This window comes from Duganella aceris (assembly GCF_011090165.1).
GTDB lineage: Bacteria > Pseudomonadota > Gammaproteobacteria > Burkholderiales > Burkholderiaceae_D > Rugamonas > Rugamonas aceris.
Genome location: NZ_JAADJT010000014.1, coordinates 1 through 111,189, shown reverse-complemented (window position 1 = coordinate 111,189; position 111,189 = coordinate 1). Strand labels below are relative to the sequence as shown.

Below are 111,189 nucleotides of genomic sequence, written 5' to 3'. Positions count from 1 at the left end.
GGTTCGGGATGCGGGTCGGCAGCACCGTCGGCTCTTTTTCCTTGCCGTCGTAGTTGGGCTGGAAGTCGACGGTTTCCTTGTCGATATCGGCCAGCAGCTCGGCGGAGATCTTGTCCAGGCGGCACTCGGTGTAACGCATCGCGGCGGCGCCGTCGCCGTCGACCGAACCGAAGTTGCCCTGGCCGTCGACCAGCATGTAGCGCAGCGAGAAGTCCTGCGCCATGCGCACCAGCGTGTCGTAGATCGACGCGTCGCCGTGCGGGTGGTACTTACCCATGGTCTCGCCCACCACGCGGGCGCATTTCACGTACGGACGATTCCACACGTTGTTCATCTCGTGCATCGCGAACAGGACCCGGCGGTGCACCGGCTTCAAGCCGTCGCGCACGTCCGGCAAGGCGCGGCCCACGATCACGCTCATGGCGTAATCGAGGTAGCTCTTGCGCATCTCTTCTTCGAGGGAAATAGGAATTGTTTCTTTTGCGAATTGATCCATTGGCGGGTCGACTGATCTTTGACTGTGGTTTATTAAGCAATGTATGCCGCACGTACTGCATTCCTGCGCCGCCCCTCCCAGGGGACAGGCAAGCTAGCGATTTTAGCATGGGCGCAGGGCAACCAGCACAAATCCGCCGCCCGCCCAGCGCCCGCAAGGGGTGCGCACGATACAACGCTATGTAACACCTTGTAATATTCTGGACACATTACTCATTTATTATCGACAATCACGTTGCAACAAAACAACATTTTGGTTGAAATCGAAAAGGCGCCATGTTGTCGCCTTTTTATCGGTCAGGATTGCTTGTGGCAAAATGGCCCAGAAGTCAATTGCTTGTTTCGCAAGCGGGAAATGAGCACGACGCCCCTGCGTGGTAGAATTCCGGCCACGTATTACACGTCGCGCAGTTTCTCTGCGGATATCACCCCCGAAAGGAAAAAAATATGAAAAAAATTATTTCGATGTTGGCTGTTTCGGCACTGTTCGCCGCCTCGGCAATCGCACAAACGACCCCGACCGCGCCACCATACGCACCAGTCACCACGGACATCAAAGCAGCGACGCCTAAGAGCGCCTACGTTCAGGATGCACGCGGCGTCATCGCCCGTGACCCGTTCGGCCTGTGCTGGCGCACCGGTTACTGGACCCCGGCCGATGCCGTGCCAGGTTGCGATCTGCCACTGTGCGTTGAGCCAGAGAAGCTGGAAAACGGCAAGTGCGTAGCACCGCCGCCGCCACCAGCGCCGCCGGTCGCGCCGGCTCCTGCGCCAGCACCGGCCCCAGTGCCAGTGCCAGTGCCGACCGCGCAGAAAGTCAGCTTCGCCGCCGACGCCTTCTTCGACTTCGACAAAGCCGTGCTGAAGCCTGAAGGCAAAGCCAAGCTGGACGACGTGGCATCGAAACTGGGTTCGATCAACCTGGAAGTCATCATCGCCGTCGGCCATACCGACTCCGTTGGTTCGGACGAGTACAACCAGAAGCTGTCGGTACGCCGCGCTGAAGCGGTCAAGGCCTACATCATCTCCAAAGGTGTTGAAGCCAACCGCGTGTACACCGAAGGCAAGGGCGAGAAACAGCCGGTTGCGGACAACAAGACCGCCGAAGGCCGCGCCAAGAACCGTCGCGTGGAAATCGAAGTTGTCGGCACCAGCAAGTAATTTAAGCTGAGCCACACGAAACCCCGCTGCGGCGGGGTTTTTTTACGTCCGCTGATTTAGAATAGCGGGATTCGTCCCTAACATTGCAGCCCATGAACGCCGATCCTTTAGAAATACAGAAATTCTCCGAACTGGCCCACCGCTGGTGGGATCCGACGTCCGAGTTCCGCCCGCTGCATGAAATCAATCCGCTGCGCCTGGAATGGATCAACGCCCGCGTGCCGCTGGCCGGCAAGAACGTGATCGACATCGGCTGCGGCGGCGGCATCCTGTCCGAATCGATGGCGCGCAAGGGCGCCACGGTGACCGGCATCGACCTGTCGGAAAAGGCGCTGAAAGTGGCCGACCTGCACTCGCTGGAATCCGGCGTGCAGGTGCGCTACAAGCTGATCGCCGCCGAAGAGATGGCGGCCCAGGAGGCCGGCCAGTTCGACGTCGTCACTTGCATGGAGATGCTGGAACACGTGCCGGACCCGGGCGCCATCGTGCGCGCCGCCGCGACGCTGGTCAAGCCGGGCGGCCACGTGTTCTTCTCGACGCTGAACCGCAATCCCAAGGCCTACCTGTTCGCCGTCATCGGCGCCGAGTACCTGCTGCGCATGCTGCCCAAGGGCACCCACGATTACGACAAGTTCATCACGCCGTCCGAGCTGTCGCAATACGTGCGCACCGCCGGGCTCGACGTCAAGGGCTTCAAGGGCATGGGCTACAACCCGCTGACCAAGATCTACTCGCTCAACGACGACACCAGCGTCAACTATCTGGTGGCCACCAGCCGTCCGCTTTAATTTCCGATATTTTTATGATCCCGACCTCCGCCCCGCGCGCCATCCTGTTCGACCTCGACGGGACGCTGGCCGACACCGCGCCCGACCTGGCCGCCGCCGTCAACCTGCTGCGCACCGCGCGCGGCCTGGAGCCGACCGCCTACGACATCCTGCGCCCGACCGCCTCGGCCGGCGCGCGCGGCATGATCGGCGCCTCGTTCGGCGTCAAGCCGGACGACGCCGGCTACACCGAGCTGCGCGACGGCTTCCTCGACAATTACGCGGCCGCGATGGCGGTGCACAGCAGCCTGTTCCCCGGCGTGGTCGAACTGCTGGCCGGCATCGAAGCGGCCGGTCTGCGCTGGGGCGTGGTGACCAACAAGCCGGCCCGCTTCACCGATCCGCTGCTGCCGCAGATCGGCCTGGGCCACGCCGCCTGCGTGGTCTCGGGCGACACCACCGCCCACCCCAAGCCGCACCCCGCCCCGCTGCTGGAGGCGGCCGCCCGGCTGGGCCTGGCGCCGGAACAATGCTGGTACGTCGGCGACGATCTGCGCGACATCCAGGCCGGCAAGGCGGCGGCGATGCCGACCATCGCCGCCGGCTGGGGCTATTGCGGCCCGCTCGAACCGCAAAGCTGGCAGGCCGACCACCTGCTGCTGGCGCCGACCGAAATATTGGTGTTGCTGCAAAACGTCTCATCCGCCCAGGCGATCGCGGCCTGAGGCCGCACACCGCACAAATATGTTGCCGTATGGACAGAGTAGGTATAGTCTTTAATTTCTGCGTAGAAATACTTAGTTCCATTTAGCCAAGAAACCGCTGATGGAACGGGAGGCGCAGCCGACGACCACCTCACTTTCCATCAGGAGCATCATGAACCTTCCTGAGCAGGCTGCCCAAACCCCGCAGCCGAACTCCGATCCGCTCGCCCTGCCGCCCGAGGCCAGGCCGCAGCACACCGCCGCGCCGCAAAGCTGGATGGTGCGCGTCGCCGACGCCAAATACCACTGGTACGACCTGGTGGCCGGCTTCATCGACAAGCCCGACATCCGCGATCCGATCGGCCGCTATCTGCGCCGCACCCAGTTCGAGCTGGAGGCGGTGGCGGAAAAGCGCCATCTGTTCTTCGCCGTGACCCGGCCCCGGGTGCGCTTCGACGTGGCCGGCGCGGTGCAGTGGGGCTTTTTCTCGCTGAAGCTGACGCTGCCGCTGCTGATCGGCGGCGAGCAGGCCAAGGACCACCTCACCATCGAGCTGACGGTGCCGTTCGCCGCGACGCTGAAAAAACCGGCGGTGACGCTGACCGAAAACTTTATCACCCTCAACTGGGGCGGCTTCGTCGAGGCCTTGTCGATCCACGACGTGCTGCAGCACTACGCGCACCAGTTGCGCATCCCGAACAAGGTGGTGTACGTCGGCCAGACCCGCGATCCGGAGGCGCTGTTGTCCAAGGGACGGCTGCCGGCGCTGCAAAAGCTGCGCGCCAAATTCGGTCTGGACTACGACACCCTGCTGCTGGTGCAGCGCATGGAGATCGTGGTCAGCTGCGCCGACGGCGACCCGGCCGAGCTGCCGCACAACGCCCATCCGCTGGCGGCCGACGCGCTGCTGGCCGAACGCATGGACGTCATCGAGGCGGCGATGATCCGTTATTTCGAAGGCGCCGCGCCGCGCGTGCGCGGCGTCGAGGAAAGCGCGGCGCGCGCCGCGCGGCTGAACCAGGTCAAGGACAGCAACCACCTGGTGCAGTTCAGCATCGACCACGAGCTCGCCGACGCGGCCAACTACAGCGTCCTGAATTCCGAGTTCGCGCGCGCGGGCAAGCGTCATCTGCTGAGCTGCTTCATCGCCGACGGCGTGGCGCATGTTGCGCCCATGCCGATACCGGAGACGCCGAAGGGATCCAAGAGCTAACTAGTGTTACATTGGGTGATCAAACGGCATTCCCCTCCGTTGCCACATGGAAATATAGTGCGGGAACGACTATACTAGGGGATATCACTCCAGCACAGCACTATGAACCACTTGGAACACGCAGCATGAGCGCCGAACAGCCCGACCTGACCGCCGGCGACGACGAGGACTATCCGGATCCTTCGCCGGAGGAGTTGGGCGTCGGCGCCTTGTTCGCCGAGGCGCCGGAACCCTTCCACGACCTGCTGGCGCCGGCGCCGGAGGAGCTCGACGACCTGCTGCCGCTGATGCCGCAACGAACCGCCGCGCCGCAGACCTGGGTGGTCAGCATCGCCGACGCCAAGTATCACTGGTACGACCTGGTGGCCGGCTTCCCCGAGATTCCCGATATCCGCGACCCGGTCGGGCGGCATCTGCGCCGCATGCAGTTCGACCTGGAGGCGACCAGCGAAAAGCGCCTGATCTATTTCGTCGTCAACCGCCCGCGCGTGCGCTTCGACGCGGCGCGCAGCACCAGCTGGGGCTTCTTCTCGCTGAAGCTGACCATTCCGCTGCTGGTGGGCACCGAGGAAAAACGCGACAGCCTGACCATTGAACTACAAGTACCATTCGCCGCCACGCTGAAGAAGCCGACCGTGGTGCTGACCGACCGCTTCATCACGCTCAACTGGGGCGGACTGATCGAAGCGCTGTCGATCCACGACGTGCTGCAGCAGTATGAGAACAGCCTGACCTTCCAGAGCAAGGTGCAGTACGTCGGCCAGACCAAGGATCCGCTCGGCCGGCTGGCGCGCGCGCGCCTGACGCCGGTGCAGCGCATCCACCAGAACAACAGCGAAGACAACGACATGCTGCTGCTGATCCAGCGCATGAACGTCGAAGTGATGTCGGACGACGGCGATCCGGCCGAGCTGGAGGTCAACCAGAATCCGGTGGCGACCGACATGCTGCTCAAGGACCGCATCGATGTCATCGAGTGCGCGCTGATCCGCTACTTCGAAGGGCCGGAGATGCACGGCCGCAGCGACAAGGAGGCGGACATCCGCAAGCAGCGCCTGCGCGAGGTGCAGGCCACCAACAACCTGGTCGAGTTCCGCATCGACCTGCGGCTGGAGGACGCCGGCAAATACGACGACCTGTTCTCAAGGCACGTTCCGGTCTCGCGCAGCCACATCATCGATTGCCGCATCGTCGACGGCGAAGTGCTGGTCACGCCGGTGGCGTCGGTCTGAAAATTTTTTGAGTTTTTTTTGAGTTTTTTTGAAAGAGCTGTCACACGCGGCGAGGTCGTCCCGTCTTATAGGTATGGAGAGCGCAATCGTGCGCGATCAAACCTGAACAGAAGGACGCATCATGACCCATACCGCCCGTATTTCTTTCTTCGAACAAGCTCCCGCCAACCTGCAGGCCATGATCGGCCTGTCGATGTCGGTCAAAAAAAGCTCGCTGGGTTTGCGCCTGGTTGAGCTGATCAACCTGCGCGTGTCGCAGATCAACGGCTGCGGCGTCTGCGTCGACATGCATTGGCGCGACCTGATCAAGCAAGGCGCCGAGCCGCGCCACCTGAACGCCATCGCCGGCTGGCGCGAAGCGCCGTTCTTCAGCGAGCGCGAGCGCGCCGCGCTGGGCTGGGCCGAAGCGGTCAACGCGCTGCCGCACAAGGACGACACCGACGCCGCCTACGTCGAATTGCGCAAGCATTTCAACGACAATGAAACGGCGGAGCTGGGGTACGCCATCGCCGTGATCAAGGGTTGGAACCTGATCAACCTGAGCCTGCGCAACCAGATCCCGGAAGTGCCGGCGCCAGGTTTCTAAGGCTTAATGCGTCAGGTCGGCCTTGACGAAGTACTTGCGCGCATAGGTCAGCAGCTGGCCGTCGTTCGGATGATCGACGGTCTCGACGCTGACCACTTTGTCCGCCGTCTCGGCATGGCTCTTGGCCATGTGGCGCATGAAGGCCAGCTTTTCCATGCCGGGGCCGACCACCAGGATCTGCTTGGCATCGGTGATCGCGGCGATCACTTCATCCATATAGCCGAAGTCCGGCTCGGCGCGGTTGTTGCCGACCACGCCGGCTTTCTGATGCTGCGAGGTGGTTTTGATGACTTCGGTGTCGGCATCGTCGCGGGTGAAATGGATGACATGGGCTTCGGTCTGGTCAAGCCAGACGACTGCGTGTTGGAACGGCATGGGGGATTTTCCTTGAGGTGGGGATTGGCCGGTGATACGGCCAGTACACGCATCATGCGCGCATGCGCGCCGTTCATCTGTACGACAGCATACTTAGAGCGGCAGGTCCGCTTCGGGGTACAGGTTCGGGAACAGCAAGCCCAACGCGTCCAGCGGTAGTCCGAATCGAAGCGGGCCATATGGCGTATCGCTGACGAGCAGTCTGTCCGCCAGCAGCGTGGCCATCAACGAGCGCGCGCTGCGTTCCGCCAAACCGGTCATTTGGGAAAACTCCCCCCGCCCGACGGGGCCCAAGCCAAAAATATGCACCAACGGGAGGATTGCCTCCCGCTTCATGTGGCGCACGACCAGCAGCGCTTCGATGCGCGGTTTGATCGCGTCCAACGCCAGCATCTTCGACATGAACGACACTTGGTCGTTGCACATCTCCAGAAAATATTTCACCCATGTGAGCAGTCCTGCTGCGCTCAGGTTGCCACGGCCGTCGAGGTCGCCCTGACGGGGAGCATCGGCGTTGTGCAGCGCTGCGTAGTAAGCGGGCGTCGACCTGGCGAAGCCCCTGCTTGGAGACCAGAGTCCTTCGGATAATTTCCATAGCGCGCAATGGGTTTGCAGGCGCGCCGCCCTGCCGTTCCCATCGAGGAAGGGATGAACCCACGCCACGCGGTGATGCGCGCAGGCGGTGTCGATCAGGATGCGATCCCAGCCGCGCGCTTTTCCGTAGACCTCGTCTAGCCGTTGAAGAAATGCTGGTAACGATGCGGCGATCGGCGCGACATGCCGCGCGACTTGGACGTCGCGTGTGCGGATCTGTCCAGGGATGATGATTTCGCCGTCATCGGACAGGCGGTCTTGCGGCGTCAGCCGGTCGTACAGCGCGCGGTGAGCGTCGATCAGAAAAGCGGACTTCAGCGCCGGCCCTTCGTGCGACTTGGCCTCCATCTCTCTTTCAGCGCCGATGTGCGCCAAGGCGATACGCTGTAGTCGTGCGTCATATGGTCGATGGGAGAAATCACTCTGAAGGGCGCGCTCGATATTTCGAGGGTGGGTGCTCTGGCCTTCGATGCGGTTGCTGTAGAACGAGTTCATTTGCCGCAGCAGTTCTCGAAGCGAGGCGCGCGTCGTTTCATGCGCGGCGGCGGTGAGTTTGACGGAGCAAAGGGCAATACTTTCCGCCAGAGGAAGAACTTCCTCCCGTTGCCGTTCGCTCAGCGAAGTCGGCTCGAATTGGTGGGGAGCGTGGTACATTTCGCCGCTTTTATTTCCGGTTTGGCCGGATCGCAAGCTTTTGATTGTACTCGGGTTTTTGGTGTTTTTCTGTTTTGCGGGACGTGGTCTTGGCCGCTTTGTACTCTAGATAGGATTCAAAACAAAGGCCCCGGCGCTTTCGCGTCGGGGCCTTTGTTTTGAATCCAGTGGTGGAGACGGCGGGAATCGAACCCGCGTCCGCAAGCACTCCACAGACAGTTCTACATACTTAGCACTATCATTTAATTTAACCAGTACAACACGGACGTGCACGTTTTGGACTAGCGATTCACCTTAGATTTAGCGCTGATTGAAGTGACCCCTCACAGCGCGAGTCCCTGTAAATGACTCCACAGCTTTTAACGGCCCACCCCAGGGACGAGGTGTTGTGGAGCTAACAGCAATTAAGCTGCCAGTGCGTACGAGTTATCGTTTGCAGTTAAGTTTTTTCTGGGTGTATTTACGAGGTAACCAGCCCTCGGTATGCCCTGCTCTGCTTTGCAACCCACGTCGAAACCAGGTCGTCCCCACAGACTTGTCATTCTACAGCACTTTGCCCCGCTCCGCAGCTTTCCCAGAACCCACGTCAAACGCCCGTCATATTCGGCCGTTATCATGGCTGCAGTTCTCACATAGAACCAAAAACTAGCGCCTCCCGCAGGCGTCTACTACCGGCGCCGGCGGTCGGGAAATATACCGGCACCACTTTCCTTCAGTGAAGTTGTACTTTGCTGATCCAGCCCGCCAGGGCGATCATCGCGGCCACCACCAGCCCTATCGTCCAACGGAATTGCGTGTCGCTGCGGCCCATACGGTGATAGCTTTCGCTTCTGAGCAGTTCGATGTGCGCGTTCATTTCCCGGCGCTGTTCATTAAGGTGATCCTCCGCACGCGCAATCAGCGCGGCGCTTTCCCGCCGAGAGTCATCGATCTTGGCCTCGATCAGCCTGAAGTTGTCAAAGCTCTTCGTGTGAGCCTCCTCGATCTTGGCCTCCATCAGCCTGAAGTTATCAAAGCTCTTCGTGTGAGCCTCCGCGATCTTGGCCTCTATCAGTCTGAAGTTATCCAGGCTCTCTCTGCGTGCCTCCGATATCTTGGCATCCACAAGCTTGAAATTGTCGACGATCTTGGCATCCACCAGCTTGAAGTTGTCGGCGCTCTCCTTCCTTGCTTCCTGAATCTGGACGCTCACCAGCTTGAAATTATCGAGGCTGGCCACGCGCACTTCATGGATCTGCGCATTCACCAGCTTGAAGTTGTCGGAGCTTTCCTTACGCACTTCATGAATCTGGGCATTCACCAGCTTGAAGTTGTCGGAGCTTTCCTTGCGCACTTCATGAATCTGCGCATTCACCAGCTTGAAGTTGTCCGCCGTCTCTTTGCGCAAGTCGTCGATCCGGGCCGTGACTTCCCGGTGCAGCTCGCCTATCCGGCCGTTGACCTCCCTGAAGCCGGCGCCCATGTCCTGTCGTAGCGTGTCGATCGTGGTGTCCATGTCCTCATCCTCGTCGGCGGAATTGCCGATGTCAAGCGCGGCTGTTGGCATATCGTTCATCTTCGGCTCCCGGTGCTTCCCCATGCTAGCCCTGTGATTACGCCTCCGTTTGATCCGTCTCAAGTGCGCGCCGGCGGCTTTCTGTTGCAACGCAGCACAAATCCGTCCAACTTCCATACCAAAAGGGAGGATCCGCATCAGAATTTCGATTGATCGCGCTACCACTGCATTAAAATGACAGTTACATCATCCCAGCGCCCGCCCACGCCATGCCCGACGCCGCCGTCCACGATGCCCCCAGCCCGAAGAAACGCGGGCGGCCCCACAAAGGGGAAAGCGGGGGACTGCGCGCCGAATTGATCGAGAAGTCGGCGCAGTTGTTCCGCGTTAAAGGCTACGAGAGCACCACCGTGCGCGACATCGCCGCCGCCGCCGGGATCCAGGCCGGCAGCTGGTTCTACCATTTCAAGACCAAGCAGGACATCCTCGAGGCGATCATGGAACAGGGCCTGCTGCGCTCGCTGGCCGAGATCGAGGCCATCGCCAGCGAGCCGCTGTCGCCGGTCGAGATGCTGCACCGCCTGGTCGAGGCCCATCTGCACACCCTGCTGGCGCCCGACCACCATTTCATCGCGGTGCTGCTGTACGAGTGGCGTTCGCTCGATGAGTCGTCGCGGCTGCGGCTGGTGGCGCTGAAGGACCGCTACGAGGCGGTGTGGGACCGCGCGATCGCCGCACTGCACCATTCGGGCGATTGGGCGATGCCGTCGCAGTTCGACCGCCTGCTGATCTTCGGCGCGCTGAACTGGACCGTGCAGTGGTACAAGCCGGGCAGCGGCGCCGACGTGCCGGAGCTGGCGCGCCAGGCCATGCGTTTCATCCTGCGCACGCCGGCCAGTTGAGGCACAATAGGGGCATCACCCGCCACCAAGGATGCCCATGATTTACGAAATCGCCGAGCTGTACATCAAGCCGGATTCCCATACCGCGTTCCAGGCCGGCGTCGCCGAGGCCGTGCCGCTGTTCAAGGCCGCCACCGGCTGCCAGTCGATGCGGCTCGACCGCGATATCGAGACGCCGGATACCTATCATCTGGTGATCGGCTGGGCGACGCTGGAGAACCATACCGTGGACTTCCGCGGCAGCGAGGCGTTCCAGCTCTGGCGCGGCCTGGTCGGCGGCCATTTCGCGCAAACGCCCAAGGTCGAGCATTTCGAGACCGTTGTGGCCGGTTTTTAACAGGAGGCGATCATGACCCGCACCATCCATCGTAATTTCGAACAAGTGACGGACGCCGAGAGCGCCCGCAGCGCCCTGCTGTCCAGCGGCTTTCCGCCGTCGTCGGTCAAGCTGACCAAGCATACGACGCTGCCGCCCAGCGTGGCGACCAGCACCGTCGGCAACCTGCTCGACGCGCTGACGCCCGGCGGCCCGGCGGCGGCGGCGCAAGCCCGCCAGCGCAGCGGCGCCATGCTGACCGTCGACATCTACGACGACGACGAGCAGGACAAGGCCGATTCCATCATGGGCGGCTTCGGCGCCAGCTCGGCCTGACCGAGCGCTTGGGCGGCGCCTAACCGGCCACCGGTTCGGCGTCGCGCAGGCCGCCGGACGCTTCGCCGGCCAGCAGCCGCCGCATCCAGTCGCCGGCGTCGGCCACCGTCAGCGGCCGCGCGTAGAAGAATCCTTGCAGTTCCTGGCAGCCGGCATCGCGCGCGGCCTTGGCCTGCGCTTCGGTTTCGATGCCCTCGGCCACCACCTGCAAGTTCAAGGCCGAGGCCAGCTGGCAGATCGCCGTGACCACCGCCACCGCGTCCGGCGCCGGCAAGGGCTCGATCAATCCCCGGTCGATCTTCAAGGTGCGCAACGGCAGCTGGCGCAGCATGCCCAGCGACGAGAAACCGGTGCCGAAATCGTCCATCGCGACTTCGATGCCCAGCTCGCTCAGCCGCTGCAGCTGCGCTTGCGTATCGTCCAGATTATCGACCGCCGCGCTTTCGGTGATCTCCAGCGTCAGGCAACGCGCCGGCACGCCGCTGTCGGCCAGAATCCGTTCCACCAGCTGCGGGAAGCCGCGATTGAGCAGCTGCAGCGGCGAGACGTTGACCGCCACCGGCACGCAGTCGCCCAGCTCGGCGCGCCAGGCGGCGATCTGGCGGCAGGCGCGTTCCAGCAACACGGCGCCCAGTTCCTGGATCAGGCCGGTGCGTTCGGCGATGACGATGAATTCCACCGGGCTGACCAGGCCGATGCCCGGCCGCTGCCAGCGCGCCAGCGCTTCGAAGCCCAGCAGCCGGCCGCTGACGGCGTCGATCTTGGGCTGGTAGTCGAGGTAGATTTCCTGTTGCTTGATGCCCTTGCGCAGCGCCTGTTCGTTTTCCAGCGACAGGCTCGACATCTGCTCGAAGCGTTGCTCGGCCATCGCCAGCGCCGTGCCCGGCGTGCGCTTGGCCTGGTACATGGCGGCGTTGGCGGCGCGCAGCAGCGCTTCGGCGTTGCCGGCATGGTCGGGGAACACCGCCATGCCCATCGAGGCGTCGATGAAGTATTCGCCGCCCGGCACCTTGAGCGCCTGCACGCAGACGCTTTGCAGCCGGCCGGCGATGTCGCGCGCGTTGACCGCGTCCGGGTCGACGATGGCGAATTCGTCGCCGCCCAGCCGGATCAGCTCGGCGCGCGCGCCCAGCACGTCCTTCAGCTTGGCCGCGAACGCCTTCAGCAGATGGTCGCCGGTGACATGGCCCTGGCTCTGGTTGAACAGCTTGAAGCGGTCGATGTTGAGCACCACCAGCGTGCATTGCAGCGAGCCGTCGGCCAGGAAGCAGTATTCCTTCAGCCGTTGCATCAGCACCGTGCGGTTCGGCAGGCCGGTCAGCTTGTCGTGCGTCGCCTGGTGCAGCAGTTCGCGCGCGCTGGCGTTGCGCTCGGTGTCGTCGGTGATCAGGATCTGGGTGGCGGCGACGCCGTCCCATTCGACCCGCCAGGCTTCGAAGCGCAGCTCCAGCTCGCGTCCGCCGGCCACTTCGCGCCGTCCTTCCCAGCTGGCGATGTCCTGCTGGCCGCTTTGCAGCAGCCGATGATGATGTTGCAGGGTTTCGTCGCTGAAGCTTTCCGGCGGCAGGTCGGCAAACACGGTGTAGGCGCCCAGGCCCAGCGGCATGCCGTAGATCTGCCGCAGCGCCGGATTGGCGTACAGGATGCGGGCGCCGTCGGTGACCGCCACGCCCTGCACCGAGTGCTCGGTCAGCATCTGGAAGCGCGCCGCCAGCTTGCCGGCGTCGCGCACCGCGCCGTCCAGCGCCGACAGCCCGAACACCGCGCCGATCGCCGATCGCAGCAAGGTGCCGACCAGCAGGCTGGCGGCCATGCCGTGCGAACCGAACACGGTCAGCAGCAGCTGGCTCAGGCCCAGCAGGATCAGCAGCGGGCCGACCAGCCGGTCCAGCGACGGGTTGCGCCACATCCAACGGGTCGCCAGCAGGCCGACGCCGGTCAGCATGGTCATGTTGAACAGCGACCAGTACAGGAACGTGTTACCGCTCGCCGACGCCCCCACCGCCAGCAGCGCGGCCAGCACGATCGCCGCCGCCGCGACGCGCGGCAGGCGCCGTCCGGCCAGCCGGGCGACGCCGGAACTGAGGAACAGCAGGTTGGGCACGGCGCCGGCCACCACCAGCGGCAGGCCGAGGCGGGCCAGCAGCGCCGGCGCCTCGGTGTGCAGCAGGTAGCCGACCGGCAGCAGCGTGGCGAACAGCGTCGACCAGCCCATGTCGCGCGCGAACGCCTGGCCCGGATGGCGCCGCCACACCCGCAGCAAGCCCAGTCCGACGATCAGATACAGGCCGAAATTGGCCAGGTACAGATAAGTCATCTCAGGCCGCCGGGTGGTGGAACACCTGGCGCAGGTAGGCGAGGAAGGTTTCGTCCTTGCAGACGGTCTTGCCGGGCGAGTCCGACAACTTGGCCACCGACTGGCCGTTGCAGCAGACCAGCTTCATGACGATGTTGAGCGGCGTCAGGCCGACGTCGTTGGTCAGGTGGGTGCCGATGCCGAAGCCGGTCATGATGCGGTCGGCGAAATGGCGGTACAGGCCGAAGGCGCTTTCCAGGTTGAGGCCGTCGGAGAACACCAGCCGCTTGGTCTTGGCGTCGATGCGCAGCGCGGCGTAGTGCGCCAGCGCCTTTTCGCCCCACACCACCGGATCGCCGGAGTCGTGGCGCAGGCCGTCGAACAGCTTGGCGAAGTACAGGTCGAAGTCGTCGAGGAAGGCGTCCATGCCGACCACGTCGGTCAGCGCGACGCCGAGGTCGCCCCGGTATTCCTGCACCCAGGCTTCCAGCGACGCCTTCTGGAAGTCGCGCAGCCGCACGCCGAAGGCCTGGAACGATTGCATGTATTCGTGCGCCATGGTGCCGATCGGCACCAGGTTGAATTTCATCGCCTGGTAGACGTTGGAGGTGCCCTTGAAATACTGCGGCACTTCGCGCGCCAGCTTTTGCACCACCTCGTCGTGCCAGGCGCCGGAAAAGCGGCGGCGGGTGCCGAAGTCGGAAAACTCGAACGGGTTGCGGTGCGCCGGTTCGTCGCCGAAGGCGCGCAGCGCGGCCAGCTTGGCATTGAGGCGGGCGCGGCCCTCGGCCAGCGCGGCGGCCTGGTCGAAGCGGCGGAAGTACAGTTCGTTGACGATGTACAGCACGTAGATCTCGAAGCCCATCACGTGCACCTGCGGGCCACGGGCGTGGATCACCAGCGCGTCGCCGTCGGCGCGCACCTCGATGAACTTGCGCTGGAAGCGGAACACCGTCAGGAAGTCGACGAAGTCGCTCTTCATGTAGCGCAGCGAGCGCAGGTAGTTCAGCTCGTCCTCGGCGAAGCCCATCGAGCACAGGTGGTCCAGCTCGCGCTCGACCGCCTCGCACAGCTCGGCCAGCGGATAGGCCGGGGTGTTGCGGCAGACGAATTCATACTCGGTGTGCGAGTTCGGGTGGCCATGCAGCAGCGCCTGCCACATGGTGAATTTGTATAAATCGGTTTCCAGCAGACTGCGGACGATGGGCTGACTCATTCGTTCTCCAGCTGCGGCTGCGGCGCCAGGTTGGCGTTGGCCATCAGCTCCGGCAGCACGTCGGCCGCCTGCAGCAGGCGCACGCCGCGCGCCCGCATCGCTTGCAGGAAGGCGTGGTATTGCGGTTCGAAGCCGGTCACCGGGCTGATGCAGTCGGTGATCAGCGTCAGCCTGGCCAGCGACGCGGCGCCGTGGTGTTCGGCGAAATAGTCGGCGATGTGCTCGACGGTGGCCTTGACGCAGTGGCTGCCCGCCTCGCCGGCGATGTAGATATGGTCGGCCTCGGCCAGGTTGTCGACGAACTTGAAGTTGAACTGGGTGTCCGGGTCGTCGACGTCGGGCACTTCGGCCATCACGGCGGAATAGTGCTCGGTCCACGGGTTGGAGCCCTTGGCCAGCTTGGCGACGATGCCCAGCGACGCTTCCTCCCAGTGGCTGTAGGCGGCGCGCACGTCGGCGTGGACGTTGTTGCCCCAGGTGCCGATTTCGCAGTGCACCGGCCACACCATCAGTTGGTAGCGGCCGGCCGCTTCCAGCTTGTCGAGGTAGTTCAGCGCCAGCGGCAAGGCGGCCGGGTGGCGCGGCAGGTATTTCCTGGCGCGCACGTCGGCGGCGGTGATTTCGGTGAACGGCGACACCGGCGCGCCGTCGGCGGCGATCCAGAAGGTCGGGTGGGCGATGTCGAAACGGTGGTGCGAGTCGAGCGTGACGCTGATCGCCGTCAGGCCGGCGCGGCCGCGGTTGATCAGGCCGGCCAGGCGCAGCATGTCCTGGTGGGCGCCGGGCACCGGCAGCGACGGCGCCAGCAACTGGCGCGCGACCGGATCCTGCGGCCGGTAGGCGTCCGGCAGATCGCAGAAATCGTTCTGCGGATCGATGACGAGCAGGTGCAGATTCCGTTTCATGTAGGCTCCATTACGTTGTATGCCTAACATGATACCGCAGCAACGTGAAAAGCCCCGCAGGCGGGGCTTGGTTTGCGGCGCGGAACGTTGGAATCAGGCGGCGATGGCTTCGATCTGGCTGCGGCTCTTGGCGATCGCGGCGGCGACGGCCTCTTCGCCCATCGCCACGCCTTCGGCCACGATGAAGGTGACGTCGGTCATGCCCAGGAAGCCGAGCACGGCGCGCAGGTAGGTGGTGACGTAGTCGTAGGCGGCGTAGGGGCCGGCGCTGTAGGCGGCGCCGGTGGCGACGAAGATGTACACTTTCTTGCCGGTGACCAGGCCTTCGGCACCGTTGGCGCCGTACTGGAAGGTGCGGCCGGCGCGGGCGATGGCGTCGATCCAGGCCTTCAGGCCGGAGGTCACCGAGAAGTTGTACATCGGCGCGCCGATGACGATGGTGTCGGCGGCCAGCAGCTCGTCGACCAGGGCGTCGGAGGTCTTGATGGCGTGCGCCTGCTCGGCGTTGCGCTGCTCGGCCGGGGTGAAGTAGGCGCCCATCACCAGTTCGTTCAGGTGCGGCACCGGATTGGCGGCCAGGTCGCGGGTGACCACGGTGGTCGAGGCGTCGGCGGCCTGCAGTTTGGCGATGAACTCGCCGCCCAGTTGACGCGACAGGGAACCGGTGTTGCGCACGCTGCTGTCGATGTGAAGAATTTTTGCCATGATGCTGTTTCCTTAGGAGTGAGGGATTGCAAGCATCATAGAACGGGTTTAATATCGATGAAATACCCGAAATTTAAATCCTACCTATCGATAAAATCGATTTTATTATGCGAGATCCCGGCCTTCCCTCCCTCGACCAGCTGCGCGTGTTCATCGCCGTCATCGACCATGGCGGCTTCGCCCATGCGGCGCGGGCCTTGCACCGCACCCAGTCGGTGATCAGCTACACCATCGCCAACCTGGAGGAGCAGCTGAACGTCGAGCTGCTCGACCGCAGCAAGCGCAAGCCGACCCTGACCGAGGCCGGCAAGGCGCTGCTGGCCGACGCCCGCGCCGTGTCGCTGAAGGTGGACGGCATGCGCGCCCGCGCCAAGGCGCTGTCGACCGGGCTGGAGGCCGAGGTGTCGATCGTGGTCGACGTGATGTTCTCCACCTGCACCCTGGTGCGCATCCTGCACGCCTTCCAGAAGGAGTTCCCCACCGTGTCGATGCGGCTGCGCATGGAGGCGCTGGGGGCGGTGACGCAGCTGGTGATGGAGCGCACCTGCCACATCGGCATCAGCGGCTGGATGCCGGGCACGCCGGACCACATCGAGCGCCAGAGCTGCGGCTTCGTCACCATGGTGCCGGTGGCCTCGCCCAACCATCCGCTGGCGCAGATCGAGGGCAAGATTCCCAGCGCGGTGTTGCGCGAACACACCCAGCTGGTGCTGACCGACCGCAGCACCCTGACCGCCGGCCAGGACTTCGGCGTGATGGCGCTGCGCGACTGGCGTCTGGGCGACCTGAGCTCCAAGCACGCGCTGCTGCGCAGCGGCATCGGCTGGGGCAATATGCCGGTGGAGATGGTGCATTGGGATCTGGAAGCGGGCCGGCTGGTGCAGCTCGACATCAACGAGGGCAGCTCGTTCAGCTTCCCGATCTATGTGATCAACCGTGGCGACGAGCAGCCGGGGCCGGCCGCGACCTGGCTGATGGGGCAGTTCCTGGCGCTGTCCGATCCGACGCTGCGTCCGCCCGAAGACGACATCCCGCAACCGGCGGCGCCGGGCCACAGCTACGGCGAGCTGCTGGACCAGGCCATGGGCCGCAAGCCGGCCGGCGCGCCGATGACCAGCACGCCGGGGCCGGGCATGCCGACGCCGGGCACGGCGGCGGCGCGCCGCGCCGGCTCGAAGACGCCGCCGCCGGGCGTGGCCGAGCCGGGACCTATTTCACTCCGGCGGCGCTGAGCTTGCCGCGCAGGCGGCGGATTTCCTCCGACAGGTCCACCACCAGCGCGGCGACGTCGTCGTTGGCTTCGAAGTCGCGTTCGACCTGGCACAGCCGGCGCGCCCGCACCAGGTCGGCGCTGGTGAAGCGCCAGTAGACGCTGTCCTGCGGCGCGCTGTCGAGCAGGATGCCGGTGCGCACCCGCTGCACCACCCAGTCCGGCTCGACGGCGCAGGCCTGCGCCAGTTCCTCCAGGGTCAGCGCGGCCTCGTCGACCAGCACCGCCGTTACGATCGCTTGTCCCATCTTCGCTCCTCCAGGTTCTTGCTCACGCGCGCGGGTTGAACGCCATCTCGCGCGCCATGGTTTGATACAGTTCGCGCGCCTTGTCGGTGTTGGCCGGCGGCAGCGCCACCTCCAGCAGCAGGTACAAGTCGCCCGCTTCCTTGCCGGGAATGCCGCGTCCGCGCAGGCGCAGCTTGCGCCCGCTCTGCGAGCCGGCCGGCACCGTGACGGTGACCTTGCCCGACGGCGTGGCCACCTCGATCTCGCCGCCCAGCGCCATTTCCCACGGCGCCACCGGCACCGTCTCGTAGACGTCGCGGCCGTCGATGCGGTAGCGGGCGTTGGCGCGGAATTCGATCTGCAGATACAAGTCGCCCGGCCCGGCCGCGCCCGGCTGGCCCTGGCCCGACAGGCGCAATTGCTGCCCGGCGGTCACCCCCTTGGGAATGTTGACGCTGAGGTTGCGCTCGCGCGTGACGATGCGGTCCTGCGCGTCGCGCTCGGCCACCATCAGGCCGATGGTGCGGGTGGCGCCGGTGTAGCTGTCGGCCAGGTCGATGGTGATGCTGGCGTGGCTGTCCTCGCCGCGCCGTGGCGCCTGGCGGCGCCGGCCGCCGCCGCCCAGGTTGGCGAACAGGTCGGCGAAGAAGTCGCTCTGGTCGGCGCCGGCGAAGCCGCCCTGCCCCGGATGACCCTGCGCGCCGTTGCCGAAGCCGCGCCCCCATTCCGGCGGCGGACGGAATTCCTGTCCGGCGCGGTATTGGTGGCCGCGTCCCAGCTCGTCATAGGCGCTGCGCTTTTCAGCGTCGCCGAGGACGCCGTAGGCTTCGTTCAGTTCCTGGGTTTTCTTTTGCGCGTCCGCTTCCTTGCTGACGTCCGGATGGTATTTCCGGACCAGCTTGCGGTATGCCTTCTTGATCTCATCCTCGGAGGCCGTCTTGGCCACGCCCAGGGTTTGGTAATAATCCTTGTATTCCACGTCGCACGCTCCCGTAATGCATCGTCGCCAGTCTAGCGTAAATGCCGGGAGCGTGCGTGTGGCGGCGCACCGATCAGCGCACCCGGCGCAGCGACGAGATGCGGTTGTTCATGTCATCGAGGAATTCGTAGCGGCCCGGGCGCAGCACGATGCAGTGGCCGCGGAATTCGGCATGCTCGCACAGTTCCCACTCGCCCTCGTTGACGATCACCGAGCCGGCGCGGTCGTTGAAGTCGTAGTCGTCCAGCTTGCGCACGTCGTTGTGCAGCTCGGCGCGGCGGCCGCCGAAGCCGGCTTGGGCGAACAGCACGATCGGTTCGCGCCGGCCGTCGTGGTCGCCGCGTCCGCCACGGCCGCCGCGATCGCCACGGTCGCCGCGATCACTGATTTCGCGCACCGACGACACCTTGTCGTTGAAGCCTTCCAGTACGCGGTACTCGCCGCGTTCCAGCACGATGCAGTGCCCCTGGAAGCCGGCGTGTTCGCACAGCTCCCAGGTGCCGGAGCGCACCACCACGCTCGAGGTGCGGTCGTTGAAGCCGCGTTGCACCAGGTCCGGCGTGCCGTCGCGCAGCGAGATCGAGGGGCCGCGGAATTCGGAATCGGTGAACAGCGTCAGCTCGCCGGCGTGCGCGGCGCCGGCCAGCAACGCGGTCGCCAACGAGGCGGTTTGGATCAGACGGGAGAAGAATGGTTTCATGATGAATAGCGAATAAAGTGAGGGAAGCGGCCTGTCCGCCCGCCCACAACGCGCGCCCCCGCGGGTTGGCTGACAGAAATTTTGGCCGATTTGCAAGCAATTGTAATCGCGCCCGGCGCGGCGCGGTAGAATCTGCGGTTTCCCGCCGTCCCGACCGCCCATGCCGCACACCTTCACCCTCTCCAATTTCCGCCGCGAAGCCGCCGCCCTGTGGCGGCTGGCCTGGCCGGTGCTGATCGGCCAGCTGGCCACGGTCGGCATGGGCGTGGCCGATGTCGCCATGACCGGCCACACCAGCGCCGACGAGCTGGCGGCCGTGTCGCTGGGGGCGTCGATCTGGTCGATCGTGCTGGTCACCGTCAGCGGCACCATGATGGCGATCAACAGCGTGGTGGCGCACGACGTCGGCGCCGGCACGCTGGGCAAGATCCCGCACGCGGTGCGCCAGTCGCTGTGGAAGGCGCTCGGCGTCGGCGTGGCGGCGATGCTGCTGGCCAATCTGGCGACGCTGCTGTTCGACTACCTGTATTTGTCGCCGCACGTGCAGCGGCAGGCGTCGCTGTTCGTCCACATCATCAGCATCGGCCTGCCGCCGTTCGCCGCCTACCGCGCGCTGTACGGCTACAGCACCAGCATCAACCAGACCAAGCCGGTGATGGCGATCGCGATCCTCGGCCTGCTGTTCAACGTGTTCGTCAACTGGCTGCTGGTGTTCGGCAACTTGGGCTTGCCGGCGCTGGGCGGGGTCGGTTGCGCGGTCTCGACCGGCCTGTGCATGTGGCTGATGCTGTTCGCCATGCTGGCCTGGATGCGCGCCGCGCCGGCCTACGCGGCCACCTATCCGCTGACGCACTGGGAGTGGCCGCACTGGCCGGAGATCCGTTCGATGCTGCGGCTCGGCCTGCCGATCGGCGTCACCTACTTCGCCGAGGTCAGCGCCTTCGGCGCGGTCAGCCTGCTGGTGGCGCGCTTCGGCGTGGTGGAGATTTCCGCGCACCAGATCGCGCTGAACTTTTCCTCGCTGACTTTCATGGTGCCGCTCAGCTTCGGCATCGCGCTGATCACGCGCGTCGGCCAGAGCCTGGGCGAAGGCGATCCGGCCAAGGCGCGCTTCGTGGCCTGGACCGGGGTCTGGATGTCGCTGCTGTTCGGCGTGCTGTCGGCGCTGGGCATCGTGCTGTTCCGCGACCAGATCGCGCGCGCCTACACTTCCGATCCGGCGGTGCAGCAGCTGTGCGCGCACCTGCTGCTGTTCGCCGCGCTGTTCCAGCTGTCCGACGCGGCCCAGGTCGCGACGTCGTGCGCGATCCGCGGCTACAAGGTGACGCGCCAGCCGATGCAGATCCAGCTGCTGGCGTTCTGGGGCTTCGCGCTGCCGCTGGGCTGCTGGCTGGGCCTGGCGCCGGGCTGGCTGCCGTGGACGCCGGCGCGGCCCATGGCGGCGGCCGGCTTCTGGATCGGGCTGGTGATCGGCCTGACGGTGGCGGCGGTGCTGCTCAGCTGGTCCCTGCAGCGGCTGTCGCTGGCGCGCGCGCAGGCCAAGCTCCGGCCGGCGCCGAACTAAAAACGGTTTTCCGGCGCGGATTCAGAATCTTGCCATCTCGCCACAGCTGTCGCCGTCTGGTATCGTCTTGGATTCGCCCAATTAGAGAGACTCCATGCGCTTCATACTCTGCTTCCTCGCCCTGCTGGCCGGCGCCAACGCCTCGGCCGAAAAACTCACGCTGGACCGCATCCACGGCGACACCTCGCTCAGCGGTCCCGGCGTGCGCAGTTTGAAAGTCTCGCCGGACGGCGCCCGCGTCACCTTCCTGCGCGGCCGCGAAGACAACCAGTTCCAGCTCGACCTGTGGGAGTACAACCTCAAGGACAAGACCACGCACCGCCTGGTCGACTCGCAAATCCTGGTGCCGAACGAGCAGCTGTCGGACGCCGAGAAGGCGCGCCGCGAGCGCGAGCGCACCGCCAGCCTGAAGGGCATCCTGAGCTACAGCTGGTCGCCGGACGGTAAGCAGCTGCTGGTGCCGATCGCCGGCAACCTGTACCTGATCGACGTCAGCAAACCGGACGCGGCGCGCATGGTCGCCTCCGGCAACGTGCTCGATCCGAAGATTTCGCCGAAGGGCCGCTACGTTTCCTTCGTGCGCGACCAGAATCTGTTCGTCATCGACCTGAGCACCGGCAAGGAAAAGCAGCTGACCAGCGATGGCAAGGGCACCGTGCACAACGGCGAGGCCGAGTTCGTGGCGCAGGAAGAAATGTCGCAGACCACCGGCTACTACTGGGCGCCGGACGATTCCGCCATCGCCTACAAGCGCTACGATGAAGCGCCGGTGCCGGTGGTGCGCCGGTTTGAAATCTTCGCCGACCGCACCGAAGTGGTCGAGCAGCGCTACCCGGCCGCCGGCGATCCGAACGTGCTGGTGCAGCTGAAGATCGTCGCGCTGGGCGATGGCGCGATCCGCAACGTCGACCTGGGCGCCAACCAGGACATCTATCTGGTGCGCGCCGATTGGAGCAGCGACGCCAAGGCGCTGCTGTTCCAACGCCAGAGCCGCGACCAGAAAAAACTGGAGCTGATCTCGGTCGACGCCGCCACGCTGGCGCAGCGCGTGCTGATCACCGAAACCTCGCCGACCTGGGTCAGCATCTTCGACGACCTGCGTTTCCTCGGCAACGGCAAGGGCTTCGTCTGGTCGTCCGAGCGCAGCGGCCGCAAGCACCTGTATCTGTACGATATGAACGGCAAACTGCTGCACGCGATCAGCAAAGGCGAATGGGGCATCGACCGCCTGCTGGCGCTGGACGAGAAGACCGGCCGCGTGTTCGTGCAATCGAACCGCGACGCCGTGGTCGACAGCCAGACCTACGCGCTGAAACTGGATGGCAGCAGCGCCGACAAGCCGGCCCGCATCACCCAGGGCGACGGCTGGCATGATTCGGCCTTCGCCCGCAACGGCGAAGTGTTCGTCGACACCTACTCCGATCCAAGCACCCCGCCGCAGGTCAGCATCCGCCGTCCCGACGGCGCGATGATCAGCTGGCTGGAGCACAACGAGCTAAACGCGTCGCACCCGTACGGCAAGTACCTCGACGCGCATCTGAAGACCGAGTACGGCACGCTGAAGGCCAAGGATGGCCAGACGCTGTACTACTCCATCATCAAGCCGAGCAACTTCAGCGCGGTGAAGAAGTATCCGGTCTTCCTGTCGACCTACGGCGGCCCGCACTCGCAACACGTGTCGCGCAAATGGGGCAACTTCTTCGACCAGTACATGGCGCAGCAGGGCTTCGTGGTCTGGCGTCTGGACAACCGGGGTTCGTTCCGCCGCGAGCGCGCCTTCACCGACGCCAACTACAAGCAACTGGGCCGGGTCGAGGTCGAAGACCAGCTGACCGGCATCGAATGGCTGGGCCAGCAATCCTTCGTCGACGCCAAGCGCATCGGCGTGTTCGGCTGGAGCTACGGCGGCTTCATGAGCTTGCGCCTGCTGGCCGAAGCGTCGGACAAGATCGCGATGGGCGTGTCGGTGGCGCCGGTGACCGATTGGTCGCTGTACGACACCCACTACACCGAGCAGTTCATGGGCATGCCGAAAGAGAACGCGGCCGGCTATGAATACAGCGGCGTCTACTCGCATCTGGATGGTTTGAAATCGCCGCTGCTGCTGATGCACGGCATGGCCGACGACAATGTGCTGTTCACCAACACCACGCGCATGATCGACGCGCTGGTGAAGCGCAACGTGCACTTCGAGCTGATGACCTACCCGGGCGGCAAGCACGGCATCGCGGGCCGCGCGCCGCAGCGCCATGTGTACGGCAACATCGAAGCCTTCTTCAAGAAAAACCTGAAGCCGGAATCGAACTGAACCAAATAAAACAGCCGCGTAGCGGCTGTTTTTACATCGGCACGGCAACTGATTAGTTGCGGTTGCCTTTGGAAATATCCTTCACGACTTCCTTGGCGTCGCCCAGGCCTTTTTGCAGCTTGCCTTCAGCCTGTTTGTTCAGTCCCTTGGCTTGTTGCTCCGAGCTGCCGACCAGTTCACCAGCTTCTTGCTGGATTTTACCGCCGATCTCTTTCGCTTTGCCTTTAACTTGGTCCTTGTTCATGATGAACTCCTTAAGTGATGAAGCTACAGGACACGCAGCCTTGTGCTGTGTGCATGGACACCACTATAGGCCGAACCCGGCCGCTGCTCTGTGCGCTCACGAACGCAGTTCACGGATTAAATTTTTCTCCAGACACTCGCCAACCACGGTTGCTGATCGCGCGGCAAACCGGCCGGGCGATAGTAATGTTGAACAGGGATAAAACCTGCTGCGGTCAGGTAACGTTCCCATGCTTCGTAGTCGTGATAGTTGCCGTAGCGCGGGCCGTTCCAGCCTTCGCGGTTGTCGCCGCGCGGGTTGGAGCTGAACAGCACGCCGCCGGTTTTCAGCGCGGCATGCAGGTCGCGCAGCACTTTCGGCAGCGCCGCGCCCGGCACGTGGAACAGCGAGGCGTTGGCGTAGATGCCGTCGAAATAGTCGGCCGGCAAATCCAGGTGCACGAAGTCCTGCTGCCACGCCTCGCAACCGCTGTAGGCACGCGCCATCTCGACGAAACGCGCGGCGCCGTCGACGCCGATCGGCTCGTGGCCCATGTCCTTGAACGTCTTCAGGTCGCGCCCCGGGCCGCAGCCCAGGTCCAGCAAGCGGTACGGCGCCGGCGCGTCGATCGCATCCAGCAAGGCGGCGATGTTCTGGCTGACATCATGATCGATGGTGCCGGCGAAAAACTGCTCCGCCGTGTTCTCGTAGTGCCGCAGCGTGGTCTGCGTGATTTCGTCGATGTGCTGGTTTTCCATGCCGTGAGTATACAGGGTGGGCTCTGTTTTTACTGCTTCGGGCGTTTGTACTCGTTTGCTTGTCTCGTCCTGTCTCGTTTCGTCCCGTTTGAACTTTGTGCGGCGCACAAGGTCTAACAAGACAGAACGAGACAAACCGCGACACAACAAGACAGGAGAACGAGTATGAACGCCGCAACGATGAATTCTATACCCCCCGCCGCCTACCAAGCCTTGCAGGATTATTTGCGCCGCAGCCGCAGCCCGCTGTCGCCGGCCGAGGCCATCGACCGCGCCATCCGGCAATGGATCACGCACGACAGCAGCGCCGTCGCGCCGATACGCGGCTTTCAATGGAAGCGCCTGTTCCTGCCGGAGACCACCCGCTTGCGCATGCACTACGATGGCGATACCCACTACGCCAAAGTCGTCGGCGAAGAAATCATCTTTCGCGGCCGCGCGGTCTCGCCGCGCCAACTGACGATCGCCATCGCCGGCGATGGCCGCAACGCCTGGCGCGACTTGTGGATTTTACTACCGGGCGAAAGGAACTGGGCCTGCGCCGCCCGCTTGCGCGAGCAACTGGATGGCCAGGCTGTCGCGCCGCAATCCCCGGCGCAAGCGATGACCGCCGCCGCCAAAGCCATGAGCGAAAGCCTGAACGCCGCCCTAGTCCTGATCGAGCACGTCGACCACCAAACCAAAACGCTGGTCGAACGCCGCGCACCCAAACACCGGCGCGAATACGACTTGCTGGAAGACATACACTGAAGTGTTTCAGCCGGTGCGGAGCGCCGACAGAAAAGATACGCTCGCGCCGTAAATTTCTTCTTCCTCGGGAGGAATCCCTATATAGTTAGCTTATAGCAACGCGCCTAATCACCGAGGAGATAAAAATGAAACTTGATGCACTGTTCCAGAATCCAACTGCGTTGCCGACCGCGCCTAAAGTCGTGGAAGAGCTGATCAGCAGTTTCGACAAGGCCAGCGTCTCGACCGAAGAGATCGCGAAGAAGCTGTCGACGGATCCGGTGCTGAGCGCCAAGCTGCTGCGTCTGGCCAACTCGGCCTACTACCACGTCTCGCGCAGCATCGGCACCGTCGAAGATGCCGTCCTGATGCTGGGCTTCGTCACGGTCCGCACGCTGGTCATCAGTTCCGGCCTGGTCAGCGGTTTCAAGACCGTGCCCGGCCTCGACCTCAAGCAATTCTGGCGCTACAGCCTGCATACCGCCGTCGCGGCCAAGTGGATCGCCAAGAAAACCAAGGAAAACACCGACCTCGCCTTCACCATCGGCATGATGCACGCCATCGGCCAGCTGGTGATCCACTCCGCCGCCGCCGAGCAGGCGATGGCGCTGGACAAGGTCGCCGGCCCGATGGACGCGCGCCGCCTGGACGCCGAGCAAGCCTCGTTCGGCTACACCTTCGCCGACGTCGGCGCGGAATTGGCCAAGCGCTGGAAATTCCCGGCCGCCTTCTCGGAAACCATCTCCGCCTTCCCCGAGCCCTACCACAATGGCGAGCTGAACCGCTTGGCCGCCGTGGTCTCGCTGGCCGCCTGGCGCGCCCGCGTCGAGCAGGCCAAGCTGAGCGACGATGAAATCGCCGCCTGCTACCCGGCCGAACTGGCCGAGGAACTGGGCCTGGAAGACAACGCGCTGATCGACGACATGCCGCCGCCGGACGAGCTGAGCGCCGGCCTGGAGGAACTGGTCAAATAAACCAGTTTATCGTTGCAACAATAAAAACCGCCGACTTTTGCAGCCCGGCGGTTTTTTTTCATCTTTTTTCAAATTATTTTCAAAAAACCCTAAAGTTCCCGTTTAAGCCGACGTTAATCAGGACATGCGGTAATCCGTTTTGCCGATTTAACTTAGCCAGGGTGCGAACATGACCTCGACCGAAGTCCTCTCGATGTACGAAAACATAGCCGGTTTGACCAATCAAATGGCTGCCGCCGCGCGCATGGGTGACTGGGACGGTCTGAGCAAACTGGAAGGCCAATGCGCAACCGAAGCGCGCGCCGTCGGCGCCGGCGTACCGGCCCTGGGCGGCGCCCCGCGCCTGCGCAAGATCGACCTGCTGAAACAAATCCTGGCCAACGACCGCGAAATCCGCGACATCGCCGATCCGTGGATGAACACCGTGCCGGGCATGTCGCGTCAATAAAACGCGGCCCCAACGATAAAAGCGCCGACATCGGCGCTTTTTTTTCGTCCCTTTACGCCGCCAACGCTACCCGCAGCGACAAGGCGATCCCCTGCGCCGCCTTGGTGATCTCGTCCAGCGACGGGAAACTCGGCGCGATGCGGATATGGCTATCCTTCGGATCGTTACCGTAAGGGAAAGCCGCCCCGGCCGGCGTCAGCGTGATGCCCGCCTCCTTGGCCAGCGCCACGGTGCGCTTGGCCGAACCTTCCGGCGTCACCAGATCGATAAAGTAACCGCCCTCCGGACGCGTCCACGACACGCCCGGCACATCGCCCAGATACGCTTCGAACTGCGCCAGCACCGCATCGAACTTCGGCTTCAGCAACTGGCGATGCTGTTCCATCAAGGCCTCGACGGTCGGCAGATCCTTCAGCAAACGCACATGGCGCAACTGGTTGATCTTGTCCGGGCCGATGCTGCGGATGCCCGAATGCTTGGTCCACCAGGCGATATTGGCCGGCGACGCCGCCAGCGCCGCGATCCCCGACCCCGCCCAGGTCACCTTCGACGACGAAGCGAACACGATCGCGCGATCCGGATTGCCGGCCTGGGCGCACGCGTCCAGGATGTTGGCCACGGCCAGCTTCTGCTCGCCCAAGTGATGGAAGCGATAGGCGTCGTCCCACAGCAGGCGGAAGTCCGGCGCCGCCGTCTTCATCGCCGCCAGCCGCGCCACCACCTGGTCCGAATACACCACGCCGCCCGGATTGCTGTACTTCGGCACGATCCACATGCCCTTGATGCTGGCGTCCTCGGCCACCAGTTTTTCCACCAGGTCCATGTCCGGACCCTCGGCGGTCATCGGAATATTGATCATCTTGATGCCGCGCGCCTCGCAGATGGCGAAATGGCGGTCGTAGCCCGGCACCGGGCACAGGAAGGTCACCGGCTGGCCGACCCACGGCGCGTTGCCCGGCGTGCCGTTCAGCAGCGCGTAGACGATCACGTCATGCATCAGCGACAGGCTGGCGCTGCTGTCGACCACGACCTGCGCGGCCGGCACGTCCAGCAGCTTGCCGAACAGTTCGCGCGCTTCCGGCAGGCCGACGGTGCCGCCGTAATTGCGTCCGTCGGTGCCGTCGGCTGCCTTGTAGCCGTCGAGCGCGTCGAGCAGCGCGTTGGACAGATCCAACTGTTCCGGCGCAGGCTTGCCGCGCGACATATCGAGTTTGAGGCCGAGTTGTTTGAATGCCTGATACTGTGCTTGCATGGGACGCTTTCAATGGTGGAATGAGCGTCGAATACTATAACCCAGTTTATTGAGATGCAGACAGAGCTTACAGCTATAAGCTTATTACTGCATCAGCGATTCCGGCGTGGCCTCGGGCAATGGTTCGGGCTCGGGTTTCTTCTTGCGGAAGCCCTGCCAGATCTTCAGCGGACCGCTGCCGGCCTTGCGCCGGCGCAGATAGATGAATCCGGCGCCAAGCAGCGCCAGCAGGCCCACCCCGCCGGCCGCCAGCGGCAGCGTGTAATCGGTCGGCTTCTCGACCGGCTTTTCTTTTTTGTACTTCAGTTTGGGCAAGACCCGAATCTGCTTGACCGGGACCGACGCCGCCGGCGCCACCGCAGAAGCACCCTCCGCCGCCGACGCCGACGCTGAGGCAGCCGACGCTGAGGCAGCCGACGCCGAAGCTGAAGCGCCCGACGCTGAGGCGCCCGATGCCGAAGCTGAAGCGCGCGACGTTGAGGCAGCCGACATCGACGCTGAGGCGCCCGACGCGGAGGCAGCCGACGCCGAAGCAGGCGCAACCTTCGCAACGCCGCCTTCGCTCGTCGACGCCGCCGAAGACGCCGAAGGCGCCTTGGCCGCATGCGCCTCCGACTCCATCCGCCCCGAAGCGCTGCCGGAAGCCGAAGCATCCTTGGCCGCAGCCCCGGCCGGCACGCCATGCCCCGCCGACGCCGCCTTGCCGCCCACGGCGCCCTGCAAGGCCTTCAACTTCCCCTCCAGCTCCACCAGCTTGCTGGACAACGCCGCATTATGACTATCCAGCGCCACACACTCCTTGGCGCTGATACCAGCCGGCGCGCAGCTCGCCTGAGCCGCGGCCGGCCGCTTGACGCCCTGAGGCAACGGCAACGGCGGCAACGGCAACAACGCCTGCGCCACGCCCAGCGGCACCGCGCCCTCAGCCGTGGCCACCTCCTTGCTGGCAGACGGTTTCAGCGGCGTACCACGCGGCGACACCAGCACCCCGGCTATCCGCTCCGGCAAATCCCGCACCGACGCCGACGGCGCGCGCCGCACCGCCTCCGGAGCTTGCGCGCGCGCGGCGGCGGCAGCCCGCAAGCCACCCGGCGCCCCCACCTCCGACTCTTGCACCGACGGCAACGGCGCCGGCCGCGTCCGATCCCGCACCGCCGCCGCAACCGGCGCTGCGGCGGCAGCCGAAGCAGCGGCAGCAGCGGCAGCCTTGGCCGCCACCTCCCGCTCCGCCCGCGCCCGCAGCGCAATCTGCTCCGCCTGCGCCGCCGTCATTTCGCTCACGGGCGCCGGCGCGGCCACCGGCACCGGCGCCGGATTCGGATCCGGCTGCAACCACACCGTCGCCAGCCGCACCTCCTGCCGCCCGCCCGCGCCCAACGCCACGTACAAATGCACATACTCCGCATCGACCGCCCGCGTCGTGGTCACATGCAGGAACTGCTTGCGATCGCGCACCACCACCGCCATCCGCACCGACGCCAGCGCCGGATTCATCGCCACATTGGCGCCCCGGTACACATCCGCCTGCGCCAGCCGCACCTGCAAGCCCGCAACCTCCTCGGGCGACAAGGCCACCAGCTCGATATCGGCCGCCAACGGCTGACCGATAAACGAGCGCGTCGTGATATCGCCCAACTCCGCCGCCCGCGCAGCGGTCGCCAGCAGCGCGGCGCCGGCGAGAGCGCGAATACAAAGGTGAGGAGGCTTAAACCGCATGTCGAGATTCACAAATTCTGAAAGTTAACCACTATAACGGCTGAATTTTCCCATTTTGTAGCCCTCGGTCAATTTTTACAAACTGCGCTACACTCAATATTGTCCTATCCACCAAGGAAATCATCATGAGCACCCGAAGCGAACGCGACAGTTTTGGCCCGATCGACGTCCCCGACGAGCAGCTGTGGGGCGCGCAAACCCAGCGCTCCCTGGAACACTTCCGCATCTCCACCGAAAAAATGCCGGCTGAGCTGATTCACGCGCTCGCCAGCGTCAAACGCGCCGCCGCCCGCGTCAATCTCGACCTCGGCCTGCTGGACGGCGCCAAAGCCACCGCCATCACCCAGGCCGCCGACGAAGTGCTGGGCAACCGGCACGGCGGCGAATTCCCGCTGGCCGTCTGGCAGACCGGCTCCGGCACCCAATCGAATATGAACATGAACGAAGTGCTGGCCAACCGCGGCTCCGAGCTGATGGGCGGCGTGCGCGGCGAAAGCCGCAAGCTGCACCCGAACGACGACGTCAACAAAGGCCAATCGTCGAACGACATCTTCCCCACCGCGATCCACGTCGCTGCCGCCCAGGCGCTGGCCGGCAACGTGCTGCCGGCGCTGCGCCAGCTGCGCGCCAGCCTGCAGCACAAGGCCGAGGCCTTCGCCGACATCGTCAAGATCGGCCGCACCCACCTGCAGGACGCCACCCCGCTGACCCTGGGCCAGGAATTCTCCGGCTACGTCGCCCACCTCGACTTCGCCGAGCACGCGATCAAGAACGCCCTGCCCGGCGTGCTGCAACTGGCCGCCGGCGGCACCGCCGTCGGCACCGGCCTCAACGCGCATCCCGAATACGCGGTGCGCATCGCCGCCGAACTGGAACAGCACCTGTCGCTGCCGTTCCGCACCGCCGACAACAAATTCGCCGCGCTGGCCGGCCACGACGCGCTGCTGTCCGCGCACGGCGCCCTGAAGACGCTGGCCGCCGCGCTGATGAAGATCGCCAACGACGTGCGCTGGATGGCCTCCGGCCCGCGCTCCGGCCTGGGCGAGATCACCATCCCCGAAAACGAACCAGGCAGCTCGATCATGCCGGGCAAGGTCAACCCGACCCAGTGCGAAGCGCTGACCATGCTGTCCTGCCAGGTGTTCGGCAACGACGTCGCCATCACCATGGGCGGCGCCTCCGGCAACTTCGAGCTCAACGTCTACAAGCCGCTGATCGCCCACAACTTCCTGCAAAGCGCGCGCCTGCTGGCGGACGGCATGCGCAGCTTCGAGGAGCATTGCGTGCACGGCATCGAGCCCAACCGCGACCGCATCGCCGAACTGATGGAACGTTCGCTGATGCTGGTGACCGCGCTGGCGCCGCACATCGGCTACGACAAGGCGGCCAGCATCGCCAAGAAAGCCCAGCATGAAGGCACCACCTTGAAAGAGGCCGCGCTGGCGCTGGACTACGTCACGGCCGAGCAGTTCGAGCAGTGGATCGTGCCGATCGACATGACCCGTCCAGGCGCCAAGGGGTAGTCAGAAACCGTAGGAGTAGCGGACCCCGGTCAGCCAATCCGGCCGGGCGATCGCGTCATGACCGGGATTGACCCGCAACATCACCGCGCCGGTCAGCTTGCCCCGCCGGCCGAACACGCGGGTGTAGCCCAGCTCCAGGTCGCGTTCGGTGGCGGTCGGCCGCAGATTCAGGACGGGCGCGCCAAACCCGAGCGCGTTGACATCGCCGGCCTGTACCGCCAGACCGCTGTTCTCCAGCGAACCGGCGCGCACCTTGGTCGGCATCGACCAGGTCAGCGCCAGGCGGTCGTTGCTGGCGAACAGTTCGCGCCGCGCATAACCGGCGCTGAACGCCACCGTACGCACCGACGACACCTGCGCCAGCAAGCTGTCCGGGCTGCCGATGCCCTCGGTCTTGCCATACGACGCCATCGCCATCAGCGAGCTGTGCGGCGACAGCATATAACCCAGCGACAGGGAGGTGAAGGTGGTGGTCGGCCGGGTGTGCCGCGCCAGCGCCAGGCTGTCCTGGGTGCCGGCGGCCGAACCGGTCTCGCGCAGCACGCCGATGCTCAGGATGCCGACCGCGCGGCCCATTTTCTTGTCGAATTCGGCGCTGCTGAGGAAGCGCTTGCCGCGCTCGTTCAGCAACGGCGTCAGTGGATCGATCAGATGCAGCCGGTCCACCGGATCGCCGAAATGCAGACGCGTCGCGCCGGCATACACCGCATACCGCTGCGCGCCGTCGCTCAGCAGGAAGTCGGATGCGGCCGCGCCGGCTTCGCCCGCCAGTGGAGCGGCAGCCATCGCCAATGCCAGAGAAAGCTTGTTCATGATGCAACTCGCTACAAGGCTGGATGCCTGCTTAAGATTTCAGCAGTCACCTTCAGCATAGCAACTTCTTTTCCGGCTAGCAACCTGATCGGGCGGGTAAAATGCGGCCCTGTCGGAATGCCGCTACACTAGCCATAGTGGACGCGGAAGGCGATTTCACATCATGGCATCAGAGGATAAAATGCAGAAAGTTAGTTTTGAATTAAGCGGGGAATTTGTCGAACTCAATCAGTTGCTGAAACTGGTGGGCCTGTGCGACAGCGGCGGCGCCGGCAAGATGATGGTGGCCGGCGGCACGGTCAAGGTCGACGGCAAGAAGGAATTGCGCAAGACCGCCAAGATCCGCGCCGGCCAGCAAGTGAGCGTCGGCGATATCAAAATCAGCGTCGAAGCGCCGTAATTGATCTTGCATTTAGGCAATAATAGGCTAAGCTGACACAGCAGCCGCACTGTGCCGGGCTCGCGATTGACAATCCGCAATCCGGCGCGCGACGCCATCGCTATATTGGGATAGCCCGCCACCCGGCTTTTTCAAACCAGTTTTTAGGGGGACGTCATGGACGGTCATGAACCAGGCAGCACGACCCAAGAGCGGCTGCTCGATGACTTGCGGCAAGTCATCGAGAACGCGGAAGAGCTGCTGAAGAATACGCATCAATACAATGGTGTCAGCTATCAGGTCGCGCGCGCCAAGCTGGCGCAGGCGCTGCTGACCGCCACCGAGGAACTGGCGCGTTTCGAAGACGCGCATATCGACCGCATGATCGAACTCACCGCCGTCGCCAACCGCCTGCACCGCGATCTGACCGGCGAGGCCAAGATGCTGCGCGCCTTCAATCCCGAAACCTGATCAAGCCTCGATCCCGGCGATCACGGCGTGGCCCAGCCACAGCTGAAGGTTGCCGGCGACGTCGAAGTCCTCATCGATGTCGAAGGCCGCGTCCAGCGCGGCGCCGAAGTTCTCTCCCCGCTCCAGCACCGACAACGCCGCGTGGCCGGCGTGCGCCAGCGCCACCAGTTCCGTCTTCCAGCGCGGACGCGCCACCAGGCCGTGGCTGGGCGCCGCCATCTGCGCCGGGAAAGCGACGCCGCTGTCCGGCTGGTGCGCCTGCCACAATGGAATCACCGCCCACTCCGAGGCCAGCAGCCGGCACGCAGGATGCAGCCGCAGCCGCGCCGTCTCGATCTGGTCCGGCGGCAAGGCGGCGATCTGCTGGGCTGTCACGCCGTCCGCCCAGGGCGCGTAGTGCGCGCGATGCAGCGCCCACTCCAGCCGCGCCATGTCGGGCAGGTAGGGATAATCGGCCACGTGCGGGAAGTCTTGCAGGAAGGCGGCGAAGCGCGCGCCGAAGTGGTTCAAGTCGGCGCTGTCGGACGGATGGGCGCGGCCGAAGGCTTGCGCCAGCCCGCCGAAGAAGTCCTCGCCGACCAGCGCCAGCACCACTGGATAAGCGTTGGCCAGCGTCTTGGCCCAGGTCGCGCTCTGGTTGCCGCGATACAGGTCGAAGCGCCGCGCCGCCGTCGCTCCCTTGAATTGCGCCAGCGCCGGCGCAGCCCGCCCCGCGTCGAACAACGCATCGGCGAACAGCTGCTGGCCGGCGGCCAGCGCCGCTGCACCCGCCTCGTCCGCGCCACGCCCAAGCTCTGCCGCACCGCCCGCGATGGCCGCGGATGGCGCGACGGCGGACGGCGCTGACGTAACCCGCGGCGCGGCGGCGCGCGCAACGTGGCGCGCATGCAGCACGTCCGCCTTGCCGGCCTCGCCCAGCAGCACCTCCAACGGCGGAATATCGGTATCCCACTCGATCAAGGTCGGCAGCGGCCCGAATCGCTGCAACGCCGCCTCGTACAAGCGCCACACCGGCTCCGCCACCGCATCGCCGTGATGATCGATCACCGCCAGCGGCGTCTCCAGATGCCCGGCCAGATGCAACTCCCCGACCGTTCCCGGCCGGATCGCAGCGATCGCCGCCAACGCATCCTCGCCATGGTTGCGCTGATTGACGTACAAATTATTGATATCCAACAGCAGCCCGCAACCGGTGCGCGCCGCCAGCGCCGCCATGAACTCGGTCTCGCTCATGGCATCCGCCTGAAAACGCACATAGCTGGAGACATTCTCCAGCAAAATCTGCCGCCCCAGCACCTCCTGCACCCGGCCGACGCGCGCGCTCAGCAAATCCAGCGCCGCGCCGTCCAGCGAGATCGGCAACAAATCATTGAGCTGACGGTCGCCCACGGCGCCCCAGCACAGATGCTCCGACACCAGCGCCGGCTCGACGCTGCGCACCAGCGCCCGCACGCGTTCCAGATGCTGTTCGGAAAACCCACGCGCCGAGCCCAGTCCCAGGCCGACGCCGTGCAGGCTGATCGGATAATCGCGCCGCAATTGCTGCAGCACGTGCCAGTCCCAGCCGGCTTGATCGAGATAATTTTCGGTATGCACTTCGAGCCAGGCGGCGCGCGGCCGCTGCTCGACAAACCGCCGGTAATGCGGCGCCCGCAAGCCGACGCCGACGCCCAGCCCGGACTGCGGCAAGCGCGACGACGACGACATGACCCCGCGACCGGCGACGGCGATTACTTGGCTGGAGGCGCGGTCTTGCCGCCGGCCTTCTCGCAAGTGCCCTTGGCGACGTATTTCCACTCGGCCGCGCCGTTGTCGGTCTTGGCCTGGCCGGAGCACGAGTGCGCACCGTTGGCGGCCGCGCAATCGTTCTGGCCGGCCTTGGCGATGCCGTAGCATTTTTCCTTGTCGTCGGCGGCAGCGGCCGAACCGGCGCCGGCGGCGCAGACGGTGACCAGGGCGGCGGCGATCAGGGCTTGACGTTTATTCATGGTGAGTCTCCTCGAAGGTTGAGTAATGTCTGGACGAGCAAACGCAGCGTACCAGCAATAACGCCGCGACGCACCTGCTTGTTGTGTGGAAAGAAAAGCCGCGCGAACGCGCAGCGGACCGGCGCCGCGCCGAAGCGGCAGCCGGAGAAGCGGAGAACCGCCAGCGCGATGCTTAAGCGGTGGTGTTGATGCGGTTACCGAGGTGCGCGGGCAGATTCGGCGCCGACGGCACCGGTGGAATCGCCTCGATCAGGGCCGAGGCGCTGGAGGCCTGGATATCCTGGGCTTTTTTCAACACAGCAATGCCGACTGCCTGCTTGGTGCCGGTGTCCGCGATTGTCGTTGCTGCTTGAGCAATACCTGTAACGTCCATGTGATCCTCCTTTAAGGCGTATCCCTTATTTACGGACGTTCTGAAAGTAACTTTAGGCGTTGGATGAATATTTTTTCAGATGACCGCGCAACCAGGCCAGCACCGCCTCCGGCTGGTTCAGGTCGAGCCAGGTCAGGCCGGCGCGCAGGCCCGGCGGCGGCGGCTGATCGGAGGCCACCGCGACCACGTGGGCATCGTGCGGATACAGCGGATCGCGGCCGGACTCGACCCGGTACACTTCCAGCTTGTCGATGGGGTAGGATTTAAACCCTTCCAGCAAGGTCAGGTCGGCCGGCGACAAGCGCGACAATTGCTCGTCCAGCGACGGCTCGGGCGCGCCGCGCAGCTCGCGGATGATCGCCACCCGGAACGGCGACGCCACCATGACTTCGGCCGCGCCGGCCATGCGCAGACGGGCGCTATCCTTGCGCGGCGGCTCCAGCTCCAGGTCGTGGTGGCTGTGCTTGATGACGTTGACCTTGAGGCCCTGCGCCGCCAACTGGGCGATCAGAAACTCCAGCAACGTGGTCTTGCCGCTGCCCGACGTCCCGACGATCCCCAGGACATTACCTGCCTGCACTGGACTTTCTTGATGCATTGCCTGACCCCTTTGCGCCTGTCATGTTGCCCGCCATTATACGCAGCAACATTTGACGGCGTAGTGGCCAGTTTTAGTTGTCGTGTTTGAAGCTCGCCGGACGGTTGTGGCCGGCGGCGGCCAGCGCCACCAGGCCGATGCAGATCAGCGCGATGCCATAACTGCTCGGCTCCAGCTGGGCGGCGGCATCGACGGCAGCCGCTTGCGCGCGCGGCATGCAAAAGGCGGCGGCGATCAGGAGGGGCAACAATTTCAAATGTTTCATGATATTTCCCATGCATTGATTTCAATGATAAGAAAATATCATCGCCACGTGACAGGCGAATGACAACTCAGTACGGAACCCGGTAGCGATAGCCTTTGAAGTTGAACACCGCCTCTTTCGGCTGCAGTTTTTCCAGCGTCAGGCCGGGGGCGACTTCCTCGCCTTCGTGCCGCAGCACCTTGTCGATCAGCAAAAGACGGTCGGCGGGATTCTTGGAATAGATGTAGCCGCCGACCGCCACTTGCGGGATCGAACGCTGGATCGGTTCCGGCAGGTCGCGCAAATTCATCACCGGCTCCTCCGGCGCGGCGGGTTTGGCCGATGCGCCAGACGGTGCGCCGGCCGCTTGGGCTTGCGCCGGCGAGGCGGACGCGGCCGGCGTTTGCGGTTGCGACGGCGGCTTGGCCTGCGCCGCCGGCGCGGCCGCCCTGGCCAACTGGGCGACCGACGGTGGCAAATCGGCGACCGGCGCCGGCAGCGGAGTCGGCTCCGTCACGGCAGCGGCTTGCGCTGCCGGCGTGGCGGCGGCGCCCACGGGCGCGGTGGTGGCGGCGGCCGGTTGCGGCGCCGGGGCCACGGCGACCGGCGCCGGGGGCGTCGCGGGATCGGCCGATTCGCCACCGCGCAACACCAGCGTCAACAGCACGCCGATCACGGCGGCCATGCCCAGCAGCGCCAGCACCATCGGCGCCTTGAGACGACCGCTGGACGACGCCTGCTCCGCCGATTGCAGCGTCGGCGCGTGCAGCGTGGGGGAACTGCCAAGCTGGCGTTCCGCCTGCGCCTTCTTCAGAGCTTCCAAAATATAAGACATAGCTGCAATCAAAAACGAAATCGGTTGAGGAAAATGCCAGCCGTCACTGCAAGCGCGGTTCCTGCACGCCGCCCAATTGATACAGACGGATAAAAGTCTTCGGTCCGGCCACGCCGTCCGCCTTCAGATTCTGCGCGCCCTGGAACTCGATCAGCCGCTTGCGCAAGGCAGCGTCCAACGGCTGGTTCTCCTGAGGTTTCTTCAAGTCATAGATTTGCGACAAGCGCCTGGCCAGCCAATCGACATCCGGGCCCTGATCCCCGCTGCGAACCTCGTCGCGCCAGCTGCGCGGCGCGCGCCAGAACGTGGTGAACTCGCCATCCAGCCGCGCCGACAAGGCTTCCACGCCGACCTTCTGCGGCTTGCCGCCGGCCGCAACGATGGTCGCCTGCTTGTCGTCCAGCGCGGTCAGCAACACATAGTTGGCGGCGACCGGATCGTCGTGCAGCCTCAGCATGGCCGGACGATCCAGCTGGCGCAATTCCTCGATGCCGCCCTTGGTCTGCAGGCAGCGCAAGTTGGCGCGCGCCGCGCTGGCGCAAGGATCGCCGTCCGGCAGCGCCAAGCCCCACATCGCGGCCAACTGGCGCAACGCGGCGGCGCTATCCGTCGGCGACGGCCTGACCTCGGCGGCCGATGCCGGCGTCGTCCCCGCCGCGGCAAGCGCCGAAGCGGTGCCCGCCGCGGACGTCGTCCCGGCCGCAACCAGCGCCGCGCCCCGCCCCGCCGCCCCGCTCGCCGGCGCAGCGGTCGACGGAGCAGGCGCCGGAGCAGGCGCGAAAGCAGGCGCCGCAGCGCCGGCCACCGCCGCCTGCGCATTGGCCACCACCGGCTTCGCATCGCGCGACAGCAGCTGCCAGGCCAGCGCGCTGACCACCACGCCGCCGACCACGCCCGCCGCCACCAGCGGCCAGCGCTGCGCGCCGCCGAAGCCCGCGCCCGGCCCGCCCGCCGTCGCCTCGGCGCCGGTGAACACCTCCGCCGCCGCCTTGCGCAAAATATTGCGCGTGACCTGCGGCTGGTTCTCCACATACGCCCCCAGCAACGCCCGGTCGCACAGCAGATTGATCCGGCGCGGCACGCCCTTGGTCAAACCATGCACCAGTCCCATCAAGCGACGCGGAAACGGCACGATCGCCGTCGCGCCCGCGACCGCCAGCCGATGCTCGATATAGGTCCCGGTCTCCGCCTCCGACAGCGATCCCAGGTGATAGCGCGCGATCACCCGCTGCGCCAACTGCTCCAGCTCCGGCCGCGCCAGCATCGTGCGCAGCTCCGGCTGACCGATCAGGATGATCTGCAACAGCTTGCGCTCGCTGGTCTCCAGGTTGGTCAGCAAGCGCAGCTGTTCCAGCACCTCGGCCGACAGGTTCTGCGCCTCGTCGATGATCAACACATTGTTCTTGGCCTGCGCATGGCTGGCCAGCAGATACGCGTTGATCGCATCCACATAGCCCTTGACGCTGACCGCCCCCGCCCCCTGCGGCGGCAGCGCGATGCCGAACTCGTCGCAGATCGACAGCAGCAACTCCTCCACCGACAACTTCGGATTGAAGATGTAAGCCAGCTTGCAGTTGTCGGGAATCTGCTCCATGAAGCAGCGGCAGACGGTAGTCTTGCCCGCCCCGATCTCGCCGGTCAGCAACACGAAGCCGCCGCCGCTGCCGATGCCGAACAGCAAATGCGCCAACGCCTCGCGATGGCGTTCGCTCATGAACAGGTAGCGCGGATCCGGCGCGATGGAGAACGGCGATTGTTTCAGGCTGAAAAAATGCGTGTACATGAATACCTTGGGTGTGCGCGTACCCTATTTTAGCCGTTGTCGCAGCGCCGGCGGCTGAACCGGCGGCATCGGCTTGAACTTTGCGCAGTAAATCTTGGATTTGGTATCGAAATACACGATGCGGCTGGCCGGCTTGGCCTCGCGCACCGGGAAGGCGGAAGTGTCGATGCGGGTGTAACGGATACCGACCTGGCTGATGATCGCCTTCTCCAGCTCCTCGGGGGTCGACTCGGCCACCGCGCCGACGAAGATGTAGGGGCTGGTGTCGTCGCTGACCATCACTTCCGAGATCTGCGTATTCCACAGCGACGCCCCGGCGGTGCGGAACCAATACGCCCCGCCCTCGTGCTTGTAGGCGGCGCCGAAGTGCTTCGAGAAATAATCGTAGTAATAGAAATTGTCGGTCTGATCGCGGCAAAGCAGGCCGTTGCCGACGATGGTGCCGAAGGTGGTCGGCACCGCCTGCGCCGCCGCGCCGCCGCAAGCGAACGCCAGCGCGACGCCCAGCCAGCTTCCGCGCCGGCGCATTATAGTTTCGACAGCCAGGACCGGTTGGCGCTGATGCGCGCCTTGGCCGTGGCCGGCAGCGCCTCGTAACAGCCCGGATATTGTTTCAACGAACTTTCCCGAATTTCTTTTTGCAAGCCATTAATCAAAAAAACGTACAGCACCGAGCCGTCATTCGTGTTTTTCGTCCCCATGTATTTAATCATGTGCGCTCCTTTTACTGCGCAGGTGTTGCCTGGCTATCCATTGATGGGCCCATTATGACATTACGGCGGCAACCGGGCCACACAATCAATAACGGCTACTCGCCGGCAAAGTTGAACGCGGCTCAGTAGCGGTTTTTTGCAGCTTATCCCACGCATCCGCGCGTCCATCCGATTCCGCGCGTCGGGCGGCGGGTTTTGTCATATCGTTCACTCCTCGCCACTTCCCTACAATCGAGACCAATATGAAGCAGACGATCAAACACGCGGCACTGGCTTGCACCTTGCTGGCCGCCAGCTACGCCCACGCCGCCGACGGCAAGCAGGACAACACCATCGCCACCGAGAACCGCACCGTGACGCCGTTCAGCGCCATCAACATCATGGTGCCGTACCGCGTGATCATCACGCCGCAGGGCAACACGGTGGAACTGTCCGGCCTGCGCCGCCAGTTCGCCGACATCGAAACCTCGGTCAGCGGCGACACGCTGACCATCCGCAAGCCGCGCCAGAAAGACGGCTGGAACATCAACTTCGGCTGGAGCAAGGAAAGCAATCCCCCACTGACGATCCGCATCGGCGCCGCCGGCCTGAAGAACCTGCGCAACGCCGGCAGCGGCGACGTCGACCTGCAACAATTCCAGGGCCAGGCGCTGGTCATCACCTCCGACGGCTCGGGCGACCTGACCGCCGGCGGCACCGTGCGCGAACTGACGGTGACCGCCAACGGCAGCGGCGACCTGAACCTACGCGCGCTGAAGACCGCCAACCTGCAACTGTGGATGAGCGGCTCCGGCGACGTCGACGCCGGCCCGGTCACGCAAGACCTGAACCTGCGCGTCAACGGCTCGGGCGACCTGGACGTGGGCGACCTGCACGGCGGCCGCGTCAACGCCTCGCTGCACGGCTCCGGCTCGGTGCGGCTGCAAGGCACGGCGCAGGACATCCGCGCCCAGCTGCACAGCTCGGGCGACCTCGACGCCTGTTCGCTGCAGGTGGAATCGGCCAGCGCGCAGCTGCATGGCTCCGGCGAAGCCTGCCTGTCCGGCACCATCAAGAAACTCGACGCCGAGGTGCACAGCTCCGGCGACCTGACGGTGCGCGGCCTGCAGGCGCAAACGGTGCGCGCGGTGTTGAGCGGATCGGGGGATATGGATTTATCGGGCAGCACCGCCAGCCTGAGCGCGGACGTCTCCGGCAGCGGCAGCCTGCGCGGTGAGCAATTGTCGGCGGCGCAAACGCAGATCAGCGTGCACGGCTCGGGCAACGCCACGGTCGCCAACGGCAAGCGCCTGGTCACCTACGAACGCAAAGGCAGCCGCGAACGCGGCGGCAACTAAACATAACGGGGCCGATGGCCCCGTTTTCACATCAATCGAAGCACAAGCGCTTCTTGGTCGCCGCGATCAGCTTCTCATCGTAGGGATGCAGATTCTCGATAAACAGCAGCTCCGTCTCATCCGGCTCTTCCAGGCACATCTCGATCATCATCGGACCATCGTCCATGCGGCCCAGGAAGTGCTTCGGCCAGCGATTCTTCTTGTGGGTCTTCATCACTTCCATCCCCAGCTTCGCCAAAGCCGGCTTCACACCCGCCGCCAGCGCCTCACGCTGCCAGTCGTCCCAATACTCGTTCATCATCTGCTTTCATCATTGCACTAAAGCCGTAGTGTACCGCATCGGCCTCTCCCCTACCAAAACCAGACCAAAGTGGCATGCAAATGCGACACCCGCCCGGCCACCGCATAATTCAACAATATTCAATAAAAACAATCACTTGAAAATACATTCAAAGTCGACAACGCCAGTCCACTTCAATATTTTTCAATACCAGTTAAATACCTGTTGACAAGCTGGTTTGCCAACCATATAGTGCCCCTCAACACGGGGAATCCCGGCTCAGCATTCACACACCCATGATCGAATTTCTAATCGGCGTAGACGGCGGCGGTAGCGGCACCCGGGCACGCCTGGCGCGCGCCGACGGCGTGGAACTGGCGGAAGGCAGCGGCGGTCCGTCCGGCCTGCTGCACGGCATCGGCAACGCCTGGGCGGCGGTCGAAGACGCCGCCGGCAAGGCGTTCCGCGCCGCCGGACTGGAGGTCCCGGCCAGGGAGACTATCGCCATCGGCCTCGGACTGGCCGGCGTGCACAACAAACAATGGGCGGCCGAATTCGTCGCCGCCAATCCCGGCTACGCCAGGGTCGCGCTGGAAAGCGACGGCCACACCACCGTGCTCGGCGCGCATCGCGGTGAACCGGGCGCGATCATCGCGCTGGGCACCGGCAGCGTCGGCGAGATCAAGCTGGCCGACGGCCGCCACATGGAAGTCGGCGGCTGGGGCTTCCCGGCCGGCGACGAAGCCAGCGGCGCCTGGATGGGACTGCGCGCGGTCAACCACGTGCAGCAGGTGATCGACGGCCGCATGCCGCCCACCCCCTTCGCCGACGACGTCGCCGACGCCTGCGGCGGCGAGCGCGACGCGATCCAGAACTGGCTGGCCAAGGCCACCCAGACCAATTACGCGCAACTGGCGCGCATCGTCCTGCAGCACGGCGAGACCAATGAGACCGCGCGCCTGATCCTGCTCGAAGCGGGCCGCGAAGTGGAGATCATGGCCAACGCGCTCGATACCAGCGGCACGCTGCCGATCGCCCTGTGCGGCGGCCTGGCCGCGCCGCTGCGTCCCTACATGCCGGTCTCGATGTTGAAGCGCATCGTCACGCCGCAAGGCGACTCGGCCGCCGGCGCGCTGCGCCTGATCCAACAACGTTTGAAGGAGTAGCCCGTGCTAGCCCAGTTGAGCGATTTCAGGCCGGATGCCGACAGCGATACCCCGTTGTACATGCAGCTTGCGAACAAGCTGTCCGACGGGATCGCCGGCGGCGACTGGCGCGCCAACGAGGCTTTGCCGTCCGAGCGCGTGCTGTCGGACATGCTCAACATCTCGCGCGTCACCGCGCGCAAGGCGATCGACATGCTGTGCGAGCGCGGCATGCTGACCCGCAAGCGCGGCTCCGGCACCTACATCACGCCGAAGCTGGAACAGCCGCTGTCGCGCCTGACCAGCTTTTCCGAAGAGCTGCGCGAGCGCGGCTTCACCGCCGGCTCGCGCTGGCTGCAGCGCGACATCGGCATCGCCTCGCCGGTCGAGCTGCTGTCGCTCGGCCTGTCGCCCAACATGCCGGTGGCGCGCCTGAAGCGCCTGCGCACCGCCGACGATGTGGTGATGGCGATCGAAACCACCACCATCCCGGCGCAGTACATGCCGAATCCGCACAGCGTCACCGATTCGCTGTACGGCTACCTGGAAGCCAACGGCACCATCCCGATGCGCGCGCTGCAGCATATCCGCGCCGTCAACGCCAGCGTGGAGCAAGCGCGCCTGGCCAACATACCTGCGGGTGCCGCGATGCTGCACATCACCCGCGTCAGTTATCTCGACAACGGCGCAGCGGTGGAACTGACCCACTCGTATTGCCGCAGTGATTATTATGAATTCGTAGCGGAGTCGCGCAGATGAGCGATGCAATCAAAGGCAATATCCTGACATCGGCGGGCTGGATCCGCGGTGAGATCACTTTCAGCGAGCGCGTCGCGGCCATCCACGGCAGCAGCGTCGATCCCGCGCTGAATGAAGAAGTCTATATCCTGCCTGGGTTTATCGACCTGCACGTGCACGGCGGCGGCGGCAAGGACGTGATGGAGGGCGGCGACGCGGTCCGCACTATCGCCGCGATCCACGCCCGGCACGGCACCACCAGCATGCTGGCGACCACGATGACGGCGCCGCCGGAGGACATCGACCTCGCCCTGAAGGGCATCGGCCTGGCCGCCGCACAACGTGGCAAAGGCGAAGCGCGCGTGCTCGGCGCCCACCTCGAAGGTCCGTTCATCAACTCCGGCAAGCTCGGTGCGCAGCCGCCCTACGCGCGCTCGGCCAAACTGGCCGACGTGCAGAAACTGGAAGAGCTGGCGCCGCTGAAATTGATCACCGTCGCGCCGGAAATCGAAGGCCACCTGGAACTGGTGCGCGAGCTGTCGGACGCCGGCATGCGGGTGCAGATCGGCCACACGCTCGGCACCTACGAAGACGGCGTGGCCGCGCTGGAGCACGGCGCGCACGGCTTCACCCATCTGTTCAACGCCATGACCGGCCTGCATCACCGCGAACCTGGCATGGTCGGCGCCGCGCTGGCGCACGCGCAGTACGCCGAATTCATTCCCGACCTGCTGCACGTGCACCCCGGCGCCATCAGGACCGCGCTGCGCTGCATTCCGCAACTGTATTGCGTCACCGATTCGACTTCCGCCACCGGCATGCCGGACGGCGAGTATATGCTGGGCCGCCATACCGTCATGAAATGCATGGGCGGCGTGCGCCTACCCGACGGCACGCTGGCCGGCAGCACCCTCACCATGGACCAGGCGCTGCGCAATCTGGTCGGACTCGGCCTCGATCTGGCGGATGCCTCGGCACGGGTCTCAACCTATGCGGCCGATTATCTCGGCCTGCAAGAGCGGGGCCGCCTCGCCCCCGGCGCCTACGCCGACTTCGTGGTGCTCGACCGTGACCTGAATCTCAAAGCCGTTTATATCGAAGGAGAATTGTTGTGACCTCAATGATGTTGAAAGAAGCCCTGTCCGCCGCTGAATGCGTCGCCACGCAACTGTCGCAGGACGGAGACCGTTACGCGGAGCTGGGCCGCAAATTGAGGAGCACTTCCTTCTCGACCGCGCTGACCATCGCGCGCGGCAGCTCCGACCACGCCTGCGCCTACGCCGCCTATCTGATCATGGCCCGCCTGGGCCGCGTGGTGGCGTCGCTGCCGATGTCGCTGGTAACCTTGAACAAATCGCCGCTGATCACCCGCGACACGCTGGCGATCTCGATCTCGCAATCGGGCCAGAGTCCGGACGTGGTCGAGCCGATTAAATACTTCCGCGACGGCGGCGCCACCACCATCGCGCTGGTCAACGACATCGATTCGCCGCTGGCGCACGCCGCCGAGTGGGCGATGCCGCTGCGCGCCGGCAAAGAGCTGAGCGTGGCCGCGACCAAGAGCTTCATCACCAGCATGGTGGCGGGCGCGCGTCTGGTTGCGGCGTGGCAGAACGATCCGGAGCTGCTGGAAGGCCTGGAAGCGCTGCCGGACTCGCTGCGCGCCGCCACCTCCGAAGACTGGTCGAAGGCGATCGAGGTGCTGGCGCCGGCCCGCAACATCATGGTGGTGGGTCGCGGCATCAGCTTCCCGGTGGCGCTGGAGGCTTCGTTGAAGTTCAAGGAGACTTCGGCCTTGCAGGCGGAGGCGTTCAGCGGTGCGGAGATCAAGCATGGTCCGATGGCGCTGATCGAAGAAGGCTATCCGCTGGTGATCTTCGCCACGCGCGGTGCGACGCAGGCGAGCCTGCTGCAGCTGGCGACCGAGATGCGCGGCCGTGGCGCGCGCGTGCTGCTGGCGGCGCCGGCGGACGTGGCCGATCGCGATCTGACCTTGCCGGTTGCGGCGACGCCGGATCTGGATCCGATTGTCGCGATCCAGGCGTTCTACGTGATGGCGGCGCAGCTGTCGGCCGCGCGCGGCATGGACCCGGACGCGCCGCGCCACCTCAGCAAAGTCACCAAGACCAACTAAGTCCGTGATTGAGCCGCGCCTACCCCGCAAGCCGAAGGGGTCAGACCCCGTACGGGGTCTGACCCCGGTATGCCGCCGTGCGGGGTGGCTGCTTGCGCTAGCGGCGCTCTTCGCGAACCCTGCAACCGCAGCCCCGCAAAAAATCGAATTCTGGACCTTCAGCATGAAGCCCAAGTTCACGCCCTACTTCGAGACGCTGGTGAAGAACTACGAAGCCGGCAACCCGGGCGTCAAGGTGGAATGGGTCGACTTCCCATGGGACATCATCCAGACCAAACTGGTGACGCGCATCGTCGCCGGCACGCCGCCGGCGCTGGTCAACCTGAACGTGCCCTGGGCCGACGAATTCGCCCGCGACGGCCTGCTCGCCCCGGTCGACGCCCTGCTCGGCGACGCCCGCCCACGCTACCTCGCCAGCACACTGGAAGACCTGACCTTCAACGGCAAGACCTACGGCTTCCCGATGTACAGCAACGTCGCCGTCATCGCCTACAACACGCAGATTTTCAAAGCCGCCGCCATCCCGCACGCGCCGCGCGATCTTGACGAGCAGCTGCTGTTCGCCCGCCAGATCGCCGCGCGCACCGGCAAGGCGGGCCTGTGTCCCGCGCTGTCCAAGATCGACGGCCTGATGATGCAGCAGGGACTGGCCGTGATCAAGGATGGCAAGGCGGTCTTCAACTCGCCGGCGCACATCGCGCTGATCGCCAAGCTGGCCGAAACCTACAAGGCCGGCGGCCTGCTGAAGGACGCGCTGTTCGCCGAGGATAACTTCCCGGCCGCGATCGACGCCTACAAGGGCGGCCGCCTCGGCATGCTGCTGGCGCCGCCGACTGCGGTCAAGCGCATCCAGAGCGACGCCAAGGATATCTACACCATCACCGACGTCGCTCCGGCGCCGCTGGGTCCGACCGGCATCGCCGACGGCGGCTGGCTGGTGCACTTCGCGGTGCCGAAGAATGTGGATGCGAAGCTGATGCCGGCGGTCGGCAAATTCGCGCGCTACCTGACCAACGACGCCAACCAGCTGACCTTCGCCAAACAGGCCAGCGTGTACCCGGCGATGGCGCAGGCGGCCAACGACCCGTTCTTCACCACCGTGCCGCCGGGCGCCGGCGCGGCGGAGAAAGCCGTATCGGCGGGCGCGGTGTCGATGCCGCATTCGCACACGCTGTACGTGGCCGGCATCACCGACTATGACGAACTGCGACGCTACCTGGTGAAGGCGGTCGAAGCCGGCGTCACCGGCAAGCAGGACATCAAGCAGGCGCTGGACCAGGCGGTCGCGATCTGGAACAAAAAGCTCGCCGCGCAGCGGAGCCATTAATATGCGCACCGACCACGCCAGCCCCGCCAGTACCGCGCCGCTCGCCGCCGCGCCAGCTGGCGCCCCGTCGGCCGCCGCCCCGCGCGCCCCGACCAGCGCCGACGCACCGACATCCGCGCCACCGCCGGTCGCGCAGCCGCTCGCCTCTTTCTCCGCCGCGCCGGCAGGCCCGCTCGCCATCTCGTCCGCGTCGACGCCGGCGCCGGCTGCGGCGCCATCGCACGCACGCCGTGTGAACCTGACGGCCTGGCTATTCCTCGCCCCGGCGTTGGCGCTGCTGGCCGTATTCTCCTTCTGGCCGGTGGCCTTCGGCTCGCTGCTGGCCTTCACCGACTACAGCCTGATACGCGAAACGCACTGGGTCGGCCTGGATAACTTCCGCTACATCTTCGACAACGAGATGTTCACCACCGGCCTGAAAAACTCGCTGCTGTTCCTGCTGATGGTGCCCTTCGTGCAGATCGGCGCCCTGAGCCTCGCGGTGCTGGTCAACAACCAGCTGCCCGGGATCCGCTACTTCCGCGCCGCCTTCTACGTCCCGGTCGTGACCACGGTCTCGGTGGTCGGCATCATGTGGGGCTTCATGTTCCACGAACAGGGCGCGCTCAATTACGTGCTGATGACCCTCAAGCTGGTCGGCGCCCCGGTCGGCTGGCTCTCCAACGACAACCTCGCCCTGTTCGCCATCATGTTCGTCACGCTGTGGCGCGGGCTGGGCTGGTACATGGTGATGTATCTCGCCGCCCTGCAAGCCGTCCCCGCCGACATGCAGGAAGCCGCCATCCTCGACGGCGCCAACCGCTGGCAGCGCTTCTGGAAAATCACCGTGCCGATGCTGCGCCCCACGATCATGATCTGTACCGTCCTCTCCGTGCTGGCCGCCTTGAAAGCCTACCAGGAAGTCGACGTGCTGACCCAGGGCGGCCCGATGAACTCCACTTTCACCGGCCTGTATTACGCCTACGACCAGGGCCTCAAGCACCTGAAGCTGCCGCGCGCGCTGGCCGCCAGCTTCGTGATGTCGATCTTCTGCATCGGCATCGCCCTGCTCTGCCTGCGCTACATCAAGCCGAAGCACCGATGATGAAGACACTCACCCACTACCTGCTGCTGTGCGCCATCGCCGTGGTCTGCGTGTTCCCGTTCTGGTGGACGCTGGTCACCGCGCTATCCACCGAAGGCAACATCTTCGCCTTCCCGCCGACCTTCTGGCCCAGGCAGCCATCGTTCGAGAATTTCATCGAAGTGTTCAACGCCATCCCGATCTGGTCCTTCTTCCGCAACTCGGTCCTGATCGCCGTCTGCACCGTGTTCTGGAAACTGGCGCTGTGCTCCGCCGCCGCCTACCCGCTGGCGCGCATGCACTTCAAAGGCCGCAAGCTGGTGTTCGGCCTGATCCTCGCCACGCTGGTGCTGCCGTCCGAAGTCAACTTCCTGGTCAACTTCATCACCGTGACGAAACTCAGCCTGGTCGACACCTACACCGGCGTGATCCTGCCCAACGTCGTCACGGCGGTCGCGATCCTGCTGCTCAAGCAAGCGTTCGAAGAAGTGCCGCAAGACCTGATCGACGCCGCGCGCGTCGACGGCGCCTCCGAATGGACCATCTTCAGCAAGATCATGCTGCCGCTGATCGCCCCCTGGCTCGCCACGGTCGGCATCTTGACAGCGGTCGAAGCCTGGAACGAATATATCTGGCCCTCGATCGTCATGAGCAAGCCGGATGAGTTTCCGCTGTCGGTCGGCGTGCTGTATTTGCGCGGCACCTTCGGCAGCAGCACGCGCGTGATCGCCGCCGGCACCGTGCTCACCATCCTGCCCACGCTGGCAGCCTTCTTATTTACCCAACGATTCTTCATGCGCGGCATGGACGGAGCAGTGAAATGACAACTCAAAACGACCTCAGAAAAGTAGCCGGCCAACTCATCATGATCCGCTTCCCCGGCACCGTGCTCGATGCCGCCACGGCGGAGTTCCTGAAAGCGAACAGCATCCGCGCCGTCTGCCTGTTCCGTGGGAATATGACCGACTCCGAGCAGCTGGCCAAGCTGACCGCCGACCTGCGCGCCGTCATGGGCCCGGAATCGCTGATCGCCATCGACCAGGAAGGCGGCGCCGTGGTGCGCTCGACCTGGGTGCCGGCGCCGCCGGCAGCGATGGGCCTCGGCGCTGCCGACGACACCGACCTGGCCCACCGCACCGGCGCCGCCGTCGCGCGCGCGGTCAAGGCGCTGGGCTTCAACTGGAACTTCGCGCCGGTACTGGACCTGAACAACAACCCGGACAACCCGGTCATCGCCGAACGCTCCTTCGGCGCCGAGCCGAAGCGCGCCGCCGAACTGGCGATGGCGTGGATGGCCGGCAGCCATGCCGAAGGCGTGGCCTGCTGTGTCAAGCACTTCCCCGGCCACGGCGACACCAACGTCGATTCGCACCGCGACCTGCCGACCGTGAACAAGCCAATCGAAGAACTCGACCTCCTGGAACTGGCGCCGTTCCGCATCGCCAGCGCCTCCGCGCCGGCGATGATGACCGCGCACATCGTCTACCCGACCTTGGACCCGGACAATCCGGCCACCATGTCGCGCCGCATCCTCACCGGCCTGCTGCGCGATGAGTGGAAATACAAGGGCATCGTCATCACCGACGGCATGGACATGCACGCCATCGCCGGCCGCTATGGCGTCGGCAACGCGGCGGTGCGCGCGTTGACCGCCGGCGCCGACATGGTCATGGCGCTGGGCACCACCGAAACCCAGGAAGAGACGCTGAACTCGATCGCCGCCGCGCTGGCCGCCGGCGAGTTGTCGCAGGAGGAAATCCAGATCCGCCTCGACCGCCTGGCCGCGCTGGCCAAGGCCTATCCATGCAAACCGCGCTCCTACAAGGAAGACGCCGCCGACCGTGAAGTGATGGCCGAAGGCTGGCGTCGCGGCCTGACCGCGCACGGCGCGCCGCAACGTCCGGCCAAGGGAGCCAACGTGCGCCTGGTGGTGCGCCAGGACGTGGTCAGCGACGGCGTCTCGGAAGCCGGCGTGCCGGCCGAGCAGGTGGCGGCATCGCTGCGCCGCCTGTACGACGTCGAGCTGGTGACCTTCGCCGACGCCGACACCTTCGACTGGAGCGCGCTGCCGCAGGACGGCCGCTTCACCGTGCTGGCCTCGACCTCGCGCCTGCGCTACGGCGAGCACGCGCGCGCCACCTGGCGCCCCGACCTGCACCTGGCGTTGTGGAATCCGTACCAGGCGCTCGACATCCAGGCGCCCGCGCTGATGACCTACGGCTTCGCCAAGCCGGCGCTGGACGCGATCAACGGCTGGCTGTCCGGCGAGCTGGAAGCGGCCGGCAACGCGCCGGTACCCGGCTTCAAATAAAAAGAACGACGGAGACTCCACATGAACCGACCTGACATCCGCAACCCGAAATTCTGGGTGCCCAGCCTGTACCTGGCGCAAGGCCTGCCCTTCTTCGCGGTGGCCATCGTCGCCAACCAGATGTTGAAGAGCATGGGTGTGCCCAACGACGAGCTGAATCACTGGACCGCCCTGATCGGCTTCGCCTGGGTGTTCAAGCCTTTGTGGAGTCCCTTCCTGGAACTGGCCAGCAGCAAGAAGCTGGTTGTGGTCGGCTTCCAGATCCTCGGCGGCTTGTGCCTGGGCGGCGTCGCGCTGGCGTTGCAGGCGCCGTTCTGGTTCGCCGCCTCGATGGCGATGCTGGCCCTGGTCGGCATCTCGGCGGCGACGCACGACATCGCGTGCGACGGCCTGTACATCACCAGCCTGGATGAAAAACAGCAGGCGCAATACGCCGGCTGGACCGGCACCTTCTTCAACGCCGGCAAATTCTTCACCACCGGCGGCCTGCTGCTGCTGGCCGGGCACTTCGAGAAGACGCTCGGCGTGGTGCCGGCGTGGACCATCTGCTTCTGCATCCTGGCCGCGATCATGATCGGCCTTGGCCTGTACAACAGCTGGGCGCTGCCGCTGGCGAAGAACGCCGTCACCGAAGACACCAACGCCTCCGCCATCGCCCGCACGCTGTGGGAAGTGATCGTCGAATTCTTCAGGAAGCCCGGCATCTGGATCTCGATCCTGTTCATCATCCTGTTCCGCGCCGGCGAGGCGCAGGTGCAGTCGATCGGCCCGCTGTTCCTGCGCGAGGCGCGCAACCTCGGCGGCCTTGGCCTGTCGACCGCCGAAGTGGGCGCGGTCTACGGCACCGTCGGCACCGTGGCCTTCATCGTCGGCAGCATCGCCGGCGGCTACTTCACCTCGTGGCTCAGCCTCAAGCGCGCCATCCTGTGGCTGATCCTCGCGGTCAACCTGCCGAATCTGGCGTTCTATCTGCTGTCCCACTTCCAGCCGACCGACCTGACCGTCATCGGCGCCGCGCTCAGCGTCGAGATGTTCGGCTACGGCTTCGGCTTCGTCGGCCTGATCCTGTACATGATGCAGGTGGTCGCGCCGGGCAAATACCAGACCGCGCACTACGCCTTCGCCACCGGCATCATGCAGCTGGGCTTCGTGCTGTTCAAGCTGTTCAGCGGCGACATCCAGATCGCGCTCGGCTACCAGCACTTCTTCATCTGGGTCATGCTGTGCGCGATCCCGGTCGCGGTGCTGTCGCAGATCATCCCGATGGCGGCGCGCCCGCAACCGGAAGAGCAGGAACACGCGGCGGTGCAAACCGCGCACGTGGGCTGAGCGCATGGCGAGCGTCAGCCTGCAGGGCATCGTCAAGCACTACGATAAAACCCCGGTCATCCACGGCGTCGACCTCGATATCGCCGACGGCGAGTTCATGGTCTTCGTCGGCCCGTCCGGCTGCGGCAAGTCCACGCTGCTGCGCATGATCGCCGGCCTGGAGGCCATCAGCGGCGGCGCGCTGCACATCGGCGGCATGCTGGCCAACGACGTCGCGCCGGCGCAGCGCAAGCTGGCGATGGTGTTCCAGTCGTATGCGCTGTACCCGCACATGACGGTCTACGAGAACATGGCGTTCGCGCTCAAGCTGGCCGGCAGCAAGCCGGACGAGGTGCGGACGGCGGTCGAACGCGCCGCCGGGATCCTGCAGATCGCGCCGCTGCTCAAGCGCCGGCCGAAGGAGCTGTCCGGCGGCCAGCGCCAGCGCGTCGCCATCGGCCGCGCCATCGTGCGCACGCCGGAGGTGTTCCTGTTCGACGAGCCGCTATCCAACCTGGACGCCAGTCTGCGGGTGCAGATGCGGGTCGAGATCAGCCGCCTGCACAAGGAGCTTGGCACCACCATGATCTACGTCACCCACGATCAGGTGGAGGCGATGACGCTGGGTCAGCGCATAGCGGTCTTCAACGGCGGCCGCGTCGAGCAGGTCGGCACGCCGCATGAGCTGTACAACCATCCGGCCAATCTGTTCGTGGCCGGTTTCCTCGGCACGCCGAAGATGAACTTCATTCCCGGCGAAGTGGTCGCGGCGGACGACGGCGCGGTGCGCGTGCGCTTGCCCGGCGGCGCGATCGTCGTGGCGGCGGTGGACGCGGCGACCGGCCCGCGCGCCGGCGACCGGATCACGCTGGGCGTGCGCGCCGAGCACCTGGCCATCGCCGCGCCGGGCCAAGCCGACAATGTCATCGACGCCGGCGTCGGCCACGTCGAATACCTGGGCGACCTGTCCATCGTCTACGCCACGCTGGACGGCGTGCCGGAGATGATCGCCGTGAAGCAGACCGCCGAAGCGCCGCCGCTGCACGCAGGCAGCCGCGCGCGCATTCACTTGCCCGCATCGCGTTGCCTGATATTTAACGCCGACGGCCAAGCCCTCGGCCACCGACGAGCACACGCTTGAATTCGGAGTTTTGCCCGGTTTTGTGTAACAATACGCGGGTTTACACTATCGTGACGGGAAGGCCCACGCGCCGCCCGTCTAATTTGTTTGATTGAAGGATACCCATGTCCCACATTCGTCTTGCTCGTATTAGCCTGCTCCTGGCCGCCATTGGCCTGAACGCCGCTCCAGCCATGCTGGGTATGTCCGCCGCCCATGCCGCGGAAAAAGAAAAGCCAGCTGCGGAAGCACCGAAAGACGCCGTGCGTCCGGAAATCTACAAGTTGATCGATCCGGCGCAAACCAAGGAACTGCTGGCCGCCAAGAACTACACCGAATTCCAGACCCGCATCGACACCGCCGCGGCCATGCCGAACCTGACGCCCTACGAAACCTTCGTACTGAATCAGATGCGCGTGCAAGTGGGCCAGGCTTCGGGCAACAACGAGATGACCATCAAGGCGCTGGAAGCGATGATCGAATCGGGCCGCCTCAAGCCTGAAGACAAACTGCGCTTCATCGACGCCATCGCCGGCATGTACTACGGTAACCTGAAGGACTACGACAAGGCCATCGTCTGGTTCAACCGCTACGGCACCGAGTCGGGCGACACCGCCAAGCAGCGCCAGTACATCGTGCGCTCCTACTTCCTGAAGGACGATTTCGCCAGCGCCAAGACCGAAGTGCTGAAGGATATCGAAGCGGCGAAAAAATCCGGCATCGCGCCGCCGAAGGATGAGCTGAACCTGCTGGGCAACGTCGGCATCAAGACCAAGGACACCGACCTGTATCTGGTGGCCGTCGAAGAGCTGACCCGCTACTACCCGACCCCGGACTACTGGAACGACCTGCTGAACCGCACCCGTGGCAAGAAGACCTACTCGCAGCGCCTGGACCTGGACCTGGTGCGCCTGAAAGCCGTCGCCGTGCCGACCAAGATGGAACCTGAGGACTACGCCGAACAAGCCGAACTGGCTGTGCTGGGCGGCTTCTTCAGCGAAGCCAAGATCGCGATGGACAAGGGCTTCCCAAGCGGTATCCCGGCCGGCAAGGACAAGGTCGCGCTGCAGAAGATCCGCGACAGCGCCAACAAGGGCGCCGCCGACGATGCGAAGAACATCGATTCCGGCGTCGCCGCCGCGCAGAAGTCGAAGGACGGAGTCGGCCTGGTCAACCTGGGCTACAACTACATCACCCTCGGCCAGTTCGACAAGGGCGTGGACCTGATGAAGCAAGGTATCGCCAAAGGCGTGTCGAAGAACCCCGACGACGCCAAGCTGCGCCTGGGCTACGCCCTGGCCATGGCCGGCAAGAAGGATGAGTCGATCAAGCTGCTGGAAACCATCACCGGCAACGACGGCCGTGGCGACATCGCCCGTTACTGGATCATGTACCAGAACCCGCCTGCGGCCGCACCAGCCGCCGCTGCGGCGAAGTAATCGAAAAGCCGGCTCTCGAGCCGGCTTTTTTTATGGACGCATCGCGTCCGACAAGGTGCGCAGCAGCTGGTGTTCGCCGTCGGCGCTGAGCTCCCAGAACATCGCGCCGCGCAAGCCCTGCCGCTTGATGTAGCGCGCCTTCTCCTGCAACGACGCCTGGTCCTCGTAGCTGATCCAGATTTTCTCCTCGGCGTTGTACAGGTACGGCACCCGCGCCGATGCGTTCCAGTAGCGCCGGTAGCCCGCGCCGCCTTCGAAGGCCGGCGTCAGCATGCCCTGCTTCAGCAGATGGCTGAAGCCATACGCGTTGCCGCCATTGACGCCGCCGCTCGCGCCGCCGTCGCAGGCCTGGTACTGGCCGTCGCCATCCGGGCCGGGCGCGCAGCCCTTCCATCCATAGCCGTAGAACGGCACGCCCAGCACCAGCTTGTCGGCCGCGATCCCGGCCTTCAGGTAGCGCTGGACCGCACCCGACGAATAGAAAGCGCTGGCGGTCACCGGATCCCTGGCATCGGCGTACAGCGCGGCGTGGTGGCCGTTGTGCTTCTCCCATGGCATATGGAAGTCGTAGGCCATGATGTTGATCCAATCCAGGCTGCGCGACAGTTCCTTGATCCAAGCGCTGCTGCCGGCGTCGTTGATGTAGTTGGCGTTGCCGCCGGCGGCGATGGTGATCGCGTAGTGCTTGCGGTCTTGCTTACCGGCCGCGTCGAAGGCGGCGCGCAGCGCGCGCGCCAGCGTGATGAAGTTCCGCTTGTCCTGCGGCCGCGCGCAGGTTTCGCCCGCCACGCAAGGCACGCCGGCTTCGGTCGGATATTCCCAGTCGATGTCGATGCCGTCCAGCCCATAGCGGCGCATCAGCCGCAGCGACGAGGCGACAAAGTTGGCGCGCGCCTCGGCCGAATCGGCGACGTTGGAAAACCGGTTTGACCAATCCCACCCGCCGACCGACACCACCACTTTAAAGTCCGGATGCCGCTGCTTCAGCGCCACCAGCGCGCGCAGGTTGGCGCCGTCGGCCGCCTCGTCGCGCAAGGCCAGCGCGCCGTTCAGCGGCTCCTGGCATGGCGCGACGTAGTTCACCGTCGGTTCGGGATTGCCATGCTTGCCGTCCCAGCAGACATCGACGAAGGCGTACAGCGCCATCGTCAGCCGGCCCGCGTCGACATTGGCGGCGGTGACGGCGAAGGCGTCCGACTTCCAGCCCGGGTAGTAGCCGACCACTTCCGACGCGGCGGCCGGCAGCGCGCCGGCGATGGCCGCGATGGCGGCCGCCAGCACGCACTTGCGTAAATTAGTTTGCATTCAGTTCCGCCACAAAGTCATACATATCGCCCCGGAAGTAGGAGCGGCAAAATTCGACGGCGCGGCCGTCGCGCAAAAAGCCCAGCCGCTCCACCGCGAGGCCGGCGTCGCCCTCCTTCGCCTGCAGCAGCGTGGCCTGTTCGGCGTTGAGCAGCAGCGCGGACAGGCGCTGCAAAGCCCGCACCGGACGGTTGCCGGATTTTTCCAGCGCGTCATACATCGACAGGTCGACCGCGTCCAGCGACGGCAGGCAGGACGCCACGATGGTCGCGTACTCCAGGCACATCGGCACGTCGTCGGCGTAGCGCATGCGGTTGAAGCGGTACACCTTGGAGCCGGGGCTGAGCCGCAGCCGCATCGCCTCGTCCGGCGTCACCGTGCCCTCCGAGCGCTTCAGCCACACGCTGCGCGGCGTGCGGCCGCGCGCCCGCATGTCCTCGGAAAAGGAGGTCAGCTTGGCGAAGTTCTTTTCGATGCGGGTGTTGATGAAATTCCCGGAGCCGGGACGGCGCACCAGCACCCCTTCGCTCACCAGGCCGTCGATGGCCTTGCGCACGGTGATGCGCGAGATCTCCAGGTCGGCGGCCAGCTGGCGCTCGGCCGGCAGCGCGTCCTCCGGCTTGAGCAGATGCTGCTCGATCGCCGAGCGCAACGCGCGTTGCAGTCGCTGGTACAGGGGTAGGTTACTGGTCTCATTGAGGTGCTGTCTGATGTGTACCAGTGGGGTCATTTGATCGCGTTCCATAACGATGAAGACATCCTCTCCGAATTTGTCAAACGATAATACCAAAAAAAGACCACAGTACAAGCCATGATCTGCCCCGATGCCACAAATATTTCCGGCAACAAGCAGGAAACCCTTATAGCCATTGGCCCTCCTTGTGTTGAAACGGCCCACAACCGCCTGCAATACCACCGTCCGGCCGCTTCTACGTAGTTGCCACAAAGCCATTCTGTATGCGGCATACAACATAACAAAAAAGAATTTTAAAGTGGTAGTGATCTGGTATTAAAACCCGGGTATATTGGCGTTGGATTGGTTTTGAACGTGGTTGCAAAAGAAGTGAACAATGACACATCAACAATCGGTTGGCTCGGCGGAGCCTTCATCAACGGGAGGGAACATGTACCACAATTCGAATAATACTAAGATGTCCAAACTGACGCCTATCGCCACCGCGGCGGCCTTGCTGGCGCTGAGCGTCGGCATGAACGCCCAGGCGCAACAAACCACCACCGAGAAAGAGCCGGAAGTGGTCGTCGTCAGCGGCATCCGCGGCTCGCTGCAGCAATCGCTGTCGGTCAAGCGCAATGCGTCGAGCAACGTCGACGTGATCACCGCCGAAGACGTCGGCAAGATGCCGGACAAGAACGTGGCCGACTCGCTGCAACGCATCCCTGGCGTGAACATCTCCACCTCGGGCGCCGGTTCGGGCGGCTTCGATGAAAACGACCGCGTCTCGATGCGCGGCACCGCCCCTTCGCTGACCCAGACCCTGATCAACGGCCACGCCGTGTCGACCGGCGACTGGTTCGTGCTGGACCAGGTGGGCGGCGCCGTCGGCCGTTCCGCATCGTACTCGCTGCTGCCGTCGGAAATCGTCGGCCAAGTCGTGGTCTACAAAGCGCCAACCGCCGACCAGGTCGAAGGCGGTTCGAGCGGTTCGATCGACATCCGCACCCGTCATCCGCTGGACTTCAAGAAGCCGATCTCGATGGAGGCCACCGTGCAAGCGGTGTACGCCACGCTGCCGGAAAAAACCGATCCGCAAGTGAGCGCGCTGTTCAACTGGAAGAACGACGCCGGCACGCTGGGCCTGATGGTTCAGGGCTTCTCCGAGAAGCGCACGCTGCGCCGCGATGGCCAGGAACTGCTGCAATGGACCCAGGTCGCACCGACCAACGCCGCCGTCAAGACCAACCCGGATCTGGCCAACGTCTGGTTCCCGCGCCTGATCGGTTCCTCGCTGTTCCAGCAGGAGCGCAAGCGCGAAGGCGGTCTGGTCGACCTGCAATTCAAGCCTAGCCGCGACCTGAGCCTGGAAGCGACCTACTTCCGTTCGAAGATGAACGCGTCGAACTACAACACCAACTACATGACCGACATGAACGGCTCGGGCATGCTGGGCGCCGGCGTCGCGCCGGATCCAGGCTACGTGGTCCGCAACGGCACGCTGATGTCGGCCTCGTTCACCAACAAGGGCACCACCGCCGCGCCACTGCGCTACGGTATCGTCGATGACATCGTCCGCGATGGCGCTTACGCACAGACCGAGTTCTTCGACCTGGACGGCAAATGGCGCGTCAACGACAAGCTGGTGCTGACCGCCAAAGCCGGCGCCACCAAGGGCAAGGGCGTGACCCCGAGCCAGGGCGTGTTCGAAGGTGACGTCAACAACTCCGGCGCCAGCTACCAGCTGAACGGCCTGGGTTCGCCGGCCACCGTCAAGTTCCCGAACATCGACGTCACCAAGTTCACCGGCACGCCGCTGGACTGGATCTTCGGCGTCTCGCCGGCGACCACCGAAGACAAGGAAAACTACGGCCAGATCGACGCGGCCTTCGCGCTGGACGCCGGCGTGTTCCGCGAAATCAAATTCGGCGTGCGCGGCACCCACCACACCCGCTCCAACTTCGAAGTGGCGCAGGGTCCGAACTGGGCCAACACCGATGTCGGCGGCACCAGCACCAACCCGACCTGGAACGGCACCACCTACCCTGGCAACTTCGGCAAGGACCTGGGCGGCGACTTCCCTAAAAACGTCTGGATCCTCGATCCCGCGATCCTGAACGCCTGGGGCGACCTGCACTCGAACCGCGACGTCAGCCGCACCTACTACCAGGACATGTTCGACCTGAAGGAAAACACCAAGTCGATCTACGTCCAGGGCGAGATGGAAGGCGAAGGCTGGAGCGGCAACGTCGGCGTGCGCCTGGTGCGCACCGAAGGCACCTCGAACGGCTACCAGATCCTGCCGAACCAGCCTGCCGGCGAAACGCTGCCAGCGTATCCATGGGGTGGTTTCGTCAAGAAGACCGCGATCGACAACAACACCACGATCCCGCTGCCTAGCCTGAACCTGAAGTTCGACCTGCGCCAGGACGTCGTCGCGCGTCTGGGCCTGTCGCGCACCATGACCCGTCCCGACTACGGCGCATTGGGCGGCGCCGTGATCCTGACCGACGAAACCCATACCGGCAACGGCGGCAACTCGTCGCTGAAACCGGTCAAGTCGAACAACATCGACGCCAGCGTCCAGTGGTACTTCGCACCGCGCGCCCTGCTGTCGGCCGGTCTGTTCTTCATGGACCTGAAGGACTACGTCGGCTACGGCACCAGCACCGGCAACTTCATCGACACCCGCGCTTCGCAGGAACAGAAGAAGCCAGTGTTCGCCAACTACACCATCACCTCGCCGATCAACGTCGGCGCCAAGGTGAAGGGTCTGGAACTGGCGGCGCAGGTACCGGTGGGCATGGGCTTCGGCTTCGACGGCAACGTCACGCTGGCCGACTCGCACCTGGACTTCGGCAGCTGCCCTGCGTTCCAGACCGCGACCGCCGGCGATCCATGCGACATGCTGGGCGCTTCGAAGACCACCGCCAACGGCGGCCTGTACTTCGAGAACGACACCTTCAATGCCCGCGTCAGCTACGCATGGCGTTCGTCGTTCCTGGCGGCCCAGGATCGCGGCACGCCGCTGTACCAGGATTCGACCGGCACCCTGTCCGCTTCGTTCAACTACAACATCAGCAAGAACCTGACGTTGACGATCAGTGGCCAGAACCTGAACAATCCTATCCTGAAGAACTACATCTTCAACAAGGATCAGCCGGCACGCTTCTACGCCAACGGCGCGCAGTACTACGCCGGCCTGCACATCAAGTATTAATTTTCATTGTGTAGTCCCTCACCCGCCACGGCTCCCCGGCCCTGGCGGGTTTTTTTTATGCCATCATACGATCATGAACACCATCACCGAATTCCGCGATCTCGACCCGGCCCGTTTCTTCAGCGAGGTTGCCGGCAGCTATCGGCCGGCGATCCTGCGCGGCTTCGTGCGGCACTGGCCGGCGGTGCACAAGGCGCGGCAGTCGCCGGAGGCGCTGTGCCAATACCTGCTGGAACTGGACAGCGGCTTCGAGGTCGATGCGGTACTGACGCCGCCGGCCGAGCGCGGGCGGCTGTTCTACAAGCCGGATATGACGGGCTTTAATTTCGTCCGCAACAAGGTGCCGGTGTCCAAGGTGGTCGAGCAGCTGGCGCGCTATTCGCAGTTCGACGCGCCGCCGTCGGTGGCGATCCAGAGCGCGCTGATCGACGACTGCCTGCCGCAGTTCGCGCTGCAGAACGTGGCGCCGGCGCTGCCGCCATCGGCGCGGCCGCGCCTATGGCTGGGCAACACCATCACCACCCCGGCGCACTTCGACGAATCCTACAACCTGGCTTGCGTCGTCAGCGGCCAGCGCCGCTTCACGCTGTTCCCGCCCGAGCAGGCGGCCAACCTGTATATCGGCCCGCTGGATTTCGCGCCGACGCCGACGCCGATCAGCATGGTCGATTTCAGCGCGCCGGACCACGCCGCGCACCCGCGCTTCAGGGAGGCGATGGCGGCCGCGCTGGTGGCGGACCTGCTGCCGGGCGACGCGCTGTACATCCCGACGCTGTGGTGGCATCACGTGCGGTCGAACGGTGTGCTGAACATGATGGTCAACTACTGGTGGAAGAACGAGCAGCCGGCGCCGGACGCCGGCACCACCTTCGATGCGCTGGTCGCCACGCTGAAGGCGATGAAGCACCAGCCGCCCGAAGTGCGCGCGGCGTGGGGCGCGATCTTCCAGCACTATGTGTTCGACGCGGCGCAGGATCCGGCGGCGCACCTGCCCGAGCACAGACAGGGCGTGCTAAAGAACGCCCGCCCTTAGCCACTCGATCAGCCGGTCGGAATGCAAGGGCCGGCTGTAGAGGTAGCCCTGCCCTTTGTCGCAACCCTGGCGCCGCACCACGGCGGCCTGCGCCTCGGTCTCGATGCCTTCGGCCACGGTGTTCATGCCCAGGCTGCGCGCCACCTTGACGGTGGCCTCGATCAGCACCTCGTGGTGGGCGCTGGTGTCGGCCAGGCTGACGAAGGAGCGGTCGATCTTGACCGTGTCCACCGGCAGCAGGTGCAGGCTGGATAGCGAGGAATAGCCGGTGCCGAAATCGTCCAGCGCCAGCTTGACGCCGAGCCGCTTCAGGCGCTGCAACTGCGACTGGATATCGGCGCCCTGCGCCGCCAGGCTTTCGGTGATCTCCAGTTGCAGCTGTTCCGGGCGCATCGCGCAGGCCAGCAGCACCTTGTGCACGCTCTCGCACAGATCCCGCTGCGCCAGCTGCGCGCGCGACAGGTTGACCGCCAGCAGCCGTGGCGCCAGCGCGCCGAGTTCCGCCCGCCAGTGCATGAAGTCGCGGCAGGCGGTGCGCAGCACATGCTCGCCGATGGCGCCGATCAAGCCGCATTCCTCGGCGATCTCGATGAACTCCACCGGCCCGACCAGGCCGCGCACCGGATGCTGCCAGCGCACCAGCGCTTCGACGCCGGTCGAGCGGTCGATGCCGCCGTCGGGCAGGATGCCGACCACCGGCTGGTAGACCGTGAACAGTTCGCCGCGATCCAGCGCCAGCCGCAGTTCCGCTTCGACGCCGCCGCGCCGCGCCGCGCGCTCGCGCATCTCCGGCGCGAACAGCACGCAGCGGCCGCCGCCTTCCGCCTTGGCGGCGACCAGCGCGATGCCGGCGTCGCGCAGCACTTCGTCGGCGGTCGGCGCGGGGCCGGACGGCGCGTCGGACAGCGCCACCAGGCCGATGCTGAAGGTGCAGACGATTTCGTGCGGTCCGATGCGGTACGGCCGGCCCAGCGCCTGCAACAGCCGCTCCGCCACCCGCTCGGCGACGGCGGGCGATTCCAGGCCGTCGAGCAGCACCGCGAATTCGTCGCCCGCCACCCGCGCCGGCACCGCGCCCAGCGCCTCGTGCGCGTCGCGCGCGTTCCGTGCGTCGCGTGCGTCCCGTGCGTCCCGTGCGCCCACGTGCCGCCCCCCGGCCGCCCCACCATGCGCGTCGTCCTCCGCGCCATGCGCCTCGGGCTCGCCGCGACGGCTGTCCGAGCGCAGCGCGGCGCGCAGGCGGTCGGCCATCAGGCAGATCGCCTGGTCGCCGACGGCGTTGCCCCAGGTGTCGTTGATCTGCTTGAAGCGGTCGACGTTGATGAACATCAGCGCGCCATGATCGCCGCCGGCCCCGCGCGGGCGCGCCGCCATGCGCTGCAACAGCTCATGCACGGCGGCGCGGTTGGGCAGCTGGGTCAGGGTATCGGTGCGCGCCACGCTGTCGAGCCGCCGCGCCAGCGTGCGCTCCTCGCGCTGCACATCATTGGTGGCGTCCACCAGCGACGCCATGATGCGCCCGCCGTCGACCCGCATCAGGCCGAGCGACAAGAACTGCGGCGCGTTCGGCCCGCCGGCGCCCTCCGGCAACGCGATCCGCATCGCCTCGCAGATCACGCCCTGCCGCGCGCCGAACTCCGCGCACAAGCGCCGCAGCTCCGGCGCGTACGGCTCCAGCACCGTGAACAGATTGTCCAAGTCGCCGCGCGCCAACGGCATCAGCAACTGCGCCGACATCGGGTTGATCAACTCGACCTGCCCATCGGATTGGAGCTGCACCAGCCCCACCGGCGACATGTACAGGAATTGGATCAGCCCTTCGTAGGCGTCGTCGGTCGCGCCGCTCATCGGGCGCTCACGGGCGTTTGATCAGCACGTAGCGGATCGGCGCCGACGGCGTGGCCAGCAGCCGCAGTTGCACCTTGACCGGCCGCATGCGCAAGGTCAGCACGTAGTCGATGACGGCGTCCAGCGCCCCGCCGTCGGCCTGCGCGTCCTCGAAGCGCTGCGCCACCATGAAGTTGTTCATGCACGGCGCCACCACGGTGAACAGCGGATGGCCCAGCACCCGCTGCGGCGTCAGCCCGGCGGCGGCCGATTCGAAGGCGTTGTAGCGGCACACCACCGTCTCGGCGTCGAAGCCGATCACGCCGAAATCGAGCGCGTCCAGCGCGGTCTCATCGAGCATCGCGAGTTGCGCCGCCAGGTCGGGTTGTTCGAAATTTAATGCTCCCATGCCGGGCGCTCCTTGAAGAATGGGGGTGAACCGCTCATTGTCGCACCTAATCGCCGGGCACACGTCCGCAGACTTTGCGCTAGCGCAAGGTTTCATCGGATAAACGCACGAAATCAGTTGACTTCTTAAATGAGACGATTAAAATCACATTCATTCCAATGTGTGCATATGCACATTAACCATGACAGGGAACTTCCATGAACCACTTCCAAGAAAAACTCCGCCCCATGCTGGCGGCGCTCGCGGCCGGCGGCCTGGCGGCGGCGATCCTCAGCGGCTGCGGCGACAGCAAGGCCGACGCCGCGCCGGCGGCCAGCCAGGGCGCGCCGATCACCGCCGCCGTGGTGATCGAAAAGCAGATCACCGAAACCCAGGAGTTCTCCGGCCGGCTGGAGGCGATCGAACGGGTGCAGATCCGCTCGCGCGTCGGCGGCTATATCACGTCGCTGAATTTCCAGCCCGGCGGCAAGGTCAAAAAAGGCCAGGTGCTGTTCGTGATCGATCCCCGCCCCTTCCAGGCCGAAGCCAACCGCGCCGAAGCGGCCGCCGTGTCGGCCCGCGCCAAGGCCGATCTGGCCAAGCTGGAACTGGCGCGCGCCGAAAAACTGCTGGCCGATAAAGCCATCGCCCAGCGCGAGTACGACGAACGCGCCGCCGGCCTGAAGGAACTGGACGCCAACGCCCGCGCCGCCTCGGCGCAATACGAAACCGCCCGGCTCAATCTGAGCTACACCCAGGTCACCGCGCCGGTCGACGGCCGCGTCGGCAAGGCCGAAATCACGCTCGGCAATCTGATCGATCCGTCGGCGGTGCTGACCACGATGGTCTCCGATGACAAGATCTACGCCAGCTTCGACGGCGACGAATCGACCTATCTGAGCGTCGCCGCCAACGCCCACGCCGGCCATCCGGTCAAGGTGCGCGTCGGCCTGGCCAGCGAAACCGGCTACCCGCATGAAGGCCAGCTCGAATTCGTCGACAACCAGCTCGACGTGCGCAGCGGCGCGGTGCGCATGCGCGCCGTCTTCGCCAACAGCGACAACCTGCTGGTGCCCGGCCTGTTCGCCCGCGTCCAGCTCGAGACCAGCGCCAACAACAAGGCGCGCGCCAACGCCATCCTGATCAACGACCAGGCGATCAGCACCGACCAAAGCCGCAAGTTCGTGTACGTCATCGACGCCGCCAGCAAGGCCGAGTACCGCCAGGTCACGCTGGGCGCCACCGCCGAAGGCCTGCGCGTGGTGCGTTCCGGCCTGAAGCCGGGCGAGAAGATCGTCGTCAACGGCCTGCAGCGCGTGCATCCGGGCGCGCCGCTGTCGGCCCAGCTGGTGACCATGGACGGCAAGAGCGCCGACGCCAAGGTCGCCACCGCTGACGCGAAAGGAAACTGATCATGAACTTCTCCCGCTTCTTCGTGGACAAGCCGATCTTCGCGGCGGTCCTGTCCATCATCATCTTCGTCGCCGGCCTGATCGCGATCTTCCAGCTGCCGATCTCGGAGTACCCGAACGTGGTGCCGCCATCGGTGGTGGTCAGCGCGCAGTACCCGGGCGCCAATCCCAAAGTGATCGCCGAAACAGTGGCGGCGCCGCTGGAGGAGCAGATCAACGGCGTCGAACACATGATCTACATGTCGTCGCAGAACACCTCCGACGGCGCGCTCAAGCTGACGGTGACGTTCAAGATCGGCACCAACATCCAGCAGGCCGAAACCGAAGTGCAGAATCGCGTCCAGCGCGCGCTGCCACGGCTGCCGGAAGAGGTGCGCCAGATCGGCGTCACCACCGTCAAGACCTCGCCCAACCTGACCATGGTGGTGCACCTGGTCTCGCCGGACAACAGCTACGACGAACTGTATCTGCGTAACTACGCGGTGCTGAACGTGAAAGACCAGCTGGCGCGCATTCCCGGCATGGGCCAGGTCAACATCCTCGGCTCCGGCGACTACGCGATGCGCATCTGGCTCGACCCGCAGAAGATCGCCGCCCGCAACATGACCGCGACCGACGTCACCAACGCCATCCGCGAGCAGAACGTGCAGGTCGCCGCCGGCGTGGTCGGCTCCTCGCCGAGCAAGGGCAGCGAATTCCAGCTGACCATGAACACCCAGGGCCGCCTGAAGACCGAAGAAGACTTCGGCAACATCACCGTGCGCGTCAACGAGGACGGCGCCCTGACCCGCCTGCGCGACGTGGCCCGCATCGAACTCGGTTCCGGCTCGTATGCGCTGCGCGCGCTGCTGGACAACAAGCCGGCGGTGGCGCTGGCGATCTTCGCCTCGCCCGGCGCCAACGACCTGCAACTGTCGGCCGACGTGCGCGCCAAGATGGAGGAGCTGAGCCACGACTTCCCGCAAGGCGTCAAGTTCAGCGTCGCCTATGACCCGACCATGTTCGTGCGCGATTCGATCAAGGCCGTGATCCACACGCTGATCGAAGCGATCGCGCTGGTGGTGCTGGTGGTGATCGTGTTCCTGCAAACCTGGCGCGCCTCGATCATCCCGCTGCTGGCGGTGCCGGTGTCGGTGGTCGGCACCTTCGCCGTGATGCTGGGCTTCGGCTTCTCGATCAACACGCTGACGCTGTTCGGATTGGTGCTGGCGATCGGCATCGTGGTCGACGACGCCATCGTGGTGGTGGAAAACGTCGAGCGCAACATCGCCGACGGCCTGTCGCCGCGCGACGCCACGGTGCAGGCGATGAAGGAAGTCAGCGGCCCGATCATCGCCATCGCGCTGGTGCTGTGCGCGGTGTTCGTGCCGATCGCCTTCGTCTCCGGCCTGACCGGCCAGTTCTACCGCCAGTTCGCGCTGACCATCGCCATCTCGACGGTGATCTCCGCATTCAGCTCGCTGACGCTGGCCCCGGCCCTGGCTGCGGCGCTGCTGCGTCCACACGACGCGCCGAAGGATGCCGTCACCCGCGTGATGGACAAGCTGTTCGGCCGCTTCTTCCACTGGTTTAACAGCTTCTTCAACCGCAGCTCGCACAAGTACGAAACCGGCGTCAAAGGCGTGTTGGCGCGCAAATCGATGTCGGTCGGCTTCTACCTGGTGCTGGTGGCGCTGGCGGCGGTGATGTTCAAACTGGTGCCGGCCGGCTTCGTGCCGTCGCAGGACAAGGGCTATCTGGTCGGCTTCGCGCAACTGCCGGAAGCGGCGTCGCTGGACCGCACCGAAAGCGTGATCCGCCGCACCGCCGATATCGCGCTGGGCGTGCCGGGCGCGCGCAACACGGTGGCCTTCCCCGGCCTGTCGGTCAACGACCTGACCAACGCGCCGAATTCCGGCATCGTGTTCGTCGGCGAGCTGGCGCCCGAAACCCGCAACACCAAGGAAGTCAGCGGTCCCGGCATCGCCGGCGAGATCAACAAGCGTGTCGGCTCGATTCAGGACGCCTTCATCATGGTGTTCCCGCCGCCGCCGGTGAACGGCTTGGGTACCATTGGCGGCTTCAAGATGATGGTCGAAGACCGCGGCAACCTGGGCTACGATGAGCTGTACAACGCCACCCAGAAGCTGGTGGAGAAAGCGCGCGCCGCGCCGGAACTGGCGGGCGTGTTCTCCGGCTACCAGATCAACGTGCCGCAGCTGTACGCCGACATCGATCGCGACAAGGCCAAGCAGTTGGGCGTGCCGCTGGCGACCATCTATCAGACGCTGCAGATCAATCTGGGTTCGCTGTACGTCAACGACTTCAATCAGTTCGGCCGCACCTACCAGGTCCGCGTGCAGGCCGACGCGCAATTCCGCTCGCATGTGGAAGACGTGGCGCAGCTGAAGGTGCGCAGCGAAAAAGGCGAGATGATTCCGCTGTCGTCGCTGATGCGCATTTCGAACAGCTATGGCCCGGACCGCGTGCAGCGCTACAACGCCTACCTGGCGGCCGACGTCAACGCCGGCCCGGCGCCAGGCTACTCGTCCGGCCAGGCGCAAGCCGCGCTGGAACGCATCGCCAAGGAAGTGCTGCCGAAAGGCGTGACCTATGAATGGACCGAGCTGACCTACCAGGACACCATCGCCGGCAACACCATGATCTACGTGTTCCCGCTGTGCGTGCTGCTGGTGTTCCTGGTGCTGGCCGCGCAATACGAAAGCTGGACGCTGCCGCTGGCGGTGATCCTGATCGTGCCGATGTCGATCCTGTGCGCGCTGTTGGGCGTCAAGCTGACCGGCGGCGACAACAACATCTTCACCCAGATCGCGCTGTTCGTGCTGGTGGGGCTGGCGTCGAAGAACGCGATACTGATCGTGGAATTCGCCCGCGAGCTGGAACATCATGGCCGCACTGTGGTGCAGGCCGCGCTGGAGGCATCGCGTCTGCGTCTGCGTCCGATCCTGATGACGTCGATCGCGTTCATCATGGGTGTGCTGCCGCTGGTGTTCTCGCACGGCGCCGGCGCCGAGATGCGTCACGCGATGGGCGTGGCGGTGTTCGCCGGCATGCTGGGCGTGACCTTCTTCGGCCTGTTCCTGACGCCGCTGTTCTACATCCTGCTGCGCAAGCTGGCGCAATACCTGGAGCAGCGCAAGCCGGCCGTCCCGGTCGCTGTCGTTGCATCGGCGCCTACCCAACTGGAAGGACACTGAGATGAAATCGATGATCGCCCAAGGCGTCGCGCCACTGCTGGCGGCCCTGCTGCTGACCGCCTGCGCCGCGCCTGAATTCAAACAACCCGCGATCGAGGTTCCGGTCGCGTTCAAGGAAGCCGCCGCGCCGGTGCGCATCGCCGCCGACGGCAGCACCTGGCAAGCCGCGCAGGCGGCCGAAGCGCAGCCGCGCGGCGAGTGGTGGCTGGCCTTCAACGACCCGGCGCTGAACGCGCTGGTCGCCGAAGCCACCCGCGCCAACGCCAACCTGGCGGTGGCGGCGGCCCGCGTCAAGCAGGCCCGCGCCATCGCCGGCATCGCCGAGGCGGATCGCATTCCGCAGGTCGGCGTCGGCGTCGGCGCGCAGCGCCAGCGGCAGTCCGACGTGGCGCTTGGCCTGCCGGCCGGCACCCCGGTCGCGCCGGGCAATGTCTTCAGCGCGCAGCTGACGGCCAGCTACGAAGTCGATCTGTTCGGCCGCGTATCGTCGAATGTCGGCGCGGCCCGCAACGATGCCGCCTCGATCGAGGCGACCTACCGCTCGGTGCTGCTGTCGGTGCAGGCGGATGTGGCGCAGACCTACTTCCGTCTGCGCGCCACCGACGCCGAGCTGGAAACGCTGGACCGCACGGTGCGGACCCGCGAAGAAAACGTCAAGGTCAACCAGCGTCGCTTCGACCTGGGCGACATCGGCGAATTCGACCTGTCGCGCGCCCGCACCGAGCTGGCGACCTCGCGCGCCGAGGCGATCGGCCTGCAGCGCCAGCGCAGCACCACCGAGCATGCGCTCGCGGTCTTGCTGGGCAAGCCGGCGGCCAGCTACACCGCCGGCGCCAGCCCGCTGCTGGACACCGCGCTGATGCCGGCTATCCCGGCCGGGCTGCCGTCGTCGCTGCTGCAACGGCGTCCCGACATCGCCGCCGCGCAGCGCGCGATGGAAGCGTCCAACGCCCGCATCGGCGTGGCCCGCTCGGCGATGTTCCCGGCGCTGACCTTGAACGCCAGCGCCGGCGGTGCTTCCGGCAATACGGTGGCGGACGTGTTCAAGTGGAGCAGCCGCTCGTGGGTTCTGGGCGCGCTGATGTCGATGCCCTTGATCGACGGTGGCCGCAACAAGGCCAACATCGCCCGCAGCGAAGCGGCGCTGGAGGAATCGGTCGGCGCGTACCGGCAGAACGTGCTGGTGGCGTTCGCCGAGGTCGAAGACAATCTGGCCGGCTTGCGCATCCTGGCCGGCCAGACGGAGCAAATCGACGCCGCCGTGGTATCGGCGCGTCGCTCCTCCGACCTGGCGCAGAAGCTGTACGACGCCGGCCGCTCCAGCTACCTGGAACTGCTGGACGCGCAGCGCAACCTGGCGGCGGTCGAACGCGGCGCGGTGCAGCTGCGCGGCAACCGCGCCGTCACCACCGTCGCGCTGATCCGCGCACTGGGCGGCGGCTGGGATAGCGCCACCCCCGGCGCGACAACCGCCGCGTCGGCGGGCGCCCCGGCCGTGGCACCGACGTCGGTCCCGGCGCCCGCGTTGGCCTTGACGTCGGCGTCGGCGCCCGCGTTGGCCTTGACGTCGGCGTCGGCGACTGCCCCGGCGCCGGCCTTGGCTTCGATGTCGGCGACTGCCCCCGTGTCGGCCGCCTCGCCGGCCCGAGCGCCGACGCTGGCCGGCCGATAGCCGCCGCTTGAGCGCGCGACCGCAGCCGCCGCGCTGCTGGCCGCTTGGGGTGGCAGCGGACAGGCGGCGTCCCGCACGTGGGGACGCCGCCCGCCTGCATGCGGTACACTGCCACATGCATATGAAAGTTAGTTTGGAAGCCTGCTCATGTCACTGAAAAACGTACAATTCACCGTCGCCGCGCACATCGCCGCCGTGCTGGGCGACCACTACGGCGAAGACGTCACGTCCGCACGCCTGGCCGGCAGCGTCAACGCCGAGCCGACCTTCGTACGCCGCTCGGTGGCCAAGCTGTCCAAGGCCGGCATCGTCACCGCCACGCGCGGCAAGCACGGCGCATGCCGCCTTGCCAGACCGCCTGAAGAAATCTCGCTGCTCGACATCTACCGCGCCAGCGAAGCACCGGCCACCTTCAATATCCACGACTACCCGATCCAGGAAGCCTGCCCCACCAGCCGCCACCTCAAGGACTCGATGACCGACGTGCTGGAAGACGCCCAATCCGGCTTCGAAGCCCGCCTGGCCGCGCGCACGCTGGCCAGCCTGGTGGAGCGCATCCGCTGCCAGGAGGCATAATGACCGACACGTTGATCACTCATCCCTGCAACTGCTTCGCCCTGCGCCAGGCCGCAAGAACGGTCACTGCGCTGTACGACCGCCACCTGGAAAAAGCCGGCCTGACCACATCCCAACACAGCCTGCTCGCGGTGATCGAAAACAATCCCGGCATCGCCACGCAAGAACTATCGGAACTGATGGTGATGGACCGGACCACGCTGGTGCGCGCCCTCAAGCCGCTCTCGCGCGACGGCTACATCCAGCAACTGCCGGACGCCGCCAACAGCCGCAAGCTGGTGTTCACGCTGACCGAAACAGGCCGGCAAAAATACGCCCAAGCCCACCAATACTGGCAGCAAGCCCAAGCCGAATTCGACGCCGGCATCGGCAAGAGCCGCGCCATGGAAATGCGCAAGGAACTGATCGCGCTGGCGCACAAGCAACCGTAAGCGCCTACGCCGCCGCAGCTACCGCGCCGAAGATCAGCGACTGGTGCGCCGCCACGCCGGCCATCGTGCCATCGGCGACGGCCAGCGCCACACTGCCCGCCGCGCGCGCCGCATCGCCGCACACATAGACCCCGGCCACCGTGCTCGCCTTTATCATATCGGTGCGCACGAACATGCCCATCGGCCCCTCATCCATCGCGCAACCCAGCTGCTCCGCCAACGGACTGCCGCTGTGCGTGCGGCTCATGACGAACAAGCCGTCCAGCGCCAGCTTGCGCCCATCCTCCAGCACCACCGTCGCACGGTCGGTGATCGCGCTCACCTTGGCGCGCTCCAGCGTCACGCCGCGAGCGGCCAGCGACGCCTGCTGCGCCGCATCCGGCTCGAAAGCCCCGTTCAGCAGCAAGGTCACCGTGCCCCAATCCGGCAGCATCATCGCATGATGGATCGACAGCGGTCCGGTCGCCAGTACACCGATGCGGCCCTGCTCCAGTTCATAACCGTGGCAGTAGGGACAATGGAAAGCGCTGCTGCCCCAACGCTCGGCCAGACCCGGCACCGGCGGCAGCTCGTCCACCACGCCGGTCGCCAGCACCAGCCGGCGCGCATCGAACGCCCTTCCGTCGGCCAGCGTCACGCGAAAGTCTTCGTTCAACGGCGCCGCCTCCGCCCTGACCGCGCTGCCTTCGAGCCAGCGCACGGTCGGGTACTTCAGCAACTGCGCGCGGCCGTCGGCGACGATGGCGCTCGCCTCGCGTCCATCCTGACCCAGAAAGCCATGCGAATAATGCGCATAGCGGTTGCGCCGCTGACCGGCGTCGATCAGCAGCACGCGCCGCCGCGCCCGCGCCAGCTGGGTCGCGGCCGACAGGCCCGCATAGCTGCCGCCGACGACGATGACGTCGAACTCACTTGCCGGATGTTGGATGGTCATGCTGGTTTCCTTTGTGATGTGCGTATCCCTGATTGAAGCGGTCCGACAAGTCGGCCAGCGTCACGTCCTTGAAACGTTCGATCAGCAGCGCTTCCGCCTCATCGAAGGCCCCGGCCAGCGCATCGTTGACGGCGCGTTCGACCAGGCACTCGGGCTGTTCGACGCGATTCCCCATCGCGAACACCGTCGGCGAACCAACGGCTTCGTAGATGTCGCGCAGCGTCACCTTGCGCAAGTCGCAGGTAATGCTCCAGCCACCGCCGTGGCCCTTGCCGGAACCGACGTAGCCGCGCTCGCGCAGCCCGGCCAACACCCGGCGCACCAATACCGGATTGGTGTCCAGGAATCCGGCCAGCTCCTCGGAGGTGAAAGGCCTGTTGGCGTGCGCCATGTGCAGCAGCACGTGCAGGATGGAAGATAGTTTGCTGTCTCGTCTCATGTAACTAATGATAGTACATAATCGGGAAGCGTGCAGGATTACAGCGTGGGCAGGATCTTGAAGTCGCCGCCCGCCGGCACGGCGCTGTCTTCGACGGTGACGTTGGACACCTGCGCAGCGGGCGGCCCACGCCTGGCCCAGGCGGTGATGGCCTCGACGGCCTGCGCGTCGCCGTCCACACAAGCCTCGACCGCGCCATCCCTGCGGTTGCGCACCCAGCCGGCCAACCCCAGCGCGATCGCCTGCTGCGCGAACGAAGCGCGATATCCGACGCCCTGCACCCGCCCATCAATCCTCAAATGCTTCGCCATCGCCGCTCCTTAGTTTCCTTGAGAATACCTAGTGGGGGTGCCGTTCCACGCCCCTTCGCCGAACGATGCTGCAATGGCCTTCTGATTTCTTCTATTTTTATCATTTCCGAACTCTTTTTTCGGGCGGCCGTCTAACAGACAGAAATAGAAGAAAAGCGCCAATTCCAGAAAGGAGAACCAGCATGATTCGGCGAAGCCCAGAAAAACCACTTCCCCCCACACTCATTCCGCCCGCCGCCTACGACGAGCTATGCGACTTCCTGCGCAAAAGCGGCAGCGCGCTCACGCCCGCCGAAGCGATCGCCAGCGCGATCCGCATGTGGATGGCAAAATGCCGCACCGACGCCGCCCCGTTACGCGGCTACCAATGGAAGCAGCTATTCCTGTCCGAGGGCACACGCCTGCGCATGCGCAGCGGCGACAACTGGCACAACGCCGAAGTAACCGGCGACGATATCATCTATCGCGGCGCGGCGGTCTCGCCGAATCAAATGGTACATCAGGTTTTTGGCGACACCCGCAACGCCTGGCGCGAGCTCTGGATACGCTTCCCCGGCGAAAAGAACTGGACCAACGCCGCGCAACTGCGCGCCCGCGAAGCCCTGCTCGCGGCCAAGGCGCCGAAATTACCGGAGGAAGCGATGGCCGCCGCCGCAAAAGCCATGAGCGACGCACTCAACACCGCGCTCACGCTGGTCGAACACGCCAACCACCAATCGCAAAACACGCTGGAACGCCGCCTGCCGCGCTACCGCCGCGCGCACGACCTGCTGGACGACATAGATTAAAGACCATCATTGCAAAAATGCCAAATGTCGATCACACTGCCAGCTTCAACAAATCAAGGATAGCCCGATGCATTTCCCATCACTATCGGAGCTGGCGCCCCATGGCCCGGCCCTCATGGCGCTGACCATCGGCGCGGTGCTGCTGACGCCCGGCCCGACCAACACCCTGCTGTTCCTGGCCGGCAGCCGCGACGGCCTGCGACGGTCGCTGCGCCTGATCGGCGCCGAATGGATCGGCTACATCATCGCCATCGGCATCTGGTGCGCCTTCCTCGCGCTGGCCGCCGCCGTGGCGCCCGGCGCGCCGACCGTTGCCCGCGTCTGCGCCGCCGCCTACATCGCCTGGTCCGCGCTGACGCTGTGGCGCACCGCGCCGCAAGCCGGCCAAGCCGGCGCCGCCGGCATCGGCCCGCGCAAGCTGTTCACGGTCACGCTGCTGAACCCCAAGGCCTTCTTCTTCGCCACCGTAGTGTTCCCGCCACTGGCCGCCGGCACCGGCGCCATGCTGCAAGCCTACGCCATCTTCAGCAGCCTGCTGATCCCGATCGCCGCGCTGTGGATCGCGATGGGCGCGGCGGTGCTGGCCTACCCCAGCGCCACGCCGCGACAGCCGCTGGTGCACCGCATCGCATCGGTGGTGCTGTTCGCCTTCTCCGGCTCGATCTTCGTCTCGGTGCTGGCGAAGATCTAACGCTTACTTGGCCTTGGCCTGATCGCCGGCCACCACGATACTCAGCTTGGCCGGATCGATCGCCTTGCGGAACGCGGCATTGACTTGCGCCAGCGTCGCCGCCTGCAGCTTGTCCTCATACTCCTTGCTCCAGCTGTAGGTACGGCCCAGATACAGATTGCGCGTCCATCCCGCCGCCAGCACATTGTCCTTGGCGCGGTTCTGCACCCGCTGCTGCATCAGCCCCGATTTCGCGCCCGCCAGTTCCGCCGCCGTGAAACCATCCTTCAACGCCCGATCCAGCTCCTGCCGGATCGCCGCCTCCAGCTTCTTCAGATTCTGCGGCGCCGCGATGGCATCGATGCTGAAGCTGCCGGCGCGGTCGATCTCGCCCGCCTGCAAGCCCGCTCCGCCGCCATACGACAAACCATCCTTCTGCCGGATACGGTCCATCAAGCGCGATTTCAACCCACCGTCGCCGAAGATGAAGTTGGCCAGATCCAGCAGCGGATACTCGGCATCATTGATGTTCAGATCGACATTGACGCGCGCGGTGTAGAAGCCATTCTCCTTGTCCGGCGCATTGATGGTCTTGTGCAGCGGCGCCTTGTCCACATTGCTGCTGGCGATGGGCGCATACGCCACCTTGCTGTTCCAGCCGCTGAAGCTTTCATCGATGGTCTTGCTGATCGCCGCCTTGTCGAAATCGCCGACGACCGCCAGCTCGCCATGATCGGCGCCGTAGTACTGGCGATGGAAGGCCACCACATCCTCCAGCTTCAGCGCCTTGATCGCCGCCAGCTGCTCATCGACCGTCATCGACGCGCGCACATCGCCCTTCGGATAATGATCGAAGTGCTGCTCCAGCTCCTGGCCGGCCAGCGACTGCGGCTCGTTGCGCGACGCCTCCACGCCCACCAGCCACTGCTGGCGCAACTGCTCGAACTCGGATGCCGGGAAGCTGGCGTCCTTCAGCACATGCGACACCAGCCGCAACGCCGCATCCAGATTCGGCCCGGTGGTATCGAAGCGATACAGGCTGCCCGAGATCTTCAGCTTGGAAAACGCATCGGCCAACTGCTCGCGATTGTATTTGCTGGTGCCGCGCATCAGCATCTCATGCGCCGCCATCGACACGATGGAGGTGTTGAACAGATTCTTCTCATCGCCCCAATGCAGCTGCAGGTCCACCGACACCGCCTCGCCGCGATTCTTCTTCGGCAGCAGCGCCACCTTCAAGCCGCCGATGGTCTTGATCTCGGTGCGCGCGTTGATGTTGGCCTGGCTCGGCACGAACACCTCCGAGGTCAGCACGCTGTCCTTGCCCTTGAAGTCCTTCATCACCTCCGCCACCGGCGGCGCAGGCGGGATGTCCGCGCGCAGCGGATGATCCTCCGGCACGAAGCTGCCGACCACGCGATTGTCGCGCTTCAGATAACGCGCCGCCGCCGCGCTGACCTGCTCCGGCGTGATCGACGGCAGCTTGTCACGGCCCTGAAACAGCAAGCGCCAGTCGCCCAGCGCGATCTCCTCGGACAAGGTCACGCCGACCTTCTGCGGATCGTTCAACGACTTCTCGATGCTGTTGGCATAGCTGCGCCGCACCCGCTCCATCTCCTCGGCGGTCGGCGGCGTCTGTGCGAAGCTCTCGACCGCGCCGATCAGCGCATCGCGCACCGGCTCCAGCGGCTGGCCCGCCTTGACCACCGCGCCGATGATCTGCAAGCCCGGCGCATAGCCGGTCTGGCCGAAGCTGAACACCTGCGCCGCCTTGCCGCTTTCCACCAGCGCCTTGTGCAGCCGCCCGGTCGGCGTATCGCCGAGGATCTCGGACATGAAGCTCAGCGCATCGCTGTCCTCCTGCAGCGCACCCGGGATCTTGTAGCCCAGCGCGACGATCTGCATATCGCCCTTGCGGCGCACCACGAAACTGCGCTCGCCGTCCTGCGTCGGCTCGACCGTCCAGAACGGCGGCAGGCTGCGCTTGGGTTTCGGGATCGCCCCGAACGATTTGCTGATCCACGCCAGCGTCTGCGCCGGGTCGAATTTGCCGGCCACCAGCAGCACCGCGTTGTCCGGCTGGTAGTAGGTGCGATAGAACGCCTGCAGGTTCTCGATCTTGACGTTCTCGATGTCGCTGCGGTTGCCGATGGTCGAGCGGCCGTAGGAATGCCAGTCGTAGGCCACGCTCTGCATGCGCTTCAGCAGCACCGAGAACGGCTCGTTCTCGCCCGACTCGTACTCGTTGCGCACCACCGTCATTTCCGAATCCAGATCCTTGCGCGCGATGAAGGAATGGACCATGCGGTCGGCCTCCATGTCCAGCGCCCACTTCAGGTTGTCCTGGCTGGCCTGGAACACCTCATAGTAGTTGGTGCGGTCGTACGAGGTGGTGCCGTTGAACTCCATGCCGCGACTGGCGAATTCCTGCGGGATGCTACGGTTCTTCGGCGCGCCCTTGAACATCATGTGCTCCAGCAGGTGCGCCATGCCGGTCTCGCCGTAGTTCTCGTGGCGCGAGCCGACCAGGTAGGTGACGTTGACCGTTACCGTCGGCTTGGACGCGTCCGGAAACAGCAGCACCTTCAAGCCGTTCGGCAGCCGATATTCGGTGATGCCCTCGACCGACGGCCCCTTGACCACGCCGGCCGGCAAGGCGGGCGACGCGGCGGCGGCCCACGCCGAACCGGTGGCGACAAAGGACAAACCGCACAGCATCAGGCTGGCGGCGGCGACGTGTTTGAGGCGGCTGTGGTTCATGGTCTCTCGCGAAAAAAACTGAAGAACAGGCAGCATACGCCCTCCCCCGCCCGCGTGGGTATGCGCTTAAGCAAATTTTAATTCGGGAGTAAGCTCAGCTCTTGTCCGGCATGAGACAGGCGTCGACCATCTGCAGGTCGTTGTCTTTGGCGAAGGAGATGACGAAGTGATAGGCCAGCGGCTCGAGCGCGCGCAGCTTGCCGTTGACGACCACCGACTTGACGCCGTTGATCACGGTCGGCGTGACATAAGGGGAGAACTGCAAATGCGAGTCGCGGCCGCCGCCGTAGCCTTCCGGCTTGAAGCACGCCATCACGCCGCACAGGCGCTCCGCCCAATCGCTGGGGCGGAACTGGCGGCCATCGCTGGTTTGGCCAATGATGAAGAACGAATCCTGCTGTTCGACCGGTTTTTGAACTGACTCTGCCATGGGCGCGGCTGCTTTCTGTGTGGATCTTACGTATTATATCTTATAGAAGACCTAAATATGTAAGCCATTGATTTCAATCCACCTTTTTCCACAAAGGACTACTTTGGTGCAGAAAAACCATCTTACTGCACCACAGCAATGCCGCTATTGTACCTTGTTAAGGGGATGCTCCAAGCCAGACCGCGCTCGACAGCAGCAATAACAACATCATCCACAGCAGCAAGGCGCGCCACACCAGGCCGACCGTGCTTTGCAGCGAACGGATGCTGGGCTCCTCGCCCGGCAGCACGTCCGGCTCGACGTCGGAACTGTCCACGGTGGCGGCGTCGACCAGCAGCACCCGCGCCGCGTTCTCGGTCGGCGTGCCGAGCCGCACACCCATCGCGCCGCCGCCGGCCGACAGGATGATGCCGATCGCCTCGTTGTGCCAGCGGTGGGCGAAATTGCGCCAGGCGTAGATCGCGTCCTCGAAGTTGCCCACCACCGCGAAGGCGACGGCGGTCAGGCGCACCGGAATCCAGTCGATCCAGTAGAAGGCGCGGCTGGCGAACTGGCCGAAGGCCTCGTTGCGCATGTGCTCCGGCTCGTTCCACGCCCGCGCCAGATGCTCGGAGACGCGGTACATCACCGCCCCGGCCGGCCCCAGCGGCATGGTGAACCAGAAGAACACCCCGAACACATTGCGGTGGGTGGTGATCAGCGACTTCTCGACCGCCAGCCGGGCGATCTCCGACACCTCCATGCCGACCGTGTCCTGCCGCGTCCACTCGGCCAGCAAGGCGCGCGCGCCGGCTTCGTCGCCCGCGTTCAGCGCCAGCTGGATCGAAGTGAAATAGTGGCTGTAATGGCGGAAGCCCAGCGTCAGGTAGACGATCAGCACATTCCAGGCGAAGGCCGCCAGGAACCAGTCGTAATACTTCAGCGTCCAATAGATCGCCGCCGTCGGCACCATCAGGATCGCCATCATCAGGAACCAGCCCATGCGGCCGTGGGTCGAGTGGCCGGCGTTGAACCAGGTCTCCATCCGCAACGCCAGGCGTTTGATTTCGGCGTAGACCGGATTGTCCGCGCGCAGCGGCTTCATTTGCTCGATCAGCAGCGCGCAGAGAATGGAAAGAAATGTCATTAAACGTCCTTTGGGTTCGGCATTGCCCGTAACGATAGCGTAGTTATCACTCCGCGCGCAAGAAATGGAACAGATTCCGCAGCATACCCGCCGTCGCGCCCCAGATGTAATAACCTTCGTACGGCATCGCATAAAAGCTGCGCCGCCCGCCGCCGAACTCCATCGACAGCCGCTGGTGGTTGGCGCCGTCCATCAGGAACGCCAGCGGCACCTCGAAGATCGCCTCCACCTCGGACGGATCGGCGGCCACCTCGAACGGCGGCGCGATCAGGCCCACCACCGGCGTCACGCAGTAGCCGGTGCCGGTCAGGTACGGCGGCATGCTGCCGATTACCTCGACGTGGCGGCGCGCCAGCCCGATCTCCTCCTCCGACTCGCGCAGCGCGGTGTCGACCGCGTCCGCGTCGTAGGCCTCGGCGCGGCCGCCGGGAAAGCTGATCTGGCCGGGATGGTCGGTCAGGTGCGCGGTGCGCTGCGTCAGCAGCAGCGTCAGGCCGTGCGGACGCTGGATCAGCGGCACCAGCACCGACGCCGGCGTCGGCGCCCGGTCCTCGCGCTCGGGCAGCACGCGCTCGCGCCGCTCCGCCGCCCACAGCGGCGCCGGGCCGGCGAAGCGCTGGCGCAGCCAGGCCGGCGTCAAGCGCTCCGGCGCCACGGCCGGCTCGCCGGCGATGGCGTCGATCGGAAGTTGTTGCGGGTCGAACGTGAGCTTGGCCAAGACGCTACCTCCTGATAATAAAAAAGGGCGCCAAGGCGCCCTCTTCATCCAAACACAAGCGCGGCTATTAAGCTGCGGTTGCTTTCGCCACTGGGCGACGGTTTGGCAGTTTTTCCTTGATACGTGCCGATTTACCGGAACGATCACGCAGGTAGTACAGTTTAGCGCGACGCACGTCACCGCGGCGTTTCACTTCGATCGAAGCGATCAGCGGCGAGAACAGCTGGAAGGTACGCTCGACGCCTTCGCCGGACGAGATCTTGCGAACGATGAAGTTCGAGTTCAGGCCACGGTTACGACGCGAGATCACGACGCCTTCGTATGCCTGGGCGCGCTTGCGGGTGCCTTCGACGACGTTAACGTTGACGATCACGGTATCGCCAGGAGCAAAATCAGGGATGGTTTTGCCCAGGCGAGCGATTTCTTCTTGCTCGAGTTGTTGAATCAGGTTCATTTTTAATGACTCCATAAACCATCGTGCCGGCGCGCATGAGTAATGAAACTCGCCCGGTAGAGGATGGGGTTATAACAAGCAGGTCCTTAAAGACCCGCCAAAAATCGCTCATCGAGCTTGGTGAGCAGTCCCGCCTCACGCGCTTTGACAAGCAAATCCGGGCGCTTGCGCGCGGTCGCCTCCAACATGCGCTGGCGGCGCCATTTTTCAATCTCGGCGTGGTTGCCGCCCATCAGCACCGGCGGCACGCCCACACCCTCATACTGGTCCGGCCGCGTGTAGTGCGGCGAATCCAGCAAGCCGTTGACGAAGCTGTCCTCGACCGCCGACGCATCCGTGTTCAACACGCCGGGAATCTGGCGGATCACGGCATCCATCAAGGCCATCGCCGGCAGCTCGCCGCCGGACAGCACGAAATCGCCGAGGCTGATTTCCTCGTCGACGCAACGGTCCAGCAAACGCTGGTCCACCGCCTCGTAGCGGCCGCACAGGATCACCAGACCGGGCTCCTGCTGCAGCTGCATCACACGCTCGTGCGTCAATTGCCTGCCCTGCGGCGACATGAACAGCACGCGCGGCGCGGGCAGACCGGCATCGGTCTGGCGCTGCTTCGCCGCGTTGAGCGTCGCTTCCAAGGGTTTGGCCAGCATCACCATGCCGGGGCCGCCGCCATACGGGCGGTCATCCACGGTGCGGTGATTGTCGGTGGTGAAATCACGCGGATTCCACAGCGACAAGCCACATTTATTCTGTTCGAACGCGCGCCGGGTGACACCCGACTGCGTCAGTGCGGCGAACATTTCAGGGAACAGGGTCACGACATCGAATTGCATGGCGGGCCGCCCTTATGTTCTTTTAATAATCAAGGCCCCAGTCGACGGTGATCTTGTTCGCGGTCTTGTCCACCTTGATGACGAACGCCTCCACAAACGGGATCAGGCGCTCTTGCGCCGCAACTTCGGGATCAGCTTCGGCGGATGGGGCCGGCGTGATGCGCAAGATCGACTGCGGACCGTTGCTCATCATGTCAGTCACCTTGCCGAGGTGCTCACCTTGCAAATTCTCTACATCCAGACCGATCAACTCGGTCCAGTAAAACTCATCGTCGGACAGCACCGGGAAACGACTGCGCGGAACGGACACAGCGGCACCCTTGAGCGCTTCTGCCACATTCCGATCGGTCACTCCCACCAGCTGCGCGACCACGTCGCCGCCATGCAGTTTGCACTGCTTGACCTCGACATCGTGCAGCGAAGGCTTGTCGATCCACCAGGTTTTCACCTTGAGGAGTGCATCCGCATCTTCCGAGAAAGGACGAATCCTGACCCAGCCAGCAACGCCGTAGGCACCGAAGACAAAGCCCACCTGTGCCAGATCGTCGGGGACTTGCACCCCGGATGCATTCTGATCGGTCAAACCAGCAACCCGAACTTAAGCAGCTTTGTTCGAAGCTACCAGGCGAGCAACGGTCGGCGACAGTTGGGCGCCGACGGATTGCCAGTGAGCCAGACGGTCAGCGGTAATACGCAGTGGCACTTCGCCACCGGATGCCATCGGGTTGTAGAAACCGATGCGCTCGATGAAACGGCCATCGCGGCGATTGCGCGAGTCGGTTGCAACGATGTTGAAGAACGGACGCTTCTTGGCGCCTCCACGAGCTAAACGAATAACGACCATAATATTTCCAAAAAGTGTGCTAGGACGGAAAAAGCCGCAAATTATAGCGCGCTTTGCCGCGAAGCAGCAAGCGTTAATGAAATAATCGGGCAGATTGGGGTAATCGAAGATTATCCCCCGTTCCGGCGAGTGGGGCAAGTGCCAAGACAACAAAAAAGGCAAGCCGGGGGCGGTATTATGACCGATACTGCCTGCTTTCCGTGTAAAAGTCGCACACCATGACGATTCCGCACCACAAAAACAAAACCCTGGCCACGCTGGCAGCCTTCCTGCTGGGCGGCCTCGGCCTGCACCGCCTGTACCTGCGCGGCGCGCGCGACCGGTGGCTGTGGGCGCACCTGGCCAGCCTGCCGGCCGCCGCGCTGGTCGCCGCGCTGGCGCCGCAGGCCGACGGCTTCTATAAACTGTTGCCGGTCACGCTGTCGGTGCTGGTCGGCCTGTTGGAAGCGCTGGTGCTGGGCCTGATGTCGGACGACAAATGGGACGCCCGCTTCAATCCCGGCAGCGGCCGGCAATCGGACACGCACTGGCCGGTGGCGGTGGTGCTGGTGGCCAGCATGATGCTGGGCGCGGGCGGGCTGATCGCCACAATCTCACGATTTTTCGATTTGCTATACACTGGCGGCGCCTATGGCTAACCAGGAGAACACCATGAAAACCCGCTCGATCGCCACCGCCCTGCTGCTGACCGGACTGTTGTCCGGCATGCAGGCGCAAGCCAAGCCGCAACACAAACCGCAATGTCAGGACTGCGGCCGCGTCACCGCGGTGGCGGTGCACGACAAGGATGGCAAGGGCGGCGCCGTGGGCCTGATCGCCGGCGGCGTGGCAGGCGCGCTGCTGGGCAACCAGGTCGGCAGCGGCCACGGCCGGCAACTGGCCACGGTGGCGGGCGCCGCCGGCGGCGCCTATGCCGGCAAGAAAGTCGAAGAAAAAGCCCGCGCCACCAAAGAGTGGACGGTGCACGTCAAATACGACAACGGCCAGCAAGCCAACTTCCACTTCGACCACGACCCGAACATGCACAAAGGCGACCGCGTCCGCAAAGCCGACGGCACCCTGGTCCGCAACTGACCCCCTCCTCCGGGGTCAGAGCTAAAAACTGGACACGAGCTCAACTGCTAGCGGCAGAGTTCGTGTCCAGTTTTTAGCTCTGACCCCGTTTTTTTAGGACATGACGATGAACATTCTGGTGGTCGGCGCGGGTGCGCTGGGTGGGTATTTCGGGGCGCGGCTGCTGGATGCGGGCCGGGACGTCACTTTTCTTGTGCGCGCCGGACGCGCGGCCCAGCTCAAGCAGCATGGGCTGCACATCAAGAGCCAGCGCGGCGACTTGACGCTCAACGCGCCGCCGCATCTGCTGTCCGAGCAGATCGCGCAACACTATGATGTCGTCATCGTCGGCTGCAAGGCCTACGATCTCGATGCGACCATGGATTCGTTCGCCGCCGCCGTCGGGCCGCAGACGGCCATCCTGCCCGTGCTGAACGGCATGGCGCACGTCGACCGGCTGGCCGCGCGCTTCGGCGCGGATCGGGTGCTCGGCGGCCTGTGCCTGATCTCCGCCACCCTCGATCCGCAGGGCACCGTGCTGCATCTGAACGATGCCCACAGCCTGGTGTTCGGTGAACTCGACGGTGGCAGTTCGCCGCGCGTCGCCGCCATCGCGCAGGCCATGGCCGGCGCCAACTTCGACGCCCGTGCCAGCGAACAGATGCGGCTGGAGATGTGGGAAAAGTGGATCTTCATCACCGCTCTGGCCGGCGCCACCTGCCTGCTGCGCGGCACCGTGGGCGACATCGTCGCCGCCGGCAACGCCGCGCTGCCGCGCACGCTGCTCGACCAGTGCGCCGCCATCGCCGCCGTCAACGGCTACCCGCCGCGCGCCGCGTCGCTGGAACGCGCGCTGGCCATGCTGACGGCGGCCGGTTCGCCGATCAGCGCGTCGATGCTGAGGGACCTGGAGAGCGGCGGCGCCATCGAAGCCGACCACATCCTGGGCGACATGCTGGACCGCGCCGGCGCCGCAGCCGCACCGACGCTCCAGCTCGCCTACGCCCACCTGACAACCTACCAGGCCCGCCGCGCCCGCGAGGCCGCGCGATAACGCACATGGACATCCCGCACTTCCCCGCCGCCTGGCAACCGCTGGTCGACCAGGCCGCCGCCACCCTGCGCGCGCTGGCGCTCGACGAGACCGCCAAGGAAAAATTCTGCAACGACCCGCTGCTGCGCCCGTACATGCACAAGGTCTCGCAACGCTACGTCGCCGGCCAGACGGTGGCCGACGCGCTGCAACGGGTCGAACACATCATCGCCCAGGGCCACGCCGCCTCCGCCGAATACATGGGCGAAAGCGTGCGCGACGAAGCCTTCGCCATGGCCGAGACCGAAGTATTCATGCAGCTGACCCAGGCCATCGGCCAGCGCAACCTGAACTGCTCGATCTCGTTCGACCTGTCGCATGTCGGTTCGATGGTCGACCTGGAGCTGGGCTACCGCAACGCCCGCCGCATCGCACTGGCCGCCGCCGAAATCAACCGCGAAGTGATGATCTCGATGGAAGGCGCCGACCGCGCCGACGACATCTACGCCGTCTACACCCGGCTGCACCGCGAAGACGGCCTGCACAACGTCGGCATCACGGTGCCGGCCAAGCGCCACCGCACCGACCGCGACTTGCCGGCGCTGATGAAGCTGCCGGGCCGCATCCGCCTGGTCAAAGGCGCCTTCCTCGAATCCGAAGAAATCGCCCACCACCGCAACAGCCCCGAGCTGGCCGCGGCCTACCGCCGCCACGCGCAGACGCTGCTGCTAAGCGGCCACAAGTGCTCGATCGCTACCCACGACCGCGCCATCCAGGCCGACCTGAGCGCGCTGATCCTCCAGGAGCGCATCGACCCGCGCTGGTTTGAATTCGAATCGCTGATCGGCCTCGGCACCGAGCAGATCGCCGACTTGCAAGCGCGCGGCTTCCCGACCCGCGAATACGCGGTCTTCGGCGAGGAACACTTCCTCTACGTGCTGAACCGCATCGCCGAAGAACCGGTGCGCGTCTATCAAGCCGTCATCGACGTGATGGCGCGTTAACTACCAGCCACCCTGCGGATCGCCCGGCCGCCCCAAGTGCGGCGCGAACCGTTCGGCGAGAAAATCGACAAAGGCGCTAACCTTGGCCGATAAATTCAGCCGCTCCGGATAGACGGCAAAGATATCGGCGCCCGGCAGCGACCACTCCGCCAGCACCGGCACCAGCCGCCCGGAGCGCAGATACGGCGCCGCATCCCACTGCGAGCGCATGATGATGCCGTAGCCATCCAGCGCCCACGCCACCGCCGTTTCGCCATCGTTGGTGCTGAGCGCGCCGCGCACCTTGACCATCTCCTGCCTGCGGCCATTGCTCAAGTGCCAGACGCCGTAGGCCGCCTCGTCCTCGCGGATCACGATACAGTCGTGCCGCTGCAGCTCGTTCGGCGTGGCCGGCGCCGCCACCCGGTCCAGGTACAGCGGCGACGCGCACAGCAAGCGCCGGTTGGACGCGATCTTGCGCGCCGTGATGCGCGCGTCCGGCAGCTCGCCGATGCGGATGCCGATGTCATAGGCCGCATCGACCAGGTTCATCGGCCGCTCGGTCATCTGCAGCTGCACCTCCACCTCCGGATAGCGCCGCGCGAACGCCGCCACCGCCGGCGCGATATGCCGCCGCCCGAAGCCGAAGCTGGCGTTGACCCGCAGCAGCCCCTTCGGCTCGGCGCGGCTGCTGACCACCTTCATCTCCAGCTCCTCGATATCGGCCAGGATGCGCGCGCCATTGCTCAGGTAGACCTCGCCTTCGTGCGTGACGCTCATGCGGCGCGTGGTGCGGTTCAGCAAGCGCACCCCCAGCCGCCGCTCCAGCGCCGCCAGCCGCTTGGTCACCACCGGCGGCGTCACGCCCAGTTCCCGCGCCACCGCCGCCAGACTGCCCTGCTTCATCAGCAAGGCAAAGAACGCCAGATCGGACACCGCATCCATCATTAACCCCTGAGAAAGAATAGATTTAATTCCCATGAATTATATGCCCCATCAGCAGATATACAATCATCGCAACAGAGGAGGACTACGATGTTTCCCAATTTTGAACGACACACCATCGATGTCGGCGGCATCCACATCAACTGCGTCAAGGGCGGTAGCGGCCCGGCGCTGCTGTTGCTGCACGGCCATCCGCAGACCCACGCCATCTGGCACAAGGTCGCGCCGCAGCTGGCCGAACGCTACACCGTCATCGCCGCCGACCTGCGCGGCTACGGCGACAGCGGCAAGCCGCCCGGACTGCCCGACCACAGCAATTATTCCAAGCGCGTCATGGCCGAAGACCAGCTGCGCCTGATGCGCCGCTTCGGCCACGACCGCTTCCTGGTGCTGGCGCACGATCGCGGCGCCCGCGTCGCCTACCGCATGGCGCTCGATCATCCGCAAGCGGTCGAGCGCCTGGTCACGCTGGACATCGCGCCGACGCTGGCGATGTACGAGCAAACCTCGCAGGCCTTCGCCACCGCCTATTACCACTGGTTCTTCCTGATCCGCCCCGCGCCGTTCCCCGAAACGCTGATCAACTCCCATCCCGGCGAGTACCTGAAGCACACCATCGGCGGCCGCAGCGCCGGCCTGGCGCCGTTCACCGACGCAGCCTACGCCGAATACCTGCGCTGCCTGCAAGACCCGGCCACCGTGCACGGCATCTGCGAAGACTACCGCGCCAGCGCCGGCATCGACCTCGACCACGAACGCGCCGATCTGGCCGCAGGCAACAAGATCACCTGCCCGATGCTGGCCCTGTGGGGCGCGCACGGCACCGTGGGCAAATGTTTCGATCCGCTGGCCGAGTGGCAGGCGCTGGCCGCCGACGTGCGCGGCCACGCGCTCGACTGCGGCCACTACATCCCCGAAGAAGCGCCGCAAGCGCTGCTGGACCAGGTCCTGCCCTTCTTCGACCACTAAGCCAAGAGAGAGATAGCCTCATGCCATCCACCCTGTACCGGAAACTGGTCGACGCGCACACCGTCGCCCGCATCGATGGGCAGCACGTGCTGCTGTACGCCGACCTGCACATCATGAACGAATACACCAGCCCGCAAGCCTTCACCGGACTGCGCGAGCAGGGCCGCCGCGTGCTGCGGCCTGCGCAGCAACTGGCGGTGGTGTCGCACATCATCCCGACCCATCCGGTGAACGCGGCGCAACGCGTCATCCAGGACCCGGCCTCGTCGCTGCAGGCGCGCAACCTGAAGCGCAATTGCGACGAGTTCGGCATCAAGCTGTTCGACACCACCGACACCAACCAGGGCATCGAACACATCGTCGCGCCCGAGCACGGCCTGATCCGCCCCGGCATGGTGGTCATGTGCGGCGACAGCCACACCACCACCTACGGCGCGCTCGGCGCGCTGGGCTTCGGCGTCGGCACCTCGGAGGTCGAGCACATCCTGGCGACGCAGACGCTGGTCTACCGGCTGGCTGGCGACATGCGCATCCGCATCGACGGCGCGCTGCCGCTGGGCACCTCGGTCAAAGACTTGATCCTGCTGATCATCGGCCGCATCGGCGCCCAGGGCGCGCGCGGCTACGCGGTGGAATTCTGCGGCACGACCATCGCCACGCTGTCGGCCGAAGCGCGCATGACCATGTGCAATATGGCGGTGGAAGCCGGCGCCCGCGCCGCGCTGATCCAGCCGGACCAGACCACTATCGACTACGTGGTCGCGCATGCACCCGAGCTGCGCGGCGCGGCGCTGGAGCAAGCCAAGGCCGGCTGGCGCGACCTGTATTCCGACGATGGCGCGCGCTTCGACGTCGAGCACGTGTTCGACGCGGACCACGTCGAACCCTACGTCACTTGGGGCACCAGCCCCGACCAGGCGATGCCGATCGGCGGCCTGGTGCCCGACCCGGCCACCGCCGACCCGCACGCGCACGACACCATCGTCCGCGCGTTGGACTACATGGGCTTGCAAGCGGTGACGCCGATCGAACGCACGCCGGTCGACCGCGTCTTCATCGGCTCCTGCACCAACGGCCGCATCGAGGACTTGCGGCTGGCTGCCGCCATCGTGCGCGGCCGCAGCGTCGCCCCGGCGGTGCGCGCGATGGTGGTGCCCGGCTCGGGCAGCGTGCGCCGCCAGGCCGAACAGGAAGGCCTGGCGCAAATCTTCATCGACGCCGGCTTCGAATGGCGCCAGCCGGGCTGCTCGATGTGCCTGGCGATGAACGACGACGTGCTGGCCCCCGGCGAACGCTGCGCCTCCACCACCAACCGCAATTTCGAAGGCCGCCAGGGCCGCGCCGGCCGCACCCATCTGATGAGCCCGGCCATGGCGGCCGCCGCCGCCGTCACCGGCTATATCGCCGACGTCCGCAAACTGGGAGTACACCATGGATAAAATTGAAGGCATCGCCGCGCCGCTGCTGATCGACAACCTCGACACCGACCAGATCATGCCCAAGCAATTCCTGCGCATCATCGACAAGGCCGGACTGGCCCAGGGCGTGCTGTACGACCTGCGCTTCGAGCCCGACGGCGCGATCAAACCGGACTTCGTCTTGAACCGCGCCGAGTACGCCGGCGCCAGCATCCTGATCGGCGGCGCCAACTTCGGCTGCGGCTCCAGCCGCGAGCACGCGGTGTGGGGCATGCAGCAGCTGGGCATCGAAGTGGTGATCGCCTCCAGCTTCGCTGAAATCTTCTTCGGCAACGCCCTGAACAACCGGCTGCTGCTGATCGTGCTGCCGCCAGCCCAGGTCGACGCGCTGGCCGCCGAGCCGCCCGGCAGCCGCGTCACCGTCGATCTGAACAGCATGACGGTGCGCAGCGCCGGCGGCCTGGCGTTCCCGTTCACGCTGGGCCAACGTCACAAGCAGATGATCACCGAGGGCCTGGACATGGTCGGCGCGACGCTGCGGCAACTGGCCGAGATCGAAGCGTTCGAGCGGCGCCATGTCGCCCGCACACCGTGGACGCGCGTGCTTTAATCTTCCAGATTCTCGTGGAAGCCGCTGCCGCCGCGTTTCCAGTAAGCGGCGGCGCGGATCTGGTGCTTGCCCATGCCCTGCTCGCCGACCAGCACCTTGCGCACCGCCGCCATGGTCGCCGCCTCGCCGGCGCACCAGGCGTAGCCCTCGCCCTCGGGTAGCGTCAACGCCTGCACCGCCGCGATCAGCTCGGCATCGCTGGCGACCCAGCGCACATCCGTCGCGCGGCCCGCCGCCAGAGCACGGCGGTCGGCCTGGTCGGCGACCTTGACGATCACCAGCGCCGGCGCCTCGTCCGGCAACTCCTCCAGGCGGCGCGAGATGGCCGGCAAGGCGCTCTCGTCGCCGACCAGCAGATGCCAGTCGTAATCCATCGGGATGATGAAGGAACCGCGCGGCCCGCCGATCAGCGCCTGCTGCCCCGGCGCGGCCTGCGCCGCCCAAGCGGCCGCCGGACCATCGCCGTGCAGCGCGAACTCGATGCACAGCTCGCCCGCGACCGGATCGAAGCTGCGCGGCGTGTAGTCGCGCTTGACCGCATCCTCGCCCTGGCCCAGGATGAATTTGACGTGATCGTCGAAGGACGCGCTGTGAAAATCGCGCAGGTCCGCGCCGCTGAAAGTGATGCGGCGGAAATGACTGCCGAGGTCGCGCACCGCCGCCACCTCCACGGCGCGGATCTTGAGTTCGTGCCGCACGCGCTGCACACGGCTGATGGGAGCGTCTATACTCATCTCTTTACCTGCCCAGATAATTGATAATGTCACCCATTATTCCCAAATCAGATGACAAAGTCAACCAAAAACGCGACGCGCATCTCGATGGCGTGCTGGACCTCATCCACACCATCATGCACCAGTTCCGCTCGCAGCAATTCCAGGCGCTGCGCGACGATTCCTACGACCTGACGCCGATGGAAAGCCGGGTACTGGGATTTTTCGAGCGTCACCCGGGCGGCACGCAGAGCGACCTGGCGCGCCACAGCGGGCGCGACAAAGCCCAGGTCACACGCCTGATCGCCGGCCTGCGGGAGCGCGGCCTGCTGCAGGGCGAAGCCGACGCGGCCGACCGCCGCAACACCCGCCTGTCGCTGACCGAAGCGGGCCAGGCGGCGCAGCAACACATCAAGCGTCACGCCGAACAATTGAATGTGCAAGCGCTGCAAGGCCTGAGCGCCGAGCAGCGGCAAACGCTGCAAGACCTGCTGCTGCAGGTCAAAAACAATCTGGATTAATGCAGCCGCAGCTCGGCCAAAGAGCTCACGCAATCCTCGGCCGAGCGCAGCGCGCGCGCCGACGGACGGGCGCCGGCGGCCACGGCCCAGGCCAGCACCCACTGCCCGGCGCGGATTTCGTCGGCCGGCGTCTCCGCCTGCAGCAATCGTTGGGCGGCGAGATTCATGCGTTTGACGGCGTAGCTTTTGCGGTGTGAATGTCCGGAAACCGGCGATAAAACAATGGCTTTCATGCTGACTCCCTGGTTGTATATTACTTATACGAACCGGTCGTCGAAACAGATTCAACTCACATATAACCCGTCAACAAGGCGCGCGCCCAGTCCGGACGGCCGTTGCGCTCGGCCAATGCGGCCATCGCGCGGAAGTCGTAAGGCACGGCGATCAGCGTACTGATCCACTCACCACCGACCTGCTCGACGATCGCGTACCGCGCATCGGGCGAGCCGTTCTGAACCAGATGAAACACCGGATGCTCATCGTCATACGCCTGCAAGCCGACGCTGCCGGGATTGACGATCAAGGTACCGTTGGACGCCCGAACCGAGCGCGGCAAATGCGTATGCCCGCAAGCGACCAGTTCCGCGCGAACATCGCCCAGCCGCCGGTCGATCTCGTCCCCGGTGGCGAGACGCATCCCGCCCGGCTCCACGCTCTCAAGGAAATACGTGACATCGCTCTGCGGCGTGCCATGGCACAGCAGCACATCCTCGCCGAGCCACAGCGACGGCTTGAGCGACGCCATCCACGCCAGCTCCGCCGCGCCGAGCTGCGAGCGCGCATACTGGTCGGAAGCGCCGGGGCTGCCGGCCAACACCTGCCGCTCATGATTGCCGGCCAGCTGCACCCAATCCTGCGCCATCAGAAACTGCGCCGTCTCGCGCACCATCAGCGGCCCGGACACGCTATCGCCGAGATTGACGACGCGATCCACACCGCGCCGCGCCACATCGCGCAGCACCGCCTCCAGCGCCGGCAAATTCCCATGAATATCCGAAACAATCGCAATCCGCATATGACCTCCTACTCCGGGGTCAGAGCCAAAAACTGGACACGGGCTCGACCGTTATCAGCAGAGCTCGTGTCCAGTTTTTAGCTCTGACCCCGGATTTTTAGAACTGGTCTTCGCTCAGCGCCAGCACGCCGGCGCTGCCGTCGATGATGGCGATGCGCAGGCCCGACGATTGCGACAGGATGTGGTCGGCGAAGAAGCGCGCGGTGGCGATCTTGGCCTTGTAGAAGCCGGCGTCGCCGTCGTTGGCGTCCAGCTTCTGTTGCGCGATCACCGCCGCGCGCGCCATCTGCCAGCCGCCCAGCACGATGCCGGCCAGCTTCAGGTACAGCACGCTGCCGGCGAACACGCCCTTGATGTCGCTCTTCATGTTGCCGGCGACGTAGTCCACCACCGCTTCCAGATCCTTGCTGCCGGCCGACAGCTGCGCCAGGATCGCCTTGAAGTCGGCGCTGTCCGACGCCGCCAGCGCGGCTTCGGTCTCGCGCACCTGGGCGATGATGCCCTTCGCCACCGCGCCGCCGTCGCGCACCGTCTTGCGGCCCACCAGGTCGTTGGCCTGGATCGCGGTCGTGCCTTCGTAGATGGTCAGGATCTTGGCATCGCGGTAGTGCTGCGCCGCGCCGGTCTCTTCGATGAACCCCATGCCGCCGTGCACCTGCACGCCGTCGCGCGCGACGTCTTGCGACATCTCGGTCGACCAGCCTTTGATGATCGGCACCAGGTATTCGTACACCGCCAGGTTGGCCTTGCGCACGTCGGCGTCGGCGTGGCTGTGCGCCACGTCGCTGATGCCGGCGCCGACGTAGGCCAGCGCGCGCGCCGCTTCGGTCTGCGAGCGCATCGACATCAACATGCGGCGCACGTCCGGGTGATGGATGATCGATACCGGTCCGGCCGAGCCGGCCAGGTCGCGCGACTGCACGCGGTCCTTGGCGAACGCGACCGCCTTTTGATACGCGCGCTCGGCCAGGCCGATGCCTTGCAGGCCGACGCCGAAACGCGCGGCGTTCATCATGATGAACATGTATTCCAGGCCGCGATTCTCTTCGCCCACCAGCGTGCCGATGGCGCCGCCGTGATCGCCGAATTGCAGCACGGCGGTCGGGCTGGCCTTGATGCCCAGCTTGTGTTCGATCGAGACGCAGTGCGCGTCGTTGCGCGCGCCGACCGAGCCGTCGGCGTTGACCAGGAACTTCGGCACGATGAACAGCGAGATGCCCTTCACGCCCGGCGGCGCGTCCGGCGTGCGCGCCAGCACCAGGTGCACGATGTTCTCGGAGAAGTCGTGCTCGCCGTAGGTGATGAAGATCTTGGTGCCGAACACTTTATACGTGCCGTCGCCCTGCGGCACGGCGCGGGTGCGCACGGCAGCCAGGTCGGAGCCGGCTTGCGGCTCGGTCAAATTCATGGTGCCGGTCCATTTGCCCGACACCAGGTTTTCCAGGTAAACGGCTTTCTGCTCGTCGCTGCCGGCGGTCAGCAGCGCTTCGATCGCGCCGTCCGACAACAGCGGGCACAGCGCGAACGAGATGCTGCCGGAGTTCAGCATTTCGATGCACGGCGTGGCCAGCAGTTTCGGCAAGCCTTGGCCGCCGAATTCCACCGGGTGCTGCACGCCCTGCCAGCCGGCTTCGCCGAACGCCTTGAACGCTTCCTTGAATCCCTTGGAGGTGGTGACCTGGCCGTCGTGCCACCAGCTCGGTTCCTTGTCGCTCGGGTTGTTCAGCGGCGCGACCACGTTGCTGACGAATTTCGCGTTCTCTTCCAGGATGGCTTCGGCCGTGTCCGGGGTCGCGTCTTCGTTGCCAGGCAGCGCGTTGACGCCGGCCAGGTCGGCCAGTTCGTTCATCACGAACAGCATGTCTTTCAGGGGTGCTTGATATGGCATCTTGTGTCTCCAATAAAAAAGCCACGCAATCCGGCGTGTCCGGATCGGCGTGGCTTGGTTGTTCTCTGCGTGGGCTTAGCCCAGTTCGGCAACCAGTTGCGGCACGATGTCGAACAGATCGCCCACGATGCCGTAGTCGGCAACGGAGAAGATCGGCGCTTCAGGATCCTTGTTGATCGCGACGATGGTTTTCGAATCCTTCATGCCGGCCAGGTGCTGGATCGCGCCGGAGATGCCGACCGCGATGTACAGCGTTGGCGCGACGATCTTGCCGGTCTGGCCCACTTGCCAGTCGTTCGGCACGTAGCCGGCGTCGACCGCTGCGCGCGAGGCGCCCATGGCGGCGTTCAGCTTGTCGGCCAGCGGTTCCAGGATCTTGAACGCTTCGCCCGAGCCCATGCCGCGGCCACCGGAAACGATGATCTTGGCGGCGGTCAGTTCCGGACGGTCCGACTTGGCCACTTCGCGGCTGACGAAGGCGGATTTGCCCGAGTCGGCGACGGCGGCGACGGTCTCGGTCGCGGCCGAACCACCGGTCGCGGCGGCGGCGTCGAAGCCGGTCGAGCGCACGGTGATGACCTTGATCTTGTCCGACGATTGCACGTAGGCGATCGCGTTGCCGGCGTAGATAGGACGCTCGAAGGTGTCCGGCGAATCGACCTTGGTGATTTCCGAGATCTGCGCCACGTCCAGCTTGGCGGCGACGCGCGGCAGGATGTTCTTGCCGTAGGCGGTGGCAGGGGCCAGGATGTGGCTGTACGCGTTTGCCAGCGCCAGCACTTGCTCGGCGACGTTTTCGGCCAGGCCGTCCGCGAAGTGCGGCGCGTCGGCGACGATGACTTTCGAGACGCCGGCGATAGCGGCGGCGGCGGTAGCGGCGGCGCCGGCGTTCGAGCCAGCAACCAGCACGTGCACATCGCCACCGCACTGGACGGCGGCGGTCACGGTATGGAGGGTGCTGCCTTTCAGGCTAGCGTTGTCATGTTCTGCGATAACTAATGCGACCATTTCCGTTTTCCTTTAGATAACTTTAGCTTCGGTGCGCAGCTTGGCGACCAGGGTGGCGACGTCCGGAACCTTGATGCCGGCGCTGCGTTTCGCAGGCTCGGCCACTTTCAGGGTTTTCAGGCGCGGGGTCACGTCGACGCCCAGGTCTTCCGGCTTGGTCACGTCCAGCGGCTTTTTCTTCGCTTTCATGATGTTCGGCAGCGTCACGTAGCGCGGCTCGTTCAGGCGCAAGTCGGTGGTGATGATCGCAGGCAGCGTCAGCGCCAGGGTTTCCAGGCCGCCGTCCACTTCGCGGGTCACGGTGACCTTGCCGTCTTCCAGCACCACTTTCGACGCGAACGTCGCTTGCGGCCAACCCAGCAGCGCGGCCAGCATCTGGCCGGTCTGGTTGGAGTCGTCGTCGATCGCCTGCTTGCCCAGGATGATCAGCTGTGGCTGTTCCTTGTCGGCCAGCGCCTTCAGCAGCTTGGCCACCGCCAGCGGTTCCAGTTCGACCGCGGTTTCCACCAGGATGCCGCGATCGGCGCCGATCGCCATGCCGGTGCGCAGGGTTTCCTGGCACTGGGTCACGCCGCACGAGACGGCGACCACTTCGGTTACCTTGCCGGCTTCCTTGAGGCGCATCGCTTCTTCCAGCGCGATCTCATCGAACGGGTTCATCGACATTTTGACGTTGGCGATATCGACACCTGTGCCGTCGGACTTGACGCGTACCTTGACGTTATAGTCGACCACGCGTTTGACGGGTACCAAGACTTTCATAGCTGTGCCTTTGGAAAAAATAATAAAGGAATTCGGGACGAATAATGTGGGCTAGATTATATGAGAAATCCCGTCCGCACAATAAAATAAAGCACGATCGTGCGATTTTTAACTAGTAGAAATCGTCTAAAAATAAAATCATTCAGACGAGGTTTCTTGGGGGATGGAAGTCCGCAGGCTTATTTGCGCTGCATCAAAAAGACGAACTCGCGACCGGTCTGGACATGCGACAACAGCGCATTGCCGGTCTGTTTGGCGAATGCCTGGAAGTCGCGCACGGAACCCGGATCGGTCGCCATGATGCGCAGCACTTCGCCGCTTTGCAATTCGGATAAGGCCTTTTTAGCCTTCAGAATCGGCAGCGGGCAGTTTAAACCGCGCGCGTCGAGTTCTTTGTGGAATTCCATGATTTCGTTTTCAAGTATCGTGTCGCTCATCAAGAACCCGCTCTTTTTGTTGGGGAGTGTCGTCATACTACTCCAATTCCACGGGGATGACGCGCTGCACCAAAATAGTTCGTTGTACGTTGCAAGTTCGCAACGGGAGCTGGAAAGTATACAACACCTGATTCAGAACGACAACGGCCCGTGTGAGACACACGGGCCGCATGAATACTACCTCACAGCAAGTTTTACCGTTTAAGCGCGCTGTCCCACCCATGCCGCGACACCTGCCAGGGCGGCCGGCAGGCCGCTCGGATCGGTACCGCCGGCCTGCGCCATATCAGGGCGTCCGCCGCCTTTTCCGCCCACTTGTTGTGCGACGAAGTTGACCAGCTCGCCCGCCTTGACCTTGGACGTGGCGTCCGCCGTCACGCCGGCGATCAGGCTGACCTTGCCGTCGGCGACGCTGGCCAGCACGATGGCGGCGGTTTTCAGCTTGTCCTTCAGCTTGTCCATGGTCTCGCGCAGACGGGCCAAGTCGGCGCCATCCAGCGTGGCCGCCAGCACCATGATGCCGTTGACGTCGACCGCCTGCGTGACCAGCTCGTCGCCCTGGCCCGACGCCAGTTTCGATTTCAGCGCGGCCAGTTCCTTCTCCAGCGCCTTGACGTGGTCCTGCACCTGGCCGATACGCGCGGTCAGTTCTTCCGGATTCGATTTCAGCGCGGCCGCGGCTTCCAGCAGACGGCGGTTCATCGACTGCACCAGCGCCAACGCGCCTTCGCCGGTCACCGCTTCAATGCGGCGGATGCCGGCGGCGACGCCGCCTTCCGAGATGATCTTGAACAGGCCGATGTCGCCGGTGCGCTGCACGTGGACGCCGCCGCACAGCTCTTTCGAGCTGCCGATGTCGAGCACGCGCACTTCGTCGCCGTACTTCTCGCCGAACAACGCCATCGCACCATGCTTGACCGCATCGTCGAACGACATGTGCTGCGCCTTGGTGGCGTGGTTTTCCAGGATCTCCTTGTTGACCTTGGCTTCCACTTCGGCGATCTGCTCGGCCGTCACCGGGGCGTTGTGGCTGAAGTCGAAACGGGTCTTGTCCGGATCGACCAGCGAACCTTTTTGCGCCACGTGCGAACCCAGCACTTCACGCAAGGCCTTGTGCATCAGGTGGGTGGCCGAGTGGTTGCGGATGGTGCGCGCGCGCTTGGCCTGGTCGACGTCGGCGCTGACCGCGTCGCCCACCTTCAGCGAACCCGATTCCAGCACGCCGTGGTGACCGAACACGTCGGCCTGGATCTTCAGCGTATCGTCGACCTTGAACGCGCCGGCGGCGGTGGCGATCACGCCCTGGTCGCCCACCTGCCCGCCCGATTCGGCGTAGAACGGCGTGGTGTCCAGCACCACGATACCGTTCTGGCCGGCCGTCAGTTCCTGCACCGAGGTGCCGGCCGCGTACAGCGCGACCACCTTGGCGTTGGCGTGGCTCAGGTTGTCGTAGCCGACGAACTTGTTCTTCTCGCCGGCGTACTCGACCTTGCTGTCCTTGGTCGACTTGCCGCCCTTGCGCGACAGCTCCTGGCTTTCCTTCAGCGCCACGTCGTAGCCTTCCTGGTCGAACGAGATGTTGCGTTCGCGGCAGATGTCGGCGGTCAGGTCCGGCGGGAAGCCGTAGGTCTCGTACAGCGTGAAGGCGGTGGCGCCGTCGATGCCGCTGCTGTCCTTGGCCAGTTGCGCCTCCAGCACTTTCATGCCGGTTTCCAGCGTTTCGCCGAAGCGGTCTTCCTCGGCCTTCAGCATGTCGGCCACGCGGGCCTTGGCTTCCTCCAGCTCGGGATAGGCGGCGCCCATCTCGATCGACAGGTCGGCCACCAGCTTGTAGAAGAACGGCTTGGTCTGGCCCAGCTTGTGGCCGTGACGCAGCGCGCGGCGGATGATGCGGCGCAGCACGTAGGCGCGGCCTTCGCTGCCCGGAATCACACCATCGACGATCATGAACGCGGCGGCGCGGATGTGGTCGGCGATCACGCGCAGCGATTTGTTTTCCAGGTCGGTGGCGCCGGTTTCGCGCGCGGCGGCCTTGATCAGGTTCTGGAACAGGTCGATCTCGTAGTTCGAGTGCACGTGTTGCAGCACGGCGGCCAGGCGCTCCATGCCCATGCCGGTATCGACGCACGGCTTCGGCAGCTTGTGCATCACGCCCGCTTCGTCGCGGTTGAACTGCATGAACACCAGGTTCCAGATTTCAATGAAGCGGTCACCGTCTTCGTCCGGCGAGCCCGGCGGGCCGCCTGGAATGTCGGCGCCGTGGTCGTAGAAGATCTCGGTGCACGGGCCGCACGGGCCGGTGTCGGCCATCTGCCAGAAGTTGTCCGACGCGTAGCGCGAACCCTTGTTGTCGCCGATGCGGATGATGCGCTCTTTCGGCACGCCGATTTCATTGGCCCAGATGTCGTACGCCTCGTCGTCCTCGATGTAGACGGTGACGGTCAGCTTGTCGACCGGCAGGCCGTAGACCTTGGTCAGCAGTTCCCAGGCGTAGTTGATGGCGTCGCGCTTGAAATAGTCGCCGAAGCTGAAGTTGCCCAGCATTTCAAAGAACGTGTGGTGACGCGCGGTGTAGCCGACGTTTTCCAGATCGTTGTGCTTGCCGCCGGCGCGCACGCAGCGCTGCACCGAGGTCGCACGGGTGTACGGGCGGCTGTCGGTGCCGGTGAACACGTCCTTGAACTGCACCATGCCGCTGTTGGTCAGCAGCAGGGTCGGGTCGTTGCCAGGTACCAGGGAGCTGGAACGGACAATCGAATGACCCTTGGATTCAAAAAACTTGAGGAATTTGTCGCGGATTTCAGATGATTTCATGTCGTAAGCAGTAGTAGCTGGCAAATGCAAAGGGGTTGATTATATATGACCGTGCCGCGCAGAGGGTCTCAGGCGAAGCCCGGGCCGATCAAATCGATACGGTCGGTGCAAAAGCCGTCGACGCCCCAGGACAGGATCTCGCGGCCGCGCGCCGGGTCGTTGATGGTGTAGCAAAACAGGCCGTAGCCGGCCGCCTTGATCTGCGCCGCCAGTTCCGGCGTCAGGTGTTTCTGGTTGGTGTGGATGGCCACCGCGCCCAGTTCCCGCGCCTGTTGCTGCCAATCCGCCGGAATCTTATCCAGCAGATAAGCACGCGGCAGCTCCGGCGCCGCGTCGCGGGCGGCGGCCAGCGCCGCGAAGCTGAACGAGGACAGCAGCGGGATCGCGGCCGGGTCGCCGGCGGCGATCTCGGCCTGGAAGCTGTCGCGCGTCACCTTGGCGACCCAATCGCCGGTGGCGGCCTCGAAGCCGTCGGCCGGCTTGATTTCCACGTTCATCCAGATCCGCTGTTGTTTGCAATAATCGATAAACTGGGTGAAGAACGGCACCGGCTCGCCGGCGAACTGCGGGCCGAACCAGCTGCCGGCGTCCATGCCGGCCAGCGCGATGGCGTCGGTCTCCGGCACGCTGCCCTGCCCCGCTACCGTGCGGCCGAAGTCCGGGTCGTGCATCACCATGCCGATACCGTCGCGCGACAGCATCACGTCGAATTCCACGGCGCGGAAGCCGTAGGCCAGGCCGGCGCGCAGGCCGGCGATGGTGTTTTCCGGCGCCAGCGTGCCGCCGCCGCGATGTGCGACAATTTTTGGGTAGGGCCACATGGGCTGTGCCTTGAAAGTTAGTTATGGCAATGATATCAACACTATCACGAATGGCGCTGGCCGTGGCGATGCTGTCGCCGGCCGCCATCGTCCACGCCGAGCCGCCGACGCAGGAACTGGTCGTGGCCCGCGCCGCTATCTTGTACGCCGAGCGCATCGCCCGGCTGCGCATCGACCGCGACGACCGCTTCACCGCGCGCGTGCGCCGCATCGCCGCCGGCCTGATCGCCCGGGCCGGGCGCGACTATCCCGACACCGCCCGCTGGCAATGGGAAATCCACACCACCGACGACCCGGACCAGAACGCCGACTGCATGGCCGGCGGCAAAATCCTGGTCAGCCAGTCCTACGTCGAGCGGCTGGGGCTGATCGACGCCGAACTGGCAATGCTGCTGGCGCACGAAATCGAACACGCCGCGCTGCAACACAACCTGAAGGAATACCAGCAGGCGCTGCGGCTGGACCCCGGCTGGGCGCAACGCCCCTTCATCGAACTGGAGGACGCGGTCGACAACGACCGCCGCCTGATGTCCAGGCTGGCGCCAAGCAACTACGAGCAGGAACAGGAAGCCGACCGCGAAGGCATGCTGCTGGCGTGGCGCGCCGGCTGGCCGGCGGCGCAACTGGCCGGCTACTTCAGGAAAATGGCGCGCGAAAGCGGCTGGCCCAACCACGCCAAGCCCGACTACCCTTCCCCGTCCAGCCGTCTGCGCGCGGCGCGGGCGCAGGCCGCCACCTTGCAAAAAAATCCAGTGCAAGCGGCCGACTGAGCCACTACACTAGCGGCCTGATTGGCATACTCAAAAGGTTAAACACATCATGACAGCTCCAAAAGCGCTAGGCCATATCCGCGTGCTCGACCTCAGCCGCGTGCTGGCCGGACCGTGGTGCTCGCAGAACCTGGCCGACCTCGGCGCCGACGTCATCAAGATCGAGCGTCCCGGCAGCGGCGACGACACCCGCGCCTGGGGCCCGCCCTACGCCCGCGACGCCGACGGCCGCGACACCACCGAAGCCGCCTACTATCTGGCCGCCAACCGCAGCAAGCGCTCGGTGACGATCGACATCGCCAGCGCCGAAGGCCAGGCCTTGTTGCGCGAGCTGGTGCTGCATTGCGACGTGGTGCTGGAAAACTACAAGGTCGGCCAGCTGAAACGCTACGGCCTCGACTACGACTCGCTGAAGGCGCTCAAGCCGGAGCTGGTCTACTGCTCGGTGACCGGCTTCGGCCAGGACGGCCCGTACGCGCACCGCGCCGGCTACGATTTCCTGATCCAGGGCATGGGCGGCCTGATGTCGGTGACCGGCGAACGCGACGACCTGCCCGGCGGCGGGCCGCAAAAAGCCGGCGTCGCGCTGACCGACCTGATGACCGGCATGTACGCCACCATCGCCATCCTGGCCGCGCTGACGCACCGCGACCGCAGCGGCGAAGGCCAGTACATCGACATGGCGCTGCTGGACGTGCAGGTGGCGATGCTGGCCAACATGGGCAGCAACTATCTGAACAGCGGCAAGTCACCCAAGCGCTGGGGTAACGCGCATCCGAACATCGTGCCGTACCAGACCTTCCAGTGCGCGGACGGCTACATCATCGTCGCCACCGGCAATGATGGGCAGTACCAGAAGTTCGTCGAAGCCGGCGGACGCGGCGACCTGGCGTTCGACGAGCGTTACGCCACCAATCCGCTGCGCGTGAAGAACCGCGACGAACTGGTGCCGCTGCTGGCCGAAATGGTGTTGCAGCAGCCGCGCGATTTCTGGATCGAGCGACTGGAAGCGGTCGGCGTGCCGTGCGGTCCGATCAACAATCTGGACGACGTCTACAAGAATCCGCAAGTGCTGGCGCGCGAGCTGGTGATGGAGGTGCCGCATCCGACGGCGGGCAAGGTCAAGCTGGTGCGCAGCCCGATGCAGATGTCCGCCACGCCGACCGACAACGCCGTCGCGCCGCCGCTGCTGGGCCAGCACACCAGCGAAATCCTGCGCGAGCTGCTGGGCCGCAGCGACGCCGAGATCGCCGCCTTGCACGACAAGGGAGTGTTGTGATGGTCACGCTGGAGCCGATCACCGCCGCCAACTTCGAAGTGTTCATGGACATGGCGCTGCCCGAGCACCAGCGCGGCTTCCTGGCCAGCAACGCGTTTTCGATCGCGCAGGCGAAGTTCTACGTCGACTACATCCCGCTCGGCATCTACAGCGACGGCGAGCCGGCCGGCTTCCTGCTGTACGACCGGCAGTCGAACGACAATCCTGGCGAATACGGTATATATCGTTTCATGGTGGACTACGCGCGGCAAGGCCAAGGCATCGGCCGGCAGGCGATGGCGCTGCTGCTGGAGGACCTGAAGGCCAAGCCGGACGTGCGGCTGATCACGATCTGCTACAAGCCGGACAACACCGCCGCCCGCCGCTTCTACCGAAGCTTCGGCTTCGAAGAAACCGGCCTGGACGACATCGGCGAAATGATCGCCGTGATCCGCCCTTGACCGTTAGCGCTTCGACCGCTCGCGCTCGCGGTCGGCGCGCCGCATTTCCGCCTTGACTGCACGAATGGATCCCCTCACCGCGCCAGTAAGAGGCGCAAAATAGCGACGCAAACTATCTTTAAACATTCGCATCGCGTAGCTGCCATGCTTATTATTCGAATCGAGGTTCATTTTGCAAGTCCTCTCAAGAACTCCCATGCTGAGAAAAGCAGGGAGATAGAAAATAATAGCACGTCTAAAACCAGCATGAAATGCGCACTAAACGAGACAAGGTGGATGGTAAACTCCGACACACCAAGCGAACTCACCTGCTGCGACAGCAAATCCAGCGCCACCCCGGCCGAGGCAAACACCAGAAACACAATTACGCTGTAGAACAAGCGCACAATCTCATTCAACGTGACATTTTTGTGATCCATGAGAACCGCCTCGACTTAAGTGCGAATACCTTATCGACAGCACGGAAGTCAATCCGTTTCAATCAATTGTCGCCATACTGATGCCCATCAAAGTAGCGCCATCAAGACCTGCCGCTAAGCTGCGCGCGCCAGATCGATGAAGGCGCGCAGGGCGGAGGTCATTTGGCGTTGGCGCGGGTAGTACATCATCATGCCGGCCATCGGCGGGCACCAGTCTTCCAGCACGCACACCAGCTTGCCTTCGGCCACCAGTGCCCTCACCTTGTGCTCGGGCAGGAAGCCCAGCGCCACGCCATCCAGCGCCGCGCGCAATATCAGTTCCGAATCGCCGACCGACAACCGGCCCGGCACGTCCAGCTGCAATTGCACGCCATCCTTCGCCAGCTCCCACTTGTAGAACGCGCCGCTGCGGAAACGATAGCGGATGCAGTCATGCCGCATCAAATCGTCCGGATGCTTCGGCTCGCCCCGCCGCGCGATATACGCCGGCGAGCCGATCACGACGAAGCGCTGCTCCGGTCCCACCGGCACCGCGACCATGTCCTCCGGCACCGACTCCTCATAACGGATGCCGACGTCGAAACCCATGCCGACGATATCGACCAGGCCATCGTCGCTGACGATGTCGAGCTGGATGTCGGGATACATCCGCAGGAAGCGCTCGACCAACGGCGCCACCACCACCAGCGCCGCATCCCGAAACGTATTGATGCGCAACGTCCCGGACGGCGAGGCACGGAACAGGTTCATCTCCTCCAGCGCGCTGCTGACGCTGCCCAGCGCCGGCTGCAAGCGTTCCAGCAAATGCCGTCCCGCCTCGGTCAGCGACACGCTGCGCGTGGTGCGATTGAACAAGCCGACACCCAGCCGGTCCTCCAGGGTGCGCACCGCGTAACTGGCGGCCGACGCCGACAACGACAACTCGGCCGCCGCCTTGCGGAAACTGCCCAGCCGCGCCACCGCCGCGAACACCGCCAGATGGGAAAGATTATCGAGCTGCATTGTGCAATTTTCCTGTTCAAAGCATGCAAGGATGGGCGCTTGCCTGCTGGCGCCATGCCAAATTATAGTGCAAGGAAGGACGACAATCGCTCGTCATCACCCAGGAGTTCCCCCATGTTCCATGCCCACGGCTACGCCGCTCACGATTCGCATTCCCCGCTGGTCCCCTTCACCTTCGAACGCCGCGCGCCGGGCGTCAACGATGTGGTGATCGACATTCTCTACACCGGCGTCTGCCACTCCGACCTGCACCAGGCACAGGATGACTGGGGCGGCTCGCTGTATCCGATGGTGCCCGGTCACGAGATCATCGGCCGCGTGACACAGGTCGGCAGCGGCGTGCACAAATTTAAAGTCGGCGACCTGGCCGGCGTCGGCTGCATGGTAGACTCGTGCCGTCACTGCTCCGCGTGCAAAGAAGACCTGGAGGTGTATTGCGAGGAAGGCCCGACCGTCACCTACAACGGCAGGGAGCGCGTCAGCGGTCAGCCGACCTTCGGCGGCTACTCCGACATCATCGTGGTCGACGAACATTTCGTGGTGAAGGTCTCGCCCGAACTGGACCTGAAGGCGGTGGCGCCGCTGCTGTGCGCCGGCATCACCACCTACTCGCCGCTGCGCCACTGGAAGGTCGGTCCCGGACAGAAGGTCGGCGTCATCGGCCTCGGCGGCCTCGGCCACATGGGCGTCAAGTTCGCCAAGGCGCTGGGCGCCACGGTGGTGATGATCACCACTTCGCCGGACAAGGGCAAGGACGCGCAGCGCCTCGGCGCCGACGAAGTGCTGCTCTCCACCGATCCGGCGGCGATGAAGGCGCACGGCAACAGCTTCGACTTCCTGCTCAACACCATCCCGGTATCGCACGACATCAATCCCTACCTGGCGCTGTTGCGGCGCGACCGCACCATGGCGATGGTTGGCGTGCTGACCGAGCTCGATCCGCCGCCGGCCGGCATCAACCTGATCATGGGCCGCAAGTCGGTGGCCGGCTCCGCCATCGGCGGCATGAAGGAGACCCAGGAAATGATGGACTTCTGCGCCGAGCACGGCATCGTCAGCGAGGTCGAAATGATCGCCATCCAGGACATCAACCAGGCCTACGAACGGCTGGTGAAAAACGACGTCAAATACCGTTTCGTGATCGACATGGCGTCGTTGAAAAACGAAGTAAGCTAAGACTCACGACGCCTCATTCAACAACAATATGCGTGCCGCCACATCGGCGGGCAGCCTGACCATCCGCTCGCCCTCTTCGATAGGAGAAGGCAGCGGCACTGGTCGCTTGCTTTCAATATAAAAATCCATTGACGAGATCAGCGCATCTTCAGCCATCATCATAGCCTCCACGTCATCATCACCTTGGGTAATCGCCTCGGGTATATCGCGAAACGTCACCACATACCCACCAGCCTCGATATCCGCTTCAAATTTTGCTGGATATTGCATATCTCCTCCCTATTTCAGGCCGAGCCGCTTCTTCACACCTTCGATCAGTCCCTGCTTCAGCTCCTTGGACGGATGCCGAGGGAGCAAGCTTTGCCGGTCATGCAGGAATACCTTCAAATGCTTCGCCCCATTTTGAAAAGTCGCACCACGTTGCGCAAGCCATCTCACAAATTCGCTCTGCTTCACGGAGCCTCCCTCCCGGCTCGCGCCAGGATAAATTCATACTAGCCGATTTTGTGGGCAGGGGGCGGTGGCGATCCGCCGCCCGCCCCGCCTCAGGTCGGGCGCCGTTGCGTGTCGCGCTTCAGTTCCTGGATCTGGCCGTGCATCTGCGTGACGGCGGTCTTCATTTGCGGCGACAGATGCGGGACGTTGATGCACACCTGCCGCGCCTTCTCGGCCAGGCGTTCCATCTCGGCCACCATCTTGTTAATGCGCGGCGCGTCCTGCGACAGCAGCACCGCGCGCGCCGTGTCGGCGTGCCGGTCCAGGCGCTGGATGCTGTCGCGCAGTTCGCGCGGGATGTTGTGCTCGCCTGAGCAGGCTTGCGCCGCCAAGCCGATCGCTTGTTCAAGCAGATGGCCTCGATGTTGGATGTCGTTTATCTGCAGCATGATGCGCTCTCCTCTGTCGGTCGCGGCACCAGCGTGCCGGTGCCGGTTCGACCTTGAAGAAGCTCATCGGTTGCAAGCGACCGCCGCCTTGCTGACGCAGATCAGACCGCGGCGATTTAGATTCAGCGCTCGGCGGCCGCCAGCGGCGCCAGGCCGCGCAGCTTCAGCGCCACCAGCAAGGCCAGCAGCAGCGCCACGCCCAGCACCATCACCACACCGGGCCAGCCGTCGCGGCCCCACATGACGCCGGTGGCCGAGCCCACCACGCTCGATCCCAGATAGTAAAAGAACAGGTACAGCGCCGACGCCAGCGATTTGGCGGTGGTCGCGCGCCGCCCGACCCAGCTGCTGGCCACCGAGTGCGTGGCGAAGAAGCCATAGGTGAACATCGCCACCCCGGCCAGGATCAGCGGCAGCCAGTTCGACAGGGTCAGCAGCAAGCCCCCCAGCATGATGGTCATCACCACCCACAGCACATGGCGCCGGCCGAAGCGGTCCGCCAGCCGCCCCGCCCACACCGAGCTGTAGATTCCCAGCAGATACAGGAAGGACACCGCGCCGACCAGACTCTGGCTCAAGCCGAACGGCGCGCCCAGCAAGCGGTAGGCGATGTAGTTATACAGGCTGACGAACGACCCCATCAGCAGGAACGCCAGCGCGAACAGCCACGGCATCCCGGGATCGGTCAGATGCACTTTGAAGCCGGCCGGCAAGGCGCGCCAGCCGCCGCCGTGCGGCACGAAATGGCGCGACACCGGCAGGCTGCGCCAGAACTCCCACGCCGCCAGCACCCCAGCCACGCCGACCGTCCCCATCGCCAGCCGCCACGAGAAATGGTCGCTCAGCACCGAAGTGATCACTCGCCCCGCCATGCCGCCGAAGGCGCTGCCGCTGATGTACAAGCCCATCGACAAGCCCAGCGACGTCGGTTCGATCTCCTCGCCCAGATAGGCCATGGCGATCGCCGGCATGCCGCCCAGCGCGATGCCGAGCAAGGCGCGCATCGCCAGCAACTGCGGATAGCTGTGGGCGAAGGCGCACAAGATGGTCAGCAGCGCCGAGATCGCCATCGCCGCCACCATCAACGGCTTGCGCCCCAGCCGCTCCGACAGCGCGCTCGACGCCACCAGCGACACCGCCAGCGCGCCGGTCGACACCGACAACACCATGCTGCTCTGCGCCGCGCTCAGCGCGAATTCGTGCGACAGCAGCGGCATCAGCGGCTGCACCGAGTACAGCAGCGCGAAGGCGGAAAAACCGCCGAAGAACAGCGCCCGGTTGCTGCGCGTGAATTCCGGGCTACCGGCGGCGATGCGGGGTGCGGGCATGGTGGAGCTTAAGGACATGATGGTAATCCGAAGGACGATGGATTCATCATAGGATTGCGCTTACCCACTGTCCAATATATATTTAAGCCGTTAGTAATACTTAAAAAAGATAACCACATGGAATTGCGCCACCTGCGCTACTTCGTCGCGGTCGCCGAAGAGCTGAGTTTCACCCGCGCCGCCGAACGGTTGCACATCGGCCAGCCACCGCTGAGCCACCAGATCCAGATGCTGGAAGCCGAAGTGGGCGCTCAGCTGCTGGAGCGCAGCAAACGCTGGGTGCGGCTGACGGAGGCCGGCAAACTATTCCTCGACGACGCCCGCCGCATCCTCGGGCTGGCCGAACAGGCGGCGCAGACCGCGCGCCGGGCCGAGCGCGGCGAAGCCGGCGAATTGCGCGTCGGCTTCACCTTCTCCACCCCGCTGACGCCGCTGTTCGTGGCCGCGATCAACCGCTACCGCCAGCGCTATCCGGGCGTCACGCTGACGTTGAGGGAGATGTCGACGCTGGGCCAGATCGACGCCATCGCCAACCGCGAACTGGATCTGGGCCTGGTGCGGCCGCTGGAATCGGCGCTGCCGGACGGCATCACGTTGACCGTACTACGGCGCGATCCGCTGGAGATGGTGTTGCCGCACGACCATCCGCTGGCCGGACGGGAGTCGGTGTCGGTGCGCGACCTGGAAGGCCAGCCGCTAGTGATGTATCCGGAAAGCGCGGGCACCGGCATCTACCCGCAGATCTTCCGGCTGTGCCGCGAGGCCGGCTTCAAGCCGATCATCGCGATGGAGGCGGCCGAGTCGTCGACCATCATCGGCCTGGTCGCAGCCGGCTGCGGCGTATCCGTGCTGCCCAGTTCGTTCAACATCATCCAGATGAGCGGCGTCTGCTACCGCCCGCTGGCCGACGCCGACGCCACCACCACGCTGTCGCTGGCGCAGCGCCGCGACGAGGTGTCGCCGCTGGTGGCCGCCTTCGTCGCGGTGGCGACCGAGGCCGCCGCAGCTTAGGAGTAGTCCGCGTCCAGCTCCGAGCCGGCGTAGTTTTCCAGTTCGGCGAACAAGGTTTTCATCGCCGTGCGGCCCTTGATGTTCTGGATCACCGTGCAATGGGTGCGGTAGCTGTCGATGCGCTCCAGCAGCACCGGATGATGCTGCACCGGCACCTTGGCGATCAGCGCCGCCCAGCCTTCTTCGAAATCGGGCTTGTTCTTGCGCACCGACTTGACGAAGCGCTCGAAGTCCTTCTGCCCGGTGCGCGCGACGATGCGTCCGCCGCCTTCGATGGCGAAGATCACGGCCAGCGCGATCACGCCCTCGGCGTTCAGGTCGGCGTCGCTGACCGGACCCTCGGTGTTGTGGCGGCGCAGCCAGCCGGCCAGCCGCACCACCGCCTGCACTTCCTTGCGCTGCTTGAACTGCACCGCGTAGCGCGCGCTGCCGTCCCAGTTCTGGTTCGGATCGGTCTGGCAGATGTCGACGAACTTGTCGCGCAGCCGCCGCGCCGCGTACACCGGATCGGTATCGTACTCGCCGACCAGCGCGTCCTCCGGCATCGCCGACAACTCCTTGATCATGCGGAAGCCGATCTGGAACACGTGCTCGGCGCCCTCGTCGATCAGCAGGTCCAGCGCCGCCAGGTCGTCCTGGTTCGGCAGCGCGTGGTCCAGGCCCAGCGACACCCCGCCGACCGTCAGCTGCAGGGCCTTCTGGATGCCTTCGGCGGTGCGGTCGTTGGTGAATTTTTCGGCCACCATCGCGGTGATGCCGGTCAGTTCATCGGCCAGCGTGTAGGCGGCGTCATCGTCGGGATGGGCCGCCAGTTGCTGGATCGCGCGCGTCAGGCGCGGCAGGTTTTCTACGACTAATGCTGGCAGCATGGATCAGACTTCCATCAAGAGAACAGGCCGCCGCCGCCGACGCTGCGGCGCGAGGTCGAACGGGCGCTGCGGGTCGATGGCACTTGCTTGCGCAGGCGGTACAGCAATTCCTTGGTGGAACGCTGCAGGAAGGCCGGCTCCTCGTCCGGGTCGTCGCTGAACTCGGCGTCGGCCAGATCGGCGCTGTGGCGGAATTCCGGGAACAGCTCGAACAGCGCGCGGTCCCAGCCGTCTTCCGACGCCTGCGCCAGCGCGATCGCCAGCGGAACCACGTCGTTGTCGGACGAGGTCTGGCCGGTCAGGTACGGGCCTTTGGAGATGATCTCCCCGGCCACTTCCAGGATTTCCCTCGGCGCCATCGAGAACAGGATGGCGAACGCGGTCGAGCCGTGGTCGGTCGCCGAGGCGGCCGCCAGCAGCTCGTGGCGGCGTTCCTCGTCGTCGGTCGAGAACACCACGCCGTGGATGTGCGCGAACAGCGATTCGGCGATGCGCTCCGGATCGTCCTCGATCAGGTCGTCCGGCCAGGTCGCGGCGAAGAAGGCCAGGCTGTCGGCCCAGGCCTTGGCCGGCACCAGCAGCGTCGCCAGCGACATCTTGCCGCCGTCGAAGCCGGCCAGGTGCAGCGCCGTCACTTGCGGCGGAATGTTGTTCAGCACTTCGACCACCGCCAGGTCGCCGTACTGGTCGGCGGCCTCGGCGAAGGCTTGCTCGGCGTGGCCCAGCGAACCGGCCAGCACCAGCTCGGTCACCTGCTTGCTCAGCGCCGGCAGATTGCTCTTGCTATCGTCGGACATGGTTTAATCCTCCTTGTCGAACATTTGGGCGAAGTCGTCGGTCGCGTTGTCTTCGTCCTCGATATCGTCGCCGTCGTCGTTGGCCGACAGTTGCTCCAGCGATTGATCGTCATCGTCCCACTTGCGCGGATTTTTATACAGGAAAGCGGTGATGATGGCCTGGCGCGCCAGGTCCGGCAGGTTTTCCTCCAGCGCGGCATACATCTGCGCCGCCGCCTCGCCCTTGCACGACGCCATCGCGAACACGCGGCCGGCGTCGCCGAACTCGTAGTCCTCGGCCTCGGCCAGCAGACCCTTCGGATCGCTGAACTCGATGTGGTCGACCAGCGCGAACGCCAGCATGTTGACGTCCTCGATGCCGCCGCCGCTGGCGTATTCGGACACCAGCGCGTCGATCATGCGCTGGTAGTTCTTGCGATCCGGCGGATCGCCCAGGATGCCCTCGATCTGGCCTTCGAGCTCGCGCGATTGATAGGCGAATTCAGGGTGTACTTTTCTCGACATGTCTTGCTTTCTGTTGGATGGCCGGCTCAGGCCGGTGGCAGCACGGTGCCATGCAGGTTGAACACCGAACGCCACAATTGGTACGCTTCCGCTTCCGTATCGATGATGATGCGGTGGTTGACGCTCTGGTTGTATTCCTCGCGCTTGACCGGGTCGGACAGGATCTCGTAGGCCTTGGTGATGCTCTTGAAGCGCGCCTCCGCGCCCGGCGCGGGGTTGCGGTCCGGGTGGAAACGCATCGCCAGCGAACGGTACACCTTCTTGATCTCGTCGTCGGAAGCGTTAGGCGCGACACCCAGTGTGTTGTAATAATTTTCCATTTTGGAAACTCCGGGCCGTATTGCCGAAACAATTAAAGACGAATTATACCTGTGCGGATGGCCCGGACTCCGCGATGCAGCATTTCCCTCTGACAGCAGGAGGGATACGGTAAAATGACCGTTACACGAACTTTTGCAAAGCCAACTTTTCAGATGAGCAACGACAAAACCAGCCCAGCGCCCGTCCTGTCCTCCAATTTCCTGCGCGCCATCGTCGAATCCGACCTGGCGGCCGGCACCCACGTCCACGAAGGCATGCCGAGCGTCATCACCCGCTTCCCGCCGGAGCCGAACGGCTACCTGCACGTCGGCCACGCCAAATCGATCTGCCTGAACTTCGGCCTGGCGCGCGACTATCAGGGCCGCTGCAACCTGCGCTTCGACGACACCAACCCGGCCAAGGAAGAACAGGAATACGTCGACACCATCATCGACAGCGTCAAATGGCTGGGCTTCAACTACGACTACCCGCAGGCCGACGGCGGCGTCGCGCACCACCTGCACTACGCCTCGGATTACTTCGACCAGCTGTACACCATGGCCGAGTACCTGATCGAGCAAGGCTACGCCTACGTCGACAGCCAGTCGGCCGACGATATGGCGGCCAATCGCGGCAATTTCAATACGCCGGGCAAGAATTCGCCGTTCCGCGACCGTCCGGCCGCCGAATCGCTGCAGCTGTTCCGCGACATGAAAGCCGGCAAATACGCCGACGGCGAGCACATCCTGCGCGCCAAGATCAGCGACGACGCCATGGCCTCGCCGAACATGAACATGCGCGACCCGGCCATCTACCGGATCCGCCACGCCCACCACGTGCGCACCGGCGACGCCTGGTGCATCTACCCGATGTACGACTACACGCACCCGATCTCGGACGCGCTGGAAAACATCACCCACTCGCTGTGCACGCTGGAATTCCAGGACCACCGCCCGTTCTACGACTGGCTGCTGGAAACCCTGTCGGCCGGCGGCTTCTTCACGCTGCCGGTGCCGCGCCAGTACGAATTCTCGCGCCTGAACCTGACCTACGTGGTCACCAGCAAGCGCAAACTGCGCCAGCTGGTCGACCAGAACATCGTCGACGGCTGGGACGATCCGCGCATGCCGACCATCGTCGGCCTGCGCCGCCGCGGCTACACGCCGGAAGCGATCCGCCTGTTCTGCGAGCGCATCGGCGTCACCAAGGCCGACGGCTGGATCGACATGAGCACGCTCGAAGGCTGCCTGCGCGAAGACCTGGACCCGAAGGCGCCGCGCGCCACCGCCGTGCTGCGTCCGCTGAAGCTGATCATCGACAACTACCCCGAAGGCCTGAGCGAGGAATGCACCTCGCCGGTCCACCCGCACCACCCGGAAATGGGCGTGCGCACCTTCCCGATCACGCGCGAGCTGTGGATCGAGGAAGAGGATTTCATGGAAGTGCCGAGCAAGGGCTACTTCCGTTACTTCCCGCCGATCGACGACAAGCCGGGCAGCCGCGTGCGCCTGCGCCACGGCTACGTGACCGAATGCACCGGCTTCGACAAGGATGAAAACGGCAAAGTGGTGGCGGTGCACGTCAACTACTTCCCGGATTCCAAGTCGGGCACGCCGGGCTCGGACACCTACAAGGTCAAGGGCAACATCCACTGGGTCTCCGCCGCCACCGCGCTGCAGGCCGAAGTGCGCCTGTACGACCGCCTGTTCACCGACGCCCAGCCGGACGCCGGCGGCAAGGACTTCATCGCGCTGCTGAATCCGAACGCCAAGGAAGTCGTCACCGCCTATCTGGAACCGGGCATGTCGGCGGCCGAGGCCGACCAGCGCTACCAGTTCGAGCGCCACGGCTACTTCGTCGCCGACCGCGTCGACTCCGCGCCGGGCAAGCCGGTGTTCAACCGCATCGTCACGCTGAAGGACAGCTGGGTCGCGAAGTAAGCGCCGATCACCCGACCAAACCGGCGCTTGCGCCGGTTTGTTATTGACCGGGAATCATTAGAGGTAGCGTTATCACAAAATTGCTTGACTTGGACCGGCTATCTTTCTTATAGTCAAACGACCAATATCACAGGAGTTGCGTCAAGCAATCTGCGATGCCGCCGTTTCTCGTTCCCAAGCAATTGTTTTCCCCGTCCAAGCCGGTGTGGTGGGCGGGTGTGATGTTGTCGCTGGGCATAGGCGCGCTGTTTTACGTGGCCGCCTTCAAGACCATCGAACACGACGCCGGCGAACGTTTCCTGCAACAGGCGCGCAACGCCCAGTACAACATCAATTCCCGCCTCAACGCCTACACCGACGTGCTGCGCAGCACCGCCAGCTTCTTCCGCGCCGCCGAACACGTGGACCGCGCCGCCTTCCACCGCTATGTCGAAGGACTCGACATCCCGCACCAGTTCCCGGCGCTGGACAACGTCAACTACGCGCAATATGTGGCCCATGCCGAGCGCGACGCCTTCGAGCGCAACGCCCGCCGCAGCGGCGACGGCCAGGCGCTCGGCTATGCCGATTTCAGCATCAGTCCGCCCGGCCGGCGCGACGCCTACTGGGTGTTGACGATGATCGAGCCGCTGCCCGAGTTCCGCGAAAAAATCGGGCGCGACATCGCCTTCCGCCAGCCGGTGGCGCGCGCGCTGGAACTCGGCCGCGACACCGGCGAACTGAGCGCGTCCGGCATGCCGATCGACCGCGCGCAGCAGCCGGCCGGCTCGGGGCTGGCGCTGCGCCTGCCGATCTACCGCCCCGACCTGCCGGTGGCCACGCTGGAGCAGCGCCGCGCCGCCTACGTCGGCTCGGTCGGCATCGGCTTCAACGTGCCGCGCCTGACGCAGGCCGCGCTGGAGCAGATGCAGGTGCGCGACGTGCGGCTGGTGCTGGTCGACAGCGGCGACACCATCGCCAACGCCGGCGCCGCCAGCGTGCAGCCGCGGCTACAACTGTTCGACAGCAATCCGGATAGCGTCGCGCCGCGCCCGTCCGACACCTTCACCATCGTGCTGCCGATCGACTTCAACAACCGCCGCTGGGAAGCGCATTTCAGCGCGGCCAAGGAGTTGTGGTACAGCCGCTTCGACAACTATCTCCCGTGGCTGGCGCTGTTGTGCGGCTTTGTCGGTTCGATGCTGTTCTACCTGCTGTTCCACACCTTGTCGTCGTCGCGGCTGCGGGCGATCAAGATGGCCAAGGCGATGACCAAGGAGTTGCGCGACAGCCAGTCCAAGCTGCAACAGTCGCACCTCAAGCTGCGCCGGCTGGCGGCGCACGCCGACCAGATCAAGGAACAGGAGCGCAAGCGCATCGCGCGCGAAATCCACGACGACCTGGGCCAGAACCTGCTGGTGCTGCGCATCGAGGCCGACATGCTGGCCAGCCGCACCCGCCTGAGCCATCCGCGCCTGCACGCGCGCGCCAAGAGCACGCTGGGCCAGATCGACAGCACCATCAAGAGCGTGCGCCACATCATCAACGACCTGCGCCCGAACGTGCTGGACCTGGGCCTGAGCGCGGCGGTGGAATGGCAGATCGCGCAATTCCGCCAGCGTTCCGGCATGGTGTGCGAACTGATCGAGCACCAGCAGGACATCCACATCGACGACCATTGCGCCACCGCCTTCTTCCGCGTGCTGCAGGAATCGCTCAGCAATATCGTGCAGCACGCGCACGCCAGCCTGGTGCGGGTCGAACTGCGCCAGGCCTGCGGCATGCTCAGCATGACCATCACCGACAACGGCGTCGGCACCCGCGACAGCAGCCGCAACAAAGTGGGGTCCTTCGGCCTGATCGGCATCGAGGAACGGGTCAGCCTGCTCGGCGGCCAATGCTCCATCATCGGCAGTCCCAACGGCGGCACCACGGTCAGGATCTCGGTGCCGATCGACGAGGTGGCGCCGGTCGGCCAGCGCCACGGCGCGATGGCGGCGCCGGAACCGGCCCACTAGGCTGCGGATATTTTCTGGCGGCATGCTCAAAAAAGTGGCATACTTGGAACAATCTACAGATGATGGGAGTTCATCATGGCCGTCAACACCGTCGCTCCGAGCAATGCTGCAATACAAGCAACACCCACCCGCCAGCCTGATCCGATAAAAGTGGATAAGCCGGCCGAGCGGATCACGCCACCGGCGCCGCCTCCGCCGCCGCAAGCGGCAACCGCGCCGTCGGTCAACACCAGCGGCCAGCGCATCGGTACCACCATCAGCACGTCGGCCTGAACCGGGTTCGGAGGGCTAAAAAAAAGGTTCATCGCGGATTACCGGGAAACGCGGCTTTGATCTTCATGAAGAAGAAATCAGAGTCGCGATAGCCGTAGGCCATGCGTTTCATGACCTTGATCCGGTTGTTGATGCCTTCGAGTTGGC

Annotated in this window: 118 protein-coding genes and 1 other RNA gene (1 of these 119 only partly in view); 55 read left to right on the top strand and 64 right to left on the bottom strand. The window is 65.0% G+C overall.

Annotated features, from left to right (window positions below):
• Positions 1-496, bottom strand: partial view of a DNA gyrase subunit A gene (gene gyrA, locus GW587_RS26350; RefSeq protein ID WP_166107877.1) — the 5' end (the start) only. 2,159 nt of this gene lie to the left of the window's left edge; 496 of the gene's 2,655 nt are visible here — the first part of the coding sequence; its start codon is at positions 494-496; the stop codon falls past the left edge of the window.
• A gap of 446 nt (positions 497-942) precedes the next feature.
• Between gyrA and ompA the strand changes: the two genes are divergently transcribed.
• The 6 genes from ompA to GW587_RS26320 all read left to right on the top strand — a co-directional run bounded on the left by ompA (position 943) and on the right by GW587_RS26320 (position 6,158).
• Positions 943-1,656: an outer membrane protein OmpA gene (gene ompA, locus GW587_RS26345; RefSeq protein ID WP_166107876.1), complete on the top strand. Its 714-nt coding sequence runs from the start codon at positions 943-945 to the stop codon at positions 1,654-1,656.
• 92 nt (positions 1,657-1,748) lie between these two features.
• The gene (gene ubiG, locus GW587_RS26340; protein ID WP_166107875.1) at positions 1,749-2,444 is read left to right on the top strand and encodes a bifunctional 2-polyprenyl-6-hydroxyphenol methylase/3-demethylubiquinol 3-O-methyltransferase UbiG; all 696 of its coding nucleotides are present in this window, start codon (positions 1,749-1,751) and stop codon (positions 2,442-2,444) included.
• A 14-nt stretch (positions 2,445-2,458) separates the two neighbouring features.
• Positions 2,459-3,148, top strand: coding sequence for an HAD family hydrolase (locus GW587_RS26335; RefSeq protein ID WP_166107874.1), 690 nt, complete (start codon positions 2,459-2,461; stop codon positions 3,146-3,148).
• A gap of 151 nt (positions 3,149-3,299) precedes the next feature.
• The gene (locus GW587_RS26330; RefSeq protein WP_166107873.1) at positions 3,300-4,340 is read left to right on the top strand and encodes a hypothetical protein; all 1,041 of its coding nucleotides are present in this window, start codon (positions 3,300-3,302) and stop codon (positions 4,338-4,340) included.
• Between the two features lie 125 nt (positions 4,341-4,465).
• Positions 4,466-5,572: a hypothetical protein gene (locus GW587_RS26325; RefSeq protein WP_166107872.1), complete on the top strand. Its 1,107-nt coding sequence runs from the start codon at positions 4,466-4,468 to the stop codon at positions 5,570-5,572.
• A gap of 121 nt (positions 5,573-5,693) precedes the next feature.
• Entirely contained in the window at positions 5,694-6,158 is a 465-nt protein-coding gene (locus GW587_RS26320) for a carboxymuconolactone decarboxylase family protein (RefSeq protein WP_166107871.1), read from the top strand.
• A 3-nt stretch (positions 6,159-6,161) separates the two neighbouring features.
• On the opposite strand, the gene GW587_RS26315 is transcribed toward GW587_RS26320, so the two are convergent.
• The 4 genes from GW587_RS26315 to GW587_RS26300 form a co-directional block, all read right to left on the bottom strand.
• Entirely contained in the window at positions 6,162-6,533 is a 372-nt protein-coding gene (locus tag GW587_RS26315) for a translational machinery protein (protein ID WP_166107870.1), read from the bottom strand.
• 93 nt (positions 6,534-6,626) lie between these two features.
• On the bottom strand, positions 6,627-7,781 hold the full coding sequence (locus GW587_RS26310; protein WP_166107869.1) for a Fic family protein: 1,155 nt from the start codon (positions 7,779-7,781) through the stop codon (positions 6,627-6,629).
• A gap of 168 nt (positions 7,782-7,949) precedes the next feature.
• Positions 7,950-8,310, bottom strand: a transfer-messenger RNA (tmRNA) gene (gene ssrA, locus GW587_RS26305).
• Positions 8,311-8,493: 183 nt separating this feature from the next.
• Positions 8,494-9,336 (bottom strand): hypothetical protein, encoded by an 843-nt coding sequence (locus GW587_RS26300; protein ID WP_166107868.1) that lies wholly within the window; start codon positions 9,334-9,336, stop codon positions 8,494-8,496.
• Positions 9,337-9,545: 209 nt separating this feature from the next.
• Between GW587_RS26300 and GW587_RS26295 the strand changes: the two genes are divergently transcribed.
• From GW587_RS26295 to GW587_RS26285, 3 genes are read left to right on the top strand one after another with little or no spacing between them, the layout of a single operon-like run.
• Entirely contained in the window at positions 9,546-10,178 is a 633-nt protein-coding gene (locus GW587_RS26295) for a TetR/AcrR family transcriptional regulator (protein ID WP_166107867.1), read from the top strand.
• A gap of 37 nt (positions 10,179-10,215) precedes the next feature.
• Complete coding sequence (locus tag GW587_RS26290) at positions 10,216-10,515, top strand: antibiotic biosynthesis monooxygenase family protein (protein WP_166107866.1); 300 nt, start codon at positions 10,216-10,218, stop codon at positions 10,513-10,515.
• Positions 10,516-10,527: 12 nt separating this feature from the next.
• On the top strand, positions 10,528-10,830 hold the full coding sequence (locus GW587_RS26285; protein ID WP_166107865.1) for a hypothetical protein: 303 nt from the start codon (positions 10,528-10,530) through the stop codon (positions 10,828-10,830).
• 19 nt (positions 10,831-10,849) lie between these two features.
• On the opposite strand, the gene GW587_RS26280 is transcribed toward GW587_RS26285, so the two are convergent.
• From GW587_RS26280 to GW587_RS26265, 4 genes are all read right to left on the bottom strand, one after another.
• Positions 10,850-13,147, bottom strand: a complete 2,298-nt coding sequence (locus GW587_RS26280; protein WP_166107864.1) for a putative bifunctional diguanylate cyclase/phosphodiesterase — start codon at positions 13,145-13,147, stop codon at positions 10,850-10,852.
• Between the two features lies 1 nt (position 13,148).
• A complete protein-coding gene (gene pncB / locus GW587_RS26275; protein ID WP_166107863.1) occupies positions 13,149-14,342 on the bottom strand; it encodes a nicotinate phosphoribosyltransferase in 1,194 nt (397 codons plus the stop codon).
• On the bottom strand, positions 14,339-15,247 hold the full coding sequence (locus GW587_RS26270; RefSeq protein WP_166107862.1) for a cysteine hydrolase family protein: 909 nt from the start codon (positions 15,245-15,247) through the stop codon (positions 14,339-14,341). Before GW587_RS26270 ends, pncB begins: the two co-directional genes overlap by 4 nt.
• A 93-nt stretch (positions 15,248-15,340) precedes the next feature.
• Positions 15,341-15,952, bottom strand: coding sequence for an FMN-dependent NADH-azoreductase (locus tag GW587_RS26265; RefSeq protein ID WP_166107861.1), 612 nt, complete (start codon positions 15,950-15,952; stop codon positions 15,341-15,343).
• A gap of 107 nt (positions 15,953-16,059) precedes the next feature.
• Here GW587_RS26265 and GW587_RS26260 point away from each other — a divergent pair, with 107 nt between their 5' ends.
• The gene (locus GW587_RS26260) at positions 16,060-17,184 is read left to right on the top strand and encodes a LysR family transcriptional regulator (RefSeq protein ID WP_166107860.1); all 1,125 of its coding nucleotides are present in this window, start codon (positions 16,060-16,062) and stop codon (positions 17,182-17,184) included.
• On the opposite strand, the gene GW587_RS26255 is transcribed toward GW587_RS26260, so the two are convergent.
• The 3 genes from GW587_RS26255 to GW587_RS26245 form a co-directional block, all read right to left on the bottom strand.
• Complete coding sequence (locus tag GW587_RS26255) at positions 17,162-17,470, bottom strand: chaperone modulator CbpM (RefSeq protein WP_166107859.1); 309 nt, start codon at positions 17,468-17,470, stop codon at positions 17,162-17,164. The genes GW587_RS26260 and GW587_RS26255 overlap by 23 nt on opposite strands.
• 22 nt (positions 17,471-17,492) lie before the next feature.
• Positions 17,493-18,428 carry a DnaJ C-terminal domain-containing protein gene (locus GW587_RS26250; protein WP_166107858.1) on the bottom strand — a complete coding sequence of 312 codons (936 nt, stop codon included), beginning with the start codon at positions 18,426-18,428 and terminating at the stop codon, positions 17,493-17,495.
• A gap of 73 nt (positions 18,429-18,501) precedes the next feature.
• Entirely contained in the window at positions 18,502-19,128 is a 627-nt protein-coding gene (locus tag GW587_RS26245) for a beta/gamma-crystallin (protein WP_166107857.1), read from the bottom strand.
• Between the two features lie 160 nt (positions 19,129-19,288).
• Here GW587_RS26245 and GW587_RS26240 point away from each other — a divergent pair, with 160 nt between their 5' ends.
• Both GW587_RS26240 and GW587_RS26235 read left to right on the top strand, forming a co-directional pair.
• The gene (locus GW587_RS26240; protein WP_166107856.1) at positions 19,289-20,692 is read left to right on the top strand and encodes an MATE family efflux transporter; all 1,404 of its coding nucleotides are present in this window, start codon (positions 19,289-19,291) and stop codon (positions 20,690-20,692) included.
• Positions 20,693-20,786: 94 nt separating this feature from the next.
• Positions 20,787-23,000: a S9 family peptidase gene (locus GW587_RS26235; protein ID WP_166107855.1), complete on the top strand. Its 2,214-nt coding sequence runs from the start codon at positions 20,787-20,789 to the stop codon at positions 22,998-23,000.
• A gap of 52 nt (positions 23,001-23,052) precedes the next feature.
• Here the strand turns inward: GW587_RS26235 and GW587_RS26230 are convergent, their stop codons facing one another.
• Together GW587_RS26230 and GW587_RS26225 are read right to left on the bottom strand one after the other, a co-directional pair.
• Positions 23,053-23,244, bottom strand: a complete 192-nt coding sequence (locus tag GW587_RS26230; protein WP_166107854.1) for a CsbD family protein — start codon at positions 23,242-23,244, stop codon at positions 23,053-23,055.
• 116 nt (positions 23,245-23,360) lie between these two features.
• On the bottom strand, positions 23,361-23,981 hold the full coding sequence (locus GW587_RS26225) for a class I SAM-dependent DNA methyltransferase (RefSeq protein WP_166107853.1): 621 nt from the start codon (positions 23,979-23,981) through the stop codon (positions 23,361-23,363).
• A 165-nt stretch (positions 23,982-24,146) separates the two neighbouring features.
• Here GW587_RS26225 and GW587_RS26220 point away from each other — a divergent pair, with 165 nt between their 5' ends.
• From GW587_RS26220 to GW587_RS26210, 3 genes are all read left to right on the top strand, one after another.
• The gene (locus GW587_RS26220; RefSeq protein WP_166107852.1) at positions 24,147-24,731 is read left to right on the top strand and encodes a hypothetical protein; all 585 of its coding nucleotides are present in this window, start codon (positions 24,147-24,149) and stop codon (positions 24,729-24,731) included.
• 125 nt (positions 24,732-24,856) lie between these two features.
• Positions 24,857-25,684, top strand: coding sequence for an HDOD domain-containing protein (locus GW587_RS26215; protein ID WP_166107851.1), 828 nt, complete (start codon positions 24,857-24,859; stop codon positions 25,682-25,684).
• Between the two features lie 169 nt (positions 25,685-25,853).
• Entirely contained in the window at positions 25,854-26,132 is a 279-nt protein-coding gene (locus GW587_RS26210) for a flagellar protein FliT (protein ID WP_166107850.1), read from the top strand.
• Positions 26,133-26,184: 52 nt separating this feature from the next.
• Here the strand turns inward: GW587_RS26210 and GW587_RS26205 are convergent, their stop codons facing one another.
• Complete coding sequence (locus GW587_RS26205) at positions 26,185-27,384, bottom strand: aspartate aminotransferase type Ic (protein WP_166107849.1); 1,200 nt, start codon at positions 27,382-27,384, stop codon at positions 26,185-26,187.
• Between the two features lie 84 nt (positions 27,385-27,468).
• Positions 27,469-29,112: a type IV pilus assembly protein FimV gene (locus tag GW587_RS26200; protein ID WP_166107848.1), complete on the bottom strand. Its 1,644-nt coding sequence runs from the start codon at positions 29,110-29,112 to the stop codon at positions 27,469-27,471.
• 113 nt (positions 29,113-29,225) lie between these two features.
• Here GW587_RS26200 and fumC point away from each other — a divergent pair, with 113 nt between their 5' ends.
• Positions 29,226-30,623, top strand: a complete 1,398-nt coding sequence (gene fumC, locus GW587_RS26195; RefSeq protein WP_166107847.1) for a class II fumarate hydratase — start codon at positions 29,226-29,228, stop codon at positions 30,621-30,623.
• On the opposite strand, the gene GW587_RS26190 is transcribed toward fumC, so the two are convergent.
• Positions 30,624-31,436: a hypothetical protein gene (locus tag GW587_RS26190; RefSeq protein ID WP_166107846.1), complete on the bottom strand. Its 813-nt coding sequence runs from the start codon at positions 31,434-31,436 to the stop codon at positions 30,624-30,626.
• A 181-nt stretch (positions 31,437-31,617) separates the two neighbouring features.
• Here GW587_RS26190 and GW587_RS26185 point away from each other — a divergent pair, with 181 nt between their 5' ends.
• Together GW587_RS26185 and GW587_RS26180 are read left to right on the top strand one after the other, a co-directional pair.
• Positions 31,618-31,836 (top strand): RNA-binding S4 domain-containing protein, encoded by a 219-nt coding sequence (locus GW587_RS26185; protein ID WP_166107845.1) that lies wholly within the window; start codon positions 31,618-31,620, stop codon positions 31,834-31,836.
• A 156-nt stretch (positions 31,837-31,992) separates the two neighbouring features.
• Positions 31,993-32,286 carry a DUF883 family protein gene (locus GW587_RS26180; RefSeq protein WP_166107844.1) on the top strand — a complete coding sequence of 98 codons (294 nt, stop codon included), beginning with the start codon at positions 31,993-31,995 and terminating at the stop codon, positions 32,284-32,286.
• Here the strand turns inward: GW587_RS26180 and bufB are convergent, their stop codons facing one another.
• From bufB to GW587_RS26135, 9 genes are all read right to left on the bottom strand, one after another.
• A complete protein-coding gene (bufB, locus tag GW587_RS26175; protein ID WP_166107843.1) occupies positions 32,287-33,993 on the bottom strand; it encodes an MNIO family bufferin maturase in 1,707 nt (568 codons plus the stop codon). It lies immediately after the preceding gene.
• A gap of 23 nt (positions 33,994-34,016) precedes the next feature.
• Complete coding sequence (locus GW587_RS26170) at positions 34,017-34,274, bottom strand: BufA1 family periplasmic bufferin-type metallophore (protein WP_166107842.1); 258 nt, start codon at positions 34,272-34,274, stop codon at positions 34,017-34,019.
• Positions 34,275-34,446: 172 nt separating this feature from the next.
• A complete protein-coding gene (locus GW587_RS26165; RefSeq protein WP_166107841.1) occupies positions 34,447-34,647 on the bottom strand; it encodes a YjfB family protein in 201 nt (66 codons plus the stop codon).
• A gap of 52 nt (positions 34,648-34,699) precedes the next feature.
• The gene (gene mobB / locus GW587_RS26160) at positions 34,700-35,245 is read right to left on the bottom strand and encodes a molybdopterin-guanine dinucleotide biosynthesis protein B (protein WP_166107840.1); all 546 of its coding nucleotides are present in this window, start codon (positions 35,243-35,245) and stop codon (positions 34,700-34,702) included.
• Positions 35,246-35,318: 73 nt separating this feature from the next.
• Positions 35,319-35,510 carry a hypothetical protein gene (locus GW587_RS26155; protein ID WP_166107839.1) on the bottom strand — a complete coding sequence of 64 codons (192 nt, stop codon included), beginning with the start codon at positions 35,508-35,510 and terminating at the stop codon, positions 35,319-35,321.
• A gap of 67 nt (positions 35,511-35,577) precedes the next feature.
• Positions 35,578-36,324 (bottom strand): general secretion pathway protein GspB, encoded by a 747-nt coding sequence (locus tag GW587_RS26150; RefSeq protein WP_166107838.1) that lies wholly within the window; start codon positions 36,322-36,324, stop codon positions 35,578-35,580.
• Positions 36,325-36,367: 43 nt separating this feature from the next.
• Entirely contained in the window at positions 36,368-38,107 is a 1,740-nt protein-coding gene (locus tag GW587_RS26145) for an ExeA family protein (RefSeq protein WP_166107837.1), read from the bottom strand.
• Between the two features lie 24 nt (positions 38,108-38,131).
• Complete coding sequence (locus tag GW587_RS26140; protein WP_229259666.1) at positions 38,132-38,635, bottom strand: hypothetical protein; 504 nt, start codon at positions 38,633-38,635, stop codon at positions 38,132-38,134.
• Positions 38,635-38,820 carry a hypothetical protein gene (locus GW587_RS26135; RefSeq protein WP_166107836.1) on the bottom strand — a complete coding sequence of 62 codons (186 nt, stop codon included), beginning with the start codon at positions 38,818-38,820 and terminating at the stop codon, positions 38,635-38,637. Before GW587_RS26135 ends, GW587_RS26140 begins: the two co-directional genes overlap by 1 nt.
• Positions 38,821-39,062: 242 nt before the next feature.
• Between GW587_RS26135 and GW587_RS26130 the strand changes: the two genes are divergently transcribed.
• Positions 39,063-40,157: a GIN domain-containing protein gene (locus GW587_RS26130; protein ID WP_166107835.1), complete on the top strand. Its 1,095-nt coding sequence runs from the start codon at positions 39,063-39,065 to the stop codon at positions 40,155-40,157.
• A gap of 31 nt (positions 40,158-40,188) precedes the next feature.
• Here GW587_RS26130 and GW587_RS26125 read toward each other — a convergent pair whose 3' ends face one another.
• Complete coding sequence (locus tag GW587_RS26125) at positions 40,189-40,458, bottom strand: hypothetical protein (RefSeq protein WP_166107834.1); 270 nt, start codon at positions 40,456-40,458, stop codon at positions 40,189-40,191.
• 275 nt (positions 40,459-40,733) lie between these two features.
• Here GW587_RS26125 and GW587_RS26120 point away from each other — a divergent pair, with 275 nt between their 5' ends.
• The 11 genes from GW587_RS26120 to GW587_RS26070 all read left to right on the top strand — a co-directional run bounded on the left by GW587_RS26120 (position 40,734) and on the right by GW587_RS26070 (position 53,022).
• Entirely contained in the window at positions 40,734-41,603 is an 870-nt protein-coding gene (locus tag GW587_RS26120; RefSeq protein WP_166107833.1) for a glucosamine kinase nucleotide-binding domain-containing protein, read from the top strand.
• Positions 41,604-41,606: 3 nt separating this feature from the next.
• Positions 41,607-42,341 (top strand): GntR family transcriptional regulator, encoded by a 735-nt coding sequence (locus GW587_RS26115; protein ID WP_371875653.1) that lies wholly within the window; start codon positions 41,607-41,609, stop codon positions 42,339-42,341.
• Positions 42,338-43,435, top strand: a complete 1,098-nt coding sequence (gene nagA, locus GW587_RS26110; protein ID WP_166107832.1) for an N-acetylglucosamine-6-phosphate deacetylase — start codon at positions 42,338-42,340, stop codon at positions 43,433-43,435. The genes GW587_RS26115 and nagA overlap by 4 nt, the downstream gene beginning before the upstream one ends.
• Positions 43,436-43,440: 5 nt before the next feature.
• Positions 43,441-44,454 carry an SIS domain-containing protein gene (locus GW587_RS26105; protein WP_166107944.1) on the top strand — a complete coding sequence of 338 codons (1,014 nt, stop codon included), beginning with the start codon at positions 43,441-43,443 and terminating at the stop codon, positions 44,452-44,454.
• A 163-nt stretch (positions 44,455-44,617) separates the two neighbouring features.
• A complete protein-coding gene (locus tag GW587_RS26100; protein ID WP_229259665.1) occupies positions 44,618-45,781 on the top strand; it encodes an ABC transporter substrate-binding protein in 1,164 nt (387 codons plus the stop codon).
• A gap of 1 nt (position 45,782) precedes the next feature.
• On the top strand, positions 45,783-46,865 hold the full coding sequence (locus GW587_RS26095) for a carbohydrate ABC transporter permease (protein ID WP_229259664.1): 1,083 nt from the start codon (positions 45,783-45,785) through the stop codon (positions 46,863-46,865).
• Complete coding sequence (locus tag GW587_RS26090; RefSeq protein ID WP_166107831.1) at positions 46,862-47,668, top strand: carbohydrate ABC transporter permease; 807 nt, start codon at positions 46,862-46,864, stop codon at positions 47,666-47,668. Before GW587_RS26095 ends, GW587_RS26090 begins: the two co-directional genes overlap by 4 nt.
• Positions 47,665-49,155 (top strand): beta-N-acetylhexosaminidase, encoded by a 1,491-nt coding sequence (nagZ, locus tag GW587_RS26085; RefSeq protein WP_166107830.1) that lies wholly within the window; start codon positions 47,665-47,667, stop codon positions 49,153-49,155. Before GW587_RS26090 ends, nagZ begins: the two co-directional genes overlap by 4 nt.
• A 21-nt stretch (positions 49,156-49,176) precedes the next feature.
• The gene (locus GW587_RS26080; RefSeq protein ID WP_166107829.1) at positions 49,177-50,484 is read left to right on the top strand and encodes an MFS transporter; all 1,308 of its coding nucleotides are present in this window, start codon (positions 49,177-49,179) and stop codon (positions 50,482-50,484) included.
• A 4-nt stretch (positions 50,485-50,488) separates the two neighbouring features.
• Positions 50,489-51,604 carry an ABC transporter ATP-binding protein gene (locus GW587_RS26075; RefSeq protein WP_166107828.1) on the top strand — a complete coding sequence of 372 codons (1,116 nt, stop codon included), beginning with the start codon at positions 50,489-50,491 and terminating at the stop codon, positions 51,602-51,604.
• 104 nt (positions 51,605-51,708) lie between these two features.
• Positions 51,709-53,022 carry a tetratricopeptide repeat protein gene (locus GW587_RS26070; RefSeq protein ID WP_166107827.1) on the top strand — a complete coding sequence of 438 codons (1,314 nt, stop codon included), beginning with the start codon at positions 51,709-51,711 and terminating at the stop codon, positions 53,020-53,022.
• A gap of 30 nt (positions 53,023-53,052) precedes the next feature.
• Here the strand turns inward: GW587_RS26070 and GW587_RS26065 are convergent, their stop codons facing one another.
• Both GW587_RS26065 and GW587_RS26060 read right to left on the bottom strand, forming a co-directional pair.
• Positions 53,053-54,327, bottom strand: coding sequence for a glycoside hydrolase family 18 protein (locus GW587_RS26065; protein WP_166107826.1), 1,275 nt, complete (start codon positions 54,325-54,327; stop codon positions 53,053-53,055).
• Positions 54,317-55,057, bottom strand: a complete 741-nt coding sequence (locus GW587_RS26060; RefSeq protein WP_166107825.1) for a GntR family transcriptional regulator — start codon at positions 55,055-55,057, stop codon at positions 54,317-54,319. Before GW587_RS26060 ends, GW587_RS26065 begins: the two co-directional genes overlap by 11 nt.
• Before the next feature lie 421 nt (positions 55,058-55,478).
• On the opposite strand from GW587_RS26060, the gene GW587_RS26055 reads away from it, so the two are divergent.
• Positions 55,479-58,220, top strand: coding sequence for a TonB-dependent receptor (locus tag GW587_RS26055; RefSeq protein ID WP_166107824.1), 2,742 nt, complete (start codon positions 55,479-55,481; stop codon positions 58,218-58,220).
• Positions 58,221-58,293: 73 nt separating this feature from the next.
• Positions 58,294-59,253 carry a cupin-like domain-containing protein gene (locus GW587_RS26050; protein WP_166107823.1) on the top strand — a complete coding sequence of 320 codons (960 nt, stop codon included), beginning with the start codon at positions 58,294-58,296 and terminating at the stop codon, positions 59,251-59,253.
• Here GW587_RS26050 and GW587_RS26045 read toward each other — a convergent pair.
• Positions 59,233-61,101, bottom strand: coding sequence for a putative bifunctional diguanylate cyclase/phosphodiesterase (locus GW587_RS26045; RefSeq protein WP_229259663.1), 1,869 nt, complete (start codon positions 61,099-61,101; stop codon positions 59,233-59,235). The two genes, GW587_RS26050 and GW587_RS26045, sit on opposite strands and share 21 nt — an antisense overlap.
• A 7-nt stretch (positions 61,102-61,108) precedes the next feature.
• Positions 61,109-61,489: a nitrogen regulation protein NR(II) gene (locus tag GW587_RS26040; protein WP_166107822.1), complete on the bottom strand. Its 381-nt coding sequence runs from the start codon at positions 61,487-61,489 to the stop codon at positions 61,109-61,111.
• Positions 61,490-61,686: 197 nt separating this feature from the next.
• Here GW587_RS26040 and GW587_RS26035 point away from each other — a divergent pair, with 197 nt between their 5' ends.
• The 5 genes from GW587_RS26035 to GW587_RS26015 all read left to right on the top strand — a co-directional run bounded on the left by GW587_RS26035 (position 61,687) and on the right by GW587_RS26015 (position 68,756).
• Positions 61,687-62,880 carry an efflux RND transporter periplasmic adaptor subunit gene (locus tag GW587_RS26035; protein ID WP_166107821.1) on the top strand — a complete coding sequence of 398 codons (1,194 nt, stop codon included), beginning with the start codon at positions 61,687-61,689 and terminating at the stop codon, positions 62,878-62,880.
• 2 nt (positions 62,881-62,882) lie between these two features.
• On the top strand, positions 62,883-66,077 hold the full coding sequence (locus GW587_RS26030; protein WP_166107820.1) for an efflux RND transporter permease subunit: 3,195 nt from the start codon (positions 62,883-62,885) through the stop codon (positions 66,075-66,077).
• A gap of 1 nt (position 66,078) precedes the next feature.
• Positions 66,079-67,749, top strand: a complete 1,671-nt coding sequence (locus tag GW587_RS26025; protein ID WP_229259662.1) for an efflux transporter outer membrane subunit — start codon at positions 66,079-66,081, stop codon at positions 67,747-67,749.
• A gap of 147 nt (positions 67,750-67,896) precedes the next feature.
• Positions 67,897-68,325 (top strand): Rrf2 family transcriptional regulator, encoded by a 429-nt coding sequence (locus GW587_RS26020; protein ID WP_166107819.1) that lies wholly within the window; start codon positions 67,897-67,899, stop codon positions 68,323-68,325.
• Complete coding sequence (locus GW587_RS26015) at positions 68,325-68,756, top strand: MarR family winged helix-turn-helix transcriptional regulator (RefSeq protein WP_166107818.1); 432 nt, start codon at positions 68,325-68,327, stop codon at positions 68,754-68,756. The genes GW587_RS26020 and GW587_RS26015 overlap by 1 nt, the downstream gene beginning before the upstream one ends.
• Before the next feature lie 4 nt (positions 68,757-68,760).
• On the opposite strand, the gene GW587_RS26010 is transcribed toward GW587_RS26015, so the two are convergent.
• Genes GW587_RS26010 through GW587_RS26000 form a run of 3 tightly spaced genes read right to left on the bottom strand, consistent with a single transcriptional unit; the run spans position 68,761 to position 70,440 of the window.
• Positions 68,761-69,690, bottom strand: a complete 930-nt coding sequence (locus GW587_RS26010; protein ID WP_166107817.1) for an NAD(P)/FAD-dependent oxidoreductase — start codon at positions 69,688-69,690, stop codon at positions 68,761-68,763.
• Positions 69,665-70,129 carry an Rrf2 family transcriptional regulator gene (locus GW587_RS26005; RefSeq protein ID WP_166107816.1) on the bottom strand — a complete coding sequence of 155 codons (465 nt, stop codon included), beginning with the start codon at positions 70,127-70,129 and terminating at the stop codon, positions 69,665-69,667. Before GW587_RS26005 ends, GW587_RS26010 begins: the two co-directional genes overlap by 26 nt.
• Before the next feature lie 38 nt (positions 70,130-70,167).
• Positions 70,168-70,440 (bottom strand): acylphosphatase, encoded by a 273-nt coding sequence (locus GW587_RS26000; RefSeq protein ID WP_166107815.1) that lies wholly within the window; start codon positions 70,438-70,440, stop codon positions 70,168-70,170.
• A 182-nt stretch (positions 70,441-70,622) separates the two neighbouring features.
• Here GW587_RS26000 and GW587_RS25995 point away from each other — a divergent pair, with 182 nt between their 5' ends.
• Positions 70,623-71,228, top strand: a complete 606-nt coding sequence (locus GW587_RS25995; RefSeq protein ID WP_166107814.1) for a hypothetical protein — start codon at positions 70,623-70,625, stop codon at positions 71,226-71,228.
• A gap of 67 nt (positions 71,229-71,295) precedes the next feature.
• The gene (locus tag GW587_RS25990; protein ID WP_166107813.1) at positions 71,296-71,919 is read left to right on the top strand and encodes a LysE family translocator; all 624 of its coding nucleotides are present in this window, start codon (positions 71,296-71,298) and stop codon (positions 71,917-71,919) included.
• A 3-nt stretch (positions 71,920-71,922) separates the two neighbouring features.
• On the opposite strand, the gene GW587_RS25985 is transcribed toward GW587_RS25990, so the two are convergent.
• The 8 genes from GW587_RS25985 to rpsP all read right to left on the bottom strand — a co-directional run bounded on the left by GW587_RS25985 (position 71,923) and on the right by rpsP (position 79,063).
• Entirely contained in the window at positions 71,923-74,658 is a 2,736-nt protein-coding gene (locus GW587_RS25985) for a M16 family metallopeptidase (RefSeq protein ID WP_207393652.1), read from the bottom strand.
• Positions 74,659-74,752: 94 nt separating this feature from the next.
• On the bottom strand, positions 74,753-75,088 hold the full coding sequence (locus GW587_RS25980) for a DUF3579 domain-containing protein (protein WP_166107812.1): 336 nt from the start codon (positions 75,086-75,088) through the stop codon (positions 74,753-74,755).
• A 157-nt stretch (positions 75,089-75,245) separates the two neighbouring features.
• Positions 75,246-76,214, bottom strand: coding sequence for a CobD/CbiB family protein (locus GW587_RS25975; RefSeq protein ID WP_166107811.1), 969 nt, complete (start codon positions 76,212-76,214; stop codon positions 75,246-75,248).
• A 46-nt stretch (positions 76,215-76,260) separates the two neighbouring features.
• A complete protein-coding gene (locus tag GW587_RS25970) occupies positions 76,261-76,980 on the bottom strand; it encodes a CoA pyrophosphatase (protein WP_166107810.1) in 720 nt (239 codons plus the stop codon).
• Between the two features lie 19 nt (positions 76,981-76,999).
• Positions 77,000-77,386, bottom strand: a complete 387-nt coding sequence (gene rplS, locus GW587_RS25965) for a 50S ribosomal protein L19 (protein WP_166107809.1) — start codon at positions 77,384-77,386, stop codon at positions 77,000-77,002.
• Between the two features lie 86 nt (positions 77,387-77,472).
• On the bottom strand, positions 77,473-78,219 hold the full coding sequence (trmD, locus tag GW587_RS25960; RefSeq protein ID WP_166107808.1) for a tRNA (guanosine(37)-N1)-methyltransferase TrmD: 747 nt from the start codon (positions 78,217-78,219) through the stop codon (positions 77,473-77,475).
• A 22-nt stretch (positions 78,220-78,241) separates the two neighbouring features.
• Positions 78,242-78,802 carry a ribosome maturation factor RimM gene (rimM, locus tag GW587_RS25955; protein WP_166107807.1) on the bottom strand — a complete coding sequence of 187 codons (561 nt, stop codon included), beginning with the start codon at positions 78,800-78,802 and terminating at the stop codon, positions 78,242-78,244.
• A gap of 15 nt (positions 78,803-78,817) precedes the next feature.
• A complete protein-coding gene (rpsP, locus tag GW587_RS25950; protein WP_008446017.1) occupies positions 78,818-79,063 on the bottom strand; it encodes a 30S ribosomal protein S16 in 246 nt (81 codons plus the stop codon).
• A 218-nt stretch (positions 79,064-79,281) separates the two neighbouring features.
• Between rpsP and GW587_RS25945 the strand changes: the two genes are divergently transcribed.
• The 4 genes from GW587_RS25945 (at position 79,282) to GW587_RS25930 (ending at position 82,153) form a co-directional block, all read left to right on the top strand.
• The gene (locus tag GW587_RS25945; RefSeq protein WP_166107806.1) at positions 79,282-79,701 is read left to right on the top strand and encodes an NINE protein; all 420 of its coding nucleotides are present in this window, start codon (positions 79,282-79,284) and stop codon (positions 79,699-79,701) included.
• 13 nt (positions 79,702-79,714) lie between these two features.
• Entirely contained in the window at positions 79,715-80,137 is a 423-nt protein-coding gene (locus GW587_RS25940; RefSeq protein WP_229259660.1) for a glycine zipper 2TM domain-containing protein, read from the top strand.
• Between the two features lie 106 nt (positions 80,138-80,243).
• A complete protein-coding gene (panE, locus tag GW587_RS25935; protein ID WP_166107804.1) occupies positions 80,244-81,170 on the top strand; it encodes a 2-dehydropantoate 2-reductase in 927 nt (308 codons plus the stop codon).
• Between the two features lie 5 nt (positions 81,171-81,175).
• Positions 81,176-82,153, top strand: a complete 978-nt coding sequence (locus tag GW587_RS25930) for a proline dehydrogenase family protein (protein ID WP_166107803.1) — start codon at positions 81,176-81,178, stop codon at positions 82,151-82,153.
• Here the strand turns inward: GW587_RS25930 and GW587_RS25925 are convergent, their stop codons facing one another.
• Positions 82,154-83,077, bottom strand: a complete 924-nt coding sequence (locus GW587_RS25925) for a LysR family transcriptional regulator (protein WP_166107939.1) — start codon at positions 83,075-83,077, stop codon at positions 82,154-82,156. It abuts the gene before it with no gap.
• Between the two features lie 90 nt (positions 83,078-83,167).
• Here GW587_RS25925 and GW587_RS25920 point away from each other — a divergent pair, with 90 nt between their 5' ends.
• The 3 genes from GW587_RS25920 to leuD are packed head-to-tail and all read left to right on the top strand — an operon-like array spanning position 83,168 to position 86,074.
• Positions 83,168-84,046, top strand: coding sequence for an alpha/beta fold hydrolase (locus tag GW587_RS25920; protein ID WP_166107802.1), 879 nt, complete (start codon positions 83,168-83,170; stop codon positions 84,044-84,046).
• A 20-nt stretch (positions 84,047-84,066) separates the two neighbouring features.
• Positions 84,067-85,485, top strand: coding sequence for a 3-isopropylmalate dehydratase large subunit (gene leuC / locus GW587_RS25915; RefSeq protein ID WP_166107801.1), 1,419 nt, complete (start codon positions 84,067-84,069; stop codon positions 85,483-85,485).
• Positions 85,478-86,074 carry a 3-isopropylmalate dehydratase small subunit gene (leuD, locus tag GW587_RS25910; RefSeq protein WP_166107800.1) on the top strand — a complete coding sequence of 199 codons (597 nt, stop codon included), beginning with the start codon at positions 85,478-85,480 and terminating at the stop codon, positions 86,072-86,074. The genes leuC and leuD overlap by 8 nt, the downstream gene beginning before the upstream one ends.
• Here the strand turns inward: leuD and GW587_RS25905 are convergent.
• Complete coding sequence (locus GW587_RS25905) at positions 86,071-86,808, bottom strand: siderophore-interacting protein (protein WP_166107799.1); 738 nt, start codon at positions 86,806-86,808, stop codon at positions 86,071-86,073. The genes leuD and GW587_RS25905 overlap by 4 nt on opposite strands.
• 26 nt (positions 86,809-86,834) lie before the next feature.
• Between GW587_RS25905 and GW587_RS25900 the strand changes: the two genes are divergently transcribed.
• Complete coding sequence (locus tag GW587_RS25900) at positions 86,835-87,308, top strand: MarR family winged helix-turn-helix transcriptional regulator (RefSeq protein ID WP_166107798.1); 474 nt, start codon at positions 86,835-86,837, stop codon at positions 87,306-87,308.
• On the opposite strand, the gene GW587_RS25895 is transcribed toward GW587_RS25900, so the two are convergent.
• From GW587_RS25895 to ugpQ, 8 genes are all read right to left on the bottom strand, one after another.
• Entirely contained in the window at positions 87,305-87,541 is a 237-nt protein-coding gene (locus tag GW587_RS25895; RefSeq protein WP_166107797.1) for a hypothetical protein, read from the bottom strand. The genes GW587_RS25900 and GW587_RS25895 overlap by 4 nt on opposite strands.
• Before the next feature lie 56 nt (positions 87,542-87,597).
• Complete coding sequence (locus GW587_RS25890; protein WP_166107796.1) at positions 87,598-88,323, bottom strand: metallophosphoesterase family protein; 726 nt, start codon at positions 88,321-88,323, stop codon at positions 87,598-87,600.
• A 97-nt stretch (positions 88,324-88,420) separates the two neighbouring features.
• Positions 88,421-90,211 (bottom strand): acyl-CoA dehydrogenase, encoded by a 1,791-nt coding sequence (locus GW587_RS25885; RefSeq protein ID WP_166107795.1) that lies wholly within the window; start codon positions 90,209-90,211, stop codon positions 88,421-88,423.
• A gap of 75 nt (positions 90,212-90,286) precedes the next feature.
• Positions 90,287-91,219: an electron transfer flavoprotein subunit alpha/FixB family protein gene (locus GW587_RS25880; protein ID WP_166107794.1), complete on the bottom strand. Its 933-nt coding sequence runs from the start codon at positions 91,217-91,219 to the stop codon at positions 90,287-90,289.
• Between the two features lie 12 nt (positions 91,220-91,231).
• A complete protein-coding gene (locus GW587_RS25875; protein ID WP_166107793.1) occupies positions 91,232-91,981 on the bottom strand; it encodes an electron transfer flavoprotein subunit beta/FixA family protein in 750 nt (249 codons plus the stop codon).
• A 179-nt stretch (positions 91,982-92,160) separates the two neighbouring features.
• Positions 92,161-92,388: a sulfurtransferase TusA family protein gene (locus GW587_RS25870; RefSeq protein WP_036623531.1), complete on the bottom strand. Its 228-nt coding sequence runs from the start codon at positions 92,386-92,388 to the stop codon at positions 92,161-92,163.
• Positions 92,389-92,619: 231 nt separating this feature from the next.
• On the bottom strand, positions 92,620-95,232 hold the full coding sequence (gene alaS / locus GW587_RS25865; RefSeq protein ID WP_166107792.1) for an alanine--tRNA ligase: 2,613 nt from the start codon (positions 95,230-95,232) through the stop codon (positions 92,620-92,622).
• A 68-nt stretch (positions 95,233-95,300) separates the two neighbouring features.
• Positions 95,301-96,053 (bottom strand): glycerophosphodiester phosphodiesterase, encoded by a 753-nt coding sequence (ugpQ, locus tag GW587_RS25860; RefSeq protein WP_166107791.1) that lies wholly within the window; start codon positions 96,051-96,053, stop codon positions 95,301-95,303.
• Positions 96,054-96,076: 23 nt separating this feature from the next.
• Here ugpQ and GW587_RS25855 point away from each other — a divergent pair, with 23 nt between their 5' ends.
• Genes GW587_RS25855 through GW587_RS25845 form a run of 3 tightly spaced genes read left to right on the top strand, consistent with a single transcriptional unit; the run spans position 96,077 to position 98,542 of the window.
• Positions 96,077-96,823, top strand: a complete 747-nt coding sequence (locus GW587_RS25855) for a M48 family metalloprotease (RefSeq protein WP_166107790.1) — start codon at positions 96,077-96,079, stop codon at positions 96,821-96,823.
• 49 nt (positions 96,824-96,872) lie between these two features.
• Positions 96,873-98,102: a CaiB/BaiF CoA transferase family protein gene (locus GW587_RS25850; protein ID WP_166107789.1), complete on the top strand. Its 1,230-nt coding sequence runs from the start codon at positions 96,873-96,875 to the stop codon at positions 98,100-98,102.
• Complete coding sequence (locus tag GW587_RS25845; protein ID WP_166107788.1) at positions 98,102-98,542, top strand: GNAT family N-acetyltransferase; 441 nt, start codon at positions 98,102-98,104, stop codon at positions 98,540-98,542. Before GW587_RS25850 ends, GW587_RS25845 begins: the two co-directional genes overlap by 1 nt.
• Positions 98,543-98,545: 3 nt before the next feature.
• On the opposite strand, the gene GW587_RS25840 is transcribed toward GW587_RS25845, so the two are convergent.
• From GW587_RS25840 to GW587_RS25830, 3 genes are all read right to left on the bottom strand, one after another.
• Positions 98,546-98,713 carry a hypothetical protein gene (locus tag GW587_RS25840; protein ID WP_166107772.1) on the bottom strand — a complete coding sequence of 56 codons (168 nt, stop codon included), beginning with the start codon at positions 98,711-98,713 and terminating at the stop codon, positions 98,546-98,548.
• Positions 98,710-98,961, bottom strand: coding sequence for a hypothetical protein (locus tag GW587_RS25835; protein WP_166107787.1), 252 nt, complete (start codon positions 98,959-98,961; stop codon positions 98,710-98,712). Before GW587_RS25835 ends, GW587_RS25840 begins: the two co-directional genes overlap by 4 nt.
• A gap of 114 nt (positions 98,962-99,075) precedes the next feature.
• On the bottom strand, positions 99,076-99,963 hold the full coding sequence (locus GW587_RS25830) for a LysR family transcriptional regulator (protein WP_166107786.1): 888 nt from the start codon (positions 99,961-99,963) through the stop codon (positions 99,076-99,078).
• Positions 99,964-100,077: 114 nt separating this feature from the next.
• Between GW587_RS25830 and GW587_RS25825 the strand changes: the two genes are divergently transcribed.
• Positions 100,078-101,139 carry an NAD(P)-dependent alcohol dehydrogenase gene (locus tag GW587_RS25825; protein WP_166107785.1) on the top strand — a complete coding sequence of 354 codons (1,062 nt, stop codon included), beginning with the start codon at positions 100,078-100,080 and terminating at the stop codon, positions 101,137-101,139.
• Positions 101,140-101,142: 3 nt separating this feature from the next.
• Here the strand turns inward: GW587_RS25825 and GW587_RS25820 are convergent, their stop codons facing one another.
• From GW587_RS25820 to GW587_RS25805, 4 genes are all read right to left on the bottom strand, one after another.
• Complete coding sequence (locus GW587_RS25820; RefSeq protein WP_166107784.1) at positions 101,143-101,409, bottom strand: type II toxin-antitoxin system HicB family antitoxin; 267 nt, start codon at positions 101,407-101,409, stop codon at positions 101,143-101,145.
• A 9-nt stretch (positions 101,410-101,418) separates the two neighbouring features.
• On the bottom strand, positions 101,419-101,595 hold the full coding sequence (locus GW587_RS25815; RefSeq protein ID WP_166107783.1) for a type II toxin-antitoxin system HicA family toxin: 177 nt from the start codon (positions 101,593-101,595) through the stop codon (positions 101,419-101,421).
• 89 nt (positions 101,596-101,684) lie between these two features.
• Positions 101,685-102,023 carry a hypothetical protein gene (locus tag GW587_RS25810; protein WP_166107782.1) on the bottom strand — a complete coding sequence of 113 codons (339 nt, stop codon included), beginning with the start codon at positions 102,021-102,023 and terminating at the stop codon, positions 101,685-101,687.
• A gap of 122 nt (positions 102,024-102,145) precedes the next feature.
• Positions 102,146-103,369 carry an MFS transporter gene (locus tag GW587_RS25805; RefSeq protein WP_166107781.1) on the bottom strand — a complete coding sequence of 408 codons (1,224 nt, stop codon included), beginning with the start codon at positions 103,367-103,369 and terminating at the stop codon, positions 102,146-102,148.
• A 99-nt stretch (positions 103,370-103,468) separates the two neighbouring features.
• Here GW587_RS25805 and GW587_RS25800 point away from each other — a divergent pair, with 99 nt between their 5' ends.
• Positions 103,469-104,362: a LysR substrate-binding domain-containing protein gene (locus GW587_RS25800; protein WP_166107780.1), complete on the top strand. Its 894-nt coding sequence runs from the start codon at positions 103,469-103,471 to the stop codon at positions 104,360-104,362.
• Here the strand turns inward: GW587_RS25800 and GW587_RS25795 are convergent.
• Genes GW587_RS25795 through GW587_RS25780 form a run of 4 tightly spaced genes read right to left on the bottom strand, consistent with a single transcriptional unit; the run spans position 104,359 to position 106,852 of the window.
• A complete protein-coding gene (locus tag GW587_RS25795) occupies positions 104,359-105,231 on the bottom strand; it encodes a hypothetical protein (protein WP_166107779.1) in 873 nt (290 codons plus the stop codon). The genes GW587_RS25800 and GW587_RS25795 overlap by 4 nt on opposite strands.
• A gap of 14 nt (positions 105,232-105,245) precedes the next feature.
• Positions 105,246-106,028, bottom strand: a complete 783-nt coding sequence (locus tag GW587_RS25790; protein WP_166107778.1) for a hypothetical protein — start codon at positions 106,026-106,028, stop codon at positions 105,246-105,248.
• A 3-nt stretch (positions 106,029-106,031) separates the two neighbouring features.
• A complete protein-coding gene (locus GW587_RS25785) occupies positions 106,032-106,532 on the bottom strand; it encodes a hypothetical protein (protein WP_166107777.1) in 501 nt (166 codons plus the stop codon).
• Positions 106,533-106,558: 26 nt separating this feature from the next.
• Positions 106,559-106,852 carry a DnaJ domain-containing protein gene (locus GW587_RS25780; protein WP_166107776.1) on the bottom strand — a complete coding sequence of 98 codons (294 nt, stop codon included), beginning with the start codon at positions 106,850-106,852 and terminating at the stop codon, positions 106,559-106,561.
• A 153-nt stretch (positions 106,853-107,005) separates the two neighbouring features.
• Between GW587_RS25780 and GW587_RS25775 the strand changes: the two genes are divergently transcribed.
• From GW587_RS25775 to GW587_RS31085, 3 genes are all read left to right on the top strand, one after another.
• Entirely contained in the window at positions 107,006-108,772 is a 1,767-nt protein-coding gene (locus GW587_RS25775; protein WP_166107775.1) for a glutamine--tRNA ligase/YqeY domain fusion protein, read from the top strand.
• A 155-nt stretch (positions 108,773-108,927) separates the two neighbouring features.
• Positions 108,928-110,769 carry a CHASE domain-containing protein gene (locus GW587_RS25770; RefSeq protein ID WP_166107774.1) on the top strand — a complete coding sequence of 614 codons (1,842 nt, stop codon included), beginning with the start codon at positions 108,928-108,930 and terminating at the stop codon, positions 110,767-110,769.
• Between the two features lie 75 nt (positions 110,770-110,844).
• On the top strand, positions 110,845-111,042 hold the full coding sequence (locus GW587_RS31085; RefSeq protein ID WP_207393651.1) for a hypothetical protein: 198 nt from the start codon (positions 110,845-110,847) through the stop codon (positions 111,040-111,042).
• 28 nt (positions 111,043-111,070) lie between these two features.
• Here the strand turns inward: GW587_RS31085 and GW587_RS25760 are convergent.
• Positions 111,071-111,189 (bottom strand): transposase (locus tag GW587_RS25760; protein WP_166107773.1); only part of this gene is annotated, 119 nt, incomplete at its 5' end.

Coding starts and splice junctions, on each gene's coding strand:
- GW587_RS25805 (WP_166107781.1), bottom strand. CDS start 103,369: ATGTCCTTAAGCTCCACCATGCCCGCACCCCGCATCGCCGCCGGTAGC.
- GW587_RS26070 (WP_166107827.1), top strand. CDS start 51,709: ATGTCCCACATTCGTCTTGCTCGTATTAGCCTGCTCCTGGCCGCCATT.
- GW587_RS26120 (WP_166107833.1), top strand. CDS start 40,734: ATGATCGAATTTCTAATCGGCGTAGACGGCGGCGGTAGCGGCACCCGG.
- GW587_RS25845 (WP_166107788.1), top strand. CDS start 98,102: ATGGTCACGCTGGAGCCGATCACCGCCGCCAACTTCGAAGTGTTCATG.
- GW587_RS26150 (WP_166107838.1), bottom strand. CDS start 36,324: ATGTCTTATATTTTGGAAGCTCTGAAGAAGGCGCAGGCGGAACGCCAG.
- GW587_RS26080 (WP_166107829.1), top strand. CDS start 49,177: ATGAACCGACCTGACATCCGCAACCCGAAATTCTGGGTGCCCAGCCTG.
- GW587_RS26215 (WP_166107851.1), top strand. CDS start 24,857: ATGAAACTTGATGCACTGTTCCAGAATCCAACTGCGTTGCCGACCGCG.
- GW587_RS25890 (WP_166107796.1), bottom strand. CDS start 88,323: ATGCGGATTGCGATTGTTTCGGATATTCATGGGAATTTGCCGGCGCTG.
- GW587_RS26065 (WP_166107826.1), bottom strand. CDS start 54,327: ATGCAAACTAATTTACGCAAGTGCGTGCTGGCGGCCGCCATCGCGGCC.
- fumC (WP_166107847.1), top strand. CDS start 29,226: ATGAGCACCCGAAGCGAACGCGACAGTTTTGGCCCGATCGACGTCCCC.
- GW587_RS25825 (WP_166107785.1), top strand. CDS start 100,078: ATGTTCCATGCCCACGGCTACGCCGCTCACGATTCGCATTCCCCGCTG.
- GW587_RS25855 (WP_166107790.1), top strand. CDS start 96,077: ATGGCAATGATATCAACACTATCACGAATGGCGCTGGCCGTGGCGATG.
- GW587_RS25800 (WP_166107780.1), top strand. CDS start 103,469: ATGGAATTGCGCCACCTGCGCTACTTCGTCGCGGTCGCCGAAGAGCTG.
- GW587_RS25820 (WP_166107784.1), bottom strand. CDS start 101,409: ATGCAATATCCAGCAAAATTTGAAGCGGATATCGAGGCTGGTGGGTAT.
- GW587_RS26140 (WP_229259666.1), bottom strand. CDS start 38,635: ATGCGCCGGCGCGGAAGCTGGCTGGGCGTCGCGCTGGCGTTCGCTTGC.
- GW587_RS26035 (WP_166107821.1), top strand. CDS start 61,687: ATGAACCACTTCCAAGAAAAACTCCGCCCCATGCTGGCGGCGCTCGCG.
- GW587_RS26125 (WP_166107834.1), bottom strand. CDS start 40,458: ATGATGAACGAGTATTGGGACGACTGGCAGCGTGAGGCGCTGGCGGCG.
- GW587_RS26040 (WP_166107822.1), bottom strand. CDS start 61,489: ATGGGAGCATTAAATTTCGAACAACCCGACCTGGCGGCGCAACTCGCG.
- GW587_RS26265 (WP_166107861.1), bottom strand. CDS start 15,952: ATGGCAAAAATTCTTCACATCGACAGCAGCGTGCGCAACACCGGTTCC.
- ugpQ (WP_166107791.1), bottom strand. CDS start 96,053: ATGTGGCCCTACCCAAAAATTGTCGCACATCGCGGCGGCGGCACGCTG.
- GW587_RS25900 (WP_166107798.1), top strand. CDS start 86,835: ATGTCACCCATTATTCCCAAATCAGATGACAAAGTCAACCAAAAACGC.
- GW587_RS26230 (WP_166107854.1), bottom strand. CDS start 23,244: ATGAACAAGGACCAAGTTAAAGGCAAAGCGAAAGAGATCGGCGGTAAA.
- panE (WP_166107804.1), top strand. CDS start 80,244: ATGAACATTCTGGTGGTCGGCGCGGGTGCGCTGGGTGGGTATTTCGGG.
- GW587_RS25785 (WP_166107777.1), bottom strand. CDS start 106,532: ATGTCGAGAAAAGTACACCCTGAATTCGCCTATCAATCGCGCGAGCTC.
- GW587_RS26180 (WP_166107844.1), top strand. CDS start 31,993: ATGGACGGTCATGAACCAGGCAGCACGACCCAAGAGCGGCTGCTCGAT.
- GW587_RS25975 (WP_166107811.1), bottom strand. CDS start 76,214: ATGACATTTCTTTCCATTCTCTGCGCGCTGCTGATCGAGCAAATGAAG.
- GW587_RS26205 (WP_166107849.1), bottom strand. CDS start 27,384: ATGCAAGCACAGTATCAGGCATTCAAACAACTCGGCCTCAAACTCGAT.
- GW587_RS25905 (WP_166107799.1), bottom strand. CDS start 86,808: ATGAGTATAGACGCTCCCATCAGCCGTGTGCAGCGCGTGCGGCACGAA.
- leuD (WP_166107800.1), top strand. CDS start 85,478: ATGGATAAAATTGAAGGCATCGCCGCGCCGCTGCTGATCGACAACCTC.
- alaS (WP_166107792.1), bottom strand. CDS start 95,232: ATGAAATCATCTGAAATCCGCGACAAATTCCTCAAGTTTTTTGAATCC.
- GW587_RS25925 (WP_166107939.1), bottom strand. CDS start 83,077: ATGGATGCGGTGTCCGATCTGGCGTTCTTTGCCTTGCTGATGAAGCAG.
- GW587_RS26280 (WP_166107864.1), bottom strand. CDS start 13,147: ATGACTTATCTGTACCTGGCCAATTTCGGCCTGTATCTGATCGTCGGA.
- GW587_RS25795 (WP_166107779.1), bottom strand. CDS start 105,231: ATGCTGCCAGCATTAGTCGTAGAAAACCTGCCGCGCCTGACGCGCGCG.
- GW587_RS26220 (WP_166107852.1), top strand. CDS start 24,147: ATGAACGCCGCAACGATGAATTCTATACCCCCCGCCGCCTACCAAGCC.
- GW587_RS26020 (WP_166107819.1), top strand. CDS start 67,897: ATGTCACTGAAAAACGTACAATTCACCGTCGCCGCGCACATCGCCGCC.
- GW587_RS26130 (WP_166107835.1), top strand. CDS start 39,063: ATGAAGCAGACGATCAAACACGCGGCACTGGCTTGCACCTTGCTGGCC.
- GW587_RS26050 (WP_166107823.1), top strand. CDS start 58,294: ATGAACACCATCACCGAATTCCGCGATCTCGACCCGGCCCGTTTCTTC.
- GW587_RS26135 (WP_166107836.1), bottom strand. CDS start 38,820: ATGATTAAATACATGGGGACGAAAAACACGAATGACGGCTCGGTGCTG.
- GW587_RS25895 (WP_166107797.1), bottom strand. CDS start 87,541: ATGAAAGCCATTGTTTTATCGCCGGTTTCCGGACATTCACACCGCAAA.
- GW587_RS26000 (WP_166107815.1), bottom strand. CDS start 70,440: ATGGCGAAGCATTTGAGGATTGATGGGCGGGTGCAGGGCGTCGGATAT.
- GW587_RS26165 (WP_166107841.1), bottom strand. CDS start 34,647: ATGGACGTTACAGGTATTGCTCAAGCAGCAACGACAATCGCGGACACC.
- GW587_RS26300 (WP_166107868.1), bottom strand. CDS start 9,336: ATGAACGATATGCCAACAGCCGCGCTTGACATCGGCAATTCCGCCGAC.
- GW587_RS25875 (WP_166107793.1), bottom strand. CDS start 91,981: ATGAAAGTCTTGGTACCCGTCAAACGCGTGGTCGACTATAACGTCAAG.
- GW587_RS26325 (WP_166107872.1), top strand. CDS start 4,466: ATGAGCGCCGAACAGCCCGACCTGACCGCCGGCGACGACGAGGACTAT.
- GW587_RS26090 (WP_166107831.1), top strand. CDS start 46,862: ATGATGAAGACACTCACCCACTACCTGCTGCTGTGCGCCATCGCCGTG.
- GW587_RS25770 (WP_166107774.1), top strand. CDS start 108,928: ATGCCGCCGTTTCTCGTTCCCAAGCAATTGTTTTCCCCGTCCAAGCCG.
- GW587_RS26155 (WP_166107839.1), bottom strand. CDS start 35,510: ATGAAACATTTGAAATTGTTGCCCCTCCTGATCGCCGCCGCCTTTTGC.
- GW587_RS26055 (WP_166107824.1), top strand. CDS start 55,479: ATGTCCAAACTGACGCCTATCGCCACCGCGGCGGCCTTGCTGGCGCTG.
- GW587_RS26310 (WP_166107869.1), bottom strand. CDS start 7,781: ATGTACCACGCTCCCCACCAATTCGAGCCGACTTCGCTGAGCGAACGG.
- GW587_RS25835 (WP_166107787.1), bottom strand. CDS start 98,961: ATGGATCACAAAAATGTCACGTTGAATGAGATTGTGCGCTTGTTCTAC.
- GW587_RS26330 (WP_166107873.1), top strand. CDS start 3,300: ATGAACCTTCCTGAGCAGGCTGCCCAAACCCCGCAGCCGAACTCCGAT.
- GW587_RS26315 (WP_166107870.1), bottom strand. CDS start 6,533: ATGCCGTTCCAACACGCAGTCGTCTGGCTTGACCAGACCGAAGCCCAT.
- GW587_RS26260 (WP_166107860.1), top strand. CDS start 16,060: ATGCGAGATCCCGGCCTTCCCTCCCTCGACCAGCTGCGCGTGTTCATC.
- GW587_RS25775 (WP_166107775.1), top strand. CDS start 107,006: ATGAGCAACGACAAAACCAGCCCAGCGCCCGTCCTGTCCTCCAATTTC.
- GW587_RS26030 (WP_166107820.1), top strand. CDS start 62,883: ATGAACTTCTCCCGCTTCTTCGTGGACAAGCCGATCTTCGCGGCGGTC.
- GW587_RS26240 (WP_166107856.1), top strand. CDS start 19,289: ATGCCGCACACCTTCACCCTCTCCAATTTCCGCCGCGAAGCCGCCGCC.
- GW587_RS25810 (WP_166107782.1), bottom strand. CDS start 102,023: ATGCTGCAGATAAACGACATCCAACATCGAGGCCATCTGCTTGAACAA.
- GW587_RS25880 (WP_166107794.1), bottom strand. CDS start 91,219: ATGGTCGCATTAGTTATCGCAGAACATGACAACGCTAGCCTGAAAGGC.
- GW587_RS26235 (WP_166107855.1), top strand. CDS start 20,787: ATGCGCTTCATACTCTGCTTCCTCGCCCTGCTGGCCGGCGCCAACGCC.
- GW587_RS26255 (WP_166107859.1), bottom strand. CDS start 17,470: ATGGGACAAGCGATCGTAACGGCGGTGCTGGTCGACGAGGCCGCGCTG.
- GW587_RS26025 (WP_229259662.1), top strand. CDS start 66,079: ATGAAATCGATGATCGCCCAAGGCGTCGCGCCACTGCTGGCGGCCCTG.
- GW587_RS26010 (WP_166107817.1), bottom strand. CDS start 69,690: ATGACCATCCAACATCCGGCAAGTGAGTTCGACGTCATCGTCGTCGGC.
- GW587_RS25995 (WP_166107814.1), top strand. CDS start 70,623: ATGATTCGGCGAAGCCCAGAAAAACCACTTCCCCCCACACTCATTCCG.
- mobB (WP_166107840.1), bottom strand. CDS start 35,245: ATGCATCAAGAAAGTCCAGTGCAGGCAGGTAATGTCCTGGGGATCGTC.
- GW587_RS26225 (WP_166107853.1), bottom strand. CDS start 23,981: ATGGAAAACCAGCACATCGACGAAATCACGCAGACCACGCTGCGGCAC.
- GW587_RS26060 (WP_166107825.1), bottom strand. CDS start 55,057: ATGACCCCACTGGTACACATCAGACAGCACCTCAATGAGACCAGTAAC.
- GW587_RS26185 (WP_166107845.1), top strand. CDS start 31,618: ATGCAGAAAGTTAGTTTTGAATTAAGCGGGGAATTTGTCGAACTCAAT.
- pncB (WP_166107863.1), bottom strand. CDS start 14,342: ATGAGTCAGCCCATCGTCCGCAGTCTGCTGGAAACCGATTTATACAAA.
- rplS (WP_166107809.1), bottom strand. CDS start 77,386: ATGAACCTGATTCAACAACTCGAGCAAGAAGAAATCGCTCGCCTGGGC.
- nagA (WP_166107832.1), top strand. CDS start 42,338: ATGAGCGATGCAATCAAAGGCAATATCCTGACATCGGCGGGCTGGATC.
- GW587_RS26210 (WP_166107850.1), top strand. CDS start 25,854: ATGACCTCGACCGAAGTCCTCTCGATGTACGAAAACATAGCCGGTTTG.
- GW587_RS26290 (WP_166107866.1), top strand. CDS start 10,216: ATGATTTACGAAATCGCCGAGCTGTACATCAAGCCGGATTCCCATACC.
- GW587_RS26270 (WP_166107862.1), bottom strand. CDS start 15,247: ATGAAACGGAATCTGCACCTGCTCGTCATCGATCCGCAGAACGATTTC.
- GW587_RS25940 (WP_229259660.1), top strand. CDS start 79,715: ATGAAAACCCGCTCGATCGCCACCGCCCTGCTGCTGACCGGACTGTTG.
- GW587_RS25790 (WP_166107778.1), bottom strand. CDS start 106,028: ATGTCCGACGATAGCAAGAGCAATCTGCCGGCGCTGAGCAAGCAGGTG.
- leuC (WP_166107801.1), top strand. CDS start 84,067: ATGCCATCCACCCTGTACCGGAAACTGGTCGACGCGCACACCGTCGCC.
- GW587_RS26295 (WP_166107867.1), top strand. CDS start 9,546: ATGCCCGACGCCGCCGTCCACGATGCCCCCAGCCCGAAGAAACGCGGG.
- GW587_RS25840 (WP_166107772.1), bottom strand. CDS start 98,713: ATGAACCTCGATTCGAATAATAAGCATGGCAGCTACGCGATGCGAATG.
- bufB (WP_166107843.1), bottom strand. CDS start 33,993: ATGTCGTCGTCGTCGCGCTTGCCGCAGTCCGGGCTGGGCGTCGGCGTC.
- GW587_RS25870 (WP_036623531.1), bottom strand. CDS start 92,388: ATGGAATTCCACAAAGAACTCGACGCGCGCGGTTTAAACTGCCCGCTG.
- GW587_RS26045 (WP_229259663.1), bottom strand. CDS start 61,101: ATGAGCGGCGCGACCGACGACGCCTACGAAGGGCTGATCCAATTCCTG.
- GW587_RS25850 (WP_166107789.1), top strand. CDS start 96,873: ATGACAGCTCCAAAAGCGCTAGGCCATATCCGCGTGCTCGACCTCAGC.
- GW587_RS25780 (WP_166107776.1), bottom strand. CDS start 106,852: ATGGAAAATTATTACAACACACTGGGTGTCGCGCCTAACGCTTCCGAC.
- GW587_RS25945 (WP_166107806.1), top strand. CDS start 79,282: ATGACGATTCCGCACCACAAAAACAAAACCCTGGCCACGCTGGCAGCC.
- rpsP (WP_008446017.1), bottom strand. CDS start 79,063: ATGGTCGTTATTCGTTTAGCTCGTGGAGGCGCCAAGAAGCGTCCGTTC.
- GW587_RS25985 (WP_207393652.1), bottom strand. CDS start 74,658: ATGAACCACAGCCGCCTCAAACACGTCGCCGCCGCCAGCCTGATGCTG.
- GW587_RS25920 (WP_166107802.1), top strand. CDS start 83,168: ATGTTTCCCAATTTTGAACGACACACCATCGATGTCGGCGGCATCCAC.
- GW587_RS26095 (WP_229259664.1), top strand. CDS start 45,783: ATGCGCACCGACCACGCCAGCCCCGCCAGTACCGCGCCGCTCGCCGCC.
- GW587_RS25830 (WP_166107786.1), bottom strand. CDS start 99,963: ATGCAGCTCGATAATCTTTCCCATCTGGCGGTGTTCGCGGCGGTGGCG.
- GW587_RS26335 (WP_166107874.1), top strand. CDS start 2,459: ATGATCCCGACCTCCGCCCCGCGCGCCATCCTGTTCGACCTCGACGGG.
- GW587_RS25930 (WP_166107803.1), top strand. CDS start 81,176: ATGGACATCCCGCACTTCCCCGCCGCCTGGCAACCGCTGGTCGACCAG.
- GW587_RS26005 (WP_166107816.1), bottom strand. CDS start 70,129: ATGAGACGAGACAGCAAACTATCTTCCATCCTGCACGTGCTGCTGCAC.
- GW587_RS31085 (WP_207393651.1), top strand. CDS start 110,845: ATGGCCGTCAACACCGTCGCTCCGAGCAATGCTGCAATACAAGCAACA.
- nagZ (WP_166107830.1), top strand. CDS start 47,665: ATGACAACTCAAAACGACCTCAGAAAAGTAGCCGGCCAACTCATCATG.
- GW587_RS26190 (WP_166107846.1), bottom strand. CDS start 31,436: ATGAACAAGCTTTCTCTGGCATTGGCGATGGCTGCCGCTCCACTGGCG.
- GW587_RS26285 (WP_166107865.1), top strand. CDS start 10,528: ATGACCCGCACCATCCATCGTAATTTCGAACAAGTGACGGACGCCGAG.
- GW587_RS26320 (WP_166107871.1), top strand. CDS start 5,694: ATGACCCATACCGCCCGTATTTCTTTCTTCGAACAAGCTCCCGCCAAC.
- GW587_RS26245 (WP_166107857.1), bottom strand. CDS start 19,128: ATGAAACCATTCTTCTCCCGTCTGATCCAAACCGCCTCGTTGGCGACC.
- GW587_RS26145 (WP_166107837.1), bottom strand. CDS start 38,107: ATGTACACGCATTTTTTCAGCCTGAAACAATCGCCGTTCTCCATCGCG.
- GW587_RS25970 (WP_166107810.1), bottom strand. CDS start 76,980: ATGAAGAGGGCGCCTTGGCGCCCTTTTTTATTATCAGGAGGTAGCGTC.
- GW587_RS25990 (WP_166107813.1), top strand. CDS start 71,296: ATGCATTTCCCATCACTATCGGAGCTGGCGCCCCATGGCCCGGCCCTC.
- GW587_RS25980 (WP_166107812.1), bottom strand. CDS start 75,088: ATGGCAGAGTCAGTTCAAAAACCGGTCGAACAGCAGGATTCGTTCTTC.
- GW587_RS26100 (WP_229259665.1), top strand. CDS start 44,618: ATGAAGCCCAAGTTCACGCCCTACTTCGAGACGCTGGTGAAGAACTAC.
- GW587_RS26075 (WP_166107828.1), top strand. CDS start 50,489: ATGGCGAGCGTCAGCCTGCAGGGCATCGTCAAGCACTACGATAAAACC.
- GW587_RS25885 (WP_166107795.1), bottom strand. CDS start 90,211: ATGCCATATCAAGCACCCCTGAAAGACATGCTGTTCGTGATGAACGAA.
- GW587_RS26015 (WP_166107818.1), top strand. CDS start 68,325: ATGACCGACACGTTGATCACTCATCCCTGCAACTGCTTCGCCCTGCGC.
- GW587_RS26105 (WP_166107944.1), top strand. CDS start 43,441: ATGATGTTGAAAGAAGCCCTGTCCGCCGCTGAATGCGTCGCCACGCAA.
- ompA (WP_166107876.1), top strand. CDS start 943: ATGAAAAAAATTATTTCGATGTTGGCTGTTTCGGCACTGTTCGCCGCC.
- ubiG (WP_166107875.1), top strand. CDS start 1,749: ATGAACGCCGATCCTTTAGAAATACAGAAATTCTCCGAACTGGCCCAC.
- trmD (WP_166107808.1), bottom strand. CDS start 78,219: ATGCAATTCGATGTCGTGACCCTGTTCCCTGAAATGTTCGCCGCACTG.
- GW587_RS26170 (WP_166107842.1), bottom strand. CDS start 34,274: ATGAATAAACGTCAAGCCCTGATCGCCGCCGCCCTGGTCACCGTCTGC.